This is a genomic window from Streptomyces sp. NPDC048142 (assembly GCF_043202835.1).
Classification (GTDB): Bacteria; Actinomycetota; Actinomycetes; order Streptomycetales; family Streptomycetaceae; genus Streptomyces.
In genome coordinates this window covers 279,027-392,660 of sequence record NZ_JBIDBC010000001.1, presented here as the reverse complement: position 1 = coordinate 392,660, position 113,634 = coordinate 279,027, and the positions used below count along the sequence as shown (strand labels likewise).

Genomic DNA, 113,634 nt, shown 5'->3' with positions numbered 1-113,634 from the left:
ATCCGTAGAGCACCCACAGGATCGTGACGATCCCGAGGCTGATGAAGCTCATCATCAGCATGTTGAGGGTGCTCTTGACGCGGACCATGCCTCCGTAGAAGAAGGCCAGGCCGGGGGTCATGAGCATCACCAGGGCCGTGCAGATGAGCATGAACCCGGTGTTGGCGGCAGACAGCTCAGGGGCGTCTGCGGCAAGCGTCGTGATGCCTGGGGGCATCGGCGTCTCCTCGTCGTCGGTGCGGCCGCGGCGTGCGGGGGAATGCTGCGGAACCACTGGAAGGTGCGGGCCGGTCGGAGGGCGTCCGCCGGACACCCCCTGTGCGCCATGAGATTGGCCGAGCACCGTTTCCGGGGATGCCGCACGATGTTTCGCGAGCGTGACGAACAGGGATCGCGTGTTACGGCCGAATGAATCCGGGGTGGCGCGCCCGGTGCCCTGGCCAGGGCCTCTCGCTTGGATCAGGCCGGGTCAGGGAGCGGGGTCCGGTGCGTGCGATCGCAAGGCGGAGGGTCGCCCCGATACTGGATGTATCGGGGTGATCCCGACAACGCGGCGAGCGTGCGTGCCAGGCGTCGCCGAGCAGGCGGGACTTTCGATACAGGCCCTAGTGCCGCGCAGGCCGCATACGGTGCGGTTGAAACGCCCAAGGGCCGGAAGAACACGAAACCGGCCACGGCACCCCTCCGTGTGACCAGGCAATGGGGGAGCCGAGTCGGGCTGTACGGAAGGGGTGCCGCGGCCGGGGCCGGGGGGCCGGTCAGACCGCTTCGGCGGTCTCCGGCAGCTGTTCGTGGAGCAGCTCGGTGAGCCGGGCGACGTCGGCGACATCACCGAAGTCCCTGGCAGCGGTGTCGACGGTCTTGCGCAGGCGGGTGTTCACCCGCTCGGAGCGGACCTTCTTGGCGATCTTCAGGGCGCGGGTGGCGAGCACGGTGGACTCCTCGGGCTCGCGCTGGAGGAGGTGGACGGTGGCCATGCCGATGAGGTTGAGCGCGTAGGAACGCTGGTGCTCGTCGTCCTCGCCGAACAGCTCGACGGCCTTGTCCATGACGGGCTGGGCGAGCGAGGCGTAGGTGGGACTGCGGCCGGCGACATAGGCCAGGTCGCGGTAGGAGTGGGCGTTCTCCCCGTTCAGCTCGGCCTCGGAGAAGAAGCGGATCCAGTCGGGCTCGGGCTCGCCGTCGAGACCGGCGTCCAGGAAGGTGTCCTCGGCCATCCGGACGGCCCGCTTGCACTTGCTGGGCTGGCCCATGTTGGCGTAGGCGCGGGCCTCCATCGCATACAGCATGGCCTGCGTACGGGAGGTGGCGCAGTCGCGGCTGCCGTACTGCGCGAGGTGGATCAGCTCCAGGGCGTCGTCGGGGCGGCCCAGGTGGATCATCTGGCGGCTCATGCTGGACAGGATGTAGCTGCCGAGCGGCTTGTCCCCGGCCTCCTTGGCGGCGTGCAGGGCGAGCACGAAGTACTTCTGGGCGGTGGGCTGGAGGCCGACGTCGTAGCTCATCCAGCCCGCCAGCTCGGCCAGTTCGGCGGCGCAGCGGAAGAGCCGCTGGGCGGTGGGTCCCGGCTGGGGCTCCTGGAGCAGGTCGGTGACCTCGTGCAGCTGCCCGACGACGGCCTTGCGGCGCAGTCCGCCGCCGCACTGGGCGTCCCACTGCCGGAACATGGCGGTGGTCGACTCCAGCAGGTCCAGCTCGGGCCGGGAGAGCCTGGAGGGGCGGTGGGCGGTGGCCGCGGACTCCGGCTCACCGGGGTCCTGGGTGGGAACGGGCACCAGCCAGCGCTGCATCGGCTCGATGAGGGCGGGCCCGGCGGCCAGTGCCAGCGAGCTGCCGAGGAATCCGCGCCGGGCGAGCATCAGGTCGCTGCGGGAGAACTCGCTGAGCAGGGCGACGGTCTGGGGGCCGGCCCAGGGCAGGTCGACACCGGCCACCGAGGGTGACTGGTGGGCGGTGCGCAGCCCGAGCTGCTCGACGGCCACGACGGTGCCGAAGCGCTCAGAGAACAGCTCGGAGAGGATGCGCGGGATCGGCTCCCGCGGCTGCTCCCCGTCGAGCCAGCGCCGCACCCGGGAGGTGTCGGTACTGATGTGGTGGGCGCCCATCTGCCGCGCTCGCCGGTTCACCTGGCGTGCCAGCTCGCCCTTGGACCAGCCACTGCGCACGAACCATGACCCCAACTGCCCGTTGGGGCGCTTTCCGGCATCCGTGTCGCCTGCGCCGCTGCCACTCACTGGAACGCCCCCATTTCCGCTGAAACCTCATCGCGCGAACCATTATCAGAATGCCGTGCATCGGTGCTGTCCGTACGGGAGTTGAACACCATCGAACAGGGAATCGGGTTGCCTGCGGCATACCCGTGGGTGCAGATACTCCCAGGGTTCGCGTACCGACGGTAATCCTACGATCACCCCTCCCGCGAGGAGGATTGAGAAAACGCCACCATTCGCCACCCCTTCGAATGAACCCGACTGCCGCCGGGCGCGCTTGACTTGAGCGATCAGGACCGAGGGCGAGCGGACGGAAGCACTCGGGGGGGGCGCGCACACCGTGTCGCACTCCCTTTCGCGCTACCGCGCACGCCACTCGATCGAGTTGCGGCGACGGAGGGTTACCCGAGCAGCGCGGGTCGTAACCACCGACGAGTCGGACCCGTTGGAGGGGGCATGGGCTTCACGATCGGCGGCATCCGGGAGATGCGATCCGGTGCGCGGCGACGTCACCGCGGCACCGAGGGCACGGCGGTGGCCGAGTACACAGGGCTGTGGGGCTGGGCGGTGACGCCCGGGGCGCGGGCCGAGGCCGGCTCCTGCTCGTGCGGCGATGCGGCCTGCCCGGCGCCGGGAGCCCACCCGCTGGGCTTCGCCCGGGAGGTCCCGGCGGGCACCGGCCTGGACCGGGCGTCGGACGCCTGGGCCGAGACGCCGGGAGCGGCGATGCTGCTGCCGGTGGGCCGCTCCTTCGACGTCCTGGAGGTCGCGGAGCAGGCTGGGCGGCGCGCCCTGGTGCGGATGGAGCGGATGGGGCTGCCGTCGGGGCCGGTCGCGGTGACGCCGACCGGGCGGGCACAGTTCCTCGTCGCCCCCGGGGCCGCCGCCGGGCTGCCCGAGCTGCTCTACCGGATGGGCTGGGACGACGCGGCCCTCGACCTGCGCGCTCTCGGCCCGGGGACGCACATCACCGCCCCGCCCTGCGACCTCGGCGGCCTCGGCCCGGTCCGCTGGCTGCGGCCCCCGGCGCTGGACACGGCGGCCGCTCCCCCGCAGGCGCGGCTGCTGCTGGGGACGCTGGCGTACATCTGCCACCGCTCGTAAGGCCGGCGGGCACGGAAACGGCGGACGGGCGGCGCGCTCCTCGTGGGAGCCGCCGCCCGTCCGCCGTACGGGGCGTGCCGGGTTCGGATACGTGGGTCAGTCGCCGATCAGGGCGTCCACGAAGGCGCCCGGCTCGAACGGGGCGAGGTCGTCCGCCCCCTCACCGAGGCCGATCAGCTTCACCGGTACGCCCAGCTCGCGCTGGACCGCGATGACGATGCCGCCCTTGGCGGTGCCGTCGAGCTTGGTGAGGACGATGCCGGTGATGTCCACGACCTCCGCGAACACCCGGGCCTGGACGAGGCCGTTCTGTCCGGTGGTGGCGTCCAGGACCAGCAGGATCTCGTCCAGCGGGCCATGCTTCTCCACGACGCGCTTGACCTTGCCCAGCTCGTCCATGAGGCCGGTCTTGGTGTGCAGCCGGCCCGCGGTGTCGATGAGGACGACGTCCGCACCCTCGGCGATGCCTTCCTTGACCGCGTCGTAGGCGATCGACGCCGGGTCGCCGCCCTCGGGCCCGCGGACCGTGCGGGCGCCGACGCGCTCGCCCCAGGTCTGGAGCTGGTCGGCGGCGGCGGCGCGGAAGGTGTCGGCCGCGCCGAGCACCACGCTGCGGCCGTCGGCGACGAGCACCCGGGCCAGCTTGCCGGTGGTGGTGGTCTTGCCGGTGCCGTTGACGCCGACGACCATGACGACGCCCGGGGTCTCGGCGCCGCCCTCGGTCCTGACCTCGCGGTCGAAGTCCGGGCCGAGCAGGGTGATCAGCTCTTCGCGGAGCAGGGTGCGCAGGTCCTCGGGGGTGCGGGTGCCGAGCACCCGGACGCGCTCGCGGAGCCGCTCGACCAGTTCCTGGGTGGGGGCGACGCCGACGTCGGCGGTGAGGAGGGTGTCCTCGATCTCCTCCCAGGTGTCCTCGTCGAGGTTGTCCCGGGAGAGCAGGGTGAGGAGCCCCTTGCCCAGCGAGTTCTGCGAGCGGGCGAGCCGGGCCCGCAGCCGGACGAGCCGGCCGGCGGTGGGCTCGGGGACCTCCAGCGCGGGCGGCGCTGGGGCCTCGGCGACCGGGGCCTCCTCCACGGGCGCGGTGACGTCCGGGAGGCCGACTTCGTCGATGGTGCGCCGCGCTTCGTCGCGCGGCGTCTCGGCCTCCTCGCCGACCTGCGGTTCGGCGGGAGGAGTGATGGTCGGCGTGCTCGGCGGCGGGGGCGGCAGCTTCTTCTTGCGGCTGCCGACCACGAGCCCGCCGACCAGGCCGACAGCGACCAGGGCGATGACTACAGCGAGGATGACGATTTCGACGAGTTCCATAACCCGTCCAGTATCGGCCACGGCCGTGCCGCGGGCGCTGCCCCGGCTGGCCCTCGGCGATCCGACGGACCCATATGCACCTTTTGGCGGCAATGCGCATACCAACCTCTACACTTCTGACGCCCAGTCAGCTACGGTGCCGCCGCCCGCCCTGTGCGCACTGCCTGCCCTGTCCGCACTGCCCGCCCTGTCTGCGCCGCCCCGCTCCGACCGCCCCGCCCGCCCGTCCGTCCGTCCGGCGAAGGGACGCCCCTGATGGCCTTCACAGTGGTCCGGTTCAATCTCGTCGATCCCGAAGCCGAACCCGTATCGCTCTCGGCCCGCTATCGCGCCGCCCTGGAGATGTCGGCGTACGCGGACGAGCACGGCGTCGACACCGTGCAGACCGAGGAGCACCACGGGGTGGCGAACTCCTGGCTGCCCTCCCCGTTCGCTTTCGCCGGAGCGGTCCTCGGCGCCACCCGCCGGATCACGGTGACCCTCTCGGCGGTCATCGGGCCGCTGCACGATCCGCTGCGGCTCGCGGAGGACATCGCGGTGCTGGACCTGCTGAGCGCGGGCCGTCTGGTGACGGTCGCGGGGATCGGCTACCGCCCCGAGGAGTACGAGCGGGCCGGGGTCGAGTGGGGGCGGCGCGGCCGGCTCCAGGACGAGCTGCTGGAGACGCTGCTGGCGGCGTGGACCGGGGAGCCGTTCGCGTACCGGGGCCGTACGGTACGCGTCACCCCGCGCCCGTACACGCGGCCGCACCCGCTGCTGCTGGTCGGCGGCAGCTCGCGGGCGGCGGCGCGGCGGGCGGCCCGGCTGGGGCTGCCGCTGTTCCCGAGCGCGCATCTGCCGGAGCTGGAGGCGTACTACCACGAGCAGCGCGCGGAGCACGGGACCGAGGGTTTCTGCGTGATGCCCGCGGAGCGCACACCGCTGCTGCACGTCTCCGAGGACCCGGAGCGGACCTGGGCGCTGTACGGCGAGCACCTGCTGCACGAGGCGCGGACGTACGCCTCCTGGCAGTCAAAGGACATCCGCTCGGCGGTGCGCTCGGCGGCGGTGACGGTGGCGGAGCTGCGCGAGGAGGGGGTGTATCGGATCGTCACGCCGGGTGACCTCAAGGCGCTTCGGGCGCAGAGCCTGGTGCTGCATCCGCTGTGCGGCGGGATGCCGGTGGAGGAGGGATGGCGCAGCCTGCGGCTGTTCTGCGAGGCCCTGGAAAGGCCGGCTGCCCCGGCTCGGTGAGCCGGGGCAGCGCGGTTCGATCGAGGAGAGGGGCAGCGGGGACAGGGGGCGTCCGGTCGGCTGGGCCGGATCAGGGAGCGGGGTCCGGTGCGTGCAGCTGCAAGGCGGAGGATTGAGTCAACGCGGAGCATTGGTGATTGACGACAACGCCGCAGATGCGCGTGCCGGGGCACGCGAGCCCGGCCCAGCCGACCGGGCGCCCCCTCAGCCCATCTCCTCCAACGCCTTGCCCTTGGTCTCCTTCACGAACTTGAGCACGAAGGGGATCGAGAGCACGGCGAAGCAGGTGTAGATCATGTACGTGCCCGACAGGTTCCAGTCGGCCAGGCTCGGGAAACTCGCGGTGATGGACCAGTTGGCGATCCACTGCGCGGAGGCGGCGACGCCCAGTGCGGCGGCCCGGATCCGGTTCGGGAACATCTCGCCCAGGAAGACCCAGACGACGACACCCCACGACAGGGCGAAGAAGAGCACGAACGTGTGCGCGGCGATCAGTGCGACGACGCCCTGGGTGCTGGGGAGTTTGCCGTCGACCAGGTCGTAGGAGAAGGCCCACGCCTCGACGGCGAGCGCGATGGCCATGCCGGTGGATCCGACCAGCACCAGCGGCCTGCGGCCCACCCGGTCGACCAGCACCATCGCGATCACCGTACCGATGATGTTGATGATCGACGTGGTGAACGAATAGAAGAAGGAGTCGCTGGGGTTGACGCCGACGGACTGCCACAGTGTCGCCGAGTAGTAGAACGCCACGTTGATGCCGACGAGCTGCTGGAAGAGGGACAGGCCGATGCCCACCCAGACGATCGGCAGGAAGCCGAAGCGGCTGCCGAGCAGGTCCCTGAAGGAGGACTTGTGCTCGCGGTGCATGGCGGTCTCGATCTCGGCGACGCGGGCGTCGAGATCGACGTTCTTGCCTTCGACCTCCTCCAGGATCTTCCGCGCGCGGCCCTTCTTGCCGACCGAGATGAGGAAGCGGGGGGACTCGGGGATGGCGAAGGAGAGCAGCCCGTACAGGACGGCCGGGACGACCTCCACACCGAGCATCCACTGCCAGGCCTCCAGGCCCAGGATCTCGCCGCGCTGGTCGCCGTCGGCGATCTGGAGGATGGCGTAGTTGACCAGCTGGGAGACGGCGATGCCGATGACGATCGCGGCCTGCTGGAAGGAGCCGAGCCGGCCGCGGTAGGCGGACGGGGAGACCTCGGCGATGTAGGCCGGGCCGATCACGGAGGCCATGCCGATGGCGAAGCCGCCGATGACGCGCCACATCGCCAGGTCCCAGAGCGAGAACGGCAGCGCGGAGCCCACCGCGCTGACCGTGAAGAGCACCGAGGCGATCTGCATGCAGCGGATGCGGCCGATCCGGTCCGCGATCCGTCCGGCGGTCGCGGCGCCGATCGCACAGCCGATCAGCGCGATGGCGATGACCTGGGCGAGCGTCCCGGAGCCGACGTCGTACCGGTCCCGGATCGCCTCGACGGCCCCGTTGATGACGGAACTGTCGTACCCGAAGAGGAAGCCGCCCATCGCGGCGGCCGCGGTGATGAAGATGACATGGCTGAGGTGATCCGGATGGGCCGCTCGGGCTCCGGACGCCGGTCCGTTCGCTGCGCTGGTCACGTGAACTCCTGATGCCTGGCCGCAAGTCAGACGTGGGGATGAGCCTTCTCAGTGGGGCACGGCATGCGGCCCGCCACCACTTGAAGGCGAAATCGACTTTGCAAAGGTTATGTGTTCAAGAAGCGAATCAAAACAGCGGGGGTCATCCCTGAGCAGCCAGAAGCCCGGAAGCCCAGGAACCAGGTACGAGGTATCCGGAAGCCAAGGAGCGGACAGGAGGTGCGTTGAACTTCCGATGATTCGGTCAGGAGTCAGCGCAGCCGCTGGCTGATGACCTTCGAGACCCCGTCGCCCTGCATGGACACGCCGTACAGCACGTCGGCGACCTCCATCGTCCGCTTCTGGTGCGTGATCACGATCAGCTGGGAGCTCTCCTGGAGCTCCGCCATGATCCGGATCAGCCGCTGCAGATTGGTGTCGTCGAGCGCGGCCTCGACCTCGTCCATCACGTAGAACGGACTGGGCCGGGCCTTGAAGATCGAGACCAGCAGCGCCACCGCCGTCAGGGACCGCTCGCCGCCCGACAGCAGGGAGAGCCGCTTCACCTTCTTGCCCGGCGGGCGCGCCTCGACGTCCACTCCGGTGGCGAGCATGTTGTCCGGGTCGGTCAGGATCAGCCGCCCCTCGCCGCCGGGGAAGAGCCGCGAGAAGACGCCCTCGAACTCACGGGCGGTGTCCCGGTAGGCCTCCGTGAAGACCTGCTCGACCCGCTCGTCGACCTCCTTGATCACCTGGAGCAGATCGGCCCGGGTCTTCTTCAGGTCTTCAAGCTGCTCGGACAGGAACTTGTGCCGTTCCTCCAGCGCCGAGAACTCCTCCAGGGCGAGAGGATTCACCTTCCCGAGTTGCTGGTACGCCCGTTCGGCCGACCGCAGCCGCTTCTCCTGCTCCGGTCGCAGATACTCCCTCGGCCGGTTACGGGGGTGCTCCGGGTCCTGCGGCATCTCCTCGCCCTCCGCGGCGGGCGACGGCGGCACGAGCTGGTCCGGTCCGTAGTCGGAGACCAGACCCGCGGGCTCCACACCCAGCTCCTCCAGGGCCTTCGTCTCCAGCTGCTCGATCCGCAGCCGCTTCTCCGCGCCCAGCACCTCGCCCCGGTGGACCGAGTCGGTGAGCTTGTCCAGCTCCCCCTTCAGCGCCCGGCCCCGGTCACGCTCGACGGCCAGCTCGCGCTCCCGCTCGCCCTTCGCCGCCTCGGCCGACGTCCGCTCCCGGTCGGCCCGTACGAGGGACACCTCGACGTGCGCCAGCAGCTGACGGGCCCCCGAGGCGACGGCGGAGGCGACTTCGGTCTCGTACCGCAGCCGGGCCCTGCGCTGTGCGGCACGGGCGCGCGCCTCCCGCTCGGCGCGGGCGGCCCGGTCCAGCGAATCGGCGCGCCCGGCCAGCGCCTTGACCCGCTCCTCGTGCGTACGGGCCTGGAGCCGGGCCTCCATCTCGGTCTGGCGGGCGTTGGCCCCGTCGGCGGCGAGCCGGTCCCGCCGGGACGTGTCGGGCTCCTCCTCGGCCGGGGCCTCCTCGGCGACCAGCAGCTGTTCGGCCAGCTCCTCGGCCTCCTCCGTCGCCCGCTCCAGGGCCTCCTGGGCGCGGGCGGCGGACGCGGTCATACGCTCGGCCTCGCCCGCCGCGCCCCGGGCCTGCCCGGCGAGCCGGCCGAGCTGCTGGGCGAAGCCGGACTTCTCCCGCTCGGCCGCCCGGCGGCGCTCCCCCAGCTCCTCGACGAGGGCGGTCCGCTCCGTGCGTCGCTCCCCCGCCAGCCGCTGGGCCTCGGCGAGCTCCTCGCACCGTACGGCGAGGTCGGCCAGCTCGGCGGCGGCCTCGTCGACGGAGGCCCGCACCTCCAGGAGGCTGGGCGCCCCGGCCGACCCGCCATGCGCGAAGTGGGCGCAGAGCACGTCCCCTTCACCGGTCACCGCGGTCAGCCCGGGGTGCGCGGCGACGACTTCCTCGGCGTCCTCCAGGGTCCCGACGACCACCATGTCCTGTACGAGGCGGCGTACGGCCCCGACCAGCGCGGCGGGCCCGCGCACCAGGTCGGCGACGGCGGGCGCGGCGAGGGCGGTGGTCGTCCCGGCACGGCCGTTCGGGAGTGCGGTGGCGTCCGGGCCGCCGTGCCGCGCGGCCGGCTGGGGTTCCGCGCCGCTGTGGGCGGCACCCTGTGCGGGCAGCGCGGCGGGCGGGGGATGCGCGGCCTCTTCCCGTACGTGTGCCTGCTCCCCGGGCTGCTCCGGTACGTGGTGGGGCCGGGCCTCCGCGGCGGCTGCGGCACCTGCGGGGTCCGGGCCGAGGGCTGCGACACCTGCGGGATCTGGGCCGACGGCTGCCGAGCCCGTGGGATCCGGACCGACGGCTGCGGCATCTGCGGGGTCCGCGCCGACGGCTGCCGAGCCCGCGGGGTCCGCGCCCAGCAGCATCACCGCGCGCCCCGCGTCCCGTTCGCGCAGCAGCCGGATCGCGTCGGCGGCTGTGGCCGGGTCCGTGACGGCCACCGCGTCCGCCGCCGTGCCGAGGGCGGCCGCGACCGGGATCTCGTATCCTGGCTCGACGGTCAGCAGGTCGGTGGCCGGGCCGAGGAGTCCGGCCAGCCGGTCCCGGGCCCCGAGCAGCACGCCCGTGCCGTCCTTGCGGCGCAGCCCCAGGGCCAGCGCCTCGTGCCGGGCCGCCACCGCCGCCCGCCTCCGATCGGCGGCGGTCGCCTCCTCGCGTGCCGCGCTGTGGGCGGACCGGTCCTCGGCGAGGGCCTCCTTGGCGGCCTCGTGGCGGGCGGCCAGCTCCTCGTCGGCGCCGTCCGGTCCTTCGACCTCGGCCTTGAGCTGCTCGTACTCCTTCTGGGCGGTCACCGCGCGCTCCTGCGCCGCGTCGCGCGAGGCCGCCAGCCGGTCGATCTCCGCCTGTGCGGAAGCGGCCCGGCTGCGGGCCGCGTTGACCTGCCCGTTCAGCCGGGCCAGCCCCTCGCGCCGGTCCGCGATGGCACGGGCGGCGTCCTTGAGCCGGCGCTCCTCGGCGGCCAGCTCACGTTCCAGGTCGGCGCGGTGGGCGACGGTGTCCTCCAGCGCGTGTTCGGCCGCCTCCAGGGCCGCCGCCAGCTCCGCCTCCTGCTCGCGGATCCGGGCGGCCTCGCGCTCCAGGTCCTCGGGGTCGCGGCCCCGGTGCTCCTCGGCGGGCGCCCCGGAGGCGCTGCGGACCCGGGCGTCGGCCAGCGAGATCGTGCCGCGGACCCGCTCGGCCAGCTGCGACAGCTCGTACCAGGTCTGCTGGGCGCGCTGGAGCCGGGGCGCGAGCCGGCGCACCTCGCCCTCCAGCCCGGCCTCCCGGGCGAGCGCCGCACTCAGCTCGGCCTCGGCCGCGTCCTTGCGCTTCTTCAGCTCCGCCTCGTCGGCGATCTCGTCGCGCAGCGCGTCCCGCAGGGTCACCAGGTCGTCCGCGAGGAGCCGGAGCCGGGCGTCGCGCAGGTCGGCCTGGATGACGGCGGCCCGGCGGGCGACGGCGGCCTGCCGGCCGAGCGGTTTGAGCTGACGGCGCAGTTCGTCGGTGAGGTCCTGGACGCGGGCCAGGTTGGCGCCCATCGCGTCCAGCTTCCGCAGCGCCTTCTCCTTGCGCTTGCGGTGCTTGAGCACGCCCGCGGCCTCCTCGATGAAGGCCCGGCGGCCCATCGGGTCGGCGTGCAGTACGGAGTCCAGCCGGCCCTGGCCGACGATGACGTGCATCTCGCGGCCGATGCCGGAGTCGGAGAGGAGTTCCTGGATGTCGAGCAGCCGGCAGGTGTCGCCATTGATCTGGTATTCGCTGCCGCCGTTGCGGAACATGATCCGAGTGATCGTCACTTCGGCGTACTCGATGGGCAACGCGCCGTCGGAATTGTCGATGGTCAGCGACACTTCGGCGCGGCCGAGCGGGGGCCGCCCGGTCGTCCCGGCGAAGATCACGTCTTCCATCTTGCCGCCGCGCAGGGATTTGGCGCCCTGTTCCCCCATGACCCAGGAGAGCGCGTCCACCACATTGGATTTGCCGGATCCATTGGGACCGACCACGCAGGTGATCCCCGGTTCGAACCGCAGGGTGGTGGCGGACGCGAACGATTTGAAACCACGCAGGGTCAGGGCCTTGAGGTGCACGCCGCCGGACTCTACCTTTCGCTCTCGGTTTCGCTGATGAAGGTGCAGGGCACATCAGACGTTAAGCGAACGCCGGTGGGTCCGGGGTGAGGGCCGCCCGGTCCGGGGCGGGGGCCGGGCAAAGAAAAAAGGGACGCCGAAGCGTCCCTGTGAATCTTGCTGGTGCATCTGTGAACTGCTGGTGCACTGGTGCGTCTGTGAACTGCCGGTGCATCTGTGAATCCAGCTGCGGTTCTGCGCGGTGCATCCTGCGGTCCTGCGCGGTGCATCGCTGAACGACCGGACAACGACGTCCCCGGTGCTGTGGGACCCCGGTTGTTCGGGACGGCGATCTGTGACGCAGGACGTATCAGAGGTGTTCCGAGGCTACTGAGCGTGCCCGGCCCGACCGGCCCGAAGGGCCATCACGGTCAGGTCAGCGCAGGCTCGCCCTGGGGTACGTCGATGTCGATGCTGTCGAGCAGCGACTCTTGGTGCTGGGCGGCGGCGTTGAGCGCGTCGTTCTCGTCCTGGATCCGGTTGAGCTCGGATTCCAGGTCCTGGACGCGCTGCTGGAGCCGTCGCATCTCGGCGAGGAGTCGCGGGTCGGAACCGCCGACGTAACCGAGAAGCGCCTTTGCCATGATGGATGGTCCTCCACAATGAGTGACCGACCGATGCGGTGTGGGTCGTCAGGGGATCGCACCCGCGGTGCTCGGCAGGGCTCTGTCACCACTGCGGTTCTGCTGCTAATCAGCTCTACCGAACAGCTAAGGTGCGCGGGGTTTTCAGCGTCTCACCAAAAAGTTTGACGGTCAACACGATCACACGCTGTGTACCCGGGTGTCCCGGGGGCGCGCGGCCGGACGATCATGCGGCGCGACTCTCCTGCGGGACCCCGAGGGGCATGCGGATCTTCGTCAATGCCGCAGCCTTGCACGACATCCCGCATCTGGCAACCATCGGCCGCGCCGGGTCCCGTCGCAGGTCATTTCGGGTGCGGGGGCCGGGCCGGCGCCCCGGTGACCGTTCGGCGCGCGGCGTTGACCGAGCGGATCCGAGGGGCCGCGCGGGGCGGGATCAGCGGATGGCGAATCCGTCGTATCCACCGCGCGGGGTGTCCCAGATCTCAGTGACTCCGTCCACGCGCCCGGGAGTGTCGTCGGACCGCAGCCAGTCCAGCAGACGGTGGCAATTCTCACGTGGCCCCTCGGCCACGATCTGCACCCTGCCGTCGTCGAGATTGAGGGCGAAGCCGATGAGACCGCCGATCTCCAAAGCATTTGCCCTGGTGAACCAGCGAAAGCCTACTTGCTGTACTCGGCCGCGTACCCAGACGACAAGGCGCACTTCTTCGTTCATGCCCGAACGCTAACCGGCCAATTGCTCTCGAAGCACGTCGCCCCCTTTCGCCCATGGGCTACAGTCCCGTCGCAACAGCCTCACTCGATCGGGTGAGTATCGGACGGATGACGGGTGTCGGCTGAAAAGTCGATCAAGCGGCATCTGCTTCGCGTGCGACCGAATTCGATCAACGGACAACGGGGCAGTCGAGTGACGTCGCAACGGCGTCCGGAGCATCAGGAAGGCACAGCGCATGGGACGCCACCGACGATCCGCCGCAGGCCCCGCCGCTGAAGAACCCGCGGCCGGGGCCGATTCCCGACGCCGGGGCACACGCCGGAAGAAGTCCGCCGTGCCCGTCCGCACCGGGCTTCTCGGCATCTCGGCGGCCGTGGCCGTCGGCGCGGTCGCCGTCGCCTCGGGTCTGCTCCCCGGCGGGGGCACCGCCACCTCCGGCGACTCCACCGCCGCCGGCCAGGTCCGCTCCGGCGGTGCTCCGGACCTGCTGACGCAGGGCGGCAGCTCCACCGCACCGGCCGACCGGTCCTCCTCCCCCACCAGCCGGGGCGGCGAGCGCCCCGAGGCGCCGGGCAAGACCCCGTCGAAGACGCCGTCCAAGTCGTCGTCCAAGACACCCTCGGCCTCGCCCTCGAAGCCGGCCGAGCCCTCCACGCCGAAGTCGAAGAAGCCGGCCGCCGCCCCGTCCAAGAAGTCGAAGGCGCCCACCTCCACGCCGGAGAAGAGCAGCGCCCCGGAGAAGAGCACCGCGCCGGCGAGCAGGGCCCCTGCGCCGCCGAAGACCTCCGCGGCCCCGCCGCCCAGCAAGAAGCCGAGCCCGTCCCCCACCGCCACCGCACGCACCGAGGTGCTGGCGCTGGTGAACGAGGAGCGCGCGAAGGTCGGCTGCTCCCCGCTGACCACCAGCGCTCCGCTGACCTCGCTCGCGCAGAACTTCAGCGAGGACATGGCGGCCCGCGGCTTCTTCGACCACACGGACCCGGACGGCGACACTCCCTGGGACCGGGCCGCGCAGGCCGGTGTGCAGGGGCTCGGCGCGGAGAACATCGCCCGCGGCCAGGCGGACGCCCAGGCCGTCATGACGGCCTGGATGAACAGCGAGGGCCACCGGGCGAACATTCTCAACTGCGACTACAAGACCATCGGCATCGGCGTCCACGAGGGCTCCGGCGGTCCGTGGTGGGTCCAGAACTTCGGTTTCTGACCGAGCGGCGCCGGACCGCCTTCCGGACCGTCCCCCGTACGCCCACTTACTCCCGCACAGCGCTCCCTCGGGGTGAGCACTGTGCGGGAGTAAGCTTTTGGTATGAACAGCGATACGGACCGCCTCGCGTTCGACGTCTTCTCCCGGCAGTGCCCCTCGCGCTCGACGCTGGAACACGTCACCGGGCGCTGGGGCGGCCTGACGCTGGGCGCGCTGTACGAGGAGAGCCTCCGGTTCAACGAGCTGCGCCGCCGGGTCGACGGGGTCAGCGAGAAGATGCTCTCCCAGACCCTGCACGCGCTGGAGCGGGACGGGCTCGTCCTGCGGGAGGCCCAGCCGGTCAACCCGCCGCGGGTGGATTACGAACTCACTCCGTTCGGCCGCGAGGTCACGGAGAAGCTCCTCGGGCTGATCCAGCTCGTGGAGGGGCGGATGGGCGACGTGCTCTCCGCCCGTGCGCGTTACGACGAGGCGCGCGGCGGCCGCTGACAGCGCGGGCAGTAGTAGCTGGAGCGGTTCATCCAGGCGCGGCGGCGCATCGGAGTGCCGCACCGGTGGCAGGGTTCGCCCTCCCGGCCGTAGGCGTCGAGCGACCGGTCGAAGTAGCCGGACTAGAACAGTATCTGACGTTCATGTTGGCTACTCTTGGATCATGACCCGAGTTGCCGCATACCTCCGCGTTTCTAAGTCCGATGGCCTCGACGGCGAGTCCAACACAATTGAGACACAGAGGCGGCGCATCAAGGCGCTGTGCGAGGCCCGCGGCTGGCTCTACGCGGTCGAGTACATCGACGACGGCCAGAGCGCGACCAAGAAGCGCGGCGAAGGTACTGCCTGGTACACGATGCTATCCCGGGTCGGCACCGGCGAGTTCGATGTGATCGCGGCTCTCGACCTCGACCGCATGCTGCGGACGATGCAGGACCTTGCGACGCTGTTGGAGCTGAAGGCGAAGGTCGCGACCGCCGACGGCGAGATCGATCTGACGACCGCTGACGGAGAGTTCCGGGCGACGATGCTCATGGCGGTCGCTCGCTTCGAGATTCGACGTAAGACGGAACGTCTGGAGCGGGCCAACGAGACGCGGCGGCTCAAGGGTCAGCCGATCCTCACCGGTGGCAAGATACTGGGCTACACCTCCGATGGCATGCATCAAGTACCCGATGAAGCCAAGGCGGTGAAGAAGGCCTTCGAGGACTTCCTGGCGGGCGTGAAGATCACTCACGTCGCGCGCAACCTCACCGAGGCGGGATTCACCACGGCGCGGGGCCGACCATGGGGCAACGAGAACATCAGGCACCTGTTCCGTCAAACGCGGTACAAGGGCGTCCTCTCGAAGTGGGAGGCCGACGAGACGAAGCGCGCAGCCGGCAAGAGGCTCTCGGACGACGAATACCCCGGCGACTTCGAGGCCATTGTCTCGGCAGACGTGTGGGAGGCCGCGCAGATGAAGCTCGATGATCCGTCACGCCGGCGGTCGTGGGGTACCTCGCCGCGTTATCTGCTGACGGGGGCGGCGCTGTGTGGGAGGTGCGACGACGGCACGAAGGTCTACACGAGCTACTACCAGCGGACGCCGTATACCGGGAAGGATGGCATAGCGCGCACGTTCGAGGCTAGGCGTCTCTTGGCCTGCCTGACACACAAGCACTTGAGTCGCAACGCCGTGCCAGTGGAGGAGTTCGTTGAGGATCGGATCGTCTGGCGGCTGAGCCAGCCTGACGCCCGCGAGCTGTTCACCCCTCCGGGCGATCCGGGGATTGACCGCGAGGCGTTGCGAGTGGAGCGGGTCGCTGTTCAGGAGCGATTCGACGGCCTGGCGGAACTGGCGGCTGACGGCGTTCTCAGCTTTGACAAGGTCCGCGAGCAGTCGGCTCGACTTCGTGGTCGTCTCAACGAGATCGACGGCCTGCTTGCGCCTCAGCCGTCAAACCCTGGCCTTGAGGTGGTAGAGGCTCCAGACGTGGCTGCGGCCTGGGAAGCGCTGGACATCGAGCTCAAACGGATCATCCTGCAGGTGTTGATGACAGTGACGATCCTGCCGTCCCGGAGTGGCGCCAAGGGCTTCGACTCGTCACTAATCCGTATCGACTGGCATTCGTGAGTCCATTTGAAAGGACCCTTGATAGATCAGTCGAGTCGTGTAGAGTGGCGTTCAGGCCAACACTCCGAACGGGTATGGATGATGCACCGAAAGGCTTTGGCGCACAGAAGAGGATGAGGCCCCGACTGTTACCGCCCGCTTGATCTAGTCGGCAAGCAATCTGCTACTCGGGGGGGGTTGTCTGCCGTGTCTGAGCTGGACGTCGAAGCTGCCGCTGCGCGGCGCAATCGCAGCACCCAGGCCGCTTGCTCTCGAATCTCGGCCGGTTCGGTCTCTCACGAGGCCCACATCCGCGCAATCGAGAAGGCTGCGCCGAAGCTCAGCGAGGCGCAGAAGGCTCGCATTGCCATCGCGCTCCGAAGCGGTGGTGTCGTGCGAGCACCGAGGGCAACGGTCAACTGATCGTTCGCGAGATCACCATGGTCTGCGTTATTTCTTAGTGGGAAGTTGCGCAGGCCGGTAGGGCGGCGGCGCAGATGCGGTCCTCGGCCCGGGCCCCCTGCCGGTGGCGCAGTTCGAGGGCGGTGATCGCCCCGTCCGCCGTGTTGGTGGCGAAGCATGTCAACCGCATGCCGTCGGTGTGGGCGAAGCGCAACTGGGCGCTGGGGTGCGGCCTCTCCTTGCGCACGATCAGCCGCAGCCCGTTCGGCCAGCCGGTCAGGCAGCCGCCGGCGAGTTCGGCGACCCAGGCGCCCCTACGCTCCGGAGTCACGTCCTGATGGTTCCGTGACCCGGGGTACACGATGAACAAAGATTGTGGCGTGGTCCTCCCCACATTTCCTGGGGAGGACCACGCCACACTCCGGTTCGCAGGTGATCAGTCGCGTACCCCGAAGCCGACGGCACCGGACTTCACTGTGCCGATGAACGTGATGTAGGTGGACCGGGGCAGGGTCAGGGTCGGACCGCCCATCTCCTTGGAGTCGCGGATGCCGACCTGTGCCTGCCGGACTGCGACCTCGACGCAGTTGCCGCCACCTTGGTCGCTGTATGACGACTTGAACCACGACCCTTCCGGCGCGAACTCGGTGGAGGGAACGGGCTTCGTGTGATCAGTCATTTCCACAGTTTCTCTTCGAGTTCCATCAGGAATGACGGCGTCTGGGAGGGCCCCGGTGCCGCCTTTACCATGGCATCGAACTGCCGCTGGTACTGCCCAACATCGGAGGGCTTCGACCACATGGTGATGGATCGGTAGCCGTCGCTCTGGACCACCGGGTCCAGCTCGTCGAACTCCAGCACCGTGAAGCAGAACCCCGCGCGGTAGGTGGACAGGTCATCGGGGATGATCTGCACCTCTACGTTGTCCTGCTCGCAGAGGCGAATGATCTCCGCATACTGGGCGCGCATCACCTCGGGGCTGCCGATCTTCGTGCGCAGTGTGCTTTCGGTCAAGATGATGTGTACCTCTCGGCCGCCGTCCAGCAGGGTCTTGCGTTCCACGCGCGCCTGGACGCTGCGCTCGACCGCGTCGGTCGTCCGCTCCTCCACGATCTTGGCTGACCCCATGAGGGCGTTCGCGTACCGCTCGTCCTGGAGCAGGCCGTGCACCACGTTGTTCTCGAAACCCCGGATGCGCACAGACTCGCGTTCCAGGCCGAGGTACCGCGGCATCCCGGAGGGGAGCACGTTCCTGAAGGTCGTCAGAGGCTCGCTCTTGAGCGAATCACGCTGCATCTGGAGCAGGACGTCGCGGTCGCTGGGCTCTATGACGTCGTACTCGTCCATCAGAGCTTCGAGGTCCGCCAGCTTGGGCAGCGGAATCTCGCCGGCCTCCACTCGGCTGAGCTTCGACCGGGAGAAGCTGAGCCGAGTGGAGACCGCCTCGGCAGTGTAGGAGCCCACCTCGTCATCCGGCCCGGCCGTCTCCTCAATGCGCTCCTTCTTCCGCTCGCGCAGTTCACGCAGTTCCTTGCCGAGCATGACCCGCAGGTACGTCGGTCCCCGTCGTGCTGCCAACTGTCCCCTCGCTTCGGTGCGCTGTCCGCCAGATCGAAGCCCCTGTCCTCCAGAACGAGATGCCTGTCCGTCAGGAAGAAGGCTATGTCCAGAGTTTGGCATGGTCTGTCTCCTCTGCAACACCCCTTGTCCACTCAGTGGCACATGCCAGTTCGTACACGTACGGGGATTCCCTTGAATGTTAACTAGCGTGCGCATCAAGCTGATTGCGGAGGACACACCGGAGCCTGTCTCCGTCGGCCCCATGGGGGCGTGTGTCCCCGGATCCATACGCAGCCCGAGTCTGCATGAGGCCTGGCCGGGACCCTCGGGGACCGGACTGCGCTGACATCCCCATACTGCCCCCTGACGAGCCGAGGCCAGCAATGCGCCAGAGCATCACCACCCTCCACAAGAGCAGGGGCTGGATAGACCGGGAGCGTGACTTCCACGCACGGTTCCACCCCGACGAGATCCGCGTCGAGATGTACCCGCTGGTCCGGCTGATGAACGACCGCCGCGACGTGCTCGACCGGTGCCTGGCGCGCATTGCGGTGGCGGGGCGTGTCCCGCGAGTGTGCGTCTATTCGCTAGCGGCGCAGGGCTGCGAGCCCGCGCACTTCCGTAACGCGGCACGGGACTACACCCTTGCGAAGGGCTGGCAGTTCAGCACGCTTCAGATGTTCACGGACCGCTTCGGTGTGACCGATCCGCAACTGCGGCCCGGCTGGTCCGCCGTGCATCACCAGATCCGGGCCGGGTTCGCCGACGGGGTCGTAGCGCTCACGCACTCGGTCATCAGCCCGCACATGGACGAGTACGAACTCCAGCTCGACCTCATAGAGAAGCATGGCGGGTTCGTCGCGCTCGTGACCCCCGAGACCGCTGGGACGAAGTCGTGAGGCCGGGCCACCACGCGGCCCGCCGGGGACGCCCAATGAGCCCTGCCACAGCCGTCGCACCGACTGCTGCGAAATTGCTGCCGCAGACGTCGCGCGCCTTCGATGTGACCTTCGAGCCGGTCCCGATCTGCGTCGGCTGCACCCGCACTGCCTTCCGCGGCCACTGCATGTATGTGCGAGCCCTGGGCGCCCCTTGCACTTCGATGAAACGAGTGCACCCCATGGCCGCCCTTCACAGCCCGCAAACGCACGGAGGAGTGCGGTGACGTTCAACGCCGTCGGAGCCTGTTCCGCATTCGTGCTGGAGGTCACTACGTCACGACGGCCGTTCGCGGGCGTCCTTCCAGTAGTTCTGCAGCATGTCGGCGGGCCATGGCGGCTGGTGCACCGTTCCGCGGGGCAGCATCTCCTGGAAGACCGGCGTCAGGTCGACGATGGGAGTGCCGTCGTCCGCGTCCAGGTCCGTGACGCGCAGATCCCGTCCCTCTACTCCCAGCAGGCGCGGGTAGGAGATACCGATCCGGGCCGGCCGCCTGTGGTTGCGGTGGACAAGGCCACCGGTGGCCGGCCAGTCCGGGTTTCCGCGGGGACTCCGCGGTTCGAGCTCGATGTCGCTGTCCGATCCCAGGCTGAAGTACCAGACCACTTCCAGGTGGCTGAACTCCTCGATGCCCTGCAGGGCACTTTCCGGGATGCTCGGCACGACACGGATGACCGACTCGACTCCGCCCTTGTAGTCGTCAAGGCGACCGGTCTGGCCCCCTACGACCGTGGCGATCACGGGCACCTGGATGTACTGGTCGAACACGCTGCCCCTCTCCTGGACCTTCTCCTCCGGCGCCGACGCATGCGCGTTCCGCTCCGAGCTTTCTTACCGTACGGGTCACCTGTCTGCGAGGGCAGCACGTGCGCGCGTATCGAGGTCGGCGGCAGGGCCTCCGCCTCGACGGAGGACGGGACCGAGCGCACGGCGCATCTGCACCACGGTCTCTCGGGCTCGCCCGGACTGGACCCCGGTCATCGTGTCGAGTGCCTGATGCCACGTGGCGCAGGCCGCCTCGAGTTGCCCCTGCTGGACCTGCACCTCACCGAGGTATCCGAGGGTCACGGAGTGGGTCCGCTTGAACGGCGTTTGGCGGGTGCGGACGCTCCGCTTGAACTGCTGCTCGGCACCCTTCAGGTCGCCCATGTCCCGCAGCGCGGCAGCGGTCTCATGCGCGAGACTCGCCTCGCCGAAGAACCACACCCGGGCGGGCTCGTCGCCACCCTGGGAGGCGCGCGCCAGGTCGGACTCCGCGCGGTTGAGCGCCTCCGCGGCCTGCTTCTTGTAGCCAGCTGCGGCCAGTCCGCGGGCGTGGACGACGCCGAGGAGGGCCTTCTCCCTCCAGCAGGCTTCGGCGTAGCGGCGGCTGGAGAGAGAGTCCTCGGCGAGGCGTACGGCTTCTGCGGGCTGGTGCAGGTCCACGGCCTGGTGGGCCATGGCCCGCAGCACGTGCCCGGCGAGCGGCGCGTCGCCGGCCTCCTCGGCCAGCTGGGTCGCCAGGGTCAGCCACCGCAGCGCGATCGGGTGTTCCCCGGCGTCGAAGCTTGTCCAGCCCGCGAGGTAGGCGAGCTCGGCAGCGGCCGACGTCATGTCCCGGCGCAGACCGTCGGACGGGAAGCGTCCCCCCAGGAGTTCGGCGACGTCGGTGCGCAGGTAGGCGACCAGGGCTGCACGCCCTACGCCCCGGCCTCCGCGCTGCTGGTCCCGCCGGGACAGGAAGGCCGTCATCTCGCGCACGCTGGTGACGTCCTCGGCCGTGACTATGTGCTTCGACAGAGGCTTGCGAGTGCGGGCTCGGTCAGCAGCTTCCTGCCACCAGCTTTCGGAGGGCAGGGCCAGGCCGGCGACCGAGTAGGCCGACTGTGCCAGTACCTGGCGCCGAGCAATGTCCATGTCCGTGCTCCCGAGGGTCGCCAGCGTCGCGAGGGTATCGACGCTCCACGCCGGCGTCTGCGGGTCGGCGGCGTCGTCCGTTGCCAGCCCGATGTCGGTCAGCGTGATGGTGCGACCGAGGCCGCGGGAGAGCGTCTCGGCCAAGATATGCGCTGCGCGGCCTTCCGGTGTGGCGCCACCAATCCAGCGGGCGATGCGGGAGTGGTCGTAGCGCAGGAGTTCGGTGGCACCGTTCTCAGCGGCGACAGCCCGAAACCGTGCAGCGATTTGACGCTGCGACAGGCCCCATTCCTGGATGACGGCTTCCAGCCGGATGTTGCGTGTGCGCCCCATGGGTGTGCGCCCCTGTCCCCGAAACGATCTTGCATCACGTGCACCACATCGTTGGTCCTGCTGGCATTCCGGTCGGACCTCGCACGCGGTTGTCTCGTACGGACGATATTCCTCCAACCCCCAGGCGGCGTAGCGGAATCGGCCACGTCATGCCCACGAGCTCGGATAGTGACCGGAATTGGCTCCTGCGGGGGCCGGGAAGGGCAGCTGATGAACGTGCAGTACCCGATCGCCGGCCTCCGGGGGGCGCGCGCCGTCTCGCTGGTGCGAAGCGGCCGAGAAACGGGCGGACTTCCGTCCCGAGACGCCCGTGTGCCGGTCTGTCGTACGCGCGACTTCCAGATGGCGGCGGTGGTCCCTGCTCGGGCGGACGCCGTCGCCGGAGCGCGTCGTCAGCTCGCCGGCCTACTACAGAGCGCGGGGCTGTCGGAGTGCGCGGACGCGGTCACGCTCGTCGCCCAGGAACTGATGGTGAACGCCATGGTGTACGGGTGTGGCAACAGGCCGGAGGGCCGGTTCTCGATGAGGGCCACACACGGGCGCGGGCGCGTGCGGGTCGAGGTGGAGGACCCGTCCACCGAGCAGCCGCACGCCCGGCCCGCAGCTACGGATGAGGAGGGCGGCCGAGGGCTCCACCTGGTGGATGCCCTGGTCACACGCTGGGGGACGAGCCGCTCCGCGCCGGGCAGGGCTGGCAAGACGGTGTGGTTCGAGCTGGACCTCCTTGCTGGGGAGGTGACGTCGTGAACCTCGCCCGCATCCGCTCCGGACGCCGCCCGACCCCCACCACCCGGCACGTCGCTGCCGCCGCACAGGAAACTCTCGCGGTGGTGCTGGCGGATGGCGCCCCCATCCCCGAGAACGATCAGGACGTCCACGACCTGATGCTCCGGCTTCGTGGTCACCTCATGCAGCTCGGGGCGCTCGCGCCCGACCGACCCAGCGCTGTGACCAAGGCGATGGAGCTGGCCTGGGCACAGGAGGTCCTGGTGCCGGAGCTTCACGCCCAGGCTCTGATGCCGTTGGCCAGGTTCGCGACGGCCGTGCGAACGGTGCTCTGGGAGCTGCGCGCCGAGGGAGCTCTGTGCGAGCACTCGCCCCGGTGCCCGCCCGCCAGCGCTTCCGACCACCTGGCGGCCTGCGTCCTTGTCGCATTTCCCGCGGCCGGGTGGAGCGTGCTGTGCAACGGGCTGATCCTCTTCGAGGACACCGGGTACCTCCTGCCGTCCGGTGACGTCTTCGGCCCGCGGCGGCCGCTGCCGCGCGAGGCGGTGACGAGATGACCCCCTTCCCCGCGCCTGCCGGACAGCTCCTGGGCGTGCGGCTTCTTCCTGCGTCGGCCGCCTGCGACCACGAGTACTGGAAGACCAGGCTCGTGAACCCCCGCCTCCTGCTCGGCGCGGTGGCCGTGGCGCTGTACCGGCTTCCGCTACTGGCGGTCCCGGTCGGCGCGGATCGCCGCGGCGGGTTCATGGACCTGGCCAACCCGATCTTCGCCGAAGTACTCGCTGGCGCCCTGCGAGGACGTCCCGGCTTCAACCAGGTCACGGTCTCCGGGCAGGTCGTCCGCTGGGGGGAGCCGATACCGGAAGGCCTCGCCCCGGACGCCCGTCGCCGCTTCCAGGGCCTGCGGGAGGAGCCCAGGTACGAGCCCTGTAAACGCCCCCCCGCCGGACACGTGGGGCGTGGCGCGGGCGTGCGGAGCATGTCTCCCGTGCCCGAGTCACCGCCCGGACGCCAGCCCACTTCCACCTGGGCTGCCGTCGAGGCCGGCGCCGCGCAAGCCCCCTGACAGCCGCGGCGTCCTGTCCCCGCTCTGGAGCCGCGCCGGCCATCCCCGCCACGGCGCGGCACCAGAGCTCCGATCACTCGCTGGAGACCACCCTCATGACCTTACGCAGTGACTATCTGTGGCATATCGCTCTCGGTGAGCAGCCGCCCACGGAGCTTCCTTCGGACCCGGCCTCGGTACGGATGGGCGTGGCGCTCGGCCTGCCCTCGATCAACGCGCTCGTCGGGGACGGCACGGACGTCGAGCCGGTGCGGTACTGCCTGGCCCACCGCCAGGTCGTGGTGCCGGTGGAGGCCGACACGGTGCACCGGTGGATGGCCGCGCACTCAGACTGCGTCCCCGCGGCCGGGGTTCGGGGCTGTGGCGCGGGCGGCTACCGCGACTGCACCGGCCTGTGGGTGACCCACCCCGGATCGGAGCGGACCGCGGTCACCCGCGCCCGCATGCGCAGGGCACCCGGCCCACACAACCCACGGCACCAGGAGGCCCGCTGTGCGTAGACCTGCCTCCGGCAGCAGGCCCTGGTGGTCCTGGCGCCCTGACCGCGGTCACCTCCGCATCCTGACATTCGCCCTCGCGGTGATCATCCTCATCTACGCCGGATCCATCCCGAGGCAGTGGTGACCGCCACCGGACTGGTCATCACCGTCCTGATCGTGCTGGGCATGGCCGTCCTGGTGCTCCTCGGCCCCCGATGGACCGCTCGGAGGCCGCCGCCGGCGGACGGTCGTAAGCCGTCCCCGCCGAACGACCTGTTCTGACTCCGCCCTACCACCCACGCAAGGACGATTCGCGATGCTTCACTCTGTTCCGTCGCTACCGACCGAGGTGCCGCAGATGCCTGCCCGGATCGTGGCGGGCCTCTACCTGCGGTGTCTGCGCGAGGCGCGGGGCATCAGGCTGGAGGACGCGGCCCGCTCCGTCGGGGTATCCGCGGCGGCCGTCAGCCGGTGGGAGCGGGCTGAGTCCCCCATCCGGCCGGACGCGCTCGGCACGCTGCTGCGGCTCTACGGTGTAGCAGACGACCATGCGAGCTTCCTGGTGGGGAGTCTGCCGCCGCAGGGCTACGACCGCAGGGAGCACGCGGAGCGGGGTGAGGGCCGGCGCGCCCCGCACGACCGCTGGGTGGACGTAGCCTGCGACGAGGCGACGGCCCGTCATATCGCTGTGATGCGCTTGGCGAGCGAGGTCGTCCATTACTGCCGGTTGGTGCCTGCCGGTCTGCGCACCCAGGCATACCAGCGGGTCGTGCTGGACCCGGGCGTGTGTGTCGACCCTGATGAACCGGTGCTCGGGCTGCCGGCGTGGGTGCACCACGTGCCGTCGGCCGAGCGGCAGCGGCGGACCGTGCTGCTCGACGAGACCGTACTGACCCGGGGACGCGGCACTCACCCCGCGACGATGGCTGGCCAGCTGCGGCATCTGGCCGATCTCGTGAGCCGGGAGAGCTCTGACGGGCAGGGCCTGACCATCCGCATCCTGCCGCTGGACGAGGTGCTGTTCATCCACACGGTGGGTGCGGCCGCAGAGGTGATCCTCCACGGGCATCGCATGGTGGTGACGGTCGGCCTGTTCCCCAGCTATGAGACCGGCTCGGGCGCCGCCCGGGTCATCAGCGCCGGCCTGCACGAGGGCGTCGGCGCCGCGTGGAGCCGTGACGCGACGTACGAGGCGCTCGTGAGCGCGGCTGAGGGCATGGAGCGGAGGACCGCCTCATGACCGCCATCGTCCGGTTGCTCGCCGTACTGCTAGGTGCCACACCGCCGCAGGGGCCCATGAGCAGGCTGCTCGCCCTTGATGAGGCGGCCTTTGCCCGCCGCGTCCGGGACCGCCGTTCCGGCAGTGCGGGCCACAACGTCCCGGGGGCTGAGCAGGGCCGTGCGCATGTGGGGGTGGGCGCATGACCTCCAGGTTTCCCGACGGCTACTTCGCAAGACCGACCGTCGCTCGGGTGCAGGACCATCTCGACGGCGGCACCGACAACTACCTCGCGGACCGGGAGTTCGCTCGCGACCTGGTCGCGGCGGCGCCGTGGCTGCCAGGCAGCGTGCGCGTCAACCGCGCACACGGCCCCCGCGTCCTCGACTGCCTCACCCGGGAGTACAGCATCGACCAGGTCATCGACCTGGGATGCGGCCTGCCGCACGGCGACAACCGCGATGTGCCCGACGAGGTGCGCCGCATGGTGTACGTCGACTCCGACCCCGGGGTGGAGGCCCACGCGCGGATGGTCCTGGCCGAGCGGCACGGCACGGTGTCACTGCGGGCGGATCTCGCGGACATGCCGGCCCTTCTGGCTGCCGGACCGGTCGCGCGGCTCGACCGCGGCCGTCCGATCGGGGTGCTGCTGCACGCCGTCCTGCCGTGGCTCGGCGACGAACCGGCGCACACCGTCCTGGCTGCGCTGAAGTCTTGGCTGCCGTCCGGTTCCGTGCTGTCCGTCACTCACGCCACCACGGACACGGCGCCCGAGGCGATGGCCGCCCTCGCCGACCTCTACGAAGGGGTGGGCATCGGCTTCCGGCCCCGCTCGGGGCAGCAGGTACGCGACCTGCTCGCCTCCTGGGCGCCGTTGGAGGCGGGTGGGCCGGTGACCACTGCTTCCTGGCGTCGTCCCACGCACCTGCACTCGCGCTTCGACCCCTCGCACGCCTACGCCATCATCGCCTCGCCTGGAGACCGCACCTCATGACCACCCCGCCGCCCCTCGCCCTCACCTCGGCCGTTCGTGGGCCGCTCATCGAGGACTACGGCCTCATCGGAGACCTGGAGACCGCTGCTCTGGTCTGCCGGGACGGCAGCGTCGACTGGCTGTGCCTGCCGCGCTTCGACTCGGCCGCCGCATTCGCCGGCCTGCTCGGCACGGACGAGCACGGGTTCTGGCGGATAGGCCCCGCCGTAGACGCCAGCGTGTCGGCGCCGTACGCGGACCGGCGCCGTTACCGGGGCGACAGTCTCATCGTCGAGTCCGAGTGGGACACCGAGACCGGCACGGTTCGCGTGCTCGACTTCATGCCACCCCGTGACGGGCACGGCCCGCAGCTGATCCGGATCGTCGAGGGCGTCACCGGCACGGTGGAGATGGCCTCGACGCTCGCCCCACGGTTCGGCTACGGGCAGCTCGCGCCGTGGATCTACGACGAGGACGGGCGGACGGCCGCGGTGTCCGGGCCGGACGCGGTGTGGCTCGACACGTCCGTACCGGGCCGGGAGAAGGACAGCGCTGTCCACCACCACTTCGAGGTATCTGAAGGCGGATGGGTCGTCTTCGCCTTGAGTGCGGGGGCCTCCCATCTGCCGGCTCCGGAGGTGCCCGACGCCGACGCGGCGCTGCGGAGGACCAGCGACTTCTGGACGGCGTGGGCAGGCCAGATGACCTACCAGGGTCCGGACCGCGATGTGGTCCTGCGGTCCCTGATCACGCTCAAGGCCCTGACCCATTCCAGCGGGGGCATCGTCGCCGCCCCCACCACGTCCCTGCCCGAGGAGATCGGCGGCGTCCGGAACTGGGACTACCGGGCCTGCTGGCTGCGGGACTCCGCGATGACCGTGGCCACGCTGCTGCGCGCCGGTTACCGCGACGAAGCGGTCGCGTGGCAGCGCTGGCTGCTGCGCACGCTCGGCGGGGACCCGCACAACCTGCAGATCATGTACCGGGTCGACGGCGGCCGCGACCTGCCCGAGCTGGAGCTCACGCATCTGCCCGGCTACGAGGGCTCCCGGCCGGTCCGCATCGGCAACGGAGCGGTCGACCAGCTCCAGCTCGACGTACCGGGCGAGGTCATCGACACGCTGTACCTGGCCCATCAGAGCGGGATCGAGCTTTGCGTAAGCACCAAGGCCCTGATCCTCGCGCTCGTCGACTACGTCCGCCGCAACTGGAGCAAGCCCGACGACGGCATCTGGGAAGTCCGCGGCGGCCGACGGCATTTCACCCACTCCAAGGTCATGTGCTGGGTGGCAGTCGACCGGGCTCTGCGCCTGGTCGACGCCGGTGTGCTCGACACCGACCGGGACGCCCTGGCCGCGCTGCGCGAGGAGATCCACCAGGACGTGTGCACGCGCGGCTTCGACGCGGCCCGCAACACCTTCACCCAGTCCTACGGCTCCCAGGAGCTGGACGCCTCGCTCCTGCTGCTCCCCCGCAGCGGATTCCTGCCGGCGGACGATCCGCGGGTGGTCGGCACGGTCGACGCGGTCCGCCAGGCGCTGGAGCACGACGGCCTGGTCCACCGCTACCCCACCGACGGCCGGCACCGGGGAGTGGACGGCCTGCCCGGCGACGAAGGCGCCTTCATGCTCTGCTCGTTCTGGTTCGCCGACGCCCTGGCCTTGACCGGGCGCCCGGCCGAGGCGGCGGCACTGCTGGAGCGGCTGCGGGATCTGCGTACGGATCTGGGCCTGCTGGCCGAGGAGTACGACCCCGTGGCCATGCGCCAGCTCGGGAACTTCCCGCAGGCCTTCTCCCTGTGCGGACTTGCCGACAGTTCCATGCTCCTGGCGGAGCTGAGCCGCCCGGCCGAGCTGGTGACGGCCCCGTGAACGCCGAACCCACCTCGCCCGATCTCTCCCACCTGAGGAACACGACCGCCGTCTCCGTGAGGATCCGATGACTCTGATACAGGACGTTGCGCTGCTGGCGCTGCCAGGCGGCGCCGCCGCTGTCGCGGGCGGGACGGCGGTGTACTTCGCCAGATCCGCCGCACGCCACCGCAAGGACGCCGGCGCGGCCAACCGCCGTGCCAAGAAGGCCGAGCAGGCGGCGGCGGCGCGCGACGAGGAGGCCATGCACCTGGTGCACTCCCGGCTCCCCGCGCTGGTCTACGCACTGCAACAGGGGACCGGGAACCCGGCCGCCGCGTACGGTGCGGTGCTGCACCAGTCGCTGGCCGGCACCGACACCGACAGGGCATTCCAGGCGGTGCTGGAGCAGGTGGCCACGGCGCTGTCCGAGGCGGCCGCACGTTCCGAGGGAGCGGCGCGAGTGGCGGCGCAGGCGACCACGAAGTCGCTCCAGCCCCTGGGCTACGAGCTCCAGGCCGCGATCACCAAGCTGCTGGATGCCGAGCACGACCCCAAGACGCTGGAGTTGGTGCAGCCGATCGACCACGCCGCGAGCCAGATGGCCCGGCGGCTGCAGATCATCGGAGTGCTGACCGGCACGTGGCCCGGCCGCCTGCGCGACGACGTCCCGATGCTCGATGCGTTGCGCGGCGGCGTCTCCCGGATCCGTGACTACCGTCGCGTCCGCGTCCCGGCCGCCGTGCCGTTCCATGTCGCCGGCCGGTTCGTGGAGCCGCTCGTGCTGATGCTGGCCGAGCTCATGGACAACGCCGCCCGGTCCAGCTCTCCCAAGACCCCGGTCGAGGTGTCGGTTATGGAGGCCCACAACGCGGTGAGCATCGAGATCCACGACGCCGGGCCCGGGATGACCCCGGAGGTCCTTCACGAGGCGCGGCGGCGTGTGTCCGGCGCCGTGCCGGTCCAGTTCACGAGCCTGGGCAATCCAGCGGCCTTCGGGCTCCTCGGCGTCGGTGTACTGGCGGCCAAGTACGGCTTCCGCGTCAGCCTCGACCTCGACCACTCCCGTCACGGCGGCGCCCGGGCCGTGGTGCAGGTGCCCCGCACCATGCTCGTCCCGGCGCCCGCCCCGCAACCCGAACCCGCGCAGCGGCCGGCCGCACCTCATCCGGCGCCCGCCGCCGGGCCGTCCGGCGAGCAGCAGCGCTACGAGGTAGGCGCCGACGGCCTGCCCCTGCGCCGCCGCCACGCCGCCCCGCCGCCAACGTGGGAGCCCACCCCGGCCGCGCCGACTGCCGCGCCCCCGCCTCCGCTCGCCGGCCGCGCCCTGGCCGCGTTTATCCAGGGCACACGATCCGCCCCCGTCCCGACCCCCAACGAGGAGCCGAACCCGTGAACCAGTCCGCCCTCCCCGACCTGTCGTGGATCCTCGACGAGCTCGTCGAATTCCCCGCCGCCCGCCACGCCGTGCTGCTCTCGGCCGACGGGATGCGCATGGCCGCATCCCCCGAGGTCACCGCTGATCTGGCCGACAAGATCTCAGCGACCGGCTCCGGGATTCAGTCGCTCAGCCGCAACGCCGCCCAGTTCGTCGGCGGCGACGCCGTCACCTGGCATCAGACGATGATCCAGTACGACGGCGGCTACCTCTTCCTCGTCGCCGCCAGCACCACCTCCTACCTGGTGGCCTCCGCGACGATCGACGTGGACGTCCTGGCCTTCTCGGACCGGATGGCCAAGGTCGTCGAGCGCCTGGGGCACGCCCTTGCGGCCGGCCCGCGCCAGCAGCAGGACGAGCTGGGATGAGCCCGACGGGGCACGGCGACGACCGGCTGGTGCGGTCCTACGTGGTCACCGGCGGCCGGGCGCAGCCCAGCCGCAACCACTTCGACCACATCACCCTGATCACCCTGTCTGCGTCCTCCGGGCGCCTCAACCGTGCCCCGCTCAACCCCGAGCAGCTCGCCATCCTCGACGCGCTGGCACGGACCTCCCAGTCGGTCGTCGAACTCGCAGCCCTCCTGCGCCTGCCGGTGAGCGTGATGCGGATCCTGCTCTCCGACCTCATGGAAAGCGGTCACATCACCACCCAGCAGCGCATCACCCACACCGCCGCCCCCGACCTCAAGATGCTGGAGGACGTCCTTGCCGGGCTTCACCGACTGTGAACCGCCGATACTGCGCGGTGACGAGCGCACCGCGAAGATCCTGGTCGCCGGACACTTCGCCGCGGGCAAGACGACCCTGGTCCACGGTCTGTCCCAGATCCCGCCCGTCAGCACCGAAGAGGTCATGACGAGCGCCGGCGCGGACCTCGACTACACCGACCTGCCGGCCAAGACCGCCACGACCGTGGCGATGGACTTCGGTCGTCTCCACCTCGCCGAAGACCTCGTCCTCTACCTCTTCGGCGCGCCCGGCCAGCCCCGCTTCTTCAACATCCTCACCGACCTGGCGCGCGGCGCGCTCGGCGCGCTCGTCCTGACCGACACCCGGCGCCTGGACGAGACCTACCCCATTCTCGAGCGCGTCGAGCAGCTCCGTCTCCCGTACGCGGTGGCCGTCAACGCCTTCGACGGCGCCCCCGTCCACCCCGAGGCCCGGCTGCGCGAGGTGATGGCGCTCGACGACACGACCCCCCTGGTCACCTGCGACGCCCGGGACCGGGACAGCACCCGCGACGCACTGATCGTCCTCGTCCGCCACCTCGTCACGCTGAACTCGGAGCCCGCCCGATGACCGCCCGCCCCCATGCCTCCGCGCAGTGCCCCGTGCGCGGCCACACCCCGCCGCCGCCCCAGAGGCCGCTGCCGATCTACGGCCCGGCCTTCGACGCCGACCCCCAGGCCACCTACCGCCGCCTCCGCGAGCAGGGCCCCGTCGTGCCCGTCGAGATCTCCCCAGGCGTGTACGGCTACCTCGCCGTCACCTACGAGGCCTGCGTGTACCTGCTACGCAACACGCCCTCCCTGTTCGCCAAGGACCCCACCGACCACTGGGAGGCCCTGAACAGCAGGCGGATCCCGCCGGACAGCCCCGCGCTGCAGATGATGATGCCCAGGGACAATGCCCTGTGGAAGGACGGGCCGGAACACGCCCGGCTGCGCGGCGCCATCACCGGCGCGCTCGCCCGCATCGACACCTACGCGCTGGCCGACACCGTCGCCCGCGTCGCCGACATGCTGATCGACGCGTTCTGCGCCGCCGGACAGGCCGACCTCATCGCCCAGTACGCCGACCCGCTGCCGATGCTCACCGTCATCGACCTGTTCGGGTCCACGCCCGACCACGGCCAGCGGATCATCCAGCTCGTCACCAGACTGTTCGCCGCCGGCCCGGACGCCGGCCAGGCGAACGCCGCACTTGAAGCCGCCTGCCTGGAACTGGTCCTCCTCAAGCGGGCCCAGCCCGGCCGGGACATCGTCACATACCTCATCCAGGCCGGACTCAGCGACGCCGAAATGGTGCAGACCCTGCTGCTCCTCTTCGGCGCCGCCGCCCCGCCGACCGCCAAGCACATCGGCCGCGGCATCCAGCGCCTCCTCAGCGACGAGCGGTTCGCCGGCAGCGTGCACACCGGCGTCACCCCGGTGGCCGCCGCCCTCGAAGAGGTCCTCTGGAGCGAACCGCCGGTCTCCAACTACTCCCCTCTGTACGCGCGGGGCCGCCAGCACGTCGAGGGCGTTCCGGTCGAGCCCGGCTACCCGATCGTCATCTCCTTCGCCGCGGCCAATTCCGACCCGGCCGTGACCGTCGACTACGACGACCGCGCCGGCAACCGGGCGCACATCGCGTTCTCGGCCGGTGCCCACGGCTGCCCCGCCCCCGGGCTGGCCCGCGTCATCTCCGAAGCGGCCATCGAGCACCTCCTCGACCGCCTGCCCGCCCTCACCCTCGCCATCCCCGCCGACAAGGTGACCGAACTGCCCGGCACCTTCCTTGCCGGACCCGCGTCCCTGCCCGTCCACTTCCAGCCCGCCCACACCGGAAGGTGACCACCATGCCCACGAGTACCCCCAACACCCAGGCTCCTGCGGCCGGATGCCCCTACCGCCTCGACCCGGCCGGTTCCGACATCCAGAGCGAAGCCGCCACCCTGCGCGAGCGCGGACCAGCCACCCGCGTCCTGCTCCCCGGCGACATCCCCGCCTGGTCGATCACCGACCCGGGCCTCATACGCCGCCTGCTCACCCACCCCGACATCTCCAAGGACGCCGCACAGCACTGGCCCGCCTACACCAGCGGACAGCTCCCGGCCGACTGGCCGCTGCGGATCTGGGTCGACGTCCGCAACGCGCTGTCCGCGTACGGCCAGGAGCACCGGCGCCTGCGCCGCCCGCTGGCCGCCGCGTTCAGCTCCCGCCGGGTCCGCGCCCTCGTCCCACAGATCGAAAGGCTCGTCCACGCCCTCCTCGACGAACTCCAGAGCGCCGGGGCCGACGAAGTCGTGGACTTGCGGGCCCGGTTCGCCTGGCGGCTGCCGCTCCTGGTCGCCGGCGCGATCCTCGGCGTCGGCGAGGACCTCCACGACGACTTCCGCGACGCAGTCGGCCAGTTGTTCGCCACCGACCTGGCGCCCGAGGAGGCCGATGCGGCGCAGGCCCGCGTGTACGAGCTGATCGACCAGCTGATCGAGCAGAAGAAGACGAAGCCGGGCGACGACGTCACCTCCGGTCTCATCGCCGCCCACCAGGCCGGGGACATCAGCGACACCGAGCTCCGCGACAGCCTGGTCCTCCTCATCGGCGCCGGCCACGAGACGACCGTCAACGCCCTCGACCACGGCACCGTCAACCTGCTGACCCACCACGACCAGCTCGCCCGCGTCCTGGACGGCGAAGTCGCCTGGGACCAGCTCACCGAGGAAGTCCTCCGCCACCAGGCCCCGATCGCCACCATCATCATGCGATTCGCCGTGGCCGACGTCTTCGACGAGGCCACCGGCGTCACCTTCGCCCGCGGCGACGCCCTCGTCATCAACTACGCCGCCGCCGGCCGCGACCCCAATACACACGGCCCGGACGCCGACGAGTTCGACGCCGGCCGCACCACCGCCCGCGACCACCTCGCCTTCGGCCACGGCCCCCACTTCTGCCTCGGCGCCGAACTCGCCCGCATCGAAATCCGCATCGCCCTCCACGCGCTCCTCACCCGCTTCCCCAACCTCCAGCTCACCGTCCCCGCCGAAGACCTCGTGCCGCTGCCCAGCTTCATCTCCAACGGCCACGTCTCCCTGCCCGTCCGCCTCGGCCCGCCCTCCGCGCCCACGAAGCCCTCCAACCCGGCCGCCGCCTGACCACGTGACCAACCAGGAACTCGAGATGACCACCACCGACACCCCGCCCACGACCACGCTCCTGACCGACGCCCAGAGGCGTGCAGTCGCCCCTCTCATCTACGGCGGGACCAACGAGTCGATCGGCGCCCAGATACACCTGTCCGCGGAAGGAGTGGCCAGCCACCTCCGGACGACGCGCAACGCCCTCGGCCGTCGCGGATGCTCCCGACCGGTCCTCGTTCACGCCCTGCTCACCGCCCGCGAAGTTCCGCCGCCGGCATGCCAGCGGCCCTGCCCGGACCTCACCACGCGGGACCTCCAACTCCTCCAGGCGCTCGCCGAGCACTCCCGAAACGAGGACATCGGCCGTGCCATCGGTGTCCCGGGCAGCGACGTACGAGCCGAGATCGACGCCCTCGTGGCCAAGGCATGCGCGGACAACCCGGTCCACCTCGTCGGCTTGGGCCACGCCTGGAACATCCTCAGCGACGACGGCGTCGTCGCTGAGCACACCTTGGTCGACCCCGCCGGAGCAGTGCGATGAACTCCATCACCTCCGGCGCCACCGCCCCCGTGAGCACCCAGGACGACCGCGACGGCCGGGCAATGTGGATGTACGAGACGCGGCCGATCGTGACGGCCGCCGACCGCGAAGCGGCCACCGCTCTCGTCCAGGACCGCAACCTGTGGCTCAGCCGACGCGGCCACGACGCGCCAGCCCTTCACATCACAGCCTTCCGCGACCACCGCGCGGAGCCGGTTGGCCTGTACGAGGAAGACGGCGGGGACGAAGTCCTCGTCGGCTGCCTCCTCCTGCACCGGCAGCCGGACCTGCGGACGTGGGGCGTCGACGACCCGGCTCCGACCCTGAAGGCCTCCCTGGCCCACACCGCCCCCGGCCGCACCGACCGTGCCGGATGGCTGATGACGCTCTGGCTCGCCGACTACGCGGCCCGCACCGGCATCGACTGCGTGTACGCCGAGGCCCCGGATCGGAGTACCGCATCCGGAGGAACCGAAGGCCGGCTCCTGCGGCATCTGCGCGACCTCGGTTGGGAGGTCCTCGGGTCCGGGCGCAACCCAGACGGCCACCAGGTCGCCCGGATTCGGCTGGCCGCCGCGCCCTCGCCCGGCCTGGCCGCGCTCATCCGCTGCACAGTCCCCGCCGCGACGCGACGCGGGCCCGAGGAGGACAACAGGCGATGAGTACCCTCACCCGGCCCCGGGCCGGACTCGTGCCGCCCCCGGGCCGCGTCCTGCCCCCGCGGGCACGGGCACTTCGCCCGGCCACGGCCGCGCCCCCGCCGCTGAAGGATTCCCGCACGCTCGCCATCTGGCGGGACGGCATCAACCGGGCCGCCCTCGCGCGCTCCCGTGAGGCCCTGCCCGTGGTGCTGTACACGCTGACCGGGCCGGGCGGCGACCCGCACGCCGACCTCGCCGCCGCCCAGGGCTACGCCGACGCGCACCGTCTGCTCGTGGTGGACCGGATCGTGGACTTCCTGGGCGTCGGCGACCAGGCCTGCGCCGACTCCCCGGAGCTGCGGCGCGGATACGCCCGCACCCTGCACCTCATGGGCGACCCGTCCTCCCCCGTAGGTGGGCTGGTCACCATCAGCCAGACCGCGGTGACTCGCGTCGGCCGCCTCTACGAGGCACAGCTCGCCCTGTACGCCGCTCGCAGCGCCGCACTGCACCTCGTACGCAGTGAGACCGAGATCTGAGTGATGCCCCCGACCACCCTCTCCCCACTACCCCAGGCCACTGGAGGCGCACTGTGACGGCGGCCCCCAACACCACCAACTTGGCGGCACTGAACGGCAGCCCGACCGCCCGGCAGACCCTGACGCCTACCTCTTGCTGGCCTCACCTGGAGAGGCGCACCCGCTCCACCAGGGCGCCGATGGGCGGTAGCGGGTGATGAGCAGGCAGCTGTACGACCGCACGCCCCGATCGCCCTGCTTTACCGGGTCCGCCTTCCCTACTACCTGGAGCGCCACCATGACCGTCACCCCCGCAGACGCCGAGCCGCCCAGTACCATCGGGCGCACGCCGGCGCCGGCGACGTCAGCCGATCTCGGCAAAGCCGGCGCGCTGTTGCAGGCCATGGGACTCGCGGAGAGGAACGCTCACGCAACCGCCTGCCGGATCCCCTCAGCCCACCTGAGAGTCCAGCTGCGCGAGATCCGGCGGACCAATGCCGAACAGCTCCGGGAACTCGTCGGCGTCCATGGCTGGCCGACGCCTGGGCTGGTCGGCACCCAGGCGGCCACCGACGCCGTACGCATCCTGCTGGCCTGCGAAGACCCAGGTCTGCAGATCCACTGTCGCGACCTAATGAAGCTGGCCCTCGACAGCGGAGAGCTCCCAGAGATTCTCTACGCGTACGTCGCCGACACCTGCGACGTGGCGCTCTCGATTCCGCAGACCTACGGCACCAAAGTCAACCCGCTAACCCTGCGCCCCTACCCAGTCAAGGACGTGGACGCCGCCGAGCGTATGCGTGCCGACATCGGGCTGGTCCCGCTCGCCCAGCAAACGGGCGTCGACCTCAGAGGTGCAGCGGAGCGGAGTGGAGCGTGACCCATGGAATCGGACCCAAGACCAGCCTGAACGCATACACGGGAGTGTTCACACGCACGCCCCCACGCAATCTGTGGACCCCCTTGCAAGCCCTGCCTCCCAGCGATGACAGGCGGTGGGATTGCGGCAGTCAACGCCCCACACGCGATCAACTGGAAGGTGGAGAACCCTGCATGGAAGCGAAACGGGACTCACGGATCCTGAGGGCCCTGCTGGAACCCTGCGGCCTCGACCTGCCGCCCACGGACCTGGACGGCGCTCACTGGGCCCAGGAGGAAGCCCTGCGCCTGCACAAGGCGGAGCTCGATCGGCGCCCTTCCGCGCTCCTGAGCCGCCAGCGCCCCGGCGTCGGGCTGGACGAGGCCTATCTCGTGCAGTGGGTCGGAGCGGCCCAGCGTGTACGGCGGGGCGCGCGGGTCATCGGGCACAAGGTCGGTCTCACTTCTGCGGCCATGCAGGCGCAGTTCGGGATCGACCAGCCGGACTCGGGACTGCTCCTGGACCGGATGATCGTCACCGAGGGCCAGGACCTGCCGGTCGACGACCTCCTGGCACCGCGAGTTGAGGGGGAGATTGCCTTTCGCCTCGCGACCGACGTGCGCGGCGGAGACGTGGGCGAGGAGGAGATCCGCAACGCCGTGGGAGAGTGCCTACTCGCGCTGGAGGTGATCGACAGCCGTTACGGCATTGAGGGGCTGACTCTCGCGGACAGCGTTGCGGACAACGCAGCCTGCGCGCGGATCGTCCTGGGGCGGGCTGCCCCTGGCGTGCCCGAGGACCTGGCAGACGAGCTCTTGACGCTCAGCGTGGACGGCGCCGTCGCCGCGTCCGGGTACGGCCGGGCGGTCCTGGGTGATCCGGTCCGCTCGCTGCTCTGGCTGGCTCGTCGGCTGCATACGTTCGGGGCGGGGTTGCGAGCCGGAGATGTCGTCCTGGCCGGCGCCGTGCACGCCAGCCTCTCTCTCCGGCCCGGTCAGACGGTGGTGGTCTCGTCACCGCGCTTCCCGGAGGCGGTGCTCCATGCCGCTTGATCTCGCACGCCTCGCGCCCCGCACGACCGCCGCCCGGGAAGAATCGAACGCGGCTCCCAAGCTGCGTACGGCCGTCCTCGGTGCCGGGATGCTGGGCATCGACCTGGCCCGACGCCTGATCGGATCCGCCTCGCTGGACACACCGCTGGTCGCTGGGCGGGAGGGTAGCAGCGGGCTGAGGCAGGCGGCCCGGATGGGTTGCGTAATCTCCACCAGTGGCATCCGGGCGGTGCTGGACGCGCACGTCGACATCGTCTTCGATGCGAGTTCCGCGGAGGCTCATCCTGCCCACTGGGCGGAGCTCGCATCTGCAGACGTCATGCTCATCGATCTCACCCCGAGCAGCGGCGGCACGATGGTCGCACCCACCGTGAACGGCTTCCGCGTCGAGACTCATCGGCACTTGAGTCTGGTGAGCTGTGGAGGACAGGCTGTCCTGCCCGTGCTGAACGTGGTGGCCAAGCACAGCACCGTCAACTACGTGGAAGTGGTCACGACCGTGGCGTCTGCCAGCATTGGTCCTGCCACCCGCAACAACCTGGACGAGTACGTCGCGACGACCGGGTACGCCGTGCGTCGGCTGACGGATGCCGCCACCACGAAGGTGCTGGCCACCATCAGCCCTGCCTTGCCTGCGCCCGCGTTCCGAGCTCAGATCACTGCCCTCGCTGACGGGATCAACAGGGATGCCTTGATCGCCGGCGTGGAGTCCGTTGCCAGCGCCGTTCGGGCGTTCGCGCCGGGCTACGAGGTCACGGCTCTGGGTGTGTCGGGGGACAGGATCACGGCGACGGTGACGGTTGCGGCCCGCGGGGGTTGCCTGCCGGCGTTCGCTGGAAACGTCGAGATCATCAACGCTGCCGCCGTGACGTTGGCGGAGGGCTACGCCAACAGTCGAAGGGCGTGAGGGACCATGGATTCTGAAGAGCCCCAGGTGATCATTTACGACCCGACGTTGAGGGACGGGCAGCACGCGGTGCGCCATCAGCTCGGCGCCGACCAGTTCCGTTCGTACGCCGCGGCCGCGAGCGGCGCCGGTGTTCCGGTCGTCGAGGTCGGTCACGGAAACGGTCTGGGCGCCTCATCGCTGCAGATCGGGCAGGCGCGGCTGGGCGACGACGAGATGCTCGTAACCGTCCGCGAGGCGCTGTCGGGCGCCACCCGAATGGGCGTCTTCATGGTGCCCGGGTGGGGAACTGGCCGGGACATCCGCCGCGCTGCGGGGCACGGAGCCGATATCGTGCGCGTCGCCGCCCACTGCACGGAAGCCAACGTCACCGCCCGGCACCTCGGTCTCGTCCGCGAGCTTGGACTCGAGGCGCAGGCCGTCCTGCTCATGAGCCACATGACCACCCCCCAAAGACTCGCCGAGGAGTGCGGGCGGGCTGCGGCCTACGGCGCCCAGGCCGTCGGCATCATGGACTCCGCCGGCCACTACCTCCCCACCGATGTCACTGAGCGCGTCGAGCGCATCGTCGAGGCGGTGGGCGACGTGCCGGTGATCTTCCACGGGCACAACAACCTGGCCATGGCCGTGGCCAACAGCGTCGCCGCAGTCGAAGCTGGCGCCCGCGTGATTGACGCGTGTGCGCGTGGGTTCGGAGCGGGTGCCGGCAACACGCAGCTCGAGGTGCTCGTCGCCGTCCTGCACCGAATGGGACACACCACCGGCATTGACCTGACCTCCCTGCTGCACGCTGCGGACACGGCACACGACCGGCTCATGGAGATGCCTCCGTCGATCGACTCCCTCGCGTTGATGTCCGGGCTCGCCGGTGTCTTCTCGGGATTCAAGCCCCGTGTTCTGTCCGCGGCCGTGGCGGCGGGCGTCGACCCCATCGAGGTCTTTGCCGAGCTGGGCCGCCGCCAGGTCGTGGCGGGTCAGGAAGACCTGATCGACGACGTCGTACGCGCCCTGGTGGGTGCGTCATGACCCGTCGTTCTCACCTCGCCGTGCCTGCGGTCCTCTGCGGACTGGGTACCGCCCTGCCTGACCGCACCGTGTCCAACCAGCAGGTCGGGGGGCACCTCGGGCTGTCCGCCGACTGGATCACGCAGCGCACCGGCATCAGCAGCCGGCTCCGTTGTGGCTCGGGCACGTCGACGTCGGACCTCGCCGTCGGTGCTGGGGCTGCAGCGCTGGAATCGTCGGGGGATCAGCCTGTTGAGGCCGTCATTGTGGCTACCGCAACCCCGGACCATCTGATGCCTGCTACCGCCCCCACCGTCGCTGCCCGGCTCGGGCTCAGAGGCGTCGCGGCCTTCGACGTTGCCGCCGCGTGCACCGGCCTGCTGTACGCCCTTCAGGTCGCGCAGGGGTTCATCTGCACGGGCTCGGCTCAGCGGGTGCTGGTCATCGCGGCGGATCGCCTGTCGCATATGACCAACCCGGACGACGCTGCGACGGCGCCGCTGTTCGGAGACGGTGCTGCGGCGGTCGTTTTGCGGAGTGGCGGGGCGGACGAGCCAGGCGCGCTCGGGCCGATCGTGCTGGGCGCGGACGGCCAGCACGCGGACGCTCTCGTCATCCCGCACGGGCAGTTCATGCGGATGCGGGGCGGAGAGGTCTTCCAGCACGCCATCACCCGCCTCGTGCAGGTCTCCGAGCAGGCGGCATCGGCTGCGGGCTGGAGTCCACGAGACATCGACCGTCTCGTCCCTCACCAGGCGAACGCCCGGATCACGGCCGCCGTCGCCCAGCGCCTGGGAGTCGCACGTCACCGCGTGCTGGAGAGCATCGGGGAGCTCGGCAACACCAGCGTGGCGTCCATCCCCATCACCCTCGCCCGATCGGCTGCCGACGGCGCCCTCCGCGAGGGACACCGGGTTCTGCTTTCCGCCTTCGGCGCGGGACTGACCTGGGGGGCCACCACTCTCGTCTGGCCTCGCCTGGAGTGCGTGGCCGGCCACCCGAACACCCCTGACCGTTTGGAGGCAGCACGGTGAACAAGGACCTTAAGGAAATCTTCGTCGATCACCTGCAGCTCGACCCGGACAACCTGGGGCCCGATGCCAGCCTGGAGGACGCCGGGGTGGACTCGCTGGCCATCGTCGAGCTGAACATGCTCCTCGCGGAGCGTCACGGGACAGAGATCGGAGAGGACCGGCTGGCGTCCGTGACGACCGTGGGCGGGCTCACGCGGCTGGTCGACGACTACTACAACGTCGGGGGACCGCGATGACCACCTCCTTCACCACGGCCAGTACGTGGCTGATCACGCCGCCGCGCGCCGGCCGGTTCGACAGTGCCCTGCGTGCCTGCCCGGACGTCGCACTGCTCGACCTGGAGGACTCCATCCGCGCCGAGTCCAAGGACGCTGCCCGCGAGGCGGCCCTGGCCTACCTCACGGCCCGCCGCGGCCAGGCCGAAGGTGTTCTGACCGGTCTGCGGATCAACTCGCCGGGCACGGTGTACGGGCTGAAGGACCTGGCCGCGATCGCCGACTCCAGTGTGTGTGACGCCGTGGTGCTCGTGCCGAAGGTGGAATCCGCCCGCGACATCGACCTCGTGTCCCAGGTCCTGGACGCCGAACGGCGGAGGCTGAGCATGTGGGCCCTGATCGAGACACCGCGTGCGATCCTCCAGCTCGACGCCGTTCTCGCGACGCCGAGGCTGCAGGGCGTGGTCTTCGGCGCGGCCGACTACGCGGCCGCCACCGGGTGCCGCACCAGCGCCAAGGCGCTGTTGTGGGCGCGCTCCGCCCTGGCAGCCGGTGCCGCCGCCGCCGGAATCCCCGCGATCGACTCGCCGTACTTCGAGCTGGACGACACCGAGGGCCTGCGCGCGGATGCCGAGGAGGCCCGGGAACTGGGGTACGCAGGCAAGGGCGCTGTCCACCCCGACCAGCTGCTCGTCATCCGCGAGGCGTTCAGCCCCACCGACGCCGAGATCGCCGCGGCTCGCACGATCGTGGCTGCCGCCGACCAGGCCCGAGGCGACATGACGCGCGCCGGCGGCCACATGGTCGGCCCGCCCCTGGTCGCGGCCGCCCGCGCGCTGCTCGCCCGCACCGCCAGGACCCTCCAGCCGTCCGCTCCCCAGGAGGCAGCCGATGAGTAACATCCCGCAGGGGTACAGGCCCGTCGGGGACAACCGCGTGCGCGAGATCGTCGGCCGCGGGCTGGAAGAGTTCACGGTCGGCGAAGTCATCGAGCATCGGCCGGCACGAACGGTGTCGGACATGGACCGCTCCATGGTCCTGGCGCTGACCGGCAACCCTGCCCCCGTCCACTCCGACGCCGAATACTGCGAGCGGACCGGCCGCGAGCGGCTGCTGGTGTGCGGCATCACGACGCTCGGGATCGTGGTCGGCGCCACGGTGCGATCCACGAGCGGCATGACTTCCGCCAACCTCGCCCTCGACGACGTGCGCTTCACCAACCCCGTCCACGTCGGTGACACCCTGCGTGCCGAGACCGAGGTCCTTGCCGCACGGCCGTCCCAGAGCCGCCCCGACCACGGTGTCGTGACCTGCCGGACCGCCGCCTTCAACCAGCGAAACGAGCAGGTCCTCGCCTTCACCCGCACGTTCCTGGTTCCCGCGGACGCCACGACCGTCCGCGACGCCACCTCCTACTGAAAGAGAGCAGCGCATGCCGGAGGACACCTTCGTGGAGGTAGTAGAGGCCGACGACCGTCTCTGGCGCGAGTACGACCTCCTCGCCCGGCGGAGCTACGGGCAGCCGGTCGGCGACATCTCCCGCCTGCGGGAGCACGCAGACATCCGAGTCGCCCTGCGCGACGGCCAGGTCGTCGGAGGGGGTCTGGGCCTGCCCGTTCCCCAGTACTTCGGCGGCAAGCCGGTCCCGAGCGCATGCCTGGCAGGCGGATGCATCGCTCCGGAAGAGCGTGGCGCGCACCTGTGGTCGCTTCTGCTCGACGAGCGGATGCGGCCCCTCCAGGATCAGGGCGCGGTCTTGGCCACCGCCTGGACCGCGTCAACCGGCTACGGACGGCGCATGGGCTGGGCTGCGCCGGCTCCGGTCTTCTCCTGGGAGGTTCCCTCCGACCAGCTGGGGCGTAGCTTCGCCGACATCGGGTTCAAGGTCACGCACCTTCCCGAGGGCCACACGGGGGTGCGGCAGTCCGCGTTCGCGGCGAGGTGGAACGGGCCGTGGCTCCGGCCGCGGTGGTGGTCGCTCTGGCAGCAGGATGTCCACCCCGATCTCACCCACTATGAGTTCGCCCCGCCGGGGCGCGTTCCGGAGGGCCTTCTGACCCTCGGCTTTGACCGGCACCCCGTCGATGGCCGGCGTTTGGTGGTCCACGACTTCTGGGCCGACAGCGCGGACGCCGCCTCCGCAATGCTGTGCTTCCTCGGTCGGCACAGCAGCCGGATCCCCACGGTCATGTTCCAGCGCACTTCCCTTCCGCCGGCGCCTCTGCTCCAACGCCTCCACCGGGCCGGAGTGGCTGCCGCCACCTCTTGGCATCCCTGGATGCTGCGCGTCCTCGACCCCTCCAAGGCAGTGGAATTGCGCGGTTGGCCGGGCGACCTGGACATCGCCCTCTCGCTTACCCTCACCGGCCGTGACGGCGACCAAGTGTTCGACCTGTGCATTGGCGGCGGACGCGGCGAGCTCGCCCGCACCTCCCGCTCCAGGAGCGAGCTCGCGCTCACGGAGCAGCAGTTCGCCGTCTGGTACGCGGGCGGATACCGCTCCGCCACATCGGCGCTGCTCGACGGTGTGGGCGGTGCCCCCGCCGAGGTCGCGCGGCTGGTGGGCGCCACTTCCGAGACCGAGCCCTGGCTGCCCGAGTACTTCTGATCCCGTCCACCACGGCCCTCCAGCGGCCGCGCGTGAGAACCGTGCGCGCTGGACGGCCCCGCAGAGCCGCCCGGACTAGCTCCGTGAGCGGGCGCGGCTCCCCTAAGGAGGCTTGATGACCGGCCGTCGGCCGAAAACGCCGAACAGAGCTCTTGCTGTGCTTCTGACCACACACGGGATCAGCCACAAGGGCCTCGCGTTCCGCGTCAACCAGCTCGCGGAGCAGCACGGCTCGAAGACGTCCTACAACCACAGCAGTGTGGCCCGGTGGACGAAAGGTTCGATCCCGCAGGAGCCCGTGCCCCAGCTCATCGCCCGCGCGTTCACCGAGCGGATCGGCCGGACCGTCACGGTGGAGGAGATCGGTATGGGCGCTGTGGCCGACAACGCGGCCGTGGGATGGGATTTCCCGCGCGACCGTGCGGAAGCCATCACCATCGCCCAAGCGCACTGGTCCGCGTCAGAGCGCACCGCAGGGCGGTTCGCCGTCAGTGGGTACAGCGTTGCGGTCACCCGGTGGCTCGGCGTCCCCTCGGACCGTGTCAAATGGGGCACCAGCGCTGAGGGCCGTCAGATCGGACTGGCGGATCTCGCCGAGCTCCGCAGCGCCGCCGAGCAAGCCCGCCAGTGGGACGCTCAGTTCGGCGGGGGCAACTGGCGAATGAGCTCGGCAGCCCAGTGCCTACGCAATCAGGCTCTACCCCTCCTGGCGGGCAGTCACAGCGAGAAGGTCGGTCGCGAATTGTTCTCCGTCACCGCGGAACTGGGACGCGTCCTGGGCTGGGCCGCGTTCGACAGCGGTGACAGCGCAGCCGCCCAACAGCACCTCGTCCAGGCCCTACGGCTCGCCCGGGCCGGCGGAGACGTGGAGATGGGAACCTACATCCTCACCACCATGGCCCTGCACACCCTCCTGGAGGGAGCGCCCGACGAAGCCCTCGACATGGCGCAGGGTGCCTTTCACCAGGGAAGGAATCACTCTTCACGGCGTGTGCTGGCGTTCGCCAAACTCGCCGAGGCGCGAGCCCTGGGCCGACTCGAGGACGGGACAGGCGCAACAACGGCACTCAGCCGAGCCGAGTCCTGGCTGAACAAGATCAACACGGCTACGCGAGACCCGGACTGGCTTGGCTATGTCACCCCCGGGCGCCTCGCTGCGGATGCCAGCGAGATTTTCCGTGACCTGCGCAAACCCATCGTCTCCTTGACCTGGAACGACCAGGCGGACAGCCTCTGCGACACCAGCGCGGCGCGTGCGGTGGGGTTGCGCCTGGCCATCGCGGCTACGGCAGCGTGCCAGGCCCGCGACCTCGACCGTGCAGTCGACTACGCCGAGCGGTCCCTGAGCCTGCTGTCCCGCGTGGACTCCGCCAGAGCCCGCATCTACCTCCAGGATGTCGCATCCGCGCTCGCACCCTGGGCCGAAGAACAGCACGCGAAGGACCTCATCGAACGCCTGCGCCAGGCGTCCAATCCGCTCTCCGCACCGGCAGTGGCCCCGTGACTATGCCACCCCCGCCGGACCTTGAGCGCCGCGCCTCCGACACCAGGCAAAGGGCACGAGGCCCACCCTCGACCTTCAGCACGCGCCCCGGGCCTTGGCGCCGTCGCGGCTGCGGCCCCCGTCCATCACGTACGAGAAGGTAGGACACTCCATGAAGGCCACCACCCTCCCGCCGGACCTCCAGCAGTGGGCCGCGAATCATCTCCCGGGCTTGGCCACAGCCACGGTTACCGACGCCTCCTGGCCGCGCGGCGACTCCCGGATCTGGAAGGTAGCCAGCGGCTCCACGGTGGCCTTCGTCAAGCTGTACCCCTCCCGCGACAAGTTCGGCCGCGAGATCAGGGGCTGCGAGCACGCCGGCCACGCGCTGACCGCCGACGAAGCCCCCCAGGTCATCGCGGCCAACGACAGGCTGCCGGCCGTCATCCTGACCGCGCTGACCGGCGCCGTGGTACGCGGGCTGCAGCTGGAGACGACCGAAGAGCAGCGGGTGCACCAGCTGGCCGGGAGGCTCCTACGCCGCTGGCACGACAGCCCGACCGCCATCTCCGTCATCGATCGCGAGAACATCACGGCCGCGATCGCTGCCCAGGCCAGTGAGTCCGCCACCTGCCTGGACCGAATCGGCGACCAGCTCTCCCCGGCAGCACGCGACCTCGTCGCCCAGGTGTCCACCGACCTGGTCGACCACGTCCAGCACCTGCCGCACGCGTTTCGGCATGGCGACTACTCCCCCCGTAACTGGCTCTGGGACCAGGCGGCTGGCCACCACAGCATCATCGACTTCGAAGAGGCTGCCCCTGGGATCGCGGTCGAGGACCTCGTGTGGCTGTGCGGCGCCATGTGGCCCGACCGACCCGACCTTCGCCGTGCCTTCCTTACCGGATACGGGCGTGAACTGTCACCCCATGAGGACCGCGCCCTGATTCTCCTCACCACCCGGCTCGGCGCCTCCTACCTCGCCACCGGCCTGGCAAAGCAGGACCAGGTTCTGATCGATCGCGGGCGCACGGTCGTCGACCGCATGGTGCGAGCCGTGAGTACCGCTTCTCCGGTGGCACCTCATCCGTGAAAGGTGGCCGCCGGAGGGCTCGGTGGCTGAGCAGGGGATTCCTTCTCGTCTCGCTCATTCACGCCGGGACCAGCCCCGAGTCCGCCCAGAACTGGGCCCGGCAGTCCCTCTCTGTCTAGGTCGCGGTCCCTGATCATGCTGTCGACGCCTTCCTTGCGGCGCTTGTTCGGCGCCGCGCCGACCAGACCGCGACCTGTTCTCCTGCCCGCCGATCGAACGGGTGAGCGGGGTTCCAATCGGCACTGCGCTGGCATGCCTTTCGCACCGCCCGCTGACCTTCCCCTACCTCTGAGTCTGGGAGAGCCATGTCCGAATCCGACCATGCGGACCCCGTCCGCGACACTGCGCTGCCCGAGGCGGGTCCGTCGAAGGTAGAGGTGCCTCTCGAAGAACTCGAGACGCTCATGGCCGAGGTGTGCACCGCTGCGGGCCTTGCGGAGGACGAGTCCGGTCAGGTGGTCCGTCACTATCTGGCCGGGGAACTGCGGGGCAGCCCGTCACACGGAATTGCGAAGTTCGCCTTCGAGTCGCGGTTCTTCCCCGACCGCCAGGCCTCCCCCGAAGTGATCCGTGAGCAAGGCGTGTTCGTGATCGTCGACGCGCACCGTGAGATCGGCCCGCTCAGTGCTGCCTTCGCCGTCCGCGCGGCGGTGGAGCGGGCCAGGCGATACGGAGCCGGCCTCGTCGGGATGATCAACACACAGCGGTACGGCATCCTCGCCGACTGGAGCGAGGCGATCGCCCAGCACGGACTGATCGGGATCGCAACGAACACCTCCCGTGCCGATGCTGTCGCCGCAGGAGGCCGAACCCCGGTAGTCGGCGTCAACCCGCTCTCCTTCGCGCTGCCGACCCTCGACCAGCCCCTCACCGCGGACATGGGCACCACACTGGCGCCCATGGGTGTGCTGTGGGAACACCGACGCTCCGGCCTCCCACTGCCACCCGGCTGCTTCGTCGACGCCCAAGGTCAGCCATCCACCGACCCCAAGGAAGCGGTCTCCGCGGTCGTCTTTGGCGAACACCGTGGCTTCGCAATCTCCCTGCTCCTGCAAGCCCTGGCCGGCTCCCTGTTCGGCTTCCCCATGGGCAGAGACGTGGAGGGCACCTACTCCACCGGCTACGCCCTCATCGCGCTCGACCCCGACTTCACCGACCCCAACCACAAGGCCGCCGCCGCGAACACGCGCCTGGTGGAGCAGCTGCGCGCCGCCTGCACAACCGACGGTGACACCTGGCGTCTGCCAGGCGAACAGGCTCGCGTCCTCGCCGCCGCCGCCCGGGCGGCCGGCGTCGTCGAGATCCCCGAACAGGTCCTGGCCCGACTGCGTGCCCGCGCCGCCGGTGACTTCACCTCCGACTGACCCTCTGGAGTCCACCCCATGAAAATCCACTGGTTCCTGCCCACCGCCAGCGACGGCCGCACCCTGACAACTGGTATGCGAGGCACGCACGGACCCGGCCACGACACGACCGCGGCAGCCGGTCCCGGCTCCGACCGGCACCGCGCCTCCGACCTGCGCTACCTGACCCAGATCGCGCAGGCCGCCGAACACATGGGCTTCGACGCGATCCTCACCCCCGCCGGCACCTTCAACGAGGAGCCGTGGATCACCTGCTCCGCCCTGGCCCAGACCACCGAGCGCCTGAAGTTCCTGGTCGCCCAACGCCCGGACTCGATATCGCCGACGCTCGCCGCGCAGATGGCCGCGACGTTCCAGCGGCAGACGGGAGGCCGACTGCTGCTGAACGTCGTCACCGGCGGTGACGCGGCCGAGCAGGCCCGCTTTGGCGACCACCTCGTCAAGGCCGCCCGCTACACGCGCACCGACGAGTGGCTGACCGTGGTGCGCGGGGCCCTGTCCGGCAGGCCGTTCGACTTCGCCGGTGCGCACTACGACGTACGCGGAGCCACCGTCTTCTCGCCCCCGGACCCACTGCCCGGCGTGTACTTCGGCGGTTCCTCCGCGGAGGCCGCTCCGGTCGCCGCCCGCCAAGCGGACGTCTACCTGACCTGGGGAGAACCGCCCGCCGCCGTCGCCGCCAAGCTGGACCGCATCCGCGCCCTGGCCGCGGAGGCCGGGCGCCAGTCACCGCGGTTCGGGATCCGGTTCCATGTCGTCGCCCGCGACACGAGCGAACAGGCCTGGGCGGCCGCCGAACGCCTGCTGACCGGGATCGACCCGGAACACGTCGCCCGGGTGCAAGCCACCCTGGCCGGCAGCCAGTCCACGGGGCAGGCCCGGCAGAGCGGCCTGCACGCCGCTTTCCGCGACAGCGGCCGGACCTCCGACCTGGAGGTGTGGCCGAACGTGTGGGCCGGCGTGGGGCTGCTGCGCGGTGGGGCGGGCACCGCGCTCGTCGGCTCCCACCGGGAAGTCGCCGACCGGATCACGGAGTACGCGGGCCTCGGAATCGAGGAGTTCATCCTGTCCGGCTTCCCCCACCTCGAGGAGACGTACGAAGTTGGCGAGGGCGTCCTGCCGCTGCTCGACGCCGGCATCGGCCGCGCGGTGACCGACGCGTGAGCACCCCCGTAGATGTTCTGATCGTCGGCGTCGGCCCGCACACCCGCCTCAACCACCTGCCCGCTCTCGCCGCCGTGCAGGACGCGGGCCTCGTCGGCACCGTCACCGGTGCCGACCTGCCCGGCGCGGCCGACACGGTAGTCGAGTACGGCACTCCTGGACGGCCGCGCAGGATGCCCGTTGTCCCCGTCCAGCCCTTCCCCGTCTCCCGCCGGGGCCTGCCCTCCGCCGTGCGCCGCGTTCTGGACGACGTGGTGGAGCGGGAGCAGATCGGCGCGGTCGTCGTGGCGACCGAGCCGTCCGTACACCTGCCCTACGCGCTGTGGGCGATGGAACGGGGCCTGCCGGTGCTGCTCGACAAGCCGCTGACCGTGCACCCGGACGCGTCCACCAACCCGTCGGCAGCCCAGGCGATCGCCGATGACTTCGACACCTTGCTGGACGCGTACCGGGAGGCGCGGCGGCGCGATCCGCGGATGGTGGTCAGCGTGCTCAGCCAGCGCCGCTGGCATCCCGCCTTCCGCCGGGTGCGGGAGCTGATCGCGGAGGTCGCTCAGGCAACGAACTGTCCGGTCACCTCCATCCAGTCCAGCCACGGCGACGGCCAGTGGCGTCTGCCGGACGAACTTGTCGACATCGGCTACCACAGCTTCGACCGCGGATACGGCAAGGCCTCGCACTCCGGCTACCACCACTTCGACATCGTGCCGTGGTGGCTGGCCGCAGGCGAGCGCCCGGGCAAGGAGATCGACGAGATCGAGGTCCACGCCGCGTGCACCCGACCCGCGGACTTCCTCGCTCAGCTCACCGTCGCCGACCACGCCCGGCTGCTCCCCGGCTTCGCCGACCGCAACCCCTACAGCGAGCAGGAACTGGACGGGCTCACCACGGGCTTCGGCGAGGTCGACGTGTTCCTCAACGTCGCCTACCGCAGCCGCGGCAGGGTACTGGCGCTCGGCAGCCACAACCTCGCCCACACCACCTTCTCCCAGCGCGGAAACCTCCACCCCGTACCCAGCGGCCTCTACAAGGGCAACGGGCGGATCGGGCAGGAGACCCACATCATCCAGCAGGGACCCTTCCAGGCCCTGCGCCTGCACGTCCTGCAGACCCTCCACGGCGACGCCGATGGGATCGACAGGCGGGCGGCGGGCGGCGCCGACCACATCGAGCTCCACGTCTTCCGTAACGACCGCCTGGGACAGGGCTGGGAACGCCACCGCGCGCTCAACTTCACCGACCTCGTCCAGGGCAGCGGCGACAGCGCGGTGCTGCCGACCCAGCGCTCTGCACGCGCCTGCGCCATCCAGGAGTTCTTCTCCCACCTGGCTGGCCGAATCCCGCGCGCAAGACTGGCCTCGGACCTGTCCGACCACCGGCGCCCGGCCCGCCTGATGGCTGCCGCCTACCTGTCGATGTCCCGCAGCTGGGCCGACGACGGGCGGGCCAGTGGCCCCATCGCCTTCGACTTCCTCCCCGCCGCGGCACCGGCTGCGCGCTCCGGAACCGCCCTCGCCGCCCTGGGAGCCACGCGATGACCGCCCCATCCACCACCGACCGCACCGACCCCGGCCTGGCCGAGATCCTAGGCCCCCACCTGCACCAGGTTCTGGGCGCGTGCCGCCGCCACGCCGGGCGCACTACCCGCGTCGAGGTGTGCAGCGGCGGCAACGTCAGCCACGTCTTCCGCGTCCACGGCGAGGCGGGCAACGTCATCGTCAAGGTCCGCGGCCCCCGCTTCGCCCGTATCCCGCACATCACCACCGATCCGGCGCTGATCATGGTCGAGCACTGGGCGCTAGCAATCCACCACGGCCTGCTGCCCGGCCTGTTCCCGAAGGTCCTGGCATTCCTGCCCGAGGCGCACGCCATGGTGATGACCGACGTCTTCCCCGACGGCCGAACCTGGCGCGAGCACCTCGACCAGCGCGCGGCCACCACCGAGGAGTGCACGCGCCTGGGCACCGCCCTGACCCGCATCCACCACGCCACTGTCGGCCTGCCCCCGCTGCGTGACGGCGACGGCGACGACCTCTTCCGTGCCGAACACGCCTACGGCTACTGCCTGCGCGCCTGCGGCCACCGCGCCCTCGACGAGGCGTGCCACCGCCTGGACGCCCTGCCCGGCCGGCAACTGCTCCTCGGCGATGTCTGCCCGAAGAACCTCAGCCTCGCGGCGGGCCGCACCGCGTTCGTCGACCTCGACAACGTGCACACGGGCGCGCCACTGTTCGACCTCGGCTACCTCCTCGCCCACCTGGTCCTGCACCACATCACCCGGCCGTCGCGCCTGCACCCGCTCGCCGGCGCGTTCCTCGACGCCTACACCCTCCCGGGCCCCGCCCGGCCCTGGCGCGACGACGACCTCCTCGCGGCGGTGGCCGCCGGGGTGCTGCTGTACCGGCTGGAGGCCCGCACCGTCCCCTACCCGGCGACCAGCCCGCCCGCCGCTGCCGACCGTTTGCTCCACAGCCTGCGCCGCCTGCTGGATGCCGGTCCGTTCACCGTCCACGACCTGCTGGATGCCGCCACCGGGCCGGTGACGTCGTGAACGCAACCCTCGCTCCGCCCGGCGGCACGCCGGACCAGGACCCGCTCGCCGAACTGCGCGCCCGCGGCATCCACGTGCCCAGCATCCAGTCGCTGGCCCGCGACCAGAGCCCGTTCGCCCACCCCACCCCGGCGCGGACCCGCGCCCTCGCGCCGGGCGTCGTCTTCACCGCCCGACCGATCGGCCTCGGCGACGGATGCCTCACCAACGCCTACACCCTCACCCTCGACCTCGACCGCGCCGGGTGCCGGCCCGTCTCCTGCCGGCGCGGCTTCCACCTGCGCCGCCTCGTCACCGGCCCCGCCGCAGCCGCGGTCTCCGGCACCTTCGCCTACATCTCCGACGACCCCGCCTACCAGCCCGCCGAACCCTGCCTCGACCTCGCCGTCCGCGACCACCACGTCGTCAGCCTGCCCACCGTCACCAAACCCGCCCTTCTCATCCACCACGGCCGTCCGCTCGTGCGCACCCAAGCCGCCACCGGCACCCTCACCGTCGCCGGCCACCCGCACACCTGGACCGGATCGAAGGACCCCACGCCGAGCCCGGCCCCGGCCGGCCACCTCACCGTGTTCGGTGCGGGGAACTGCCGCATCCGCTACCACGACGATCCCCGCACGGGCTTCCGCCGTGACGTCGACCCGGCCGCCAACACCACGCCCCGGGATCCGAAGGCCCTCGACTGCACCGTCTCCCTCTCCCCCGCCGGGGCCAGGATCACCGCCCTGCATCCCGGCGGCGGCGCCGACCTGTTCGCCGGCGCCTACATCCTGCGCGCCCACCACCCCTGGCCCGCCCACCTCGTCACGAACGCGCCCGTCCGCGTCACGGCCGTCGATGCCTTCGCCACCGCCAGCATCGAAAGCGCCCTGTCCCTGGGGCCGTCCGCCGCCGACGCCGCCGCCGGACACACCGCGCCCTGGGACCAGAGCCTGGGCACCAGCCCGTTCCGCCCCGGCGTCCGCTACGCCCGCACCCTGCTCGCGCTCAACGGCCGGCATCTGACCCTGACCGTCCTGGACGGCGCGCCCCTCGCCCCCGCGTTCCAGGGCGTCACCGTCCAGGAGGCCGCCGAGCTGTGTGCGCGGGCCGGCCACGACCCGGCGGCGGTGTTCCACCTCGACGGCGGCCAGACCTCCAAGATCGCCTACCGGCACGGGCGCGGACCGGTGGATGCCGTCGGCAGCCTCCATTACCTGCGCTGGCCCCGCGACGAGCACGAGCCTTTCCACTGGCAGGGCCTCGACGGCCGCCGTCTGCACAGCGCCCTGCAGATCACGCTCCACGAGGAGACCCGTTGACCGCCTCCCGGTCCGTCCTGGTCGTCGTCGCCCACCCCGACGACGCCGAACTCGCCATGGGCATGCGTATCCGCGACCACGTCCTGGCCGGCGACCGTGTCCGGGTCCACTGCCTGACCGTCGGGCACCCCGGCACCACGACGCGCCGCGACGAGTGCCTGGCCGCCACGAAGATCCTCGGCATCGGCAGTTACACCTTCTCCCCCATCCCCGACAGCCGGTTCACCGACCACCGCGGAGCCATCAACGCTTGCCTGTTCGACGCCTTCGCCGCCGAACGCCCCGACGTCGTCTACACCCACCACCCCGACGACCAGCACCTCGACCACGCCGTCACCGGCGAGGAGGCCACCACCGTCGCGATGCGCGAGGCCGCCGACCTGGTCCACTTCCGCTCCCCCTACAGCCGCAACTTCGAACCCAACCTCTACTTCGTCGGCACCCCCGAACTCCTGGCCGCCAAGCAGGCCGCCCTGGCCTGCTTCGCCTCCCAGCAGCAGCTCGACATGAAGGTCTTCGGCGGCCTGACCGAACTGGCCTACCGGCAGCACGTGCACCACCGCGTCGTCGAGCGCTTCCCCGACGGCGCCCACGGCGCCGAGATGTTCCGCACCGTCCGCCAGATCGTCCACGCCTCCCGCCCGTAGACGAGGCCACCGACGCCCCTTTCCCGCTCCTTGCCGACCACATGACCAGGAAGACACACCTGATGATCACTCTCACGCACAGCGGCGAGGAGACCCTCCCCGCCCTGCGGGAGGCATGCCTCCACGCAGGCTTCGACGCCACCCGGGCCCAGCTGATCCGCGCCCTCGACAACGGCATCTGGCGCCTGCCCGACGGCGTCGTCGTCCGCGTCCACCAGCCGGGCACCACGCTCAGCGCACAAAAGGAGATCGACGGCGCCTACTGGCTCTACGGCAACGGCGTCCCCGTCTCCCTGCCCCGCCGCTCCGGACCCGTGGTGGCCGCCGGGCGCCCCGTGACCTTCTGGACCGACCTCGGCCCCGGCGACCCGGCAAACCCTGCGGACGCCGCCCGGATACTCCGAGCCCTTCACCGCCTCCCGGTCCCCGCCGATCTCCGCCTCCCCTCCCACGACCCCTTCGCACGCTTCCCCGCCCAGATCGCCGCCGCTCACGCCACTCCCGAAGAGAGGGACTGGCTGAGGGCCCACGCCTCCCAGCTCCGCGAGCTGTGGGTCGCCCTGGACTGGCCGACTCCCCGCTGTGTCATCCACGGTGACGCCGGGCCCGGCAATACCATCGCCACCACGGCCGGGACGTTCCTGATCGACTGGGAACGGCTCTCGATCGGTCACCGCGAATGGGACCAGGCCACCGCCGCCTGGCACCACGACCTCTTCGGCGCCGGCTTCGACGACTACACCACCTTTGCCCGCGTCTACGGCCACGACATCACCACCTGGCCCGGCTACCACGTCATCCGCGAAATCCGTTCCCTGTGCGCCACCCTGTTCGCCCTACGCCACGCCACGGTCAGCCCGGCCGTCCGCACCGAGGCGGACCACCGCCTGGCGTGCCTGCGCGAAACCGCCGGCCCCGCCCCGAAGCCGTGGATCGGCCGTACGTGGCAGTGGGCCCGCCCGGCGGCGCCCGCAGCCGCACAGTCCTCCGACGAACCCACCCCGCCCGAACCGGAGCACCTGAGCGTCAGCGCCTCGGCCGCACAGCCGCTGAAGGTGTGATCCTGCACGGCCAAACGCCTCACCCAGCGGCTCCACGCCGGCCCGTACCGGCTGATCCGCCGCACGCCGCCGATCCGGACGACGCCGACCACCGCCGCACCATCCCGCAGCCCCAGCGACATCCCTCACCAGCAGCACCCGCCCGCCGACCGAAAGACCAGCCCATGAGCACTGACACGGCCGTGGACCACGGCATCCTCTTCTACCCCCGCGGCGGATCCTCCCTCGTCGTCAAGAACCTCACCGAGCAGACGCTCGCCGCTGGCCGCCCGGCCCGTATCTTCGCCGGCTCCTTGGGACAGCCGGGTGCGTACTCCCACGCCCCCACCTTCTACGGCGGCCTGCCGCTGACGGTCTCCGACTACAACCCGGCCGCAGCCGCCCACGCCCACGGCGACGACGCTCTCGCCCAGGCCGTCCCCCTCCACCCCAGCTACGAGGACCGCGTCGATGTCCCCGACCGGGTCTTCGCGGCCGTCGCCCCGCACACCGCCAACGCCATCGAGGACTACTGGCGCCGTCATCTGACCGCCCACCAGGCAGGGGTGGCCCGGGTGCTGCACCTGCACCACCTCACCCCCCTGCACGGCATCGCCCGCAGTGGCCACATGCCGGTGGTCACCACGCTGCACGGCACCGAGCTGAAGTTCCTCGCCAACGCCCAACGCCGCCTCCGACTCGCCGACGCCCTCGGGCTGTCCGTCGCCGAGCTCGACCGGCAGTACCGCGCGGCCCCCCACTCCACCCGGCGGCGCATCAGTCGGACCTCAGGCGCCCCCGGCCCCGACGAGGCGGAGGCCCTGCTCTCCGACCGCTGGCACATGTGGACCCACGCCAGGCACTGGGTGGACCGCCTACACAGCTACGCCCGCACCAGCGCCCGAATCGTGGTCATCTCCGAGCAGGACCACGCCCTAGCCCAGTCGCTGGCAGGGGTCCCCGACAGCCGGATCGACATCGTGCCCAACGGCGTCGACACCGACCGCTTCACCTCGGCTGGGCCCCTCGGCGACTCCGACCGCCACAAGATCCTCACGCGGTGGCTCGTCGACGACCCGCATGGCTGGGCGGACGGAAAAGAGCCCGGCAGCATTCGGTACACCGCCGCCGACGTCCGCCGCATCCTCCACGACGACCAGGGCCGCCGACGCCCGCTCCTGCTGTGGATAGGCCGCTTCCTGGCCTTCAAACACCTCAACCTCCTGCTGCAGGCCATGGCCGCCCTGCGCGACCGCGCGCGGGTCCGCCCCACCCTGCTGATCCTGGGAGGTCATCCCGGCGAATGGGAGGGCGTCCACCCCTACACCCTCGCCCTCGACCTGGGCATCACCGACGATGTCTTCTTCGCCGGCTGGCGCCCCTACAGCGACCTCGTCGACGGCCTGCGCTGCTCCGACCTACTCACCGCCCCTTCGGTCGACGAGCCCTTCGGCCTGGTCTACCTTGAGGCGATGGCCTCCGGCACCCCCGTCATCGCCTCCGCCAGCGGCGGCCCTCTCGGCTACGTCAAGACCAGCGGCCCCCAAGCGACCGGCTGGCTCCCTACCCCCGGTGACCTCGCCGACCTCGTCGCCACCATCGAGCAGGCACTCGCCGACCCCACAGAGCTTGCCCGCCGCGGCGAGGCAGCCCGTCGATTCACCCACGACCACTACTCCTGGCGATCCCTCACGCCCCGCTACCTCGAAATCTACGACCGCGTCCTCGCCGACAGGTTTTGAACGTTTGGCATCCCGCGAAACGCTGCGATTCCGGCCGGGTGAGCCTCGCCGAGTAGAGTGTCGCCCGTCATCAGGGCGTCATGCGAGCATTCCAGAATCCGCCTGACCCGGCACGAGAATGGGCAGACCACGACAGAGCGAGTCGTCTGGGACTCGGTGGCCCACTTCGCGGCTCCGCAGCAGGCCCTCGACGGCGTACGCCATGGGGATCGTGACCGAATGGCCCGAGCTCGGCCAGCTCGACTGGATCGAGGCACACAGTGTGATGTGGACCCCGGTCATGTTCGACGGCCGCAACCTCCTTGTGGCCCTTCGGTACGCCCGGCCCTGGCGGCTAGCGGTGCAGGACGGGCTATACGCGGACGGGCTGGTAGCCGGGGACCTGTGCAGCGACATCCGCACAGCTTTCTGAGACCGTCGCCACCAGGCGAGCAGACTCTTCTCGTTCCGATGGGCAGGTCGGGGAAGACCTCGACGTGTTGGCGGCGAAGCTCGTCGCCAACTGGCCGGACGTCCCCGAGGAGCGCAAGGCCGAGCTTGGCCGCCTCCTGGCTGGCCCTTGAGACGACTCCAGATGCAACGAAAATGCCCCGGCTCACCGGGGCATTTTCGTGTGTGCGCTCAGGTCAGCGCAGGCCGTCTGTGTCGTCGTGCTCTTCGCCGACTGGGAGTGGCCGACGGTCGTCCCCCGAGTCCTTGCTGTAGATGACCGAAGAGACCGCACTGTCGTAGGCATCGTTGAGGCCGTTGCCGCTTGCGCCGAGCATGTTCTCCCAGTCGATTCCCATACCTACGAGCCTAGCTGCTCGAGAATCACGGAACCGTCGCTCGGGATCGGCGCACACCGCCACCGGCTCAGGCCCGGCATCCCCCCGGTGGCGGCCGTTCAGGAGTTCTCGGCCGCCGAGCTCGATCCGTCCGGAGACTACGTCGACGGCCACCGCCTTCGCGGCCCGATGCCGGTCCTGCGGCAGCGAGTTCGGCCAAGCCGACCGGTGGCGGAAGCCCGAGACAGTGAACGTCTACGACCGGGAGTTCAACCAGGCCGCCCGTAACAGCGTCATGCGCCTGGGTCTGCGACCTCTCCTGCTGGCTTATTGCGGGCATCACGCATCCGGGCGTCAAGAGCGGCCTGGGTCTCAGGGTCGAGCTCGTAGTCGCCGGCGGTTTCAGGGTTGACGTCCAGCGCGTGAAAGCGGAAGGCCTCCCGCTCGGCGGAGAGTTGCTGGATAGTCTGGGTGATCCGGTGGACCTTCTGGCGCAGCCTCTCCCACTCCTGCTCGGCGAGGGCGAGCTCGGCCAGCTGATTCTGGATCTCAGCCTCGTTTTCCCGGGCGTAGTCATCGCTGACCAGTGTGATCAGAGGAACCCCGAGAGCCTCGGCGGCGGTGACCGCCTCGTCGAGCCTGACCGCGCGGGTCTGCTGCTCGATGCGCGTGATGGCGGTGGAGTCAACGTTCGTGCCGAGCAGTGCGGCCATACGGCGCGCTAGCTCTGCCTGGCTGATGCCGAGGCGTTCGCGTTCTTGACGAAGTCGGCGGGCGAAAAGGTCGCCGGGCAGTGGGTTCATGGCGGTTTGGCACTTCCTGGTCAAGATCGCGATCGACGGGGCGTGTGGGGGTGGCCCGCCTCGAAAACGAGCAGGCCAGCGTCGCAGCAGTGCTGGGGCAGCACATTACACATCCCGCACTGCGGATTCCACAGGAGTCCACCGCGGCCTGCGATCGCGCATCGCGGCGCCGATTCGCCTCGTTTCCGAGCCCCTCTCCACTGCTTGTTGATAGGTCTTTCATTGACCTCTACAATCCGTCGCCCCAATGGGGTAGATTAGCCATTGCAGATGTGCACATATACGAGTCAACGGGAAGGTCGACGGCGAGTATCCGACCACTGCCTTCTATCAGCGTTCGTCCGAGTGAGCTAGCGGCGCTTGCCGTCTCGCGACTCACTGCCATGTCACCGAATGATTCGAAAGGCGAGGGAAAAGAACCATGACGAAGATCTACGAGGCGGCCGTCCTCACACAGACCTCCCTGCCGAGCGCGGCTTGGGACCTGACGAGCTTCCTGCAGAACGCCAAGTCCCAGATCCAGCTCTGGGGCGGTCTTCTGCTCATGCTGCTCGGTGTTGTCGGCCTGATCTGGGGCGGCGTACTCCTGATCAAGAAGCTGATGGCCAACCCGCAGTCCGCGGGCAACCAGCAGGGCTGGGGCACGATCGCGCTCCTCATTCTCGTCGGCGGGGCCCTGGGTACCGGCGGGTGGTCGCTGATCTCGACGATCGGCTCCGGCGGCCAGCAGACCATCACGGACCTCGGTGGCGGCACGGTGATCGTCGCGACCGCCGATCAGGTCAGCGGGTTCTTCCTGGGCGGCCCTTCCAAGTAAGAGGCCGTCACAGACCGTGCACACGACCGGGGATAGAGGCGTCGAGCGAACCGGGTCGATTGAGGTGCAAGGCCTCCTCCGGCCCGGTTCGCCATATCCGGGGCCCGCAGCACAGCGCAGGCACGAGAGAGAGCGGAACGTGAGGATCAAGGACAAGGCATTGGCCTTCAGCAGGAAGTTCAAGCTCGACTCGCACCACGCGATCGAGCGTTTTGGGGTGTTCTTCGGCATCTTCGCGGTCACGGGCGCGATCGTGATCAGCGCATCGGGGGCCTCGGCGTACCAGGCGGGGCGTGACTCGCTGTCGCAGACGGCGCTGTACACCAGCGACTTCAAGACGTCGAAGACGAATCTCGACGGCACTGTCGACGGGGTCTATACCAACAAGAGCGGCAACAAGGCGCTCGTGATGATGCACTTCAGCCCGACCGCTCAGATCTCGTACAACGCCGCGGACTACAAGGCGTTCCTGCTCGGGTCGGACACCTCGCTGAACAGCGAGCCGGTCAGCACCAGCAGGATCAAGGGCTCCTTCTACTCCTTCGGCTCCACCGGCTACGTCGGGGTCCTCCTGAACGCCGACCAGCCCTTCGACCGCCAGGTGTTGAACCTGACGGTCCGCGCGAACGCCGAACTCGCCGCTCCCGGAGCGAAGCAGACGCAGAGCAGCGGCAAGCTGGCCGGCGACGAGACCTTCTCCAAGTACGACCAGTGGCGGGTCTTCTTCAACCCCGGCGCGTCCGGGGTCCACAAGATCGAGGCACTCGACGCCCTGACCTTCGACCCTGCGCAGGCCTATTACGAGGTCGCGCTCAAGGAGAAGGAGGCCGAGGCCAGGGATGCCCTGGACCAAAAGCTCGTCGAGATGCGCACGAATCTGACGCAGATCCAGTCCTATACGTCCGACCTGCAGATGACGAAGATCGACGGCCTGTTCCTGCGTCCGCCGACCGTTCCGGTCTCGATCGCCACGGACCAGATCACGGGTGTCTCCTCGGCCGAGGCCAAGGACGGCGTCTCGACGCTGGCGCTGCAGACCAAGCACGTCGCCCCGGGCGGCTTCGACCTCAACTGGCGTTCGGGCAACGTCTACGACGGCTACCTCGACGCCCTGGTGCCGGCCGGACAGAGCTACGCCCAGTTCTTCACCAAGAAGCGTGACGGGGGCTCGGATCCGACAAGCCAGCAGATCTCAGACATGCAGTGGATTCTCTCGGACGGCACCAGCCTCACCAGGGACTACCAGTCCTCTGACGTGACGATGCGCCCGCTCATGAACATCATGAACAACCTTTCACAGGCGTATCAGAACTACTCCAGGAACAAGTCTCAGTACGAGTCGGACCTCTCGCTCGACCTGCTCCGACTGGACGTGAGCCTGCGGGACGTTCAGTCCAACAGCACCATTCGCGACGACAAGGACTTCCTCACCACCCTGCATTGAGTGCAGCGAGAAGTGACACATCCCCCTACCTGGCATTGAGCCGGAAAGGAAGACGACATGGCCACCGACAAGCCGAGTCGGAGTCCCAAGAAGGGGAGGCCGAGGGACCATCCGAGCACGTCGGTGAGTCAGAGGATGCCCCGGCAGGGTCGCGGGACCAAGAGCCTCGGCCCTGAGGAGGGCACCGAGAAGCCTCCCGAGGGCAAGGCCAGCGTGCCCAAGCAGCTCCCGAGGACGGGAGCTGCTCCTTCGGGCGCGGCGGACGCTGCACCTCATGGACCGGACTCTGTGTCGAAGATGCCGGACGCGGCCAACACCGCAGAGACCGCGGGTAAGGCGGCCGGTGCCGCGAGTGCCGGGTCGAAGATCAAGCAGGGCATGAACGGCGTCGCCGGGGGCATGGCCGGAGGCGCCGCCCAGAAGGCGATCGAGGGAGACGGCAGCAGCGCGACCCGGCGTCACGCCGGGCGCTACGCGGGAGCTGCCGTCTCCGGCGCCGTGGCAGGCGCACAGGCTGGCGGGCTTCACGGAGCTGCAATCGGCGCAGCGAAGAACGTCGGCGTCGAGGGGGCCCAGGACGCGGTCAAGGGGGTGTCCAAGGTCACCGGCGGCGGCCCGGACGCCAAGCCGACCGACCAGCGCGAGCTGGGTGCCGGCGGCACGGGCTACGAGCGCGGTGCGTCGAAGGACGACGAGGGCCTGGGCTCGAAGGCGGCCAAGGGCGTCGCCGTCGGCGGTGGTGCGGCTGCGGCTCCGCCGGCCATGGGCGTGGTCATGGCCATGGCCTTCCTGAACTGGCTCAAGTCCATGTTCTTCGCAGCCATGGCGATGGCCGTCAACGCCGGGAAGCTGCTGTGGACGCTCATCGTCAACATCGCCAAGGCGGTTGGTCATGCGATCGCTGCGCCGTTCATGGCGATCGGCAGCTTTATAGCCAAGGGGGCTGGCGCGGTCCTGGGCGTCACGGTCACGGCGACGATGGCCCCTGTCGCCGCCGCGATGTCGGGCGTAGCCGCGGTGACGGCCACCGTGGCACTGCTGGGCACGGTCCTCTCCGGCGTCCTCAACTCGACAGGGCTGACCGAAGGCAGCATCAACGCGAACAGGAGGGCGTGCGCAGTCAACGCGGGTAGCGTCGGCAACGGTTCCGGGGCCACCGTCCCGGCGGACGTGGAGAAGAACGCCAAGGAGATCTACTCGGTACTCAGCAGCTGGGGGATGCCGAAGGAGAACATCGCGGGCATCCTCGGCAACTGGTCACAGGAGTCCGGGATCGACCCGACGAGCGTGCAGAACTTCCCGACGGGGACGTATTCCATGGCCCCAGTGAAGGCCAGCGCCGCACAGAACACGGACAACGGCATCGGTCTCGGGCAGTGGACGTTCGGCCGCAACACGTTGCTGCGCCAGTACGCGAAGAGCAAGGGCGTCGACTGGTTCACGATCAAGGCCCAGTTGGCCTTCATGGTCGATGGTGACAACCCGGGCGATGTCGCAGTCTTCAAGGACATGCTCAGGAAGTCGCAGGGCTCGCCGCGTGCGGCGGCGCTGCACTTCCACGAGAACTGGGAGCGCTCTGCTGACGGCGCAGCCGGGCTCACCGCACGCGGCGACAAGGCCGAGAGGTGGTTCGGCAAGATGAGCGGCTGGTCGGTCGACAGCTCGATCGTGGGCGGCGTCGAGAACATCGTCGGCGGGATCATCGAGAACATCGCGAACGGGATGAACACGATCCTGGGCAACTGCAGTGCCAAGGGCGGTACTTCTGTCTCATTGAAGGACGGCGGGATGACCCAGGAAGAGGCTCAGGCCCTCGTCGACCTCTTCAACAAGGAGGGTGACAAGTTCCTCGACGACCGCTACGGCGACCAGGGTGGTCCTGGCTCGTGCGGGAGCAACCACGCGATGAACTGCGTGTCGTTCTCGACCTACTTCGTGAACAAGTACACGACGTTCCAGAACTACCCGGCCGGTGACGGCAAGAAGACGGCGTACTCGATTGCGAGGGAGACCGGCAAGCAGATGTCCTCGACCCCGACGGCCTACTCGGTGGGTTCCAGCCCGGGCTCGGCCCCCGCCGGCCACACTCTCGTGGTGCTCGGCGTCCAGGGCGACAAGGTCATCCTCGGCGAGGCCGGCTACTGCGCTTACATGGGTCGGGTTCGCGTCGACAGTGCGGCGCGGATGGCGGCCGAGGGCTGGAAGTTCGTGGGCATGTCGGATTCAATGCTCCCCTCCGACAAGATCAAGACGGTCTGATGCGCTGCACCTGACCTGGGAGTGAGAAGCCGGTGCCGGGCGATCTGGGCACCGGCTTCTTCATGTCCGGTGCAGGCCCTGCGTGCCAGCTTCGCTTCCCTACACTCCTATTGAATAGATTCAGACTCGGTCGCGAATGCCTTTCTGTATAGACTTGAGTCGCTTATGAGAGCAACGTGATGAGGAGTGTGTTCGGTGACGACAATCCATGACGAGTCCGAGAGCACGAGCCCCGAGCAGGAGACCGGGTCGATGCCCGAGGAGAAGCCCGCGGCACCGAAGACACGCAGGAAGGTCACCGGAGCTGAGCTCGAAGAGCGCTTCGCAGGCTGGACGATGCGCCAGCGCGAACGGGTTCAGGCACGCAGGCCGGAGGACAACGCGTGTCTGATCCGACGCAGCATGACCGCGGTGATGGGGGTCGGAATCCTCGCCCTGGTCGTCGCCACCGGCGTGGCCGGCGAGAGCTTCAAGGTGAGCACTGCGGACAACGAGGTCCAGATCATCCAGCTCAAGGAGCATCTGGATGATGCCCAGTCCACGCCCGTGAAGGCGGACGCTGGCGCGCAGCTGTCCAAGCTCACCGAGGCGGCAGCCGCTGATGCGAAGAAGGTCGCGTCCGGGGAGCAGACCTTCGCCACGTTGTATCACCAGGCCGGCGTTCAGCCCAGCCCGAACAACGGGGCTCCGAACCAGGCCACGCTGGAGATCATCAAGCACCGCCGGGACATGGCCCCGCTGTTCAGCAAGGGCTCCTTTCTGGTCAGTGACAAGGAGGCGTACAGCACCTCGTCGCTGACGCCGTTCGATGCGACCACCGAGATCGATCCGCGCCACGCCTGGTACATCCGCTACGACGGCCAGAACGCAGCTGCCCCGAGTACGTACGCATGGAAGGCCGAGACGGTGATGCCCGATCTGAGCGCGAAGGACGGCTCGGGCTCGACAAACCAGGCAAAGGTCGTCTGGCTGTGCCGGGACACGAAGAGCGGCGAGGCGCTCGTCTGGGCGAGCGCGCGCTACGTGCACAACGGGACGACGGGGGCCTTCGACCACTTGGCGCTCGTGGTGACTGCCGCTGGGGCTCAGTACGAGAACCCCGCGATCAAGATGCCGGCCGAGCCCGCAGTCCCCGAACTCAGCGACACGGGCATCCAGAAGAAGGACGGGAAGCGATGACGGAGCAGACGGCAGCACCCATGCGGCGGGGATCCTTCCGGCGCAACCTCTCGGTCCTGGTGACGGCAGCGGCCCTCGCGGTCGTCGCAACGATTGCCGGCATGACCTGGAGCAGCCAGCACGCGGCCCTGGCTGAGCAGGAAGCCCAGATCAACGACGTCGAGGGACAACTGGCAGGCATCCAACGGAAAAACGCCGAGCAGGTGAACGCGGACGTTATGGCAGCCCTGGGTGTCAGCCAGAACCGGCTGAGCACCGACGGTGAGCGCATCAAGTCGCTGCTCTCGATGGCCTTCACGTGGGACTCGGGACAGAGCTACGAGGCGGCACGCGAGAGCCTGAAGAGCCGGTTCGGCCTCACCGAGAACGAGATGTTCCTGAAGTCGTTCATGCCTCCGTCAAGGTTCAACGAGGACTCCCAAGGGCGGCGTTACTACTACATCGACACGGTCGGCCTGAACTCGGCCCTCGGCGCGGATACGGACATCGAGGTCGTCGACGTCAAGGCGGGCGTCTACACCTACGCCGTCCTGGCCGACGTCGAGGTCACCTCCGACGCGGCGTCCCAGAACAAGGCGAGCAAAGCCAGTGTCACGGCACACCGGCGCGCGCTGCTCTTCGTCACGGTCGACGATCAGGGCAAGGTCTCGAATCTCTCCGGTACCCCAGCGAGTGGCGAGACTCGCTATTCCAAATGATTCAGACTCCCTTTCGACTCGCCTTGTTGATAGAGTTGTTCTGATATCTGAGTGAAACGGCGAGTTGGGGACTAATGGCATCGACACAGACCGGTGAGTCGGGTGGGGGCGCGGTGCGCAAGACGCGCTTCGTCGCGACGTCCGTGTCCTCGCCGGAGGGCGCGGATACTCCTGAGCAGACGGAGTCGGCGGGCGGCCTGCGCAAGCGCACCCTCGTGGCCTGCGTGAGCATGGGTGTGGGCGCAATGCTGTGCTTCGTACTCTCCGCGGGGTTCTCCGGCGGTCAGGGCGCGGTGAGCGATACGGCTGCGCCGGAGATCTCCTCTCTGCAGGAGCAGATCAGGATCACCGAGGCGAAGACGGCGGCGCTGCCGAAGGCCGACGACGCCGAGCGTGGTCTGACCGCGGCCCTGACTGCGGCTGGTCAGGTCGCGAAGCTGCAGAACGACTACCGCTACCTGACTCCCAGCGTTGCGGCAGATGGCGGCAAGCTCAACACGGCGACGTCTCAGTCGACGCTGCGCAACCTCATCCCCTACTTCGCCCCCTCTGGGCAGCAGGCGGACCTGGGGCCGTGGTACCTGCTCGCCAGTGACAAGGACGTGGCGGCTGGCGTCGGGATCCCGATGAGCTTCAGCTCCGGCTTTGAGTGGATCGCCCAGGTGCCCTACCTGGTCAACGACGACAGCACCATCACGGTGACCTGGCTGGCGATGGAGACCAGGACGGGTGCGGGCGAGAAACCGGCGGTGCTGGCCTGGGCCCGTGCCGATTACGGCCTGGTCCGCAAGGCGTTCGTGAACATCCAGACCGGCACGACGGCCACGGGCGAGGCCCTGAAACAGGAGGTGAAGGCACCGTGAACGAGGAGATCAAGGACACGCTGCGCCAGCACGCCGGGAAGATCCTGCTCGGCGGCACCGGGGCGCTACTCGCGATCTCGGTGTTCACGCTCGGCTCCAGCCTGCTCAGCGACGGCCCGGCCGCGACGGACACCCAGGCTGATGCACTGGTCCAGAAGCTCGAAGGCAACCTCGGCGACGCCCAGACCAAGCTGGCGACGCAACACGCGGCGCTGCTGGCCCAGCTGCCGGGCATGGACATCGAGCGGGTGAACCGTGACACGGCGACGGGCCGGTCCCTTCTGCTCAGTCTCACCGACAGCTCGGCGTCGACCCGGACCGTCAAGGAGCAGCAGATGCTGCTCGACGCGCGCTACGGCTTCCTCGACCACGAGTCCCGGGTACTCACCGAGTTCGTGCCGGAGTGGATGACGGCGACCGGAGCCGCAAAGGGCGCTGGGACGACGTACACGCTTGCTGATCTGGACATTGATGTGAGTCGGGCGCAGGGACTGAACTACTCCTTCACGGGGGTGGCCCGGCTCGATCCAATCCGCGTGGGACCGGATCAGAACAGCGCTGCAAAGAGCGAGTTCGCGGTCTTCACCTACTCCACCTCTCAGGACGGCACGGTGACGTCGCTGGACGCCTATCGGGCCTCCAGCAAGTCCCGCAACACCCTCGCTGCCGCCAGCGAGAAACAGCCCTCCCCCAAGCCGACCGGGTGAACGGAGCGCCCACCGCTTCAGCACGCACCCCAGAAGACCCCGACGAGACGTAAGGACACGAACATGTCGACCCAGACCCTGGAGAAGACCGAGACGACCGCCCCGACGAGCACGGCCGCGACGGCGAAGAAGACCACGGCGAAGCCCGTGAAGGAGCAGAAGGACTCGAAGCTGCGCACCGGATGGCGGCGTCTGGCCCCGAAGAAGGAGGCTGGCAGGTTCTCCGTCGTGGTGTGGGTGGGGTTCTTCCGGGCCATCGTCCTTCTCGCCGACTACCTGCTGGCGTTCATCACGGCCATGGCCTTCATCCCGCTGCTGGGCGCATGGCTGCACCAGCAGTCGGGCGCATCCCGGGGCGCGCTCAGTGCGGACGGAACCATCGCCATGTGGCTAATGCCGCTCCTCTTCCTGGTCGCACTGCTCGCCGCGGGCGAGATCGTCGTGATGCGCGGCATGTGGCGCTGGGCAACGCGGATAATCGCGAAGATCCGGGACGCCCGGGGCGAGGCGACCGGGGCCGACGTCACACCGATGTCCACGACCACCAACCAGAGCAAGACCAACCGCAAGAGGAGCAAGTGATGCGCACCGCAGGACTGACGATGAACGACGTATGGGCCCACCGTGTCCTGCGTGAACGAGGGGTGGAGACGTACCGGCTGGAGGGGGTGACCGCCGAGCTCGGCGTCATGGTCGAATCGCTCGACCTCAAGCACCGGGGCAAGGAGGAGAACTACCGCCCGTATCTGCACATGACGGGCGAGCTCCGCTCGGTCACCCCGGCCAAGGCACTGCCGTTCGGCATCTCCCAGGTGACCTACTCCCCCGGCCAGGGCGAGAAGGTCGATGCATTCTACGAGTTCGATGACCAGCAGCTGGTCGTGCTCGCCAGCAAGGGCTACTTCACGAGCGGCTTCCCAGTGCCCGAGCAGGTCACTGGGATCGAGTGGGAGCTGCCGGCCACGGCGGACATGCTCGTGCTCGCTCCTTCAGGGGCACAGACCGAAGACGATACGCCCGTGGTCTTCACCCAGATCCACGGCATCGGGGGCTTGGAGATCGATCTCGAATCCAGCGGCTACGACCTCGCCGGCTACTTCGCCGACCATTCCAAGGACGGCGTCCCGCGGACTGAGGCTGTGGTTGATGCACGCGGGCTGAAGGCGCGCTCGGACGCGATCAACTCCCTGTTCACCGAGGACGAGCTGGGCCTGGACACCGAGGTCAAGCAGATCGTCGGAGCGTCCGCGCCCGAGGCAGCGCCGGTTGTCGACGGCATGAGCTCTCGCCTGCAGCAGATCGAGGCGGAGATCGCCGCCGAACGGGAGCAGTACCAGACCGAGCGTGCGAGCACTGAGGGCACCACGGAGAACCTCTACCGGGAGCGCGTGGCTGCACCACTGCACAGGGCCGAAGAGCAGAAGGTGCTGTTCGCTCCCCCGGTCCCGGTCCGTGAGGCGCAACGCGCTCTGAACCTGGATCTCGACCTGGAGCTGGAGGAGCAGGAGCAGGAGACCCGTCGACGTGAGGTCAAGCCCGTCCCGAGCCTGGACGAGCGCAAGCGCCAGGTGGCCCAGCGTGCGGCCGATCTGGACTTCGGCGAGGACCGCGAGCAGATCTTGGGTTCCTGAGGACAGATCAGGCATGACGGGCGCGGCCCCGGTTGCTGGCGGACAGCAGCCGGGGCCGTAGTGCATCGGTACCGAGCCGGGAAGGAGAGCGATGATGGGCCTGAAGCAGGACATCGTGATCGTCAATGAGTTCAGCGTGCCGCTGCCCGGCGGCAAGGGATCGCGCGGCGCGACGCCGGGCGACTACGTCACCCGGTACATGGCCCGCGCACAGGCGACGGAGTCACTGGCTCCGATCCAGCGCCTGCGCACCGACAACTTCATCCTGCGCTACATGGCGCGGGAGTCCGCCGTCGAGCGCGTCGGTATCTCGCGGGGCGCGGCGAAGCATGAGATGCGCCAGGCCCTGGGCGACGGTGGTGTGGCTTTCGGCTACGGCTCGGTCTCGCTCTCCGACGAGCAGCTCAAGGCGGCCAGCAAAGACATCCAGCACTACTTCGACGCCGGGCACACCGTACTGAAGACCGTGCTGTCCTTCGACGAGGAGTACCTGCGGAAGCACAAGATCGTCGACGAGGACTTCCACTGCGAAGCCCGCGGTGACTACCGCGGCCACATCGATCAGATGAAGCTGCGCATGGCGATCATGCACGGCCTAGAGCGGATGAGCTCGGGTACCAGCGGCTTCGACGACCTGCGTTACGTCGGGGTCATCCAGGTCGACACCGAGCACGTGCACTGCCACCTGGCCATGGTCGACGGCGGCCGGGGCCAGGTGACGAAGAACGGCACACAGCGCGGCAAGCTGCTGGACCGGCACAAGTCCCGGCTTCGCCGCGGCGTCGATGCCTGGCTCGACGAGAAGCAGGCAGTGGCTCACCTCTCCAGCGCCGTCGGCTACGAGCGGCGCAACGTCATCACCTTCATCAAGCGGTGGGCGCACGAGCGAATCCGTGCCGAGTCTCTGCCGCAGTTCCTGCTCGCCTGCCTGCCTGCGGACCGAACCCTGTGGCGCGCCGGCTCGAACGACGCTCGCATGCGCAAGGCGAACCAACTGGTGACCGAGCTCGTGAAGGAGCAGCTCGAACGTGCCGGGTCCCCGATGCCGGAGGCCATGGAGCGAATCGTGGACTACGCCAACGAGCGCCGCGCGAAGGAGTCCCTGAGCACGGAGGAGTGGCAGAAGCTGGTCGAGCAGGGACGCGTACAGATCACGGAGCGCGCCGTCAACGGCGTCTACCAGATTCTGCGGGCGATGCCGGAGTCCGAGCTGCGGGTGCGCACACCGATGCTCGAAGTCATGGGAATGGACTATCAGCAGATGGCGGCGCTGGCCGCGGATCGGCAGGGGAACGACGAGAACGCGGAAGCTGATCTGGTCTCCTTCGGCTTCCGGTTGCGCAGCTACGCCTCACGTCTGCAGCACCACCGGGAGAAGGCCGGGGTCTACCGCGACCTCGTGCACCAGTGGGCACAGGCCGACAAGGCCGGCGTGGCCGCTGAGGACTCGCGCCCGCTCTACGACTTCTACCGCTTCGAGGAGGGCTACCACCGGCGGTTGGTGAGCAAGTACAGGCGCTTCCTGCCCTTCCTCGGAGACGCCGGCCAGTGGTACGAGCAGCAGCAGGAGGTGGCGACCTACGGCCAGCGGCTGCTCTCGCTCATGGCGCTGCGCGCGGATGCCTCCCTGCAGCGGATGAAGAACCCCGAGGAAGCCGAGAACCTGGGCCGGACAATCTACGATCAGCCCGGCGGCAGACTCCTGGCCGAGGGCAAGCACGGCCGGGCGGTGCTGGACGCGCGCATCCGGACGATGAAGCAGTCCTATGACCAGAAGCTGGACGGCCTGCGGGCCGGTCTCGCTTCCTCCGGCCTGGTGCTGCGCGTGGAGTCGAGTGTCGAGGATCCGGCGAGTACGGAGACCGACGCGGTCAGCACGGACTTTGAGATTGTTGCCGGTGCCGCGTATGACTTCGACGAGGTCAAGGCTCTGGACCTGCACCACCTGGGCTACGACTTCGTCACCGACGTCGAGATCGGGCCACACGCACGCCAGAACTTCGTTGAGACGACCAGGGATCGCCGGCGGCTGCTGCTGGCGGCTATGGACTACCTGGACCAGTCCGGCCAGGCCGAGGCAATTCCCGATCTGCCGGTGGACGATGTCGCGGCGATGACACGGGTCTCCCGGGAGCTGACGCCTCAGCAGACGGACGAGGGAGCTGGCTCGCTCGTGTTGCGTTCCCGGATCGCGGAGCTGCGCGCCGAGCGCGAGAGGGCCGAGCCGATGCGGCGGTCCAAGGCTTCGTCGCTGGACGCCGGCCTCGTCGTGCGGGTCCAGGCCCAGGTCGATCAGGCTGTGACCACAGCGGATGTCGGGATGGGACTCGACTCGCAGCCGCCTTCTATCTCGACCGACTTGGAACGTGACTAGAAAGACCAGTCGAAAGTCTTGTCGAATGCTCTATAACAGTATTAGCGTGAAGAGCGTTCGGCAGGACTCAATCCCTTGTCCGGACGATGTGACTGATCACGGCTGACTTGCCAGAGGGGCAGTCGGAACAAATGGAAGGAAGAGGTCATGGCACTTCTCAAGGGCAAGGGGGCGATGACCGGAGTCAACCTCATCGCGAAGGTCTACAAAAACGGCGTCACCAAGGACGGCAAGTCCCAGTACGCCGACGTCCAGCTCGACGCTCGAGATCCGCGCGGTCCGGAACAGACGAACCTGCATCTGAAGTCCGATCGGGTTCAGGATGAGAACGGCAAGGTCCGCTACAACAACGGCGCTCCGTACTCCACCGGTCAGATGGAGGAGATCGTCAAGGCCGCGGGCCCGAACACCGAGCCGATCCTGGACAAGGGCGGCAATGAGGTCGGCACCATCTACGGCTTCAAGGGCAACGTGATGCCCGCGACGCGCGGCACCGGCCTGGTGGTCAACACCAAGTCCGTCGAGGCCTCCGAGTTCAAGGTCGACGACAAGACGCTGAACAACCAGTTCGCGTCCATGCGCACCGCCCGCGAGGCACAGGCCGCGGCCAAGGAGTCGCAGGCTCAGACCCCGGCCCTCGAGGCCGAGCAGGAGCAGGCAGCCGAGGTCGATGAGCCGGCGGTCGGCTGAGGCCGAGGCTGAGTCAAGCCTTATTCGAAAGGCCCCTGGATGTCATTCCAGGGGCCTTTTGGCTACACGGGACGCGAGCCGGAAAGAGGAACAGGTCATGGCAAAAATTCACTGGACCGCTGCCGCGGGTCGTCAACCTGCTGGTCAGGCCACACCCCCACAACCGTCAGCATGGACACGCTCCAGCCTCCGGACTTCGAGGTGGACGAGCACACGCCCGCGAAGCAGAACGTCGCAGCAAAGGCCACTCGCGAGGACCCGGTGGAGGAAGCGTCGTTGATCTTCGACGACAAGCCGCCCCGGGGCGCCAGGCCGCTGACATCAGGCGGTGATGTCGGGAACGACCGCACCGGAGCCGACGCGGCTCCGGCGGCGAACTCGCAGTCCGAGCCAAGCGTGCACGGCGGGCCATGTCACAGCTATCCGTCGGCACCGGCATCAGGTGAGCCGGGATCGCGGTTCAACCCGGTGGTGGGCGAGCGTTAGCCGCAGACCGCGGAGCCGCAGCTCCCGGGATGATCACCTCCGCGGACACGCCGAAGGCTCAGCCCTCGTTCGGCGCGGACCTGGTCGGCCGTATGGGCTCAGTGGTGGGCAAGGTCGGCACGGCGGGTCCAACAAGGCCCCGGTCAGTGAGCGCTTCAACTACCAGTTCGAGCAGCCCCAGGCGCCGGAGGGCAGCGAGCCCGAGTACGGCGGGTGAGCGACCTGCGACGAGAGCGCGGAACGAAAGGCCTCGGAGTCCACTCCATAGCCTTTCACATTATCCATTCCACGCCCTATCAAATGCTACTCATGATAGGATTTCGACTGATTTTCCAGTTAAATCTCCAGTCCAGTCGAGAGGTCTTGGGCGGCATGTTTCAAGAGGCACAGCTCAACGAGCGCTACCGGCTCCTGTCCAAGCTCTCGGAGCCACTGAAGAAGGCCGAGCGCGACATCGTCGGCCGCGAGCACGAGACGACACAGCTGCTGGCCTCGATGAGCCGTCCTGAGCTATGCAACGCGCTCCTGCTGGCCGAAGCTGGCACGGGTAAGACGGCTCTGGTCCAGGCCACGATGCTGGTGGACAAGGACCGTCTCTACCTCGAAGTGGATCCGGCGCGCATGATCTCCGAGGCGGGCACCGCCGAGAAAATGGCCGCGACACTCAAGGGCTTCTTCGACGAGGCCGAGGACTTCGTCAAGGACGAGAAGCACGAACTGGTCCTCTTCATCGACGAGTTCCACCAGATCATTCAGCTCTCCGACGCCGCCGTCGAGGCGATCAAGCCGGTCCTCGCCACCTCGGGAACCCGCGGCATCAGGATCATCGCGGCCACGACCTACGAGGAGTTCCACAAGCACATCTCGCCGAACCAGCCGCTCGTCGAGCGCCTGCAGCGCATCAACCTCAACCCGCCGGATCAGGCGACGACCATCAAGATCCTGCAGGGCATGGCCGAACGGTACGGGGTGGCTGACGAGTTCTACGACGACCACATCTTCCGGCAGATCTACGAGTACACCCAGCGCTACATGCCGGCCAGCGCCCAGCCGCGCAAGTCAATTCTCGTGCTCGACTCCATGGTCGGCTGGACTCGCCTGACGCACCGGCCGATGGACCGGGACCTGCTCTCGGACGTGCTCATGGAGACCCTGAACGTCAACGTGGCCTTCAAGGTCGACGGCGCGAAGATCAAGAAGCAACTGGACGAGAAAGTGTTCAGCCAGGACTGGGCAACCGGCGCGGTGGCACGTCGTCTGCAGCTATCGGTGGCGGACCTCAACGACAAGGGAAAGCCGATGGCGAGCCTGCTGTTCACGGGCTCCACTGGTGTCGGCAAGACCGAACTCACCAAGCAGCTAGCGAAGCTGCTGTTCGGCGACGACCAGCGGCACCTGATCCGGTTCGACATGACGGAGTACGCCGAAGACTCGTCGTTCGCAACCTTCCGCTCCGAGCTCACCAAGCGCGTGTGGGACCTCTCCCACGCTGTGCTGCTTTTCGACGAGGTCGAGAAGGCCTCGGCGATGGTCACGCGCGTGCTACTGCAGGTGCTCGACGACGGCCGGCTCAACGACGACAACAACCGCGAGGTGAGCTTCCTCAACACGTACATCGTTCTGACGACGAACGCCGGCTCGGAGATCTACAAGAGCATCTCGCAGTACGCCGCCGACGACACAGGCTCGGGCAAGCAGCTGATGGAGTACGAGAAGCTCATCCGCCGCTCAATCTCCTCGACGACGGGCGACAACCGGTTCCCGCCCGAGCTGCTGGGCCGTATTGACGCGATCGTGCCTTTCCAGCCGCTGTCGCTGCCGACGCAGCAGAAGATCGTGCGGAGGAAGCTGCGCCAGATGGTGCAGGAGGTGTTCGTCAAGCACAACGTGCGGGTCGACGTCGATTCAAGGGTCCTGCAGTACCTCATCGAGGACAAGGGCGACACCGACTCTGATGCTGGTGGCGCACGTGCGGCCGTGGCGAAGCTGACCGACGAGGTCACCACCGCGGTGGCGACCTTCCTCAACGAGCACCCCTCGGAGCGACGGATTCGTATCGACGTCGTCGGCGACCTGGTCAGCGACGACAAGAACCTGCTGAGTTCCGATGCCTACGCCGAGGTCAGTGCGGTGCGATGAGTCGGTCAAGGACGACAGAAACTAGTTGACTCGCGAGTCGATAGCCCTTTCACACCCTATAGTTGCCTACTCTGACAGGACAGCGATAGGATACTCATAAACCAGGCGAACTATGTTCCTTTAGCGAAGGGGTCGGAATCAATGGGCATTCTGGGGAAGGCAACGGTCCGCCAGAAGAAGGAACGGAAGAAGAAGCCCGACGAGCTTCTGGCCTCCGTGGTGAGAGAGACGGCGATCCCGGCTGCGGTCGAGCTGCTGCGGTCGAACACTCCGTTCGTCTTTCCCAGCGGTACGGCCTGGGTGATGCTCGTGCTTGCAGCCGACGAGATCGGCGGCTTGAGCAAGCGGCACGGCCGGGACGAGGCGAAGGGCTCGATCATCGAGCTCATCAGCTCCGACCAGATCCGCACGGTGGCCACGGCGGAGATGATCGAAGAGGAGGTCTTCGGCATCATCCCCACCGACGAGACTCTCGCGCGCATGGAGGAGTACTCGCTGCTCACCGGTGCCACCTACGCCTGGGCCGTCGTATGGCAGAAGCCCAGCGGCGATCTACTCGTCGATCTGGTGAACGATGCGACCTTCGCGCAGGCGCGCTCTGTCACCGCAGGCACCACGAGTCTCGAAGAGGCCCTGGGGGAGAAGGCGTGGGCGGAGCACAGCGGACTGGTCGCCGAGGCTGGGGCCACTGTCACCGTCCCCGCGGTCATCGGGGAGGACGAGGGGGATGTGATCTTCGACGAGATCCCCGGTGGCGAGGAGGCTGACGAGGGCCTGGACGACGAGCCGCTCTTCAGCGACGTCGTCGACGACGATGAGGGGGCGGACACACCCATGTTCGACGAGGACGACGCGGGAACCGCTCCAGTCGAGTCGGGGCCGGACTACGACGGCGACGAGGTGGCCGGCTACGAGGGTTTCGACGAGACCGACGCCGGCTACGGCATCGAGGGCGACTACCAGGAGGCCGGCAACACTGTGCTGCTGGCCGATCAGGCCCAGGTGCGCGACGTCATCGCCCGCCGGTTCCTCTCCGAGGAGCTGGACCTGGACGTCCGGCTCGATGAGTTCAACGCGACCTTCGCCATCGGCGCACCGGTCGTGCAGATCGCCGTGCCCGAGGGCGCGACGGAATGGCTCGGGGACCAAGTCGCCCAGCTCAACCGGCAGGCCAACGCAGACTTGATGCAGCTCCGTTCCGCGCACGAGGATGAGCTGCGTGCGCTCTACGTCAACCTCATGTCGGCGCACACCGAGCAGGTCATTCGCGATGTGGCCACCGACCGCACGGGCTCCCGGTACAAGCTGCTGAAGGACGCCGCCGAGGCCGAGCACCAGCAGCGGCAGACGGAGAAGGACGAGAAGATCCGGTCCCGCCGGGCGGAGATCGCCAAGGACTACGAGTCGCAGGCTTCCAAGGTGGCCCAGCAGGCGGCGCTCTCGGCGGAGCTGCAGTACAAGGAGCGCAACCGCTCGAGGATGGAGCGCGAGCAGATCGACTCCGTCGCCGAGGTCGAGCGGGACATCGAAGATACCCATGCGCACAACCAGCAGGAGATCCTGCGGGTCCGGCGTTCGGACGCGACGCTGAAGATACAGACCGGGCAGACGCGGATCTTCGAGGTGCTGGCCGAGCGGCAGTCGGAGTACCTGGCGGCCGAGGAAGAGCGCCTGAACCAGTGGAAGTCCGAGATCCAGCGGATCGTCGACGACAACCGCAAGGCCGACATCGCCCAGTCCGAGGCGCTGGCCGAGCATCTGCGGACCACGGACGAGATCGGAGTCCTGCGCCGGGAACAGCAGGACCTCCTGGAGTCGGTGCGCTCTGAGCACGCCGACCGGATCCGCCGGATGGAGGACGAGCTCGAACGCAACCGCAAGGACGCCATCACGCAGATGACGGCTCGGGACGCCGAGTGGCAGCACAACCTCGACCTGGAGAAGGAAAAGACCAACTCCCAGGTGGCGCGGGTCACCGACCTGCTCCAGCAGCTGTCGACGGCCGAGGATTCAGTGGCCAAGCGGTACGAGGCGCGCCTGACGGAGATGCAGGCCGACAAGGAGTCCTACGCCAACGAGCTGGCGCGGGCCTCCGAGATGCAGAGCCGCTCGAACAAGATCCTCGTCGTCATGATCGTCACGCTCTCGCTCCTGATGGGCGCGGCCGGCTTCATCGTCGGGGTGGTCTTGACCCGGTGAGCAAGCCGGTCATGACCGGACGGGGTGATCTAGCGGCGCATGGGGCGCGTTCCCCATGCGCCGTCGTCGTCTGCGCAGGCGGGCGCACTGGACAGCAGGACAGCAGAACGAGCGAGGCTCGAGAGTAAGGAATCACGATGGCCACGAACAGGCGAAAGGCGGCACGGCCGAAGGCGCGCAGCTGGGACAAGATCTCAGCGCGTACGCCCGGCGAGACGCTGACGAACCGAGACGTCTACGACAACCAGCAGCTGGACCGCAGCAAGTTGCTGACCCTGAGGTCGACCAGACCGGGCATCGTCATCGCGGTGATTACCGGCGTGCTGGTGACGGTCGTCGCCTGGGTCTTCTACTCGCTCATCGCCACGGCGGTGCTCTCGGTGGGCGCGTCCATGGGTTCGGGTGTGTCCGGCAGCGGCAGCAGCCCTGGCAAGCCGAGCGCGTACTACGTCCAGGACACCACGACGGGTGCGGGAGGCTCGGTCGTGAAGTGCTACCGGCCCCTGACCAAGGACGGCAACCCGGACGTGAAGGCGAAGTGTTACCCCAGCGCCGAGGCTGTTCCGGTCCCCAGCTGGTACACCGCGGCGAAGGACGGCAAGCCCAGCGCCGAGAGGACGGCTGAGCCCAAGAGGAGCGCGACGACGGTCGGCGAGCAGCTGGCCGACGTCTCGGGGTTCAAGCTCTTCATCACGCTCGGCACAGGTCTGATGGTCGCCCTCATCATCGGCACGTGGTTCTCGCGGAAGGTCGCCGCGGCGAACCTGATGAACACCACAAGCGACATCAACCAGTACCAGAACGACCAGCACATCTCCCTGCCGGAAGAGATCCAGCAGAACTACGACTGGTTCCCCGACGCCGGTGCTCACTCAAGCGTGCAGGTCAGCTCGATGCTCAGCCACATGATGCTCAAGAAGAAGGGCCTGGGCACCGTCGAGGTCGCCCAGCGCGCCCAGAAGGACGTCATCGGTGAGGAGGGAAACCTCGTCTATTACGCCGGCGAGGTCATGGACGACGACGAGGGCGATCCGCTGATGCAGACCCTGCCGATCATCGACGAAGACTTCGGTGACGCGCTGTTCGAGGCATCCGGGCTCCCCGATGACAAGACCCTGCGGCAGAAGTACGACACGACGCTGATCCCGTACAACCCTGACGGCAAGAACCGGGACAAGCTCGGCTTCGGGTCGGACAAGTACAAGACCGTCGCTACCCTGATCAAGGATGACTGGACGTTCCCGGCGTACGAGGTCCAGCGCCCTGCCGGGGCGTACGTGGTCGATACCGCGCCGGTGAACACCATGGTGCTGGCCACCACCCGAGCCGGCAAGGGCCAGACGTACATCGAGCCGGTCATCGACATGTGGTCGCGGGAGAAGAAGCCCTCGAACATGGTCATCAACGACCCCAAGGGCGAGTTGTTGGTGAAGAACTACGTGCCCCTGGTCACACGCGGGTTCGAGCCGGTGCAGTTCAACCTGATCAACCCCATGAAGACCGACATCTACAACATCCTGGGGCTGGCGGCCGACGCGGCGCGTGAGGGCAACTTCACCAAGTGCGCGCTGTACGTGGAGAACATCGCCGGGATCTTCTTTCCGCTCGACGGCGGCGAGGACCCGGTCTGGCCCAATGCCGCCAACAACGCCTTCAAGCGCGCGGCCTACGGACTCATCGACTTCTACCTGGAGGAGGAGCGGGAGCTGCGCAGCGCTGCGGCCGTGCTGAATTTGGACCCGGCACTGCTGGAGCAGAAGCTCGATGACCTCTGGGGCAAGGTCACGCTCTACAACTGCTACCAGCTCTTCGTGCAGATGAGCTCGAAGAAGATCAAGAACCCTGAGGCCGAACTGGAGAAGCGGGTCAAGGCCGGCGAGTTCGAGAACAACGAGGACGCCCTGGCCGAGGAGCAGGAGAAGGCGGCGGCCCAGGCCTTCATGTGGGAAGGCAAGGCCGATCAGGACATGCTCAGCCTGTACTTCAACGCGAGCGAGGAGCTGCCCCGCAACAACATGCGCACGCTGGTCGGCAACGCCCACAACGCGCTGCGCTCGATGGCCGGGGCGGAGAAGATGCTGGCCTCGGTGTACGGCATCGCGATCACCGCCATGTCGTTCTTCACCGACCCCACGATCTCGACGCTGACCTCGGGCAAGCCGTCGCAGAACACCGACCTGGCCGGCCTGAGCTTCCCGCGTCGCCTCGGCGTGCGCTTCGCGCCGAACTACGTCAAGCGCGACCACCTCGTCGGTCAGCAGGCCGTGTGGTCGGCCTACGCGGACCCGATGTTCACCAAGAGCCTCGGCGAGGACTTCGAGCACGAGGAGATCGTCGGCCGCGAGGGCTGGGCGCGGTACAACTTCAAGGGCAAGTTCCCTGACGACGAGGCCTGGCTCAAGCTGGAGCTGGTCAACCCGCAGACGAAGATGCTGGTGCGCACCTTCTACTTCAGCTTCACGAAGAACTACCAGGTCTCGCTCAACGGCCGGCACTACGTGGTCGAGCCGGTGACGGGCAAGAAGATCGTGAAGAACGGCGTGATGCGTGAGCTGAAGCCGGTGCGTGAGGGGGGCACCCGGGACGGGAGGATCCTGTCCTTCCAGGCCGGGGACACGCTCTACCCGGACACACGGCTCGACTTCTCCGGCGCCGGCAACCCGGAGAAGGTCTCGTATCAGGCGCGGTCGATCACGCAGACACTGTCGCGCTACTCGGAGTCACCGAAGGCGCTGTTCCTGGTGACTCCGCCTCACCTGATGAAGTACGCGAAGCTGATCCTGATATTGGTCAAGCAGCTGTTCGACGTGAGCGCCGACCAGGCGTACATGACGAAGTCGAACCAGAAGCCGCTCTACCGCACGCGGTTCATGCTCGACGAGCTCGGCAACCTGCAGTCGGAGGGCAAGGGCATCGACGGCTTCGAGACGATGCTCTCCATCGGCCTGGGCCAGGAGCAGCAGTTCACGCTCATCCTGCAGACCCTGCAGCAGCTGCGCGACGTGTACGGCGAGAGCGTCGACAAGATCGTGCAGGGCAACACCTCGAACATCGTGTTCCTGAAGTCCACGGACGACTCGATGATCGAGACGCTGGAGAAGATGAGCGGTAAGACTCACCGGTCGTACAGGGACAGCAAGCAGATCAGCCAGGATCTCGACAAGGTCATCGGCGGCAAGACCGAGGGCCGGGTCTCCTACACGATGAGCACCAAGGAAGAGCCGCTGATCAGCTACAACGACATGGCGTTCCTCTCGCCGCGCAACTCGATCGTCTTCCGGGCCGGCGATGCGCCGATCTGGAACCGCAACCAGACGATCCTGCCGATGTCGTACCGGCTGCTGGGGAACACGATCAAGCACCCGGGGCACACGTACTCACTGCAGACGATCCCGACCCTGTCCAGTGCCATGGACTTCGACGTGCGGATGAACCAGCCGGACTTCGTGAAGATGCTGGAGAAGCGCATGCGGCAGGCGGTCAGGGCTGCGGACGCGAAGGCGCAGTACAAGGAGATCTACGGCTATCAGGAGGTCGACATCGAGCGCCTGGACCCGGATGTCTACGCCGACGAGGTCATGGAGGTCATCACGACGATGACCACGGTCGACGAGGGCCAGGACCCCAACGCTCCGGTGGTCGTCGACCCCGACGAGTACGAGGGGATGAGCATGTTCGACGAGGACCAGTTCATCGAGAATGTCGAGGTCGGGGTTGCAGTCGCCGAGAGTCAGGCGGTCAGCGTCGAGCGGCAGCGCCTGCTCTACGCCGAGGGGACAATCAGCAAGGAGATGCTGGTCAACCCCGACGGCTCGGCGAAGGTCAAGAGCCTGGACATCGAGATCGGTGAGGCCTACAAGTCCGCGCAGACCGAGTTGGAGCAGGATCGCGAGCACTTCTCGGTCGGCGGCGACGGCGAGCTGCGCAGCGCCGATGGGTCCCAGACGTACATCAGCCAGATCCGCTCGGACGCGTACGCCAATGCGGCCCGTCGGATCAACGGCCACGTGAACGACGGGGACTCCCGGGTGTTCGCGGAGGAGGACGTCACCGAGGAGGACCTGAAGTCGCTGGCGACGGTGAAGGTCTACTCGGCCTTCTACCAGTACCTGGCCTCGCTGCCGAGCTGGGAGGTGCTGGCCGACGGCCGGTTCGACCGGGCCATGGCCATCGAGATGAACTCGAAGTAGTCGGCGGCCACTTGGGGGCCAGGCAAGGATCGCAACCAGTGCCGAGGCCATCTCTCGACTAAGAGAGACAGCCTCGGCACTGGCCTTTTCAATAGCTTCCTGCTCCCTTTCTATAAGCAAGGTAGGCTCTATTCAACCCGGAGCGTCCACAGGAAGCTGATTAACTATGAAGAAGGCACACGGACTGCGCAGGTACTTCTACGAGTACGTCTACTACAAGGCAGTCGCGCAGGCCCGGGAACAGGCCGGACAGGTCGTTCCGATCTCCCAGGCCAAGGCGATCCGCGCCCGGGTCGACGAGATCCTCGGCCAGCGGGGCACCGCGCTGGCCGACCCGCGGCTGGGCGTCACGGACTGCCTCTCCGCCATCGACCAGGCGTTCGCGGAGAAGGTGTCCGACTACGAGCCGCAGTTCGGTGACCATTCCCCGCAGAACGAGCGCTACCAGCAGTCACAGCGGGAGTTCACCCGCGTCACCGGTGTAGGTGCCCAGGTCGACCCGAAGTCGGCCCGGCTGCCGATCAGCCCCTATGACCCCGACTGGTCCGAACGCGCGACCGTGAAGCGCGCCGGGACCGCGCTGGTGTACCTGCCGGACGAGACGATCGGACGCGTGGCCGGCGGCGAGGTGGAGACCCTGGCCGATCCGCGGCGCGGAAACATGGTGCTCTGGCGTATCGACGACGATGGCAAGCCGTTCGAGGCGGGCCGCGCGATGACGAACGACGACGCCGCTGGACTCACCGCGCTGATGGACAAGATGAGCCAGCAGGAGTACGACCAGGTACGCGAGTGGGTCATCGACGGCGGCCGGGACCCGCAGACGAACCGAGTCGACCGCAACCGCTTCATGTCCCGGCGCGCCGTGGCGCGCTCGGCAGCACTGCTCGAAGAGCTGAAGGCCCAGGGCGTGTCCTACGAGGTGATGCGCGACCGCGAGCCAGGCCAGATCAAGGCGAAGATCGCCGGGACCGGCATGGAGATCCGCCTCACCGACACACGTCAGGAGGAGTACGCCGGAGCTCGGATCTACGACAACGGCACCGTGCTGCGCTACTCGACGAACTACCGGGTTCCCGGTGGCATGGCGGTCTACTCCCCCTCGCCGGCGGAAGCTGTCCAGCTACTGCGCTTCGCCCAGGGCCATCGCGTCGAGCGCACGGATCTGCCGGGGCACGCCGCCGGCGAGACCGGCACGACGCACCAGGAGCGCGGCCGTGGCCGCACGGTGGTGGATGTGCCCGACAGCTACCACGTTGACCGCGAGACGATGTTCGTGGTCGGCGACTACGTGGCCCCCGGTGAGTCCGGCCCCCGGCCCGGCTCGAAGGTGATGCTGCGCCGTGACGCGAAGAACCGCTCACTGCCGGCCTTCTTCGTCGACGCTGAGCCGGCCGAGGCCTATGCGAAGACCGCCGTCGAGAGTGCTCGGGAGAACCTACAGGCAGCCCTTGGCGTCGAGGATCTCATTGCTCGTGCCGAGGCGGAACTGGAGCGAACCGGCGGACAGCTGGATGCGATCGAACCGCCGGAGTACTCGGCTGACTCTGAGGTCGCTGCGATCCAGCGCTCGTACTGGGACGTGCTCACCGGCGCGCACAGCGAACTGCTGCGCCCTGGTGCGACCGAAGAGATGTACCAGGAACGGCTGGAGGCGATCGGCGAGCTGCAGGCCGAGGAGGCGCCAGAGATGGGCAACCTCGTCTACGGCGGCACCGCCGTCGAGAAGGTCCGACAGCACGCTGAGGACGTTACCTTCGAACTCATCGGGACCTGGGAGGCGGAGCCCCACGACGTCGACGGCGAGTGGGTCGATCAGCGCTTCAACCCGGACCGGGTGGCGCGATACATGACCAGCCCCACCGGGCAGTGGTCGAACCTCGACAACCTCGCCTCAGCGCTTCGTCGTTGCGGGATCTCCCCTGACGAGATAATGGGCTCGACCTTCCAGACGACCCGGTTCAAGGACCGGCTCGTCCGCTTCAACGCCGAACGCTCCATGCCGATCGCCGATCACGAATCTGCGTTCATGCGGCGCATCGGGGTCACCGTGCGTGAGAGCATCGAGCGCAACGCGGCGACAGTCTCCGCGATCCTGGTCGACGAGCAGGGCGTCATTCGCTGGAGTGGCGAGAAGCTGCGCCGTGACGGCAAGGGGACTCCGATCTCGGGTGAGATCGGCCAGGTCTTCGATGTCGGCGAGTACGGCGAGATCACCACCGCCTTCGCCAGCGGACAGAACGCCCTAATCGTGCCGGGCTACGAGGCCACGATCACGGCCCAGACACCGGGCGCGGCTCCGACCTCGGTCGAGGAACGCACGCGCCTGCGCGGCTACGAGCAGCTCATGCACGAGCGCATCCAGTACCAGATCGCCGGCGACCTCATCGCCGGGCGCAGCGAGACCGGCGAGCCCTCCTCGCTCAACGCGATCTACTCGCAGCTGTACGGCACGAAGCACCCGATCGACTTCATCGAGCGCGCCACCACGTACCAGCTCGACGAATCCACCGGCGAGATCAAGGAGCACCTGGAGGAGTGGACGGCCGCGATCTTGCAGACCGAGGCGCGCCGTGTGCGCTACTCCAACGAGATCAAGACAGGCTCGACGATCTACGCCGAGTACCGGGCCCAGCGCGACCGAACTGACCCGGCTGACGACAACCGCTTCGACGCCTGGCGGCTCACCGGCGGGCGCAACATGACGGTGCTCACCGGCAAGGACCGGAACAACGTCGCTGCGCCCAGCGGCTACTTTGACCCGGTGATGACCGGAGGCGCGACCAACCAAGGCATCGTGCGGTACCTGACGACTCAGGCCCAGGTCGACGCCGACGGCCGGATCGTGCCGGGCGACGAGAGCGTGGCCGGACAGCGTGCGCCGCTCATGGCTCTCCCCGAGCTCGAGACACTGCGGTACGACCCGTTCGACCGCCAGCAGATGACGGCCTCGACGATCATGCAGTCTTCTGAGGTCACCGCGCCGGCGAAGACAGCGCTGATGACCTTCGGCGGCTGGACGGCTGACGACCCGATCGTGGTGTCGAAGGAGTTCGCGGAGCGCCACCGCATCCGCGGGGCCGGCGGCCAGGAGCGAGATCTCGTCGTGGGCGACAAGATCTCGGATCTGCACGGCAACAAGGGTGTGATCTCGCTGATCGTCGACCGGGACATGCCGCTGCAGGACGCGCAGGAGCAGGACGTCGTCGAAGAGGTCAACTGGTTCCGGGCCAACCCGGGCCTGGACGTGGTGATGAGCCCGTTCAGCCTGATCTCCCGGCGCAACGCGGGCTCGGCGCGCGAGCTGATGAGCGGGAATGTCTCCGACCTGCGCTCCCCCAACGGAGAACTGCGGCCGAGTGCCCTGGGCGAGATGCGCTTCGTGGTCACCCATATGGCCGTCGACGAGAAGACGAAGATCTACGACGACGAGCAGGTGCGTGCTGGCAAGGGCCGTAAGGCCTCCTCGCAGCTGGCCTGGGCGCTGCAGTCTCAGGACTGCCCGTCGATCATGCGCGAGTTCTACGGCCACAACAGCGGGGCCGAGTCGAACCTGCGCGAGTACCTGCTGGTGACCGGCATGGACGTGGAGGCTGACGGCACACTGCGGGTGGTCGGCCAAGCCGAGGGCGTCGACGAGCGCCCCGAGCGCCGGTTCATCCCGATGCCCGAGCTGCTGCGCACTCAGCCGCGCAAGGAGGGTCAGCTCCCGGGACTCAACACTACGGCGATGCGCAAATCCTTCGGCGATCTCATCGGCGACCGTGGCGGCGACATGGAGATCCCGTTCCCGCTCACGTATCCGACCGGTGAGCAGACCGAGACGGTGAGCGCGAGCTCGTGGAAGCTGCCGGTGATGTCCTCGCATCTGCGCAGTGGCCAGGGGTTCGAGGACGGGTCCTCCGTCACGCACGACTACACCCGCAGCTACCAGGACGTCTTCGTCGAGGCCTGCCGCTACCGCTACATGGCCGAGCAGCTGGACAGCCAGGGTCTGCCCGCGGAGAAGCGCGCCGAGGTGCACCGCGGCATGAGCGAGTCGGTCTCGCGCGCTCAGCGCGCCTTCGAGGCGATCACGACCGACGTGCAGAACCGGGTGCTGACAGGCAAGAACAACATCTTCAAGACCGGGCTGATGGCCTCGCGGCTCACCGACTCGGCGACGATGGTGTGGACGTCAGACCCACGGCTGGACGTCGACCAGGTTGCGCTCAGCTCGGTCAAGGCCGAGCAGCTGGGGCTGGCCGAGGGCGACCACGCGCTGGTGTGGCGTGACCCGGTGCTCCGTGACGCCGGCGTGCGCTACATGCGGGTCGCGATCGACGACCGGCTCACCGGTGCCGCGATCAACCCGGTGATGGACGCCTGCTTCGACGGCGACTTCGACGGCGACGCCGTCGCCGTGGTGAAGCTGCACAGCGATGCCGCCAAAGCTGAGGCCCTGGCGAAGCTCTCGGTGCCGGCCAACCTGTTGGACACCGGAGTGGTCAAGGGCGATGGTTCACACCCGCTGGCCATGCAGGTGTCGCTGGACACCCAGGTCGCGCTCTTCAAGGATGCTGGGCTGGCGGAGGAGTTGGGGAGTTCGCGGAGCGAGGCGAACCGGCTCCGGCTGCAGGCGCTCACCGGCGCACAGTCGCCGGAGGACATCAAGCTCGCCCAGCAGGTCGTGACGGAGGAGCTGAGCGGGCTGTACCGCCAGGCGCAGCGTGGCGAGTTCGGTGCGGCACTGACGTTCTCGGATCGCGAGGCGCACCTGCAGAGCGTGCGCGAGGTCTGTGTCGAGACCGGTGCCAAGGGGAGCGAGAAGAAGCTCACTGACTACGCCCGGAACCTGGGCGATGCGCAGGGCACGCCCGGCATCACGCAGGCCGACCAGGAAGCCTCAATGTTCGCCACGGCGATCAAGGCCCACGGCACCGGCCTGGGCGGCTCGTTCAGTCAGCGCGCCGTGCGCGCGCTGCGCGGCGAGGACCTCAAGGCCGTCCTGGAGGTCACCTACCCGGTGACCCAGTCGATCCTGCAGGCCAAGCACGACGCCGCCGAGGCCCGGCACAAGTACGCGATGCTCCAGGGTCCCGGCCGCGATCTCTGGAGGGGCCGCAGCATCGAGCACGTCGGCCCGGGCCAGTGGCGCACGGCATTCCTCGACGGTGAGCCCGTCCAGGCTACGGCCGAGGAGTGGGAGAAGCAGTTCATTGAGTTCTACGAGTCCAAGGAGGGCTTCGGAGTCACGGTCAACCCGGACTATGTGGCCCGCGTGGCAAGTGCGCTGGAGGACCCGAAGACCGGGCTCATCCGCAACTTGGAAGAAGATGCGTCGCTGCGGGGCACCGTGATGGACCGGATGGCCTATGGCGGCGCGTTCGCCGATCTGGTCGAGGCGGCCAAGAACCGCGAGAGCGTCTACGACGGCGAGAAGAACGAGCAATTCGCGTCCTCGGGGACTCGGAAGGCTCGGGCGGAAATGTCCCGGCAGCTCGATCAGCTGGGCTCCGCCGAGACGCACAGCCTGGACAACGCCGTGATCGCTGTCGATGACTCGGTTGTCAAGCGCGACGTGATCTCTCAGGACGCGGAGGCCTCCCGCACACGCGGCTCGCATCGCCGCTCTGCACATGCCGTGCGCGTGGGCGCGGCGCGCCCGGTCTACACGCCGAGCATCGAGATCGATCAGCCGCAGAGCAACGACGACGACTACGGGATGGGGTACTGAGATGGCACAGCACAAGGAACTGGGAACGGGACCCGCGGGCCGTCGGCGCGCGACCAAGGTGCTTCCGGTTGACGACGAGGTGATCGACGAGCCGGGACCGGAGGACGCAGACGGTGCGCGCGCCTGGCGTGAGCGGCTCCGGGACCGTGCCCGCGGGTTCTTCGGTGAGAAGACCCGGAAGCGGATGGCAGACCGTGAGCGCGTGTACCGGATCGACGTCGACCGGGCCGATGACGAGAGCGAGGGCCTGGATCAGCGCGAGCAGCTGCTCAAGCTCCGGGCGGAGACGCGGCTTGCCGGTGAGAAATACATGGCCTCGCTGCGGGACTCGAAGCTGCTGGTGCCCGGCTTCAACGACGAGGAGCGGACGCAGGATCTCGGCGTCATGCACCACGTCTACATGCAGATGATGATGCAGTCGTGTCTCAAGCCGCTCTCGCGCGGAGTGAATGCCAACTCGATCATCCAGGCGGTCGGCATGGTGATGACGATGCGGATGCTCGCCCCGGACTTCAAGAAGGAGATGGACAGCTACCTCCAGCCTCTCAAGGACAAGATCCAGGAACGCATCGACACCAGGACCCGCAGCATGTTCGCCTCTGCCGAGAGCGGCATCGCGCACCGGCAGAGGATCTTCAAGGACGTACCGAGCGATGCCCGGCGCGAGCGCCTCATCGGCAGCACGGATCCGCGTAACCACCTGACGAAGAAGTGGCTCAAGCGCTTCGACGCCATGCAGCACCGTGAGCGCGGCCACCGGGAGATGTTCACCCCGGACTCGGCAGCCATGACCGAGGTCGCGCTCATGGAGAACGCCTTCTGGAAGATGCGTGAGCCGGGCGCGGACGCCGGCCTGATCCGCGACAGCTACCGGGCGATGCGCAAGCGGCTGCACGAGCAGATGCGCGAAGACGGCCTGGAGCGCCAGGAGGTCGTCCAGCGCGCGCGAATGATCATCGGCGAGCGGATGGAGTACGAGCCCGAGCTGCGCACGATGTTCAACGGCGTGGCCCACGGCCGGATCGTCAAGGCTCCCGCGCACGAGGAGCGGATCGCAGGCTCCGACCGGGTCCGCACGGTCTGGAGCGGGGAGTTCGACGACCAGCTGGGTCAGCGTCTGCCCGAGGACGGGATGTTCACGCTGCGCCGGCCCATGGATGCGGACGCCCACCAGGTCCAGCTCGCCGAGACGATGAAGACCTCGCTGCTCGACGCGCTGGGCCGCGGCGACCAAGAGGGCTACGGGGGCAACATGCTCGGCTACCTGGTCGGCTTCGCGGCACAGAAGCAGGGCCTGGACACCAGCGGACTGCCCGACACGCTCCAGCACCGCCTGGACCAGTCCGAGGTGATGATCGCGAGCATGGACATCGACGGCCTGCCGCCCGAGGAGCAGCAGCGGGTCTACTCCAACGCTTACGTCGACGCGATGGAGGCGGTGAACGAGAAGTACCCGGATCTTGAGGCCGAGCTGAAGCGGAGCCTCGGGGAGAACTGGCAGCAGACGCTGCAGACGGCGGTCGACGACCCGGGTGCCTTCTTCGAGGAGCAGCGGCTCAAGCCGCGGTCGCGCCCTACGGGTCCGTCGTCCGAGCAGGAGGCCGGCCCGCAGAACGAGAGCCCGAACGCTGAGGCCGATTCCGAGGACTACCAGCCCGCCTGAGGGCGATCCGAGAACACGAACAAGGAGCAGGAGGAAGGGCCATGAGCCAGGAACAGAATGAGGGACAGCAGGTCAGGTTCGGCTCACGTTTTGCGCGGATGTTCGGCTACGTCACGCCGGAGGACCGGAGCCGATGGGAGCAGCAGCGGGCGCAGAACAAGCCGAACGTCAACGCGATCAAGCAGGGCACGAAGTCGGCGCTGGGCTCGATGATGGAGTTCGGGGAGCGCAACATCGGCGCGAAGCTCGATGCCGCCCACCGCGTAGCGGCGCAGCAGCGGTTCGAGGAGTCCCACGACAGGGTCGTGAACCAGCGCCGCGATCCGAACACGCGGAACATCATCGAATCGGTCGACTACGAGCCCAAGGACGACCGGGAGGAGATCGAGCCGGATCTGGAGCTCTAGCCGAATGGGCCAAGACAAGCGTAGCGAGTGGCACTCTATAAGCCCGTCTCTCCTTCTCGACTCGTTACTATCTTCGATAGACTGGTTTCTCAGCGAAACCGCGTCATGAAGGACGACAGGACAGGGTGAGGGTATGGAGACGACGACGAATCCGCGTGTCAGTAAGCGCGAGTTCATCTCTCGGGTCGCGACTCGCAGCGGGTTGCCGATCCGGGTGGTGAACAAGGTGTACGAGTCGCTGCTCGGCGAACTCACGGGCGCAGTCAGCTGCGGAGAGACGGTCGTGCTCACGAGCTTCGGCCGCTTCTACCGACAGGACCACAAGGGCCACAAGGTGCGCTTCGGCAAGAGCAACGTCGACGACTACGTGGTGCTGAAGTTCTCCGCGTCGAGCAGCTTCAACCGCCGGCTCGGCGGCGATGAGGACGAGATCTCACCGGAGACCTACGGGATGATCGAGGATGCCGACGAGTTCGAGAACGTCATTGAGGATCGTGAGCTACGGGCCGCGTCGTAGGCAACGAGGAGTCAGCAGAAACAGAGAACCCCCGTGATGCACAGGCATCACGGGGGTTCTCTTTATGGCGGGACGAGCCCAGTTGCGACGCTCAGCCGTCGGCGATGGCAAAGATCAGCACGAGCACGATGACCAGGACGATGAGCACGCCAGCCCCGGCGAGGAGGTGCTCCCACCCCAGCGGCGAGTTGATCCAGCCCATGAAGTCGTTCACAGGCCGGCGACGGTGCTCGCGATCGAGGCGAAGAAGCCGGTGACCCATCCGCCGATGACCGCCAGACTGACGCCGCCGATCAGACCGAGAGCGATGATGGCACGAGCACTCTTGAACATGGTCCTGCACATGACGCCCCGCACTACTTCCGGTCCTCGAAGAGCAGGTAGTACAGCCCGATGTGCGGGATGACGAGGGCCGCCAGCGCGATCCAGGCCCGCCCCGGGTCCTCGACCACCCAGCCGATGAAGTCCCTGACGGGTCCGACGTAGGCCAGTACGGGGGCGAACAGCTCAGTGCGGAAGATGACGTGGAAGATGCCATAGGCCATGCCGAGGGCGATCGCCAGTCCGATGCCGCGCCGTACGAAGAGGGCGCAACGAGGACTGATCAACCGGCGGCGTCCCGCGGTTGTGCTGGACTGGGGTTCAGCATCCAGAGCTGCCGCCTGGGTCACTGGCTCGTAGTCGTACATCGCCACCATCTCGCTCTTATCAAATAGCCATTACCTCCATTCTATGAGAAACCATCAATGGTCAGAAGAATCGCGAATTACAGGTCACTCGAACTGGAGGTCAGGCTCATCCGCGGATGGCGTGCCGAAGCTGCTGATCGAGCGCTGTCGGGGTCGTGAGGGACTCGCGATCGGCTCGCGCTGCGCAGCCAGCTCGGCGAGAGTGAAGCCCACGGGGCGACCGAGGCGCTGGCCGGCCATGTAGTAGGCCTGCCCGTTCGCGCGTTCACCCAGGGCGATGATCTCGCGGGTGACGGGCTCGCCCGGGCGCTGGGGCGCGCGCTCCCGCCAGACGATCCGGTGCGAGGGCTTCGCATTCGGATCCGCGCCGACGTACGTGGTCTCGCAATCAGAGAGGTCGGGATAACTGGGCATGTACTCCAGCGGGTGCGTGCTCGGCGCGCCCTGCTGGATCCGGCCCAGCTGGTTGAGAGCCACGCGCAGGAGCCGGTCCTCCGGTCCATGAGGGTGCATCACCGCGGCGTCGTGGAGCGTCTGGAGGTCCTGCTTGAGACCGGTCGTCGGCAGAAGGCGGACGGGAGACCGGCGCTCACTCATCACGCTTCTCCTGCTGGGCAGCACGATGCCCATCCGCCCACTGCTGACCGAGCGGGCCAAGGCTCTCGGCGAGCTCTTCGATGGTCATGCTCGCCTCGCCGGAAGCGTCGGCCTCCTGGGTGCGACGGGAGAGCTCGGCCTGGAAAGCAGCCTCAGCGTGGACGTGGGCCGCGTGGTCGTACTTCATGAGGCGCACGAACGCGGCGAAGGGGATGATCGCGGCCTCGGGCTTGTTGCCGTCCCCGAAGATCAGCGGCGTGATCTCGCCGCGGCGATAGAGGTTCAGCATCGTGGCGAGGTCCTCGCGCCTGAGCTGGTCGGTCGGGACGACATTGACGGAGAACTTCGGGAGCTCGGCGTCGGGAGTGCCGTTGTCGTGAGCGTTGCTGTTGTGAGTCATAGCTTCAGCCTAATCAGTCAGGAATAGCTTGTCATCGACTCGCATACGACTTTGTTCGCCGAGTCGATAAGGACATCGAATGGTCGATCGCTCCGCCTCTGAGAGACGGAGCGGTTAGGGGAAAGAAGAGACCCGTGCCCCAGTCCCGCACGGTGCGGAGCCGGGGCACGGGCCCTGATGGATGGACGGTCGCGACTTCAGAAGTTCCCCTCGTCGGTGAGGTCGACGGTGAGGTCAGCGCCCTCGTCGGGGCGCAGCAGCGCGAGAGTACCGAGCGCCGCGGACAGAACCTCGTCATCCAGGTCGGCAGTCCCGGCCGGGGGTAGAGGGGCGGGCGGCCTGCTCGTCGCGGACGGCCATGGGCAGCATGGCGGCAGCCTGCGACCGGTAGTCCTCCAGGCCCTGGGCGTACGTCCCGGCCGCGGTGATCCAGCCGTACCGGGCGGAGTGCAGGCGGCCGGCCCGGAACGTGTAGCCGGTCAGCCGACCGCGCTCGGTACGCTCGGCCTGGAATGCCTCGGCGTGCGGGTACGTGCGTTCCACGCGGGCGCGGGCCTGGTCCTCGGTCAGCTCGTCCGGCTGCGGGCGGTCGCACAGGCCGCACAGGCCGCACAGGCGGGTGTTGGGCACGCCGTCGACCACCTCGTCCACCTCTATGACCACGTACACGCAGCACTCCCGGCACGGCACGTCCACGCGGCGCACGCGCCGGCGGAACTCCAGCCGGTCTTCGAGCGTGAAGCGGAGCGGCCCGGCGCTGATGCCGTCCAGGACCAGCCACACGTGAGCGTTGGTGGTCTTGTCCACCTGGAGACCCTTGACCTCCATCGCCTGGCCGTCGACCACTACCAGGTCGCCGTCCTTGGCGTGGCAGGCCAGGCCGCGGGGGCGCGGCGGGTGGTAGAAGACGGCCGTGGTGTCGCGCATGGTCAGCTCCTCGCGGCTGCCGCGTGCGGGGCGGCAGCTCCCCGGCCACACCCACATGACGCCCTGCTGGCGGTCGTGCTGGGCGAGCTTGCCGGAGGGCAGCAGGGGCGCGGTGTGGTCGTCGTAGCCGCACAAGCCGGTCGGGCCGTCGTACTCGGCCGGGCCGTGGAACGGCACGGCCAGGCGGCTGCGCACCTCGACGGCGGCGGCCTGGGTCACCCGGCCGTCCGTGCCCGTGTACGCCTCGGCACGCAGGACGGCGCGGCGTCCCTGGACCTTCCAATCCTGGTCGACCTGCTCGGCGACCTCCATCACCTGGGTGACCGGCACGCCCAGTTCGCCGGCGATTTCGGCGACCTCCACGGGCCACGCCTGGGCCACGGCGTCCTTGGCGGCGTCCAGGTCGTGGTGGAACCCGACCTTGCCGTCGCGGCGCTCAGCGTAGGGGGCCCAGGCGGCGTAGCGGCCGCGGCGCATGCGGGCGCCCTCATCGTGGACGGTGCCCAGGAAGGTGCCGCCGCGGACGACGGCCCAGCGGGCGGCGCCGTCCGACTCCAGGCGCACTGTGTCCGGGTCCAGGGCGGCGGCCATGCACTCCAGAACCTCGGTGGGCTCGGCGGTCACCACGGCGATGTGCTCAGCCATGGGGGCGTCGTCCAGGCCGGTGCGGCGGGCGAGGAGGGCGGCCTGGTCAGCCTGCCACCGGTACTCGCTGCCGTCGCCCTGGCTGATGATGTTGCGGACGGACACCCAGTGGTAGTGGGCGCGGGCGCCGTGGCCGGTGCGGAACGTCCAGGCGATACGCTCGCCGTCCGGCAGGTCGACCGGCTGGAAGGCGTGGGCGGTGGCGAGGCTGGCCAGGACGAGCGTCCGGGCAGCGACCTCGGTCACCAGCTCCTGACGGCGCGCCTGGTCGTCCTGGTCGGCGCGGTGAAGGACGTGGGGGGCGACCAGGTCGGCGCCGCCGTCGTCCCAGCGCACGGCCTGGTAGGCGTAGGGGGCGGCGCCGTCCGCCACGCCGAACGTGGTGCCGGTGCGCTCGGTGTCCTTGGCGCGCATGACCACCCGGGTGCCGTCCGTGTAGTAGGTCAACTCCGGGTCGAACATGGTTGCGGTCGTGACGGTGTCGGCATCCAGGGGGCGCACGCGCCGCTCGATGTCGGCGACCTTGGCGGCCTGGTCGTCCTCCGCTGGGGCTGCCGGGGTCTGCTCGGCGGCGCCGGCGGCGGGGGCCTCGGTCTCGGCCGGCGGCTCGGTAGCCAGGACCTCCACGGCGCGCTTGCAGGGGCCGCACGCCTTGCGGTCGGCGGCCTCCTGGGCGGTCAGCTCCCGGGACACCAGTCGACCGCAGCCGATGGTGTGGGAGTGGAACGTGTCCTTGCGGACGTAGTGCACGGCCTTGCCATTGCCGACCTGGGCTGGGGCGGTGGTGATCGCGGACATGACGCGGTTCTCCTGGTGGGTAGTGAAAGCAAAGGGGTGCAGGGCGGCGCGCATGGTTCCTGTGGCGCGCGGGCCAGAAGCGCTGCGGCGAGGCGCCCTCGGGCGACCCCCTAGGCCACGCGCGCCCCGCCGTTTCGGTGTACGGGGTCAGTCGGTGAGGTCGACGGCGAGGTCCGCGCCTTCGTCGGGGCGCAGCAGCCCGGCGAGAGTGCCGAGCGCGGCGGACAGGACATCGTCGTCCAGGTCGACGGTCGCAAGCCCGCCCTCGTCCTCGTGCTTGTTCTCGTCTTCGTGCAGCTCCACGTCGTGGAGGCGGTAGTCGGCATGGCCCATGCCCAGCTTGGAGTCAGAGGCCGCGAAGACGGCATGCGTGTAGCGGGGGCCGTCGGTCGGCGTGAGCAAGCGGACCCGGCGGGCGATCGTGTCGCGCAGGGCGGCTTCCTCGGCCTCGGCGACGGTCTCCCGCAGCTCGGTCAGCATCACCGGGCCCACGGCGTCCAGGAGTGCCCGCAGGGCGGTCTTGCGGGCCCGTGCGCGGGCGTAGTCGGTGGCAACCTGGGCGCAGCACTGCGCGCGCCAGCACACGCAGCGGTGGCAGTCGAGACAGTTCTGGGCCCGGTCGCAGCCGCACCGGCAGTCGAAGGGGCGGCAGTGGGCACCGTGTTCCGTCTTCGGTGCGGCGGGGATGGCGGCCAGGGAGCGGGATATCTCGGTGAAGTCGCGGTTCTCGTCCACGAGATCTGCGGCCAGAACCTGGCCATCATCGCGGAGCTCCCCCGCAAGGTCATCGCAGGTCTGGCGGCGGACCACGAGGGCGTACGCCTCGACCTGCGCACCGACGAGCAGCGGCCCAGGACCCGGGACCTCCGGAGTGCCGCCGGGGGTGGGGGTTTTATCGGGTGAGGACATGGTCTGTATCCGTTCGGGTAGTGACCCCGCGGGCAGGCCGGGCCCACCCACGGGGCGAGTGCGGGGGCCAGGGTCTGGCCGTTTACGGCGGGGTGGGTCAGGTCGATGACCTCTGGCCGTCCAGCGGGGCCGGTGTGGGCCGGGACAAGGCCGCCTGTAACCCGTCCAGCCGCGCGTACAAGGTGCCTTCGGTCACGACGAGCTGCTCCGGTTGGCGTTGGATGGCTGCACGCCCTTCAGCACGGCAAGTTCCCGCTGTACCGCGGTCAACTTGGCCAGGTACTCGGCGGCCTGCATCTTCCAGTCCGCTGGCACGTCCGGCCGCGGAAGGACCCGGCCGGTCATGAAGCGGTCCCAGCCTTCCAGCGCGTACTCCAGGTCCCGGATACGAGCCCGCAGCCCGTCCGGGTCACGGTCCTGCCGTAGTTCGGCTACCTCGTCCTTGAGACGCCGTACGTCGCCGGCAGTGCGCAGCTTCTGGCGTTCCTTGCCCTTGTCGAAGCCGCGGCCAAAGGCGGCACGGCGTTCCTCGCGGGAGCACCCCTGGATCCACGGCGCCAGGTGCGCGGCCGCGTCCCAGTGTTCCTGGGCGCGTTCGGGGTCTTCCTGCTCGAGCTCGGCCAGGGGCCGGTAGTCGTACTGGCGGGCCAGCTGGTCGGCCAGGCGCTCCAGTTGGGACGGCAGGGTGATGTCATCCTCGGTAGGATGGCCGGTGGCAGAGGCGATCCGGTCTGCCTTCTGCTGGAGGGACTCCGGGAGCCGCTCGGCGTTGACCGGGTCGTCCGGCAGGCTGTCCTGCAATTCCTGCCTCCTCTGTTCATCCATCACGGCTCCTCCACGCTGTCATTGATGCGTTCGATGGAGAGACCGAGCAGTTGAGGGTTGATGGTGAAACTGCGGCCGTCCGAGGTGCGAACGGTGAAGCCCAGGCTGCGGTTGCCTGCGCTGGACCACTGCCAGGCGTCGACGACTTCGGCTCCGAAAGGTGACGCGGACCTTGGGGCTCTTGCGGGGGAGCGCGCGGGTCCTGGCCTCTTCGTCGCTGAGCGCGTGCAGGGGGCGCCGCTTCGGAGCGTGCAACGGTGACCTGGGTGGGGCGCAGACTCGGCACAGGAGTCTTACAGCGGCAGGCGGGGTCCTGCACCTTCTAGGACTTGCGGCAGCGCGAGCGGTACCAGACCAGCGGCGTGGTCTCGGGAAGCTGGGAGGTCATCGCTGGTCTTCCTTCGGCTGCGGGTCGGTGATCGGTGCGAGGTAGCCGTGCATCCGCCGTACGTACTTGATGCTGTGCTCGTCCCACCGGTGCCTGACCGCGACCTCCTGGAGGGTGCGGTCGTCCCAACCGATGAGGATCGCCCACAGGTAGGCGTCGATCCGGTCGACTGTCCAGTCGCGGTGATCCAGGAAGTCGGCCGACGTCCGCATCATGTTGCGGACCGCGGCGATGGCGCTGGATACGCCGCCGAGGGTCTGCCGGTGCCAGTCCCAGGCCTTGAACATGGCCTGCGCGGCGTCGTAGGTCTCCGCACGGTCGTGCTCGGTGTCTTCGACGGCCTCGTACAGCTCGCGCAGGCTGTCCTCGGTGTGCTCCTCCAGCGGGAGCCGGCCGAGCTTCTCAGCGAGCGAGACAGGGGCCTCGAGCTGGCCCGTGGCGAGCAGGAGATGTTCCTCCCACAGGGGGCGCAGGAGACCGCCGTACGTCTGCGGGCGGGACATCCACTCGCATGCGCAGGCCACCATCCACCGTCCGTTGGACAGGTCCACGGTGCGGGGCAGGTGCGCGGTGACGGCATCGAGGTGCTCGGGGCAGATGCTGCCCGTGGCGGGCCCGCGGGTTACCTGCCGCCATCCCTCCCCTGACCACTCGGGGCGGGCCGGCTGGCCGCCGGTGAGCGTGGCGAAGTGGTCGTACTGCTTCAGGCAGCCCGGTGTCAGGCAGGTGCGCAGGCCCATCGTGATGTGCAGACCAGCGAGTTCGCGCCGCAGGTCGACGAGTTCCTCCGGAGTGATCGTGTCTGCGGTCGGCTGATCGGTCACGCGCTGGTCCTTTCGCAGGTGGGGTGGCGGTGGGCGGCGGTGCCGATGGCGTGCGGGTAGTCATAGAGGCCGGGCATGGGCTTCCACGTCTCGCCATGCGCCCCGCATGTTTGCAGCGCCAGCGTTCGCCGCCGTCGATCTCCTCGAGGTCGAACGTCCCTCCGTATCGAGGCTGGTGCTTCAGTCGGCTCCCGGAGCAGAGCCAGGGAACTCGCGCACGACGGAGACCAGGAGCGGCACGAGGGTGTCGAACGGGCCAGTTGCGTGCTGTTTCCCGTGCGGGGAGGCACTGTGGAAAAGAGCAACAGGGGCCTCCGGCAGGGTTCCGGACTCGCCGCACTTGGGGCACGCCCAGGTCCAGCCGACGACGGGAGCGTGGACGATCTGGCCGTCCTGGATGATCCAGTCGAAGCGGTCGGCCAGCCTGTGCTCGTCGGAGGCGACGGAATCGGCGTCGAACAGCTCGTCGGGCACGGTGAGTTCAGGCATCGGTGGGCTCCTCTCGGCTGGTAGTGGGCCCCGGCAGCGCCGGGGCATCGAATGACGAGCTTTCGATGGAGGGCTCGGCACCCGTCAGCCGGACAACCTCCAGGACGTGGGCCTCGATGTCGGCGCGGGCCTGGGCGACGACCTGCTCGCCGGCCTCCACGAGTGAGTCGACGGTGAACTGGGCGTTGCTGCCCGCACCGGCGACGGCGTTCTCCAGTGCGTTGAGTGCCTCCTTGGTGGCTCTCACGCCCTTCTTCTCGTGGATCGCCTCGTGCAGTGCCGCCGTGGCGGCCTTGACACGGGCGTACATCCGGTCGGTGACCTCGCGGACCTCCCGCAGGCTCTCGGCGGTGCGGGGCTGATGAGGGATCTCGGGCACGAAGGCGTCGTGCTCGGTACACCGGATGGTCACCGGCACGCCGCTGCCGAGCCCCATGGAGGACACGAGCGAGCCCCACTGCGCGAGGCTCATCTCGATCTCCACGAGCTCTCGGCCTGGATGAACCCAGTCGTGGTTGAGGTCGCGTTTGCGCGTGGCCTGGTGGACCGAGAGCGAGATCGTCTCGTTGTGGAGCAGGTCGGACTGGAACAGCGAACGACCTCCGCCGCTCCTCCGTGTCACGACCGCGACGCCGAAGGCGGGGTGGACCTCATCGCCGCTCGCCGTGTCGATCGCTGGGGTCTGAACCGGACGGGAGGTCATGCCGGCACCGCCTCGGGCGTCTCAACCTGCTGGGCCTGGTGCTCGCGGTAGAACCGCACAGCAAGGTCGATGCAGTAGCAGGTGAAGAGGAAGTGGATGTCGTAGCCGCGCAGGTCCCACTCCCAGGTGTCCTCGCCGAAGATCTCGGAGTTCTCATGCAGCCACTCGCGCGCCTCGTGCTCGTCGTCGGCGTGCATCCGGGCCTCGGCGAGGATCTCGGCAGCACGCTCGGCAGGCGACTGCTCGGAGACAGGCCCATCGGCGAGTTCGGACCAGTCGAACTCGGAGTCGAGCTTCTCGAACTGCTCGTCCGAGAGGTTGCCGGCTGCCCAGAGCTCGACGTCGCTGAGTTCCTTCCTCCAGTGCGCCCGGAGGCGCTCCTGCATTGTCGCTTCGTCCAGGCCGCGCAGTTCGTGCAACCTGAGCAGGAGCGCGAGCTGCCGTTCACGGAAGTGCTGCGCCTCGTCGCCGAGGCCCTCGCGTTCGCCGAGATCGTCCTTGACGTGCCGCAGGAACACATCCGGGTCGTACTTCTTCACCTCGTGCGCGCGGCCGCCACAGAGCTTCTCGGCCCAGTAGCGCACGTCGATGCTCGGCGCGCCGTCGGAGTAGTAGTCGCGGCACCTCCTGGAGACGCTAAGGAAGTCGATCATGTCCAGTTCGCGGGTGAACATGTAGCCGTCGGCGATGTCGCCGGACGTGGCCAGGTGCCCCGGCCAGGTGGTGATGTCCCAGGACCACGTGCGCGTGCCGGGCTTCTGGATTCGCAGATGGCGGTAGAGACCCTCGTCGTGAAGAACTACGAGTTGGTGCTCGGCGGTCTCACTCAGAAAGTCCGAGTAGGCCTGGGCGTAGGGGTTTGTCGGTTTGGTCATGGCGGGTGTGCTGCGCTTTCTCTGAGGCGCGGGGGGATGTTGTGGATATGGCGGCGAGCACGACGGCGTGACGATGCAGGGGTCTCCGTCGGACGGAGACCCCTGCATGTCGTACGGGGCTCAGCTGACGAGCACACTCCGCTTCTCCTGGACCTGGAGCGTCTCGAGGGCGGTGTCGGCCACTTCCTTCGCAGGCGCGTCCAGCGGCATCTCGCGCTCGTACCTATGGCCCCAGGCGAAGTCCTGGAACTTCTCGGTGTTGGTGAGCGTGACGGCCTTAACGGGATACGACCCGTGTAGGAGCCAGACGTTTACGGTGTCGCTGTGAACCGATCCGCCAGCGGCCGGGGTGGTCTCGCATCCGGACTGTTCAAGGTGGTACTTGAGCTGGTTGACCAGGTGCTGCACGTCATGGGTCGTGCCGGTCGTGGTCAGTCCTCGTTCTCCTCTTCGCCCACCTCGCCGGTCCCTTCGTTGACGTATGTGGCGAGGAAGCTGTCGTCGAGCGGATCGATGGTGTGTTCCTCATCAAACTCCTCGCGGTACTCGCGGGGATCGCGGCCTCCGGGGTGGTTGCGTACCTTGCCGATGGTGTCGGCGATCCATGCGAGGGTGGCACCGGACCAGTCCGGCGAGGTGCCAAGGCCGAGCGCGATCGCGTCGACCACGTCGGTGTCAGTGAGGGGCGTGCTGGCTCCGCGGCTGTTCGCCCGGGAGAGCGGCAGTTCGTAGTCCGGGATGAAACCCATGCCGACGAGCACGCTCTCGGGCAGCTTGTAGGCGTCCCAGATCGCTTGGGTCGCGTTCGTGGGACTGCCGCCGTTAGAGGGCCCGCCGGAGATGTAGAGCCTGTAGTTGGCGACCGTGAGGAACGTCGTCTCCCGGGAGTCGAGGGCCTCTTCGAGTTTGTTGATAACCACGAGACCGGCACGCCGGGCGTACTCGATGAGCACTTCACCGTCTTCGTCGACGAGGCCGGACTCGCTGTCCAGGTCCGGCAGCAGCTCTTCCAGTTCAGCCTCATGCTCGTCGAAGGTGAAGAGCGAGGGGTCTTCGATCTTCTCGAGCAGCTGACGGCCGCGGTCGAAGTTCGGCGGTTCGGCGCTTTCGGCCGGAAATGCGATGGTGGCGATGAGCATGCTCGCGCCCATGATGATCTGCCCCTTCAGGTTCGTACCCTGGGCCGACCGACAGCCAGCCCAGGGCTGCGTTGTCAGCTGGTCTTCTTCGGCTTCGCGACGCGGCATGGGCCGGGACCTTCACAGCACGCGGTCTCTCCGGGGTTGTCCCACTGACAGGTCGGGCAGCGCCAGAGAACGCCGGCCGCGAACGCCGCTTCCCGGATTGCCTGATCCTGGTGGTCATCGGCTGCGTCGAGCAGCCTGGTCAGCAGATCCCGCTTGGCGGTGCCCTCTGCACTGTCATCCAGCACCACGTCGTCTTCGACCTCCACGCGCAGCGGCACAGTGCCGTCAGGACGGACCAGCCGGTCTTCCGCGGAGTCGAGGTGCACGGAGACCCGGACGGCACCGGCCTCGTGGTCGAGGTAGGCAAACACCAGGACGCCGTCGACCTCGACGCAAGGGAGGTCGTTGTCGTCGGTCTGCGGGTGGAAGGTGGCGTCCCGGTTCGCCTGCTCGCTCGCACCCTCATTGGGGAAGTGGTAGTCGAACGGCACGATGCGGGTCCGCCCGCGCCTGGCGATGTCCTCGGCGTAGAGGTTGTATCCCTCGTCCGGGCGGCTATTGCGCTCGGGGCCGTAGTAGAGCCGGACAGCCGCGCGGTCGTCCGTGGGTGGCTGGTCGGGGATGCCTTCCTTGCTTAGGAGGTTGTCCCAGACTCCGCGTACGTACCCGGCGAGACCGGCCAGCGCGGAGTTCTTGTCCACATGAAGCGTCATCTCGTTCTCGTGGCGATCCCAGCGGCGTAGCACCCACGCCTGCCCTGCCGGACGCGGGCCGATGAAGGTCACTACTTCGGGGTGGAAAGGCTCCTGGCCAGCATGTTCGGCGAGCCGCAGCTCGCGTGCTCGGTTGAGGGTGTCCTGCTGGTGCGCAGAAAGATCGCTGGGGTCGACGTCCTCCCACAGCTCCACAGCGGTCTTCACGAGGCACTCGATGTCCAGCGGGTTGAAGCGTGCAGCAATCACGGGGTTCTCCCTGAGGGGTGGCTCAGCTCCAGCTCTGACGATCGCCCTTGCTCATCGCGAGGAGAGCGGCGTGGTCGGCAAGGTTCCTGGGCGGGCTGGGCCGGTGAGTGAAGGGGCTACAGACACCTGAGTGATCGGTGCCTAACATGCAGTCGAACGGGGTCGGTCGGCACTGCTCGGGCAGAAACTCAGTGCTCACCTTGGAGGGCTTGGCCTGGCACTTGCCGGACAGATGTCCTTCGGACCACTCCCAGTTGTCGCGTTCCTGGTTCTCCGGGGAGGTGTAGCGAGCGGCGGTGTCGCGCTTCGCGCCTCAACTCAGGCAGATGATTCAGGCCATGAGTTTGCTGCTGATGCGTGTCGGGGTGGTCAGTACCTCTTGCGCCGGCGCGCGAGACGCCAGCGGTAGAGGGGGCTCGGCACGCGGTTGGACTTCCGCCGGTTGTGCTCGCCGCAGAGCGACTGGCCGTTCCACAGTTCAGTCGGCCCGCCACGGCTCCAGGGGTGTATGTGATCGGCCTCGGTCCCCGGTGCCAGGCACCGGAACCAAAGGGGTGGCTTGTGCTCGCACCGGCCATTGGCCTGGCGGATGAGCTGCTGCTTCTGGGACCAGGTGAAAAGCCGGGTGGGATCCCGCCAGCGCCGCTTACGGCCAACGCCGATGGCGAGGCACAGGATGCCGAGCGCAGCGACGGCCAAGCAGGCGAGCAGCACAGTCGAATCTGGCTGCATGGCACTCAGCGCAGGCCGTTGCCGAAGGCGATCAGCTCACACCTGGTCGCCCAGAACAGGTCCTCGGAGTCGATAACCATGACGAGACGGGCCTTGCCGAGGCAAAGGCTGGCCCTTCGAGGCTCACGATGCTCTGCGCCGGGTTCGGGCTCGGAGACGATGCGGTACTTGGGCATGGTCGAAGGCTGCTTTCTGTACAGGAACGCGTGAGCCGGACAGCGAACCGCCGAGGAGGAGACCGGAGTGGCTCTTCGGCGGATCGGATGGGGGCGTCCTCAGAAGTCGATGGAGTACTTCGGGGGACGGCGCAGGGTCACCGCAGCGGCACGCAGGTCCTTCTCGTCGTCGGGCGACCTGTCGTCCTCGTCACGGAGGTCGGTGAGCGTGAAGACACCATCCGGGAGCAGGTGGCCGTCCTCGGACGGGACGGCGTCGCGCATGCGGAACTGCAGCCCGGTGCCGGTGTCCCAGTCGTTGATGGTCTGCAGGCTGTCGCTGTTGAACAGATCGACACGACCGTCGAAGACGTCGGTTTCGCCGTTCTTCCAGGTGATGTGCGCCTCGATCCGCGAGCTGGCGTGCTCGCTGCGCTTGATGTTCAGGTCACCGATCACCTCAGCGAACGACTCGCCCAGGCGCAGCTCGAAGGCGATCGCCCGCAGGTGGTCGAAGTTGATGTCGTACTTCCGGGAGAAGTCGACGATCTCGGCCACCTGCTTCTCGGCCACTCCGAGCACCTGGTCGCGCAGGTAGGTGGCGACCGTGTCGGGCTCGGGGTAGGCGAAGCGCATGTGGTAGTGGAAGCGGCCGGGGCGGTTGAGCATGTAGTCGTTGACACGGTGCAGCTCATTGACCGACAGGACGTAGAGGCGCTTCGTCGTGCTCAGCCCGTCGAACAGGCTCAAGAACTGGTTCTGCGACTCGTCGTCCTCGTTGGAGAAGATCTTCTCGAACTCGTCGAAGACGACGACGACTTCGCCCAGCTCGTCGAGGAAGGCGGCCAGCCCCGGCGTGTTGTGCTGCACGAGCACGGTGGGCAGGTGGTGCTCCTCGCGCATCCGCTCGGCAAGCAGGCGGAGCATGAGGCTCTTGCCCATGCCCTTGTCGCCGGAGAGGATGACGCCGAGCGAGCGGTCCATGGCGGAGTAGCCGGTCACTATCCGCTGTACACGGGAGGCGTGGTTGCCGTAGACGGTCTCTTCTGCGGATGCCAGCGGCTCCGTCTGGCGCAGGCTGTAGCCGGCCATCTGGGAGAAGGAGATCGTGTAGGTGGCCACGGGCAGATCGGCGAAAGTCTGCACGGAGTCCCCGTAGAGGCGGAACTCCCCACCGGAGGCGACGATCGTGGATGCGGGCATGGAGATTTCTCGCTTTCGCAGGGGTATGCGGGTGGTGGCGGCGCAGCGGCACTCAGCGGATCGAAAACACACTGCTGTCCGGGCGGTAGACGCCCTCGTCCTCGTTGAGCATGGACTTGGTGAGGGTGACGGTCGCTGGCATCAGGAGTGTTGCGACAAGCGCGACCAAGCGCTGCTCGTCGGCGAGCACGATCTTGGGGATGTGGCCTGGCGAGGTGAAGAAGTGCTCGGCGCGCTCGATGCGGCTGGCTGTACGCGCCATGCGGTCGGGGAAGCGCTCGGCGACCGTCTGGCCGGGTCCGTACTCGGTGATAACCGAGTAAAGCGTCTTGGGGGCCGCGCTCTTCTTCGCGGTGGCGCTCACATAGAGCTGGACGCCTCACTCGCGGCAGAGCTTGGTGAGGGCGTTGACGACCTCGTCCAGGGTGGCGCAGAGCTCCTGGAGGTTACTCTGCCGCTGTGCGATGTAGGCGTGGTGGAGATCGCGGATCCGGGCGGCCCTGGTGGCCGTGAGGATGCCGACGCACATGCACCGGCCTAAGAGGCACGAAGAACGGCAAAACCCGGTCAGCGGCGCTCGTCTTCGTAGTTACGGCGGGCGCGGTCCAGCAGCGCGTCGGCGTCACGGTGTTCATCAGGCAGGTGCTCGGCCAGGTGGAGCAGATCGGTGATCGGATCGGGGATCGAGACATGCTTGTGGGCGGCGGCATACCGCTCCCACGCAGGACGTGCGCCGTCGGAGTGCGTGGAGATCATTGGGTCGCCTAGGGAGTGCCGCACCCGGCGGGACACGCTACGTGGTTGGGACAGTTACAGTCGGGAGTGAACTCGTTGTCGGAGCAGCCGCAGTGCTCGCACCGTTCCTCGTTGTTTTCGGGGTGATCCATCGCATCGATTCCCGGGCACTCTGCAGCACCCTTTGGGGCGGCCCTGAGGCCGACCTGGTTGGTTAGATGACCCTTGGCGGGGCCGGGGCGAGGTATGGGGGTCTTCTGGGGGTTGGAGTCGGCTGGGGTGGGGCGACGGGGAGGGGCACGGGACGACGAAACCCCGGCCAAAACCGGGGTTCTCGGCGACAGCGGTGGCGTCAGAAGTCGCCGTCGGCGACCTGAAGGACTGTCAGCCCAATGGCCCGCCACGCCTGGACGACCTGAGTGCGGTCGTCGAGTACGCAGGTGACGTTGTAGGCGTCGCGTACGTGGGCGTCGAAGAGCTCGACCTTCACGATCGAGTCCTTGCGGGAGTCGCCGGTGGGCCGCATGAAGAGGCCGTCGTACGGGACGCCGACGTGCTCGTTCAGCCATGCCTCGGTGGCGGTCCGGCAGCTGTCGGTGCGGCCAGAGAGGAACACGATGCGCTGGCCTGCCGCGTGCAGGGCCCGTACGACGCTGATCACCGGGGCGTTGGGGAGGTCCTGGTGCACCCGTGCTTCGTCGAAGGGGCTGCGGCCGTCCATCAGGGCGACGGTCCCGTCGATGTCCACCAGGACTGCCTTGGCGCTGTCGGGCTTCGGCTCGTACTGCAGTCCCACCGGAGCGGCCGCGCGGGTTTCCTCCGGCAGGGGAAGCGGCGACGGCTTCCCCGCCAGGAAGCGCTGGTGCAGGCTGCGGATGGTGTCCTCGCCGACGGACGCCTCACGCGCCGCGTCGCGCTCCAGGCACGTCTCCAGCGGCACGTGGGTGAAGTCGTGCACCTGGAGCTCGGCGCCAGCGCGGTCAGCGAGGCGGGTCAGGTCCCGGGCAACGCGCTGCGGCAGGTTGGTGTCGTCGCAGACCACGTCGTAGCCCTGCCGGAGCAGCTTGAGGATCGTCGCGTCGCGGACTGCCATCACACGCTTCTCGGTGACGCCCTTGATGTGCTCGCTGGAGTCGAGCATGGCGCGCAGGTCGTCCCGGTTGACGCGCACCCGGCCCGCACGGTTCTCGGCGGTCCAGGTGCGCGCCCACGTGGTCTTGCCGCTGGCGGGTAGGCCGCGGGTGAAGTGCAGTGTGGGCATCAGGAGTTGTCCTCGGTGGTGTTGACGGGCCGGACGTCGGCCTCGGGCCGCAGGGTGTGGAAGATCCGGGCCGACGGGTCGCGGTCGTCCAGGAGCATGAACAGCCAGGCGCGCATCGACGAGCGGCTGGCGGGCAGGGCGTAGTCCTTGCGCGTCCATCCCTCCGGCAGGCCGTCGAGGATGCGCTGGTGCTCGGAGCGGGCATCGGCGAGGATCGCGTCGCGCTGTGCGGTCAGGTCTGCCGCGACGTCCTTGACCCAGTCGTGGAACTCGTCGGGCAGCGCCTCGCAGATCTCGGCCACGGTGTCACCCGCGCCGAGCCGCTCCCAGACCGCACGGGCGTTGAGCCCGGTGATGATCCGGTGCAGTGCCACGTAGTCGTCCTGCTTGATCTTGATCATGGTGTGGTCACGGCCGGGGACGCGCAGCACGAAGCCCTCGGCGCCGGGGCGCGGTGCAGCGGCCAGGGCGTCGGCGAGCGTGTTGAACTCGAAGGTGTCGGCGCGGGGGCCGTCCCACGGCAGCTCGTCGGCGGGCAGCGGGGTGCCGGTGGCCACATCGACGCCGCCGAGCAGCACCAGGTCGTCCAAGGTGCCGTAGTCGCAGACGATCCGGTTCTCCGGGAAGATGATCTCGAAGAGGTAGGTGACGCCGGGCTTGATCGACGCGGTGTCGGCGTAGCGCTCCTGCCAGATCTTCGTGGCGTGCAGAGCCTGGTCGGAGGCGAACGAGCCCCGGGTCGCGATCGCATAGCCGCCGTCGGGCAGCGGGTAGAGGATGCCGAGCGAGCCGTCCAGCTTGTCGGTCACCACGACCTTGTCGTCCAGGCTGAAGGTGCCCTCGGGGTACTCGGAGTAGTTGAAGAACTTCGCGTACGGCCGGGCGAGGATCCGTCCCTGGCGGTCGATGACCAGCCCGCGGCACTGCCGGGTGACCTCGTTCCACTCGCGCTCGAACACGGCCTTCTCCGCGTAGTTGAAGATACGCAGTGGCAGGGTGGGGTGGGTCTGCTCGCGGACGTAGCCGGCGTCGAGACTGTGCGCGAGAAGAGCGGGGTCGAGCAGGTCGCCTATGTGGAAATGCATTGCCTCTCCTGAGATGGGGCGGAATGACCGATCATGCACTGCGTCGGAGCTTGGCGCCTGCGGATTTCTCGGGGCTGCAGCGCCGCCATCTGTCGGGCACGGGGGCTTCCGGCCGTCGTGCCGAACGGCTATCGCAGCCAGCGCAGCCGCTGCTCGGGCTACTCGTAGTGGTCGTGGAACATGATCCGGTCCTGGTGGCAGATGATCAGGTCGTAGGTGGCCAGCGGGCCGGGGTCGAGCTCGTCGGAGTCGCCTGTGTACCAAGCGCGGGCATGGCGTGCTCCTTCGGGCTGCGTCATTCAGGGGTGTGAAGTGTGGAAGACCGCAGGGGCGGGTGTTCTCGACGAGCGAGACACTCGCCCCTGCGGCATGGAGTGGTGGCGGCGGTTGGTCAGACGGCCGCGGTGACCGCGGAGCGGTCGTCGGCGCTGCCGGGAGCAGCGCTGTGGTTGCCGTCCAGGAGGTCTGGATCGATGCCGAGGGCGCGAGCGGCGTTCCTCTTGTCGCGCTCGGTCAGGGCCGTCACGATCTGCTCGTAACTGCTCTGGATTGGAGGGTTCTTCACGGTGCCGTAGCCGAGTACGTACTGGCTGTTCATGGCACGGGTGAAGGCGACGTAGAACATCCGCTTGGTGTCTTGGGTCATCTTCGTGTCCTCCTTGTAGAGGACGACCGCGTTGTCGAATTCGAGACCCTTGGCACCGTGGATCGTCGACACGATCAGGTCGGCCTTGGACTCGAGGTTCTTCCGCTTGCGCTCCTGGTTCTTCTGCTTGTTGATGTTCAGCTTCTGCTGGTTACGCTGGATCTCGCAGGAGAGTAGGTTGTCGCGCAGCCGATCGAAGAACGCCTTGTTCGTGAGCGCGCCCTGGTGGCAGAGCGTGACCCAACCGTTGATGGTCGCGCTGTTCTCGATCCACCACTCGGAGATCGTACGCAGGATCGCCTTCTCAACGTTGACGTTGGCAGCGTTTTTCGTCAGCTTGTCCATGTTGTCCTTGATCCCCTGGGAGACCACGAACGCGGCGTTGGCCGGCGGTGCCTGCAGGACGTCGTTCCAGAAGAACTTGATGTACTTCGAGAAGATGTCCGTGGCGTAGACGCGGTCGCTTACCAGAGAGGCGATGCGGCGGCCCGGGTAGCGCTTTTCGAGCACATCCTGGATCAAGGACACCTCGCGGCGCGAGTAGGCCAGGAAGGCCACCTGCTCGCCCCGGTCCAGGCACTTGTCCACGTAGTCGGGGATGACCGTGTTGCGCACGATCGCCTGCAGGTCCTGGGTGACGAACCCAGTGAGTCTGGCTACCTCGCGGTACTCCAGGGTGACCTTCACCTGGAACGAGTCTGCCGTAGGCATTGCGAGCGAGTTCGCCTGCAGCTGGATGTTGGCGAACTGGTTGGTCTCCAGCCCGCCGAGCACAACGTTCGCGAAGTCCAGAATCTCCTGGTTGCTCCGGTAGTTCGTCGTGAGCTTGAAGGTCGCGAAGACCCCCGAGCCCTCCAGCGTGTTGAGCGCGCGCGGGTTCGCCGAGCGGAACTCGTACAGCGTCTGCGAGGCATCGCCGACGATGAACAGGGACTGAGCGTGCTTGGTGATGTACTTCAGCACGTAGATGAACTCGAACACGCTGTTGTCCTGGACCTCGTCGATGATGAGGTACTTCGACTGCACGTGGGCCGGCTCGGCCATGTCGTCGATCTTCTGGTAGCAGATGATGATCTGCAGCTCCAGCGACGTCTGCTCGATGCGGTCGAGCAGGTCGATCACCTCTTCGAAGTGGCTCTCGACGAAGGTGTTCAGGGCCGTGAAGGCACCGGTCCTGTTCTGGTCGACCTCCAGCAGGCGGTGGCGGAACGTCGCCGCGAACTGGCTGTTCGGGTAGAAGATGTCGATCGAGTTGATGATCGTGTCGATGGCCGAGACTTTGTGCCGCGGGTGGTTCATCGAGTAGATGTCAATGATCATCTTGGCGATCGTCATCGAGCCGACGTCCGGGTTCTTCTCCGTGATGTTGTCGGCCGCGGCGTTGGTGAAGGACAGCACCGTGATGTCCGAGGCGGGGACCCCACAGGCTTCGAGGTACTTGATGCGCTCGAGGATCACGGTCGACTTGCCGGTTCCGGCTCCCGCTTGCGTCATCACCAGCGGCTCGTGCGTGGTGAGCGCGTCGAGCTGCTGCTTGGACAGGTGGGCCGGCAGTGCCGGAGGCGTGGCTGGCTGCGCGGGTACGACCAGCTGAGCCTTCATCTGCTCCAGGTGGTCGAGCGTGTGGTTCATCAACAGGCTGAGGTTCTGCTTCGACAGCGTCGTGGCGATCCGGTCGGAGAAGGTCGCATCGATCTGCTTGTGGATCTGGCGGTATGCCTCCAGCGGGACGTTGTAGTTCTCCAGGTAGCGCAGCTGGATGGCAAGCATGTTCAGCTGCTGCTCCGTCGGCCCCACGGGCATGTCCTGGATGTAGCGGCAGACCTCGTCGGCGATCGTCTCAGAGTCCCAGATCTGGGCCAGGCGCGTGATGCGCTCGTAGATCGAGTACTGGCGCATCCACTCCTCGAACTCATCGTCGAGGTTGGAGGCAGTCAGGCCGGCGGATGTGAGCCCGTCCTGGACGTAGTCGCGAGCGTTCTCCAGCGGGCTGGTGTCCCACTGCAGGAAGACGGCGGCGTCGTGGTTGCAGTAGCCGACCGAGCGCGAGACTGCGGTCACGCACTCGGGCTCGGGGAGGCCCTTCTTGAAGAAGTACAGCTCCATCCGGTACTGGACGACGAGGTCGCGCGTGGACTTGCCGCCGGACTTGTCCTCGTAGAACACGAGCGCCTGCGGGGTCATGTCGAAGGCGACGTCCCAGTCGTCGAATCGGCTGGACGAGGTGTCGAGAGTAAAGCGGTAGTCGACGTGCGGGCTCGGCAGGGTGAAGGACCCGCCTGCATTCAGAGAGCGGCGCGTGATCGGTGCGAGCGGGATCGATGTCGTGGTGATGTCGTGCTGCGTCGAGCTCTGCTTGACCTCGATATCGGTGGCCATGGCGTAGGCGGTGTTGGTGGCAGTGTTGATCGGCAGCAGGGACTCGTTGAGCAGGCCGATCTTCTTGCCGTTGCCGGTGAGCTTCGAGGAGAAGAACTTCGGGTCGACGGCCTTCTGAGCAACGGCATTGGCCGAGAGGTCGAGGTCATCAAGCAGGACAGGCACGTCGTTGCCTTTCTTCGGTGGATCGAGAGGCGGATTGAGAGAGAGCGCAAATCACAACGCGCAGCAATTCCGACAGAAGTGAATAGTCAGTCGCATGCTCGAAGGCGAGCGAAAAGCGCAGCGACAGGGCTGGGTCCTGGGCGCAGTTACGAAAACGGGCGGGGCTCTCGTCAGCCGACGAGCCCCGCCCGTTTTCCTCTCAACCCACCCGTCAGGGGCCGTCAGGCCCCTGAATCCGGGGTATGTGGCGAAGCCACGCCCCGGACACCGCGCGCTACCCAGACGCGCGGTCGTTCATCAGCAGCAGCTCGTCTCGCTTCGAGGTCGAGTCCGAGCGCCGGTCGGGACCATCGACGGCAGCATTGCCGGCATCGAGATCCCAGGGACAGGCCGTGACGAGGGATCCTGCGGGATCTACCTCGATCAGACCAAGCATGAGGCCCAGTTCGCGGAGTTCATCGGTGCTCCGGACATGGGTGGTGAGGTTCGCTCGGGCCGCGGCGGAGAGCTCGATGGCTCGCTTTCGATGCTCTCGGAGCAGAGGTTCGGGGAGCATGGCGGACATGGCTGTCCCTCTTTCTGAGCGATGAGGGCGTGGGGGTGAGGTACGCCGAGGGTTCCTGTTCCGGAACATCCGGAACAGGAACCCTCGGTGTGATGCGGACGGCTGCTCAGTCGTCCGACGGGGATGTAGAGGATGTGCCACCGGTCTGGGCAGCGAGCAGGTGGTCCTCGATCCAGGTGCGAACGGCCTTGCGTGCCGGCCGTGCCCCCTGGGAGTCCACGTAGGTGGCCTCTTCGATGGCGTTCAGTTCGTCGTGGGGCAGCGCCGCGGGCAGCGCCTGGGCCAGCCGCGGCTTGGCCTCGGCGATCCGCTCTCGCTGTCGCTCGTAGTCGGCGGTCATGATCTGCTGGTAGATCTGCCGGTCGATGGGGTTGAACCCCACAATGAGTGAGAACCGACCCAGCAGCTCGGCGTCGAAGAACTGCGCCAGTGCCTTGTTGAGGCTCTGGTTCGAGATGGTCCTGGGGTTGTTGCCGAAGCCGACCATCTTGCCGTCGAGCGATTCACGGGCGGCGTTGGTCGTGCAGATGACCAGGGCCTTGGAGAAGTCCAGCATCTTGCCGCGGGCGTTGCGGATGTGGCCTTCGTCGAACGCCGAGAGGAACAGGCGCTGCACGGCCTCGTCGGCCTTCTCGAACTCGTCGAGAAGGATCACCCGGTGGGGGTTGGACTCCAGCGTGTCGAACGGGAGCTCCTGGTTGGAGTCCGATCCGATATAGCCGGGGGGTGCGCCGATGATCCTCGACGTCGACGATGCGCTGTGGTATTCGGTCATGTTGAGGATGATCGGCTCACTGCCGGTCATCTCCTCGGCGATGATCTTGGCCGCCTCAGTCTTGCCCACTCCGGAGGCCCCGGCGAACAGCCATGTCGTGGGCGTCCTCGTCGGGAACAGGTCGAGTTCTTCGCGGGCCAGACGGTCCGTGAGCTTGGCGAGTACATCGTCCTGGCCCTGCAGGCGGCTGGTGAGCGTGGTGCTCAGCGCGGCGACGTCGAGGTCTTTACGTTGGGCGTTTCCGGTCATCAGGCGCTTGGCCACATCGAGCACACGGGTGCTCGTCAGCGGCACGTGCGGCATGGATCGCAAGGTCTGCGCGAGTGACGTGTCGCCGTCGATGTCGGCCTGGACGATGAGCTTCTTCTGCTCCAGGACCCGATCGGCCATCGCGCGGTCGAGCAGGGTGATGGCGTTGTCGGGCCGGTGCTGGCCAGCCCGGGAGTTCGCTTCGGCGATCTGTACCACCGAGGCCAGGACGTCGTCGGAGACCCTGATCTGGTGACGGTAGTGCGCCATCAGGCCGGGACGGACCGTGGCCATCACGGCCAGGGTCTGCTCCACGCTGAGCTCGTCGACGATGAGCCGGGTGAAGCGGCGGGCGAAGGCCGGGTCCTCGTCGAAGGCCCGGGACTCGGTGCTGGTGGTCGCACCGATGACGGACATGTCGCCGCGGGCCAGGGCCGGCTTGAGGATCTGCGAGATCTTGCGTCCGGTGGCGTCGCCGTGGCTGCCGGTCCCTCCGGTGATCTGGTGGATCTCGTCCATGAATAGGATGGCCTTGTTCGCGGGGTTGGAGGCGAACTCGACGATCGCCTTGACCTTCTCCTCCAGCGAGCCGACGATGCCCGTCCCGGCGATGATGTTGGCGATGGGCAGCTCGTAGATCGTGTGGTCCTTGAGCTGGTCGGGAATGAGGGTGTCGCCGAGCGCGATGCGCCGTGCGATGTCCTCAACGATCTTCGTCTTGCCGACGCCGGCGGAACCGACCAGCAGGGTGTTGGGCTTGGTCTTGCTGATGATGACCGAGAGGACCTGCCCGATGAGCGTGTCACGGAACATGGTCGGATCGGCGTTCTTGAACTTCTCGTTGTAGTCGACGAGGAGCTCCTTGACGTCATCGGCGCTGCCACCGCTGGACGGCAGTCCCCCGGCCAGGAACTGCGGAGGGAAGCTGCCGCCACCGCCGTTGTCCTTGTCGTCGTCGGAGCCGCCGGGTGTGAAGTTGCTGAGACCCACCGGGTCCTCCTTCGGTGCGGGTCGCTCGGCGTGGTGGCGCGCTCGGTGGATGCGCCACGGTGTCCCGAGCAGGAACATGAATGAGCGAGTGAGAGGGAAGTCAGGTGTCGTCAGAAGCGGCACTGCCGTCGACGGATTTCGAGGAGCGGCTTGGCCGGCTGACCTCGATGTCGTCCGGCACGCTGGTGGGCACAGGTCTGGTGAGTCCGCCGGCAACCATTTCGAAAGCGGCGACCGCTCTGCGAAGCGCAGCGACGATCTCCGCGGCGATGTCGGCGGGGCTCCCGAGTCCTCCCGCATCCTGACCGGGGAGGTCACGCACCGGCCAGACCGTGGGCCGCGCGCCGTCCGGACGAGTGGCAGGAATGGCGACAAGGACGGTGTCGATGGCCGTCCCGGCCCGGGCGAACGCCCGGGCCGGGAGTGCTTCGACGCGACCACCGCGCTGCTCCACGAGCTTTCGGAAGGCCATCGTGCCGTCGGTCTGTTCAGTGACGGTCCACGACATGACCGACACCAGGAGCCCGTTCGGCTTCAGGAACCGTAGGACGTGGACAACATGGGCCATGTCGGTGCCACGGGTGAACGGCGGGTTCATCAGCACCCGGTGGAAGCGGGGTTCGACCGGGACCGTGAGGAAGTCGGCGACCAGTACCCGGCGTGCCACATGCGTGTCGGACAGGGCAGTGGCGTATCCGGGGTCCTGTTCGATGCAGTCCACGATCGCGCCGCGGGCGGCTGCTGCTGTGGCTATGGCGCCGGATCCGGCGGACGGCTCCAGCACCGTCATGCCGGGCTCAAGGGCGGCCAGGGCGATGAGCCGGTCGACAACGGGTGCGGGTGTGGGGAAGTACTGAGCGAGGGTGCGTTTCTCCCTCGGGGTCACGACTTCACCGGTGGCGAGCACTGGGGCGAGCACCTCGGCGGCAGGGACGGGGAAGAGGTGGGCACCCTCGGACTTCGTCCACCGGCCGCCGACCGCTTCGAGGACCTCGTTGACACGCTGGTACAGGGTGGGTGGCAAGCGGGGGCCGACGAGCGTCAGACGATGGCCATCAGCCTCGGTACGGCCGGACAGGACCGCGAGCACATCCGCGGAGATCCGCATCGGAGGTACCTCCACAGTGCGGTTGCTCGCCGTGAGGGGCGAGGGGGGCTTTTTGAATCGACAAGAGCGGTGCCGGTCAACGGAGTTGCTCACACGGCACCGCTCGTGGTGGTTCTGGGAAGGCTCTGGGTCAGACGACCATGCCGAGCAGCTTCTGCCGGATACTCGGGTCGATGTGCTGCATCGAGTCGGCGTAGCGCTTGGCGAGGTCCACCATGGTCGGCCAGTCCATGGCGGAGCACGGCGCGTAGTACAGGTTCTTCGGGTGGTCCTGGCGCTGGCGCGGCGGCGACCACGCGAAGTCGGTGATCATGAGCGAGAGCCTGCGCTGGCGCACCCGGCTGGCGTTGATGTATTGCCAGATCTGCATGAACTCGGTTCCGCCCGTGACCTTCGGGATCCTGCGGAACTCCCTCCAGATCTGAGCCGTCGACTTGTTCGCCGTGCGCAGCATCACCTCCTGGGACAGGAAGTCGCTGAACGAGTTGAAGTACAGGTTGATGTTGAGCTTCTTGGCGATCGCGATGAGCATCATGACCGCCTCCTGGTAGTTCTCCTCGGAGATCGAACCCGAGGTGTCGATGTAGATGTGCAGGTCGGGCATGTACTGCACCGAGGTGGACCTGCCGGGCTTGTTGAAGTCATCCGGGTTGCGGCGGTTGGCCTTGAGGAAGGTCGCCTTCGTCGTACGGAAGATGTTCTGCGACTTGTTGACCTTGCCCATCCGGCGCAGCACACGGGTGATGTCCTGGAACAGGTCCAGCTTGCTCGGCGGCTGCTTGCGGAACGCCACCTGGGCGCTGCGGCCGCCGGGCTGGCCCGCTTGCTGCTTGGCTCCCAGAGCGGCGGCCCTGGCGGCGGCCCGTGGCAGCGACGTGAGCCTGGACAGCGACGTGTTCGAGACGACCTTCACCGGCGACGCCAGAGACTGGTTGATGAGGTTCCACTCCCCCGTGATCTTCGCCGCGGTGGCCCGGGCGTGGGCCTCGACGTTGACCAGGACGAGGGAGCGAGGGCAGAACAGCTCCCCAATCGTGAACGGCAGGACGCCGGCGTCCAGGGTGGTGTTCTGCCGGCTGGCCTGCGCCCGCTGCTGCTCGGCGTAGTTCATGAGCATGTGCACGAGTACGCGGGCGAAGGAGCGCTCGTCGTTGGCGTCGGAGTCGTCCTTGCGCACCAGCAGGGACTCGGTGAGCCCCTTCAGGGACAGGGATGTGAAGTCGTTGAGCAGCTTGGTGGTGGCCGGCGGCAGTGCGCTGGCCATCGCCTGAGTCTGCTGGGACAACCAGGTCTTGAAGCCGTCGAAGGCACCGGAGGACTGGAACCAGAACCCGAGGGTGTCGGGGTGGAAGGTGTAGGCGACGGAGGCGAAGAATGCGCTCTCCTCGCCGGTCCCCGCCAGCAGGGCCTTCGCGGCCGGCAGGACATCGGCCTGCGCGGTGTAGAGCACCCGCGGGGACGGTGCGGGCATCTTGTTCTGCTGCCCGGCCTGGACGGCGAAGAGCTCGGCGACCGGCAGCGGTGTGACCTGGTCGAAGTTGATCAGGGTCTGCCCGAGCAGCTCCTTGACCGTCTGCTCGCTGGCCACGTTCAGCGTATCGCCGAGGCAGCTCATGAACAGATCCGGGATGTCCCCCGTCAGATCAGCACCCTGGGAATCGGTGATGCTCGCCGGGGCGTTGGGGTTCAACGGCTCCAGCAGCGGGTCGATGAGAGCCTGCCGGATCGCCGGCATCGGGTCGTAGTCACCGGTGCACGAGATCGTGTGCAGTGCGTCGAGTACAGCCGGCTTCTGGTTCGTGACGGTGATCGTCATGGGTCGTGCTCTCCTTCTGAGGGCAAGGCGGCACCCTGGCGCCGCCGGTGGTGGGGACGTGCGGCGAGGACGGCAGTCCGCGGCGGCCCCCACCACCGGTGATCGATCGATCAGAGGAAGGCCGAGAGGACCGGCTTGGCCTGGTTGACGATCGGAGCATCGGTCTCCATGAAGGCCTCCAGGTTCTGACGGTCGATCTGCTGGCTGGTCACCAACTCGATGAGCGTGCGCACGTGCTCCGGCTCGATCTGGGTCATGGTCTGGGCCAGCTGCTCGATTAGGCGCCCGTTGTCCTTGCTCTCCTTGAGCGCGTACAGCAGCGACCCGGACTTCTCGTTGTCGGTCAGCGTCGCGATGACCGCGGTCATGTCGGTCACGGTCGCTGCAGCCTTCAGGCCCTGGTAGCAATTCGGCTTCGGAACGTTCACCCAGCGCTGCTGCCCGCCCCCGGCGTTGCTCGCCAGGTCCTGGGCGATGGTGCCCACGAGCTGCGTGGTGAACGTGGTGTCCCCCACGAAGGCCTCGATGGCCTCGTTCAGCAGCGTGGTCTCGCGGTCGCCGATCTGGACCTGAGTCGCCAGGTACTGCGCCAGCTGCTGCGGGTCGGCCGCGTTGAGCCACTTCGACAGGTAGTCGATGGTGCGCGGCGTGGTGAGCTGGTTCATCTCCTCGCCGCCGTCGAACAGCTCGGCCATCGTGACGTTGCCGTTGTCGTCGTCGTCCTGGCCGTCGGCGACGATGGCTGCGGGCGTCGACTTCTGGAAGATGAGCCCGGGGTACTGGGTGAGCACTGCCTTCACCCAGGGGTTGATGTTGTCGCCGAGGACGGACATGAGGGTGCTGGCGTCGGGCTCGACGTGGAAGATCGCGAAGCGGGACAGGCTTGCCTCGTCGAGCGAGGTGACGTTGCCCTTGTCGTTGCCGGCCACGATGATGCGGACATTCTTGGGCAGCTCGACGTACCCCATGCGGCGCAGCGTGACCAGGGTCAGCGCACCGGAGGTGACGTCGGAGGTCGTGCGGTTGATCTCGTCGAGGAAGAGGAGCGGCCACTCACGCGGGTTCTGCTCGGCGTAGTCGATGCACTCCTGGATGACCTGGTGCGGGTAGAAGACCTGCTTGTAGCTCTGCGTGCCGTCGTCCTTGGTGTACGGCACCAGGCGCGCACCGGTGAGGTCGGCCTTGTCGGCGAGCTGGTTGCACGGCAGCGTGAAGGCCTGCGTGCCCATGGAGTAGGCCAGGGCCTCCACGAAGCTGGACTTGCCGATGCCGGGTTCGCCCATGAGAGCGGGCGTCGCGCCGACCTCAAGGGACTGCTTGATGAGCGTCGTCAGGGTGTCGTTGAACTTCATGTCAATGTCTTTCCTGTGCGTGGGCGAGGAAGAGAGAGAAGAGATGTCGGAGGACGGCGCTGCAGCCTCGGCGTCGCCGAGGCTGCATAGGCCGTGAACGGTCCTGTGGCGCGGGCCACGCCGTCGGTGCCCGGCTGAGACCTGCACTCCCGCCATGGGTGGCGATGGAGTCCCGCTGCACATCGCCACCCGATCGCGCTCCGCGCGATCCAGCGCTGTCCCCACCTATGCTCGGCCCCGCTACAGCACCCGTCGCCCACCCCACCCGCTGCCGGAAGCAGAAGATGAACCAGGAGCAGAAGCAGCAGCAGGAACAGGCACAGAGCGTCAGTTGGTCGACGAGGAACGTGCCTCGCGGTCGGCCACGAGCGCAGCCGCCCGGTCGAGGAGGAAGAGCCGGCCGTTGCGCCGCTCGCTGTGCTTGGGGCGCGCAGGGATGACGTCGAGCGCCGCCTTGTAGAGCAACCACGCGGTGTCGCCCGTCGAGTACTCGACGCCGAGGGCGCTGTAGGCGCGCAGTTGCGTCCGCATCCAGCCGTAGAGCGAGGCGAGAACCGAGAACTCCCAGCGGGACATGTCGTGGTTGAAGTCGCCGGGATCCCGGAGCTGATGGCGTGCACTGGCCAGGGTCTGCTCGACGATCGCCTGCGAGTACGGGATGTCAGGCATGTCCTCGGCGGTGTCGACAGCTGATGCTGAAGCACCGGAACTCTCGCTGGCGTTCACGGCCAGCTGCGCGTAGAGGTCCTCTATGGAGGCGAAGGCCGGCGCGCTAGTTGCTGCGTTGACGTGAGCGACGATGCGATCGGGCACCGGCTGACGGGTGAAGGTCGACCAGTGGTCCAGGAGCAGCTCGTACCAGCCGTGTTCCTCACGCAGGACGCGCTTGCCGGCGGCTACGGGGAAGTCGTGGAAGTTCTTCGGCAGCGCCATGACGAGATGGA

Annotated in this window: 106 protein-coding genes and 2 pseudogenes (2 of these 108 running past the window's edge); 62 read left to right on the top strand and 46 right to left on the bottom strand. The window is 68.4% G+C overall.

The genetic code is table 11. The features are described 5' to 3' along the window. Together ACGF2Y_RS01975 and ACGF2Y_RS01970 are read right to left on the bottom strand one after the other, a co-directional pair. Window positions 1-217, bottom strand: the 5' end (the start) of a protein-coding gene (locus ACGF2Y_RS01975) for an ammonium transporter (protein ID WP_392942374.1). It extends 1,136 nt beyond the left edge of the window; only the first 217 of its 1,353 coding nucleotides appear in the window; it begins with the start codon at window positions 215-217; its stop codon lies off the left edge, out of view. 541 nt (window positions 218-758) lie between these two features. Next, window positions 759-2,234 carry a hypothetical protein gene (locus ACGF2Y_RS01970; RefSeq protein WP_392942372.1) on the bottom strand — a complete coding sequence of 492 codons (1,476 nt, stop codon included), beginning with the start codon at window positions 2,232-2,234 and terminating at the stop codon, window positions 759-761. Window positions 2,235-2,666: 432 nt separating this feature from the next. Here ACGF2Y_RS01970 and ACGF2Y_RS01965 point away from each other — a divergent pair, with 432 nt between their 5' ends. Continuing rightward, window positions 2,667-3,314, top strand: a complete 648-nt coding sequence (locus ACGF2Y_RS01965; protein WP_392942370.1) for a bifunctional DNA primase/polymerase — start codon at window positions 2,667-2,669, stop codon at window positions 3,312-3,314. Between the two features lie 96 nt (window positions 3,315-3,410). Here ACGF2Y_RS01965 and ftsY read toward each other — a convergent pair whose 3' ends face one another. Continuing rightward, on the bottom strand, window positions 3,411-4,619 hold the full coding sequence (gene ftsY, locus ACGF2Y_RS01960) for a signal recognition particle-docking protein FtsY (protein WP_392942368.1): 1,209 nt from the start codon (window positions 4,617-4,619) through the stop codon (window positions 3,411-3,413). Window positions 4,620-4,874: 255 nt separating this feature from the next. On the opposite strand from ftsY, the gene ACGF2Y_RS01955 reads away from it, so the two are divergent. After that, window positions 4,875-5,852 carry an LLM class flavin-dependent oxidoreductase gene (locus ACGF2Y_RS01955; RefSeq protein ID WP_392942367.1) on the top strand — a complete coding sequence of 326 codons (978 nt, stop codon included), beginning with the start codon at window positions 4,875-4,877 and terminating at the stop codon, window positions 5,850-5,852. 204 nt (window positions 5,853-6,056) lie between these two features. Here ACGF2Y_RS01955 and ACGF2Y_RS01950 read toward each other — a convergent pair whose 3' ends face one another. The 4 genes from ACGF2Y_RS01950 to ACGF2Y_RS01935 form a co-directional block, all read right to left on the bottom strand. Beyond that, window positions 6,057-7,475 (bottom strand): sugar porter family MFS transporter, encoded by a 1,419-nt coding sequence (locus tag ACGF2Y_RS01950; RefSeq protein ID WP_392942366.1) that lies wholly within the window; start codon window positions 7,473-7,475, stop codon window positions 6,057-6,059. Between the two features lie 251 nt (window positions 7,476-7,726). Continuing rightward, complete coding sequence (locus tag ACGF2Y_RS01945) at window positions 7,727-11,590, bottom strand: AAA family ATPase (RefSeq protein ID WP_392942365.1); 3,864 nt, start codon at window positions 11,588-11,590, stop codon at window positions 7,727-7,729. A 410-nt stretch (window positions 11,591-12,000) separates the two neighbouring features. Then, window positions 12,001-12,213: a hypothetical protein gene (locus ACGF2Y_RS01940; RefSeq protein WP_003965973.1), complete on the bottom strand. Its 213-nt coding sequence runs from the start codon at window positions 12,211-12,213 to the stop codon at window positions 12,001-12,003. A gap of 436 nt (window positions 12,214-12,649) precedes the next feature. Beyond that, complete coding sequence (locus ACGF2Y_RS01935; protein ID WP_392942363.1) at window positions 12,650-12,931, bottom strand: acylphosphatase; 282 nt, start codon at window positions 12,929-12,931, stop codon at window positions 12,650-12,652. 235 nt (window positions 12,932-13,166) lie between these two features. Between ACGF2Y_RS01935 and ACGF2Y_RS01930 the strand changes: the two genes are divergently transcribed. Both ACGF2Y_RS01930 and ACGF2Y_RS01925 read left to right on the top strand, forming a co-directional pair. Beyond that, window positions 13,167-14,135 carry a CAP domain-containing protein gene (locus ACGF2Y_RS01930; protein ID WP_392942361.1) on the top strand — a complete coding sequence of 323 codons (969 nt, stop codon included), beginning with the start codon at window positions 13,167-13,169 and terminating at the stop codon, window positions 14,133-14,135. A 102-nt stretch (window positions 14,136-14,237) separates the two neighbouring features. After that, complete coding sequence (locus tag ACGF2Y_RS01925) at window positions 14,238-14,624, top strand: winged helix-turn-helix transcriptional regulator (RefSeq protein ID WP_392942360.1); 387 nt, start codon at window positions 14,238-14,240, stop codon at window positions 14,622-14,624. On the opposite strand, the pseudogene ACGF2Y_RS01920 reads toward ACGF2Y_RS01925, so the two are convergent. After that, window positions 14,597-14,746 (bottom strand): annotated as a pseudogene (locus ACGF2Y_RS01920) (zinc finger domain-containing protein); the annotation flags it as partial. The gene ACGF2Y_RS01925 and the pseudogene ACGF2Y_RS01920 sit on opposite strands and share 28 nt — an antisense overlap. 41 nt (window positions 14,747-14,787) lie before the next feature. On the opposite strand from ACGF2Y_RS01920, the gene ACGF2Y_RS01915 reads away from it, so the two are divergent. Continuing rightward, the gene (locus ACGF2Y_RS01915) at window positions 14,788-16,239 is read left to right on the top strand and encodes a recombinase family protein (RefSeq protein ID WP_392942358.1); all 1,452 of its coding nucleotides are present in this window, start codon (window positions 14,788-14,790) and stop codon (window positions 16,237-16,239) included. Between the two features lie 431 nt (window positions 16,240-16,670). On the opposite strand, the pseudogene ACGF2Y_RS01910 reads toward ACGF2Y_RS01915, so the two are convergent. From ACGF2Y_RS01910 to ACGF2Y_RS01900, 3 genes and pseudogenes are all read right to left on the bottom strand, one after another. Beyond that, window positions 16,671-16,939 (bottom strand): annotated as a pseudogene (locus ACGF2Y_RS01910) (IS1380 family transposase); the annotation flags it as partial. Window positions 16,940-17,056: 117 nt separating this feature from the next. After that, window positions 17,057-17,299: a DUF397 domain-containing protein gene (locus ACGF2Y_RS01905; RefSeq protein ID WP_392942357.1), complete on the bottom strand. Its 243-nt coding sequence runs from the start codon at window positions 17,297-17,299 to the stop codon at window positions 17,057-17,059. Further along, the gene (locus tag ACGF2Y_RS01900) at window positions 17,296-18,162 is read right to left on the bottom strand and encodes a helix-turn-helix domain-containing protein (RefSeq protein WP_392942355.1); all 867 of its coding nucleotides are present in this window, start codon (window positions 18,160-18,162) and stop codon (window positions 17,296-17,298) included. The genes ACGF2Y_RS01905 and ACGF2Y_RS01900 overlap by 4 nt, the downstream gene beginning before the upstream one ends. Window positions 18,163-18,563: 401 nt before the next feature. On the opposite strand from ACGF2Y_RS01900, the gene ACGF2Y_RS01895 reads away from it, so the two are divergent. Then, the gene (locus ACGF2Y_RS01895; RefSeq protein ID WP_392942354.1) at window positions 18,564-19,079 is read left to right on the top strand and encodes a hypothetical protein; all 516 of its coding nucleotides are present in this window, start codon (window positions 18,564-18,566) and stop codon (window positions 19,077-19,079) included. A 316-nt stretch (window positions 19,080-19,395) separates the two neighbouring features. Here ACGF2Y_RS01895 and ACGF2Y_RS01890 read toward each other — a convergent pair whose 3' ends face one another. Beyond that, window positions 19,396-19,887 (bottom strand): TrmO family methyltransferase, encoded by a 492-nt coding sequence (locus ACGF2Y_RS01890; RefSeq protein WP_392942352.1) that lies wholly within the window; start codon window positions 19,885-19,887, stop codon window positions 19,396-19,398. A 75-nt stretch (window positions 19,888-19,962) separates the two neighbouring features. Next, window positions 19,963-21,348 carry a Tat pathway signal protein gene (locus tag ACGF2Y_RS01885; RefSeq protein ID WP_392942350.1) on the bottom strand — a complete coding sequence of 462 codons (1,386 nt, stop codon included), beginning with the start codon at window positions 21,346-21,348 and terminating at the stop codon, window positions 19,963-19,965. 210 nt (window positions 21,349-21,558) lie between these two features. On the opposite strand from ACGF2Y_RS01885, the gene ACGF2Y_RS01880 reads away from it, so the two are divergent. From ACGF2Y_RS01880 to ACGF2Y_RS01700, 37 genes are all read left to right on the top strand, one after another. Beyond that, window positions 21,559-22,095, top strand: a complete 537-nt coding sequence (locus ACGF2Y_RS01880) for an ATP-binding protein (protein WP_392942348.1) — start codon at window positions 21,559-21,561, stop codon at window positions 22,093-22,095. Next, a complete protein-coding gene (locus ACGF2Y_RS01875) occupies window positions 22,092-22,631 on the top strand; it encodes a DUF5999 family protein (RefSeq protein ID WP_392942347.1) in 540 nt (179 codons plus the stop codon). Before ACGF2Y_RS01880 ends, ACGF2Y_RS01875 begins: the two co-directional genes overlap by 4 nt. Further along, window positions 22,628-23,140 (top strand): DUF6302 family protein, encoded by a 513-nt coding sequence (locus ACGF2Y_RS01870; protein ID WP_392942345.1) that lies wholly within the window; start codon window positions 22,628-22,630, stop codon window positions 23,138-23,140. Before ACGF2Y_RS01875 ends, ACGF2Y_RS01870 begins: the two co-directional genes overlap by 4 nt. Window positions 23,141-23,235: 95 nt before the next feature. Then, the gene (locus ACGF2Y_RS01865; protein WP_392942343.1) at window positions 23,236-23,640 is read left to right on the top strand and encodes a hypothetical protein; all 405 of its coding nucleotides are present in this window, start codon (window positions 23,236-23,238) and stop codon (window positions 23,638-23,640) included. Window positions 23,641-23,760: 120 nt separating this feature from the next. Continuing rightward, window positions 23,761-23,901 carry a hypothetical protein gene (locus ACGF2Y_RS01860; protein WP_392942342.1) on the top strand — a complete coding sequence of 47 codons (141 nt, stop codon included), beginning with the start codon at window positions 23,761-23,763 and terminating at the stop codon, window positions 23,899-23,901. Between the two features lie 76 nt (window positions 23,902-23,977). Further along, the gene (locus ACGF2Y_RS01855; RefSeq protein WP_392942340.1) at window positions 23,978-24,859 is read left to right on the top strand and encodes a Scr1 family TA system antitoxin-like transcriptional regulator; all 882 of its coding nucleotides are present in this window, start codon (window positions 23,978-23,980) and stop codon (window positions 24,857-24,859) included. Between the two features lie 181 nt (window positions 24,860-25,040). Beyond that, the gene (locus ACGF2Y_RS01850; RefSeq protein ID WP_392942338.1) at window positions 25,041-25,832 is read left to right on the top strand and encodes an SAM-dependent methyltransferase; all 792 of its coding nucleotides are present in this window, start codon (window positions 25,041-25,043) and stop codon (window positions 25,830-25,832) included. After that, a complete protein-coding gene (locus ACGF2Y_RS01845; protein WP_392942335.1) occupies window positions 25,829-27,682 on the top strand; it encodes a glycoside hydrolase family 15 protein in 1,854 nt (617 codons plus the stop codon). Before ACGF2Y_RS01850 ends, ACGF2Y_RS01845 begins: the two co-directional genes overlap by 4 nt. Window positions 27,683-27,749: 67 nt before the next feature. Beyond that, on the top strand, window positions 27,750-29,057 hold the full coding sequence (locus ACGF2Y_RS01840) for an ATP-binding protein (RefSeq protein WP_392942332.1): 1,308 nt from the start codon (window positions 27,750-27,752) through the stop codon (window positions 29,055-29,057). Continuing rightward, the gene (locus ACGF2Y_RS01835; protein ID WP_392942329.1) at window positions 29,054-29,467 is read left to right on the top strand and encodes a roadblock/LC7 domain-containing protein; all 414 of its coding nucleotides are present in this window, start codon (window positions 29,054-29,056) and stop codon (window positions 29,465-29,467) included. The genes ACGF2Y_RS01840 and ACGF2Y_RS01835 overlap by 4 nt, the downstream gene beginning before the upstream one ends. After that, window positions 29,464-29,829 carry a DUF742 domain-containing protein gene (locus ACGF2Y_RS01830; RefSeq protein WP_392942326.1) on the top strand — a complete coding sequence of 122 codons (366 nt, stop codon included), beginning with the start codon at window positions 29,464-29,466 and terminating at the stop codon, window positions 29,827-29,829. Before ACGF2Y_RS01835 ends, ACGF2Y_RS01830 begins: the two co-directional genes overlap by 4 nt. Further along, entirely contained in the window at window positions 29,807-30,400 is a 594-nt protein-coding gene (locus ACGF2Y_RS01825) for an ATP/GTP-binding protein (RefSeq protein WP_392942323.1), read from the top strand. The genes ACGF2Y_RS01830 and ACGF2Y_RS01825 overlap by 23 nt, the downstream gene beginning before the upstream one ends. Next, complete coding sequence (locus ACGF2Y_RS01820) at window positions 30,397-31,656, top strand: cytochrome P450 (RefSeq protein WP_392942321.1); 1,260 nt, start codon at window positions 30,397-30,399, stop codon at window positions 31,654-31,656. The genes ACGF2Y_RS01825 and ACGF2Y_RS01820 overlap by 4 nt, the downstream gene beginning before the upstream one ends. 5 nt (window positions 31,657-31,661) lie before the next feature. Next, window positions 31,662-32,957: a cytochrome P450 gene (locus ACGF2Y_RS01815; RefSeq protein WP_392942318.1), complete on the top strand. Its 1,296-nt coding sequence runs from the start codon at window positions 31,662-31,664 to the stop codon at window positions 32,955-32,957. A 25-nt stretch (window positions 32,958-32,982) separates the two neighbouring features. Beyond that, window positions 32,983-33,483: an AsnC family protein gene (locus ACGF2Y_RS01810; RefSeq protein WP_392942315.1), complete on the top strand. Its 501-nt coding sequence runs from the start codon at window positions 32,983-32,985 to the stop codon at window positions 33,481-33,483. Next, window positions 33,480-34,145: a hypothetical protein gene (locus tag ACGF2Y_RS01805; RefSeq protein WP_392942312.1), complete on the top strand. Its 666-nt coding sequence runs from the start codon at window positions 33,480-33,482 to the stop codon at window positions 34,143-34,145. Before ACGF2Y_RS01810 ends, ACGF2Y_RS01805 begins: the two co-directional genes overlap by 4 nt. Continuing rightward, window positions 34,142-34,663: a hypothetical protein gene (locus ACGF2Y_RS01800; RefSeq protein WP_392942309.1), complete on the top strand. Its 522-nt coding sequence runs from the start codon at window positions 34,142-34,144 to the stop codon at window positions 34,661-34,663. Before ACGF2Y_RS01805 ends, ACGF2Y_RS01800 begins: the two co-directional genes overlap by 4 nt. Window positions 34,664-34,940: 277 nt before the next feature. After that, window positions 34,941-35,522, top strand: coding sequence for a DUF6624 domain-containing protein (locus tag ACGF2Y_RS01795; protein WP_392942306.1), 582 nt, complete (start codon window positions 34,941-34,943; stop codon window positions 35,520-35,522). Window positions 35,523-35,695: 173 nt separating this feature from the next. After that, a complete protein-coding gene (locus ACGF2Y_RS01790; protein WP_392942303.1) occupies window positions 35,696-36,553 on the top strand; it encodes a 2-keto-4-pentenoate hydratase in 858 nt (285 codons plus the stop codon). Next, complete coding sequence (locus tag ACGF2Y_RS01785) at window positions 36,543-37,460, top strand: acetaldehyde dehydrogenase (RefSeq protein WP_392942300.1); 918 nt, start codon at window positions 36,543-36,545, stop codon at window positions 37,458-37,460. The genes ACGF2Y_RS01790 and ACGF2Y_RS01785 overlap by 11 nt, the downstream gene beginning before the upstream one ends. 6 nt (window positions 37,461-37,466) lie before the next feature. Further along, complete coding sequence (dmpG, locus tag ACGF2Y_RS01780) at window positions 37,467-38,486, top strand: 4-hydroxy-2-oxovalerate aldolase (RefSeq protein ID WP_392942297.1); 1,020 nt, start codon at window positions 37,467-37,469, stop codon at window positions 38,484-38,486. Further along, window positions 38,483-39,499, top strand: a complete 1,017-nt coding sequence (locus tag ACGF2Y_RS01775; RefSeq protein WP_392942294.1) for a beta-ketoacyl-ACP synthase 3 — start codon at window positions 38,483-38,485, stop codon at window positions 39,497-39,499. Before dmpG ends, ACGF2Y_RS01775 begins: the two co-directional genes overlap by 4 nt. Further along, complete coding sequence (locus ACGF2Y_RS01770; protein ID WP_392942291.1) at window positions 39,496-39,735, top strand: acyl carrier protein; 240 nt, start codon at window positions 39,496-39,498, stop codon at window positions 39,733-39,735. Before ACGF2Y_RS01775 ends, ACGF2Y_RS01770 begins: the two co-directional genes overlap by 4 nt. Next, entirely contained in the window at window positions 39,732-40,613 is an 882-nt protein-coding gene (locus tag ACGF2Y_RS01765) for an HpcH/HpaI aldolase/citrate lyase family protein (RefSeq protein WP_392942288.1), read from the top strand. The genes ACGF2Y_RS01770 and ACGF2Y_RS01765 overlap by 4 nt, the downstream gene beginning before the upstream one ends. Further along, window positions 40,606-41,133 carry a MaoC family dehydratase gene (locus ACGF2Y_RS01760; RefSeq protein WP_392942285.1) on the top strand — a complete coding sequence of 176 codons (528 nt, stop codon included), beginning with the start codon at window positions 40,606-40,608 and terminating at the stop codon, window positions 41,131-41,133. Before ACGF2Y_RS01765 ends, ACGF2Y_RS01760 begins: the two co-directional genes overlap by 8 nt. A gap of 13 nt (window positions 41,134-41,146) precedes the next feature. Continuing rightward, entirely contained in the window at window positions 41,147-42,322 is a 1,176-nt protein-coding gene (gene eis, locus ACGF2Y_RS01755) for an enhanced intracellular survival protein Eis (RefSeq protein ID WP_392942282.1), read from the top strand. A gap of 115 nt (window positions 42,323-42,437) precedes the next feature. After that, entirely contained in the window at window positions 42,438-43,826 is a 1,389-nt protein-coding gene (locus tag ACGF2Y_RS01750) for a sporulation associated protein (protein ID WP_392942279.1), read from the top strand. A gap of 151 nt (window positions 43,827-43,977) precedes the next feature. After that, window positions 43,978-44,898 (top strand): aminoglycoside phosphotransferase family protein, encoded by a 921-nt coding sequence (locus ACGF2Y_RS01745; RefSeq protein ID WP_392942276.1) that lies wholly within the window; start codon window positions 43,978-43,980, stop codon window positions 44,896-44,898. Between the two features lie 305 nt (window positions 44,899-45,203). Then, entirely contained in the window at window positions 45,204-46,262 is a 1,059-nt protein-coding gene (locus tag ACGF2Y_RS01740) for an Ldh family oxidoreductase (RefSeq protein WP_392942273.1), read from the top strand. Window positions 46,263-46,280: 18 nt separating this feature from the next. Further along, window positions 46,281-47,426: an LLM class flavin-dependent oxidoreductase gene (locus ACGF2Y_RS01735; protein ID WP_392942270.1), complete on the top strand. Its 1,146-nt coding sequence runs from the start codon at window positions 46,281-46,283 to the stop codon at window positions 47,424-47,426. Beyond that, window positions 47,423-48,964, top strand: coding sequence for a Gfo/Idh/MocA family protein (locus ACGF2Y_RS01730; protein ID WP_392942267.1), 1,542 nt, complete (start codon window positions 47,423-47,425; stop codon window positions 48,962-48,964). Before ACGF2Y_RS01735 ends, ACGF2Y_RS01730 begins: the two co-directional genes overlap by 4 nt. Then, entirely contained in the window at window positions 48,961-49,977 is a 1,017-nt protein-coding gene (locus tag ACGF2Y_RS01725; protein WP_392942264.1) for a phosphotransferase family protein, read from the top strand. Before ACGF2Y_RS01730 ends, ACGF2Y_RS01725 begins: the two co-directional genes overlap by 4 nt. Then, window positions 49,974-51,278: a hypothetical protein gene (locus tag ACGF2Y_RS01720; protein ID WP_392942261.1), complete on the top strand. Its 1,305-nt coding sequence runs from the start codon at window positions 49,974-49,976 to the stop codon at window positions 51,276-51,278. The genes ACGF2Y_RS01725 and ACGF2Y_RS01720 overlap by 4 nt, the downstream gene beginning before the upstream one ends. Continuing rightward, a complete protein-coding gene (locus ACGF2Y_RS01715) occupies window positions 51,275-51,925 on the top strand; it encodes a PIG-L deacetylase family protein (RefSeq protein WP_392942258.1) in 651 nt (216 codons plus the stop codon). Before ACGF2Y_RS01720 ends, ACGF2Y_RS01715 begins: the two co-directional genes overlap by 4 nt. Window positions 51,926-51,987: 62 nt before the next feature. Further along, window positions 51,988-52,986, top strand: coding sequence for a phosphotransferase family protein (locus ACGF2Y_RS01710; protein WP_392942255.1), 999 nt, complete (start codon window positions 51,988-51,990; stop codon window positions 52,984-52,986). A 164-nt stretch (window positions 52,987-53,150) separates the two neighbouring features. After that, window positions 53,151-54,707, top strand: a complete 1,557-nt coding sequence (locus tag ACGF2Y_RS01705; RefSeq protein WP_392942252.1) for a glycosyltransferase family 4 protein — start codon at window positions 53,151-53,153, stop codon at window positions 54,705-54,707. A 211-nt stretch (window positions 54,708-54,918) separates the two neighbouring features. Next, a complete protein-coding gene (locus tag ACGF2Y_RS01700) occupies window positions 54,919-55,119 on the top strand; it encodes a hypothetical protein (protein WP_392942249.1) in 201 nt (66 codons plus the stop codon). 214 nt (window positions 55,120-55,333) lie between these two features. On the opposite strand, the gene ACGF2Y_RS01695 is transcribed toward ACGF2Y_RS01700, so the two are convergent. After that, a complete protein-coding gene (locus ACGF2Y_RS01695; RefSeq protein ID WP_392942246.1) occupies window positions 55,334-55,648 on the bottom strand; it encodes a hypothetical protein in 315 nt (104 codons plus the stop codon). Between the two features lie 119 nt (window positions 55,649-55,767). Next, a complete protein-coding gene (locus tag ACGF2Y_RS01690) occupies window positions 55,768-56,277 on the bottom strand; it encodes a helix-turn-helix domain-containing protein (RefSeq protein ID WP_392942244.1) in 510 nt (169 codons plus the stop codon). 421 nt (window positions 56,278-56,698) lie between these two features. Here ACGF2Y_RS01690 and ACGF2Y_RS01685 point away from each other — a divergent pair, with 421 nt between their 5' ends. The 19 genes from ACGF2Y_RS01685 (at window position 56,699) to ACGF2Y_RS01595 (ending at window position 86,256) form a co-directional block, all read left to right on the top strand. Then, window positions 56,699-57,094 (top strand): hypothetical protein, encoded by a 396-nt coding sequence (locus ACGF2Y_RS01685; protein WP_392942241.1) that lies wholly within the window; start codon window positions 56,699-56,701, stop codon window positions 57,092-57,094. A gap of 139 nt (window positions 57,095-57,233) precedes the next feature. Then, window positions 57,234-58,538: a hypothetical protein gene (locus tag ACGF2Y_RS01680; protein WP_392942238.1), complete on the top strand. Its 1,305-nt coding sequence runs from the start codon at window positions 57,234-57,236 to the stop codon at window positions 58,536-58,538. Window positions 58,539-58,835: 297 nt separating this feature from the next. After that, window positions 58,836-60,797 (top strand): phage tail tip lysozyme, encoded by a 1,962-nt coding sequence (locus tag ACGF2Y_RS01675; protein ID WP_392942564.1) that lies wholly within the window; start codon window positions 58,836-58,838, stop codon window positions 60,795-60,797. 195 nt (window positions 60,798-60,992) lie between these two features. Further along, complete coding sequence (locus ACGF2Y_RS01670; RefSeq protein WP_392942235.1) at window positions 60,993-61,976, top strand: hypothetical protein; 984 nt, start codon at window positions 60,993-60,995, stop codon at window positions 61,974-61,976. Then, window positions 61,973-62,674 carry a hypothetical protein gene (locus ACGF2Y_RS01665; protein WP_392942232.1) on the top strand — a complete coding sequence of 234 codons (702 nt, stop codon included), beginning with the start codon at window positions 61,973-61,975 and terminating at the stop codon, window positions 62,672-62,674. The genes ACGF2Y_RS01670 and ACGF2Y_RS01665 overlap by 4 nt, the downstream gene beginning before the upstream one ends. A gap of 113 nt (window positions 62,675-62,787) precedes the next feature. After that, window positions 62,788-63,537, top strand: a complete 750-nt coding sequence (locus ACGF2Y_RS01660; protein WP_392942229.1) for a hypothetical protein — start codon at window positions 62,788-62,790, stop codon at window positions 63,535-63,537. Beyond that, window positions 63,534-64,244 (top strand): hypothetical protein, encoded by a 711-nt coding sequence (locus ACGF2Y_RS01655; protein ID WP_392942226.1) that lies wholly within the window; start codon window positions 63,534-63,536, stop codon window positions 64,242-64,244. Before ACGF2Y_RS01660 ends, ACGF2Y_RS01655 begins: the two co-directional genes overlap by 4 nt. A gap of 63 nt (window positions 64,245-64,307) precedes the next feature. Next, window positions 64,308-64,826 carry a hypothetical protein gene (locus tag ACGF2Y_RS01650; RefSeq protein WP_392942223.1) on the top strand — a complete coding sequence of 173 codons (519 nt, stop codon included), beginning with the start codon at window positions 64,308-64,310 and terminating at the stop codon, window positions 64,824-64,826. Further along, window positions 64,826-65,875 (top strand): hypothetical protein, encoded by a 1,050-nt coding sequence (locus ACGF2Y_RS01645; RefSeq protein WP_392942220.1) that lies wholly within the window; start codon window positions 64,826-64,828, stop codon window positions 65,873-65,875. The genes ACGF2Y_RS01650 and ACGF2Y_RS01645 overlap by 1 nt, the downstream gene beginning before the upstream one ends. 91 nt (window positions 65,876-65,966) lie before the next feature. Continuing rightward, window positions 65,967-68,249 (top strand): relaxase MobL, encoded by a 2,283-nt coding sequence (gene mobL, locus ACGF2Y_RS01640; RefSeq protein ID WP_392942217.1) that lies wholly within the window; start codon window positions 65,967-65,969, stop codon window positions 68,247-68,249. Between the two features lie 147 nt (window positions 68,250-68,396). Continuing rightward, a complete protein-coding gene (locus tag ACGF2Y_RS01635) occupies window positions 68,397-68,939 on the top strand; it encodes a hypothetical protein (protein WP_392942214.1) in 543 nt (180 codons plus the stop codon). Window positions 68,940-69,110: 171 nt separating this feature from the next. Next, the gene (locus ACGF2Y_RS01630; protein ID WP_392942211.1) at window positions 69,111-69,425 is read left to right on the top strand and encodes a hypothetical protein; all 315 of its coding nucleotides are present in this window, start codon (window positions 69,111-69,113) and stop codon (window positions 69,423-69,425) included. Window positions 69,426-69,797: 372 nt separating this feature from the next. Then, window positions 69,798-71,564 carry an AAA family ATPase gene (locus ACGF2Y_RS01625; protein ID WP_392942562.1) on the top strand — a complete coding sequence of 589 codons (1,767 nt, stop codon included), beginning with the start codon at window positions 69,798-69,800 and terminating at the stop codon, window positions 71,562-71,564. A gap of 141 nt (window positions 71,565-71,705) precedes the next feature. Then, complete coding sequence (locus tag ACGF2Y_RS01620) at window positions 71,706-73,763, top strand: hypothetical protein (protein WP_392942208.1); 2,058 nt, start codon at window positions 71,706-71,708, stop codon at window positions 73,761-73,763. 137 nt (window positions 73,764-73,900) lie between these two features. Next, on the top strand, window positions 73,901-77,953 hold the full coding sequence (locus tag ACGF2Y_RS01615) for a type IV secretory system conjugative DNA transfer family protein (protein WP_392942205.1): 4,053 nt from the start codon (window positions 73,901-73,903) through the stop codon (window positions 77,951-77,953). A 166-nt stretch (window positions 77,954-78,119) separates the two neighbouring features. Beyond that, window positions 78,120-83,669 (top strand): hypothetical protein, encoded by a 5,550-nt coding sequence (locus ACGF2Y_RS01610; RefSeq protein WP_392942202.1) that lies wholly within the window; start codon window positions 78,120-78,122, stop codon window positions 83,667-83,669. Window position 83,670: 1 nt separating this feature from the next. Further along, a complete protein-coding gene (locus ACGF2Y_RS01605; protein ID WP_392942199.1) occupies window positions 83,671-85,332 on the top strand; it encodes a hypothetical protein in 1,662 nt (553 codons plus the stop codon). A gap of 41 nt (window positions 85,333-85,373) precedes the next feature. Further along, complete coding sequence (locus ACGF2Y_RS01600; protein ID WP_006379250.1) at window positions 85,374-85,739, top strand: hypothetical protein; 366 nt, start codon at window positions 85,374-85,376, stop codon at window positions 85,737-85,739. A gap of 133 nt (window positions 85,740-85,872) precedes the next feature. Next, window positions 85,873-86,256 (top strand): HU family DNA-binding protein, encoded by a 384-nt coding sequence (locus tag ACGF2Y_RS01595; protein WP_030214098.1) that lies wholly within the window; start codon window positions 85,873-85,875, stop codon window positions 86,254-86,256. A 91-nt stretch (window positions 86,257-86,347) separates the two neighbouring features. On the opposite strand, the gene ACGF2Y_RS01590 is transcribed toward ACGF2Y_RS01595, so the two are convergent. From ACGF2Y_RS01590 to ACGF2Y_RS01440, 31 genes are all read right to left on the bottom strand, one after another. Beyond that, entirely contained in the window at window positions 86,348-86,470 is a 123-nt protein-coding gene (locus ACGF2Y_RS01590) for a hypothetical protein (protein WP_258039814.1), read from the bottom strand. Beyond that, complete coding sequence (locus ACGF2Y_RS01585) at window positions 86,467-86,589, bottom strand: hypothetical protein (protein WP_258039813.1); 123 nt, start codon at window positions 86,587-86,589, stop codon at window positions 86,467-86,469. Before ACGF2Y_RS01585 ends, ACGF2Y_RS01590 begins: the two co-directional genes overlap by 4 nt. A gap of 23 nt (window positions 86,590-86,612) precedes the next feature. Further along, complete coding sequence (locus ACGF2Y_RS01580; RefSeq protein WP_146064929.1) at window positions 86,613-86,864, bottom strand: hypothetical protein; 252 nt, start codon at window positions 86,862-86,864, stop codon at window positions 86,613-86,615. 165 nt (window positions 86,865-87,029) lie between these two features. Continuing rightward, entirely contained in the window at window positions 87,030-87,542 is a 513-nt protein-coding gene (locus ACGF2Y_RS01575; RefSeq protein ID WP_266697326.1) for a hypothetical protein, read from the bottom strand. Then, entirely contained in the window at window positions 87,535-87,942 is a 408-nt protein-coding gene (locus ACGF2Y_RS01570) for a hypothetical protein (RefSeq protein ID WP_334538760.1), read from the bottom strand. The genes ACGF2Y_RS01575 and ACGF2Y_RS01570 overlap by 8 nt, the downstream gene beginning before the upstream one ends. A 294-nt stretch (window positions 87,943-88,236) precedes the next feature. Then, the gene (locus ACGF2Y_RS01565) at window positions 88,237-90,312 is read right to left on the bottom strand and encodes a hypothetical protein (protein WP_334538759.1); all 2,076 of its coding nucleotides are present in this window, start codon (window positions 90,310-90,312) and stop codon (window positions 88,237-88,239) included. Between the two features lie 147 nt (window positions 90,313-90,459). After that, window positions 90,460-91,221 carry a hypothetical protein gene (locus tag ACGF2Y_RS01560; protein ID WP_146064927.1) on the bottom strand — a complete coding sequence of 254 codons (762 nt, stop codon included), beginning with the start codon at window positions 91,219-91,221 and terminating at the stop codon, window positions 90,460-90,462. A gap of 192 nt (window positions 91,222-91,413) precedes the next feature. Then, window positions 91,414-92,046, bottom strand: a complete 633-nt coding sequence (locus tag ACGF2Y_RS01555; protein WP_392942190.1) for a hypothetical protein — start codon at window positions 92,044-92,046, stop codon at window positions 91,414-91,416. A gap of 384 nt (window positions 92,047-92,430) precedes the next feature. Then, window positions 92,431-93,258 carry a hypothetical protein gene (locus tag ACGF2Y_RS01550; protein WP_334538756.1) on the bottom strand — a complete coding sequence of 276 codons (828 nt, stop codon included), beginning with the start codon at window positions 93,256-93,258 and terminating at the stop codon, window positions 92,431-92,433. A gap of 180 nt (window positions 93,259-93,438) precedes the next feature. Then, the gene (locus tag ACGF2Y_RS01545; RefSeq protein WP_334538755.1) at window positions 93,439-93,747 is read right to left on the bottom strand and encodes a hypothetical protein; all 309 of its coding nucleotides are present in this window, start codon (window positions 93,745-93,747) and stop codon (window positions 93,439-93,441) included. Beyond that, window positions 93,740-94,450 carry a hypothetical protein gene (locus ACGF2Y_RS01540; protein WP_392942187.1) on the bottom strand — a complete coding sequence of 237 codons (711 nt, stop codon included), beginning with the start codon at window positions 94,448-94,450 and terminating at the stop codon, window positions 93,740-93,742. The genes ACGF2Y_RS01545 and ACGF2Y_RS01540 overlap by 8 nt, the downstream gene beginning before the upstream one ends. After that, on the bottom strand, window positions 94,447-95,325 hold the full coding sequence (locus ACGF2Y_RS01535) for a hypothetical protein (RefSeq protein WP_392942184.1): 879 nt from the start codon (window positions 95,323-95,325) through the stop codon (window positions 94,447-94,449). The genes ACGF2Y_RS01540 and ACGF2Y_RS01535 overlap by 4 nt, the downstream gene beginning before the upstream one ends. Before the next feature lie 120 nt (window positions 95,326-95,445). Then, window positions 95,446-95,733, bottom strand: coding sequence for a hypothetical protein (locus ACGF2Y_RS01530; protein ID WP_392942182.1), 288 nt, complete (start codon window positions 95,731-95,733; stop codon window positions 95,446-95,448). A 23-nt stretch (window positions 95,734-95,756) separates the two neighbouring features. Further along, window positions 95,757-96,572 (bottom strand): hypothetical protein, encoded by an 816-nt coding sequence (locus ACGF2Y_RS01525; RefSeq protein ID WP_392942179.1) that lies wholly within the window; start codon window positions 96,570-96,572, stop codon window positions 95,757-95,759. Then, window positions 96,539-97,474, bottom strand: coding sequence for a hypothetical protein (locus ACGF2Y_RS01520; protein WP_392942176.1), 936 nt, complete (start codon window positions 97,472-97,474; stop codon window positions 96,539-96,541). Before ACGF2Y_RS01520 ends, ACGF2Y_RS01525 begins: the two co-directional genes overlap by 34 nt. 369 nt (window positions 97,475-97,843) lie before the next feature. Next, on the bottom strand, window positions 97,844-98,206 hold the full coding sequence (locus tag ACGF2Y_RS01515; protein ID WP_392942173.1) for an HNH endonuclease: 363 nt from the start codon (window positions 98,204-98,206) through the stop codon (window positions 97,844-97,846). A 5-nt stretch (window positions 98,207-98,211) separates the two neighbouring features. After that, window positions 98,212-98,382: a hypothetical protein gene (locus ACGF2Y_RS01510; protein WP_392942170.1), complete on the bottom strand. Its 171-nt coding sequence runs from the start codon at window positions 98,380-98,382 to the stop codon at window positions 98,212-98,214. A gap of 99 nt (window positions 98,383-98,481) precedes the next feature. Continuing rightward, a complete protein-coding gene (locus ACGF2Y_RS01505) occupies window positions 98,482-99,564 on the bottom strand; it encodes an AAA family ATPase (RefSeq protein WP_392942167.1) in 1,083 nt (360 codons plus the stop codon). 52 nt (window positions 99,565-99,616) lie between these two features. Next, a complete protein-coding gene (locus ACGF2Y_RS01500) occupies window positions 99,617-99,928 on the bottom strand; it encodes a hypothetical protein (RefSeq protein WP_392942164.1) in 312 nt (103 codons plus the stop codon). A gap of 15 nt (window positions 99,929-99,943) precedes the next feature. Further along, the gene (locus tag ACGF2Y_RS01495; RefSeq protein WP_392942161.1) at window positions 99,944-100,093 is read right to left on the bottom strand and encodes a hypothetical protein; all 150 of its coding nucleotides are present in this window, start codon (window positions 100,091-100,093) and stop codon (window positions 99,944-99,946) included. Window positions 100,094-100,131: 38 nt separating this feature from the next. Beyond that, window positions 100,132-100,320, bottom strand: coding sequence for a hypothetical protein (locus tag ACGF2Y_RS01490; protein WP_392942158.1), 189 nt, complete (start codon window positions 100,318-100,320; stop codon window positions 100,132-100,134). A gap of 331 nt (window positions 100,321-100,651) precedes the next feature. Then, window positions 100,652-101,560: an AAA family ATPase gene (locus ACGF2Y_RS01485; protein WP_392942155.1), complete on the bottom strand. Its 909-nt coding sequence runs from the start codon at window positions 101,558-101,560 to the stop codon at window positions 100,652-100,654. After that, entirely contained in the window at window positions 101,560-102,645 is a 1,086-nt protein-coding gene (locus ACGF2Y_RS01480; RefSeq protein ID WP_392942152.1) for an RNA ligase, read from the bottom strand. The genes ACGF2Y_RS01485 and ACGF2Y_RS01480 overlap by 1 nt, the downstream gene beginning before the upstream one ends. A 158-nt stretch (window positions 102,646-102,803) precedes the next feature. Continuing rightward, complete coding sequence (locus ACGF2Y_RS01475; RefSeq protein WP_392942149.1) at window positions 102,804-102,944, bottom strand: hypothetical protein; 141 nt, start codon at window positions 102,942-102,944, stop codon at window positions 102,804-102,806. A 92-nt stretch (window positions 102,945-103,036) separates the two neighbouring features. Next, entirely contained in the window at window positions 103,037-105,835 is a 2,799-nt protein-coding gene (locus ACGF2Y_RS01470; RefSeq protein ID WP_392942146.1) for a UvrD-helicase domain-containing protein, read from the bottom strand. A 274-nt stretch (window positions 105,836-106,109) separates the two neighbouring features. Continuing rightward, complete coding sequence (locus ACGF2Y_RS01465) at window positions 106,110-106,400, bottom strand: hypothetical protein (RefSeq protein ID WP_392942144.1); 291 nt, start codon at window positions 106,398-106,400, stop codon at window positions 106,110-106,112. A gap of 106 nt (window positions 106,401-106,506) precedes the next feature. Next, window positions 106,507-108,414 carry an AAA family ATPase gene (locus ACGF2Y_RS01460; protein ID WP_392942141.1) on the bottom strand — a complete coding sequence of 636 codons (1,908 nt, stop codon included), beginning with the start codon at window positions 108,412-108,414 and terminating at the stop codon, window positions 106,507-106,509. A gap of 100 nt (window positions 108,415-108,514) precedes the next feature. Beyond that, the gene (locus tag ACGF2Y_RS01455; RefSeq protein WP_392942139.1) at window positions 108,515-109,522 is read right to left on the bottom strand and encodes a class I SAM-dependent methyltransferase; all 1,008 of its coding nucleotides are present in this window, start codon (window positions 109,520-109,522) and stop codon (window positions 108,515-108,517) included. A gap of 130 nt (window positions 109,523-109,652) precedes the next feature. Beyond that, the gene (locus tag ACGF2Y_RS01450; RefSeq protein WP_392942136.1) at window positions 109,653-111,338 is read right to left on the bottom strand and encodes a hypothetical protein; all 1,686 of its coding nucleotides are present in this window, start codon (window positions 111,336-111,338) and stop codon (window positions 109,653-109,655) included. A gap of 110 nt (window positions 111,339-111,448) precedes the next feature. Continuing rightward, the gene (locus ACGF2Y_RS01445) at window positions 111,449-112,690 is read right to left on the bottom strand and encodes an AAA family ATPase (protein WP_392942133.1); all 1,242 of its coding nucleotides are present in this window, start codon (window positions 112,688-112,690) and stop codon (window positions 111,449-111,451) included. Between the two features lie 327 nt (window positions 112,691-113,017). Then, on the bottom strand, window positions 113,018-113,634 hold the 3' portion of the coding sequence (locus ACGF2Y_RS01440) for a hypothetical protein (RefSeq protein WP_392942131.1). 430 nt of this gene lie beyond the right edge of the window; the window shows 617 of its 1,047 coding nt (coding positions 431-1,047); its start codon lies off the right edge, out of view — the gene reads right to left on this strand; it ends in the stop codon at window positions 113,018-113,020.

What these genes read in the sequence shown, in the direction of transcription:
- ACGF2Y_RS01965 (WP_392942370.1), top strand. Translation starts at nt 2,667, where the DNA reads ATGGGCTTCACGATCGGCGGCATCCGGGAGATGCGATCCGGTGCGCGG.
- ftsY (WP_392942368.1), bottom strand. Translation starts at nt 4,619, where the DNA reads ATGGAACTCGTCGAAATCGTCATCCTCGCTGTAGTCATCGCCCTGGTC.
- ACGF2Y_RS01955 (WP_392942367.1), top strand. Translation starts at nt 4,875, where the DNA reads ATGGCCTTCACAGTGGTCCGGTTCAATCTCGTCGATCCCGAAGCCGAA.
- ACGF2Y_RS01940 (WP_003965973.1), bottom strand. Translation starts at nt 12,213, where the DNA reads ATGGCAAAGGCGCTTCTCGGTTACGTCGGCGGTTCCGACCCGCGACTC.
- ACGF2Y_RS01935 (WP_392942363.1), bottom strand. Translation starts at nt 12,931, where the DNA reads ATGAACGAAGAAGTGCGCCTTGTCGTCTGGGTACGCGGCCGAGTACAG.
- ACGF2Y_RS01930 (WP_392942361.1), top strand. Translation starts at nt 13,167, where the DNA reads ATGGGACGCCACCGACGATCCGCCGCAGGCCCCGCCGCTGAAGAACCC.
- ACGF2Y_RS01925 (WP_392942360.1), top strand. Translation starts at nt 14,238, where the DNA reads ATGAACAGCGATACGGACCGCCTCGCGTTCGACGTCTTCTCCCGGCAG.
- ACGF2Y_RS01915 (WP_392942358.1), top strand. Translation starts at nt 14,788, where the DNA reads ATGACCCGAGTTGCCGCATACCTCCGCGTTTCTAAGTCCGATGGCCTC.
- ACGF2Y_RS01905 (WP_392942357.1), bottom strand. Translation starts at nt 17,299, where the DNA reads ATGACTGATCACACGAAGCCCGTTCCCTCCACCGAGTTCGCGCCGGAA.
- ACGF2Y_RS01900 (WP_392942355.1), bottom strand. Translation starts at nt 18,162, where the DNA reads ATGCTCGGCAAGGAACTGCGTGAACTGCGCGAGCGGAAGAAGGAGCGC.
- ACGF2Y_RS01895 (WP_392942354.1), top strand. Translation starts at nt 18,564, where the DNA reads ATGCGCCAGAGCATCACCACCCTCCACAAGAGCAGGGGCTGGATAGAC.
- ACGF2Y_RS01885 (WP_392942350.1), bottom strand. Translation starts at nt 21,348, where the DNA reads ATGGGGCGCACACGCAACATCCGGCTGGAAGCCGTCATCCAGGAATGG.
- ACGF2Y_RS01880 (WP_392942348.1), top strand. Translation starts at nt 21,559, where the DNA reads ATGAACGTGCAGTACCCGATCGCCGGCCTCCGGGGGGCGCGCGCCGTC.
- ACGF2Y_RS01870 (WP_392942345.1), top strand. Translation starts at nt 22,628, where the DNA reads ATGACCCCCTTCCCCGCGCCTGCCGGACAGCTCCTGGGCGTGCGGCTT.
- ACGF2Y_RS01865 (WP_392942343.1), top strand. Translation starts at nt 23,236, where the DNA reads ATGACCTTACGCAGTGACTATCTGTGGCATATCGCTCTCGGTGAGCAG.
- ACGF2Y_RS01855 (WP_392942340.1), top strand. Translation starts at nt 23,978, where the DNA reads ATGCCTGCCCGGATCGTGGCGGGCCTCTACCTGCGGTGTCTGCGCGAG.
- ACGF2Y_RS01850 (WP_392942338.1), top strand. Translation starts at nt 25,041, where the DNA reads ATGACCTCCAGGTTTCCCGACGGCTACTTCGCAAGACCGACCGTCGCT.
- ACGF2Y_RS01845 (WP_392942335.1), top strand. Translation starts at nt 25,829, where the DNA reads ATGACCACCCCGCCGCCCCTCGCCCTCACCTCGGCCGTTCGTGGGCCG.
- ACGF2Y_RS01840 (WP_392942332.1), top strand. Translation starts at nt 27,750, where the DNA reads ATGACTCTGATACAGGACGTTGCGCTGCTGGCGCTGCCAGGCGGCGCC.
- ACGF2Y_RS01830 (WP_392942326.1), top strand. Translation starts at nt 29,464, where the DNA reads ATGAGCCCGACGGGGCACGGCGACGACCGGCTGGTGCGGTCCTACGTG.
- ACGF2Y_RS01820 (WP_392942321.1), top strand. Translation starts at nt 30,397, where the DNA reads ATGACCGCCCGCCCCCATGCCTCCGCGCAGTGCCCCGTGCGCGGCCAC.
- ACGF2Y_RS01815 (WP_392942318.1), top strand. Translation starts at nt 31,662, where the DNA reads ATGCCCACGAGTACCCCCAACACCCAGGCTCCTGCGGCCGGATGCCCC.
- ACGF2Y_RS01810 (WP_392942315.1), top strand. Translation starts at nt 32,983, where the DNA reads ATGACCACCACCGACACCCCGCCCACGACCACGCTCCTGACCGACGCC.
- ACGF2Y_RS01805 (WP_392942312.1), top strand. Translation starts at nt 33,480, where the DNA reads ATGAACTCCATCACCTCCGGCGCCACCGCCCCCGTGAGCACCCAGGAC.
- ACGF2Y_RS01800 (WP_392942309.1), top strand. Translation starts at nt 34,142, where the DNA reads ATGAGTACCCTCACCCGGCCCCGGGCCGGACTCGTGCCGCCCCCGGGC.
- ACGF2Y_RS01795 (WP_392942306.1), top strand. Translation starts at nt 34,941, where the DNA reads ATGACCGTCACCCCCGCAGACGCCGAGCCGCCCAGTACCATCGGGCGC.
- ACGF2Y_RS01790 (WP_392942303.1), top strand. Translation starts at nt 35,696, where the DNA reads ATGGAAGCGAAACGGGACTCACGGATCCTGAGGGCCCTGCTGGAACCC.
- ACGF2Y_RS01785 (WP_392942300.1), top strand. Translation starts at nt 36,543, where the DNA reads ATGCCGCTTGATCTCGCACGCCTCGCGCCCCGCACGACCGCCGCCCGG.
- dmpG (WP_392942297.1), top strand. Translation starts at nt 37,467, where the DNA reads ATGGATTCTGAAGAGCCCCAGGTGATCATTTACGACCCGACGTTGAGG.
- ACGF2Y_RS01775 (WP_392942294.1), top strand. Translation starts at nt 38,483, where the DNA reads ATGACCCGTCGTTCTCACCTCGCCGTGCCTGCGGTCCTCTGCGGACTG.
- ACGF2Y_RS01765 (WP_392942288.1), top strand. Translation starts at nt 39,732, where the DNA reads ATGACCACCTCCTTCACCACGGCCAGTACGTGGCTGATCACGCCGCCG.
- ACGF2Y_RS01760 (WP_392942285.1), top strand. Translation starts at nt 40,606, where the DNA reads ATGAGTAACATCCCGCAGGGGTACAGGCCCGTCGGGGACAACCGCGTG.
- eis (WP_392942282.1), top strand. Translation starts at nt 41,147, where the DNA reads ATGCCGGAGGACACCTTCGTGGAGGTAGTAGAGGCCGACGACCGTCTC.
- ACGF2Y_RS01750 (WP_392942279.1), top strand. Translation starts at nt 42,438, where the DNA reads ATGACCGGCCGTCGGCCGAAAACGCCGAACAGAGCTCTTGCTGTGCTT.
- ACGF2Y_RS01745 (WP_392942276.1), top strand. Translation starts at nt 43,978, where the DNA reads ATGAAGGCCACCACCCTCCCGCCGGACCTCCAGCAGTGGGCCGCGAAT.
- ACGF2Y_RS01740 (WP_392942273.1), top strand. Translation starts at nt 45,204, where the DNA reads ATGTCCGAATCCGACCATGCGGACCCCGTCCGCGACACTGCGCTGCCC.
- ACGF2Y_RS01735 (WP_392942270.1), top strand. Translation starts at nt 46,281, where the DNA reads ATGAAAATCCACTGGTTCCTGCCCACCGCCAGCGACGGCCGCACCCTG.
- ACGF2Y_RS01725 (WP_392942264.1), top strand. Translation starts at nt 48,961, where the DNA reads ATGACCGCCCCATCCACCACCGACCGCACCGACCCCGGCCTGGCCGAG.
- ACGF2Y_RS01710 (WP_392942255.1), top strand. Translation starts at nt 51,988, where the DNA reads ATGATCACTCTCACGCACAGCGGCGAGGAGACCCTCCCCGCCCTGCGG.
- ACGF2Y_RS01705 (WP_392942252.1), top strand. Translation starts at nt 53,151, where the DNA reads ATGAGCACTGACACGGCCGTGGACCACGGCATCCTCTTCTACCCCCGC.
- ACGF2Y_RS01690 (WP_392942244.1), bottom strand. Translation starts at nt 56,277, where the DNA reads ATGAACCCACTGCCCGGCGACCTTTTCGCCCGCCGACTTCGTCAAGAA.
- ACGF2Y_RS01685 (WP_392942241.1), top strand. Translation starts at nt 56,699, where the DNA reads ATGACGAAGATCTACGAGGCGGCCGTCCTCACACAGACCTCCCTGCCG.
- ACGF2Y_RS01675 (WP_392942564.1), top strand. Translation starts at nt 58,836, where the DNA reads ATGCCGGACGCGGCCAACACCGCAGAGACCGCGGGTAAGGCGGCCGGT.
- ACGF2Y_RS01665 (WP_392942232.1), top strand. Translation starts at nt 61,973, where the DNA reads ATGACGGAGCAGACGGCAGCACCCATGCGGCGGGGATCCTTCCGGCGC.
- ACGF2Y_RS01650 (WP_392942223.1), top strand. Translation starts at nt 64,308, where the DNA reads ATGTCGACCCAGACCCTGGAGAAGACCGAGACGACCGCCCCGACGAGC.
- ACGF2Y_RS01645 (WP_392942220.1), top strand. Translation starts at nt 64,826, where the DNA reads ATGCGCACCGCAGGACTGACGATGAACGACGTATGGGCCCACCGTGTC.
- mobL (WP_392942217.1), top strand. Translation starts at nt 65,967, where the DNA reads ATGATGGGCCTGAAGCAGGACATCGTGATCGTCAATGAGTTCAGCGTG.
- ACGF2Y_RS01635 (WP_392942214.1), top strand. Translation starts at nt 68,397, where the DNA reads ATGGCACTTCTCAAGGGCAAGGGGGCGATGACCGGAGTCAACCTCATC.
- ACGF2Y_RS01630 (WP_392942211.1), top strand. Translation starts at nt 69,111, where the DNA reads ATGGACACGCTCCAGCCTCCGGACTTCGAGGTGGACGAGCACACGCCC.
- ACGF2Y_RS01625 (WP_392942562.1), top strand. Translation starts at nt 69,798, where the DNA reads ATGTTTCAAGAGGCACAGCTCAACGAGCGCTACCGGCTCCTGTCCAAG.
- ACGF2Y_RS01620 (WP_392942208.1), top strand. Translation starts at nt 71,706, where the DNA reads ATGGGCATTCTGGGGAAGGCAACGGTCCGCCAGAAGAAGGAACGGAAG.
- ACGF2Y_RS01615 (WP_392942205.1), top strand. Translation starts at nt 73,901, where the DNA reads ATGGCCACGAACAGGCGAAAGGCGGCACGGCCGAAGGCGCGCAGCTGG.
- ACGF2Y_RS01610 (WP_392942202.1), top strand. Translation starts at nt 78,120, where the DNA reads ATGAAGAAGGCACACGGACTGCGCAGGTACTTCTACGAGTACGTCTAC.
- ACGF2Y_RS01605 (WP_392942199.1), top strand. Translation starts at nt 83,671, where the DNA reads ATGGCACAGCACAAGGAACTGGGAACGGGACCCGCGGGCCGTCGGCGC.
- ACGF2Y_RS01600 (WP_006379250.1), top strand. Translation starts at nt 85,374, where the DNA reads ATGAGCCAGGAACAGAATGAGGGACAGCAGGTCAGGTTCGGCTCACGT.
- ACGF2Y_RS01595 (WP_030214098.1), top strand. Translation starts at nt 85,873, where the DNA reads ATGGAGACGACGACGAATCCGCGTGTCAGTAAGCGCGAGTTCATCTCT.
- ACGF2Y_RS01585 (WP_258039813.1), bottom strand. Translation starts at nt 86,589, where the DNA reads ATGTTCAAGAGTGCTCGTGCCATCATCGCTCTCGGTCTGATCGGCGGC.
- ACGF2Y_RS01575 (WP_266697326.1), bottom strand. Translation starts at nt 87,542, where the DNA reads ATGAGTGAGCGCCGGTCTCCCGTCCGCCTTCTGCCGACGACCGGTCTC.
- ACGF2Y_RS01570 (WP_334538760.1), bottom strand. Translation starts at nt 87,942, where the DNA reads ATGACTCACAACAGCAACGCTCACGACAACGGCACTCCCGACGCCGAG.
- ACGF2Y_RS01565 (WP_334538759.1), bottom strand. Translation starts at nt 90,312, where the DNA reads ATGTCCGCGATCACCACCGCCCCAGCCCAGGTCGGCAATGGCAAGGCC.
- ACGF2Y_RS01560 (WP_146064927.1), bottom strand. Translation starts at nt 91,221, where the DNA reads ATGTCCTCACCCGATAAAACCCCCACCCCCGGCGGCACTCCGGAGGTC.
- ACGF2Y_RS01555 (WP_392942190.1), bottom strand. Translation starts at nt 92,046, where the DNA reads ATGGATGAACAGAGGAGGCAGGAATTGCAGGACAGCCTGCCGGACGAC.
- ACGF2Y_RS01545 (WP_334538755.1), bottom strand. Translation starts at nt 93,747, where the DNA reads ATGCCTGAACTCACCGTGCCCGACGAGCTGTTCGACGCCGATTCCGTC.
- ACGF2Y_RS01540 (WP_392942187.1), bottom strand. Translation starts at nt 94,450, where the DNA reads ATGACCTCCCGTCCGGTTCAGACCCCAGCGATCGACACGGCGAGCGGC.
- ACGF2Y_RS01535 (WP_392942184.1), bottom strand. Translation starts at nt 95,325, where the DNA reads ATGACCAAACCGACAAACCCCTACGCCCAGGCCTACTCGGACTTTCTG.
- ACGF2Y_RS01525 (WP_392942179.1), bottom strand. Translation starts at nt 96,572, where the DNA reads ATGCCGCGTCGCGAAGCCGAAGAAGACCAGCTGACAACGCAGCCCTGG.
- ACGF2Y_RS01515 (WP_392942173.1), bottom strand. Translation starts at nt 98,206, where the DNA reads ATGCAGCCAGATTCGACTGTGCTGCTCGCCTGCTTGGCCGTCGCTGCG.
- ACGF2Y_RS01510 (WP_392942170.1), bottom strand. Translation starts at nt 98,382, where the DNA reads ATGCCCAAGTACCGCATCGTCTCCGAGCCCGAACCCGGCGCAGAGCAT.
- ACGF2Y_RS01505 (WP_392942167.1), bottom strand. Translation starts at nt 99,564, where the DNA reads ATGCCCGCATCCACGATCGTCGCCTCCGGTGGGGAGTTCCGCCTCTAC.
- ACGF2Y_RS01495 (WP_392942161.1), bottom strand. Translation starts at nt 100,093, where the DNA reads ATGTGCGTCGGCATCCTCACGGCCACCAGGGCCGCCCGGATCCGCGAT.
- ACGF2Y_RS01490 (WP_392942158.1), bottom strand. Translation starts at nt 100,320, where the DNA reads ATGATCTCCACGCACTCCGACGGCGCACGTCCTGCGTGGGAGCGGTAT.
- ACGF2Y_RS01485 (WP_392942155.1), bottom strand. Translation starts at nt 101,560, where the DNA reads ATGCCCACACTGCACTTCACCCGCGGCCTACCCGCCAGCGGCAAGACC.
- ACGF2Y_RS01480 (WP_392942152.1), bottom strand. Translation starts at nt 102,645, where the DNA reads ATGCATTTCCACATAGGCGACCTGCTCGACCCCGCTCTTCTCGCGCAC.
- ACGF2Y_RS01475 (WP_392942149.1), bottom strand. Translation starts at nt 102,944, where the DNA reads ATGACGCAGCCCGAAGGAGCACGCCATGCCCGCGCTTGGTACACAGGC.
- ACGF2Y_RS01465 (WP_392942144.1), bottom strand. Translation starts at nt 106,400, where the DNA reads ATGTCCGCCATGCTCCCCGAACCTCTGCTCCGAGAGCATCGAAAGCGA.
- ACGF2Y_RS01455 (WP_392942139.1), bottom strand. Translation starts at nt 109,522, where the DNA reads ATGCGGATCTCCGCGGATGTGCTCGCGGTCCTGTCCGGCCGTACCGAG.
- ACGF2Y_RS01450 (WP_392942136.1), bottom strand. Translation starts at nt 111,338, where the DNA reads ATGACGATCACCGTCACGAACCAGAAGCCGGCTGTACTCGACGCACTG.
- ACGF2Y_RS01445 (WP_392942133.1), bottom strand. Translation starts at nt 112,690, where the DNA reads ATGAAGTTCAACGACACCCTGACGACGCTCATCAAGCAGTCCCTTGAG.